The following is a 115,343-nucleotide window of genomic DNA, read 5'->3' on the forward strand; positions in this document are numbered from 1 at the left end:
GGTCGAGGCGGCGCCGTTGGCGCGCAGCGCGGCGGCGGCATCGCGCCTGTCGGTACTGGGCGAACGGCTGCAGCGACGCCCGGTGTTCGACTTCAACGCCCCCCCGGCGCGCGCCATCGACTTCGCCTACGGGCCGCTGTCGGGCGGCGACTTTCCCGCGCTGCCCTGGCGCAAGGCAGTGCGTGCCACCGAGAGCGCGCCCGACGCGCGGCTGACCTACCGCGAACCACTGGGCGACCTGAGCCTGCGCCGTGCCCTGCAGGGTTACCTGGCCCGCTCGCGCGGCATCGCCTGCAGCGTGGAGCAACTGGTGGTGGCCAACGGCTCCCAGCAGGTGCTGGACCTGTGCGCGCGCCTGCTGCTGGACCCGGGCGATGCCGTCGCCGTGGAGGACCCCGGCTACGGCATGGCCAATCGCGCCTTCGAGGCCGCTGGCGCGCGCCTCGTGGGCGTGCCGGTGGACGACCATGGTCTCGTCACCGACGCATTGCCGCGCGCGCCGACCCGGCTGGCCTATGTGACGCCCACCCACCAGTTCCCGCTCGGCGGCTTTCTGCCCATGGCGCGCCGTCACGTGCTGCTGGCCTGGGCTCACGCCCAGGGCGCCTGGGTCATCGAGGACGACTACGACGCGGATTACCGCCACGCCATCCGCCCGGAGCTGACGCTGCGGTCGCTGGACCCGCAGGACCGCGTCATCTACGTCGGCACCTTCTCCAAGACCCTGTCGCCCGAACTGCGCCTGGGCTATGCCGTGCTGCCTGCCAGCCTGGTCGGGCCGTTCGCCCAGATCCGCCAGCTCGCCGATCGCCATGCGCCGACCGGCCCGCAACGGGCCCTTGCGCGCCTCATCGCCGACGGCGGCTATGAGCGCCACGTGCGCCGCATGCGTCGGGCCCAGGAGGCGCGGCGCGCGGCGCTGCTGGACGCGTTGGTGCGCCATCTGACCGGGCGGGTGAGGGTGCAGGGCAGCGCCAGCGGGTTGCATGTCGTCGTGTGGTTCGACGCGGTGCCGGCGGCGCGGGAGGCGGAGCTGGTCGAGGCCGCGAAGCGCGCGGGCGTGTGGGTGTATCCGCTGGGGCCGCTCTATCTGGCGCATGCAGCCGCCGAGCCGGGCCGCGCGGCGGGGCTGGTCATGGGCTATGCGCTGCTGAGCGTGGAGGAGATCGCGCGCGGCGTGCGCAAGCTGGCCGCCGTGCTGGATGCGATGCCGGGCCTGGCCCGGTGATGACACTCAGCAGACCGCGCGGGCGTCGACCGTCAGCTCCGCCACAGCGGGCGCGCAGGCGGCCTGGTGGGCCATGCCCCAGTGACGGATCTGTTCGGCCACCGGCAGCACCGACCGCCCGTGCGGCGTGAGTGCGTATTGCACGACGGCCGGCACGGGCCCCGTGCGCTCGCGGCTCACCAGGCCATCGGCCTGCAACTCACGCAACTGCTCGGCCAGCACCTTGGCCGACACGTCGGGCAGGCTGCGCCGCAGCGCGGCGAAGTGCAGCGGGCCGTCGGCCAGCCGGTACACGATGAACAGCTTCCAGCGCCCGCCGATGGCCGCCAGTGCCGCCGTCAGTGCGCAGCCCGGGATGGCATTGCCACGCGCCGCGCGAGGGCGGTTACCTGCAGGTGCCTTCTTGGCAGTGGACATGGTGCTGCTTAGAGTGAACCGGGTCAGTCTAGTCACCTCTAAGCCGATGCCCTCAAGACCTACACGCCGTACTGTCGTCACCGCGCTCGCTGCCGTGGGTGCCGGTGCCATCGCCGCACCTGCGCTGCCCGCAACGCCGTCGGGCACGCCGCAGGATTTCGACTTCGAGCACGGCAATTGGCACACGTCACTGCGCCGCCGCCTGCGGCCGCTGAGCGGCACCGATGTGTGGGCGGAGTACGCCGGCACCACCACCGTGCACCCGCTGCTGGGCGGCCGCGCCAATCTCGTCGAGCTGGACGTCTCGGGCCCCGAGGGGCGCATCCAGGGCCTGTCGCTGCGGCTGTTCGAGGTGCAGCAGCAGCGCTGGACGCTCAACTTCTCCAATGCAGCCTCTGGCACCCTCGTCGCGCCCATGGTGGGCGGCTTCGGTGGCGGCCCGCGCGGCCTGTTCTACAGCGCCGAGGACTTCAACGGCCGGCCCATCCTGGTGCGCTTCGTCATCGAGTCCCTCGGTGCCGATCGCTGCCGCTTCGAGCAGGCGTTTTCGGCCGACGCGGGCGGGACATGGGAGGTCAACTGGGTGGCTGTGGACACGCGGCTGTGATGCGGGCTAGCCCGGCGCGCTTGCTCCGGCTGAAGGCGGCGCGGCCGGGCTCCCGGGGCCGCAGTACTCGGGATGGTCGGGGTCGACGAAACAGAAGTCCAGGCTGTCGAAGTCGTAGAGGGCCGTCGCCTTGCCGTCCTGGCTCTTGGCCATGCCCGACAGGGCAAGGCGGATGACCTGGGTACTGGCTTTCAGCTGCACGACGAAACGCTTGATCTCACCGCCCGATGCCGTATCGAGCCAGCGGCCGCGGGCGTAGTCCATCTTGTGCTCCTGCGACCCGATGCGCAGCCCATAGGACAGGACCGTGTCGGCCTCCTTGATGTCCTGGCCCCGCATGTCGATGCTGAGCAACTCGGGGGCGACAAGCGGCTTCTCCAGCCGGATCTCCATCGCGCAAAAGCTCTTGGCCACCTTGGCATGGCCCGCTCCGACCGCCAGGAAGCCAGGATCGTTCTTGTCCTTGGCCACGCGCAGGATCGACAGGACCTGGTTCTGGGGCGAGCGGGTGCCATTGAACTTCAGCGGGCAATGGGCCGAGGTTTGGAACACCGGTTCCGCAAAGCTCGGGCGGCTTTGCTGGGCCATCGCCAGCCCACCGATGAGAAGAAGCGACAAGCCACCCAGGCGCTGAATCTTCATGAGAGCCTCCACTGCCGTACCGTCGAACGAGTCCAGCATAGGGACGGACGCGGCCCGGTGCGACGTCAGATTTGTGGAGGCGGCCGCGGCCATCGGCCTGCCCATGCATACTGCCTCGATGGAGAGACCCACGAGCGAACAGATAGCAGCCCTGCCGCCTTACCCCGCGCTGCCGCTCGACCGCATCCATGTGCTTCGCGACCTGGCTCAGTGCGAGTTCGCCGAACGTGAGCTGCGCCAGGCCGGGCAGGTTGGCTTCGACACCGAAAGCAAACCCATGTTCGTTGCCGGTGGCGAGCAGACCGGACCGCACATCGTGCAGCTCGCGACCGCGGAACATGCCTTCATCGTGCATACGGAAGCGCCCGAGACTGCGGACTTCCTGCGCGCCATGCTCGAGTCGGATGCCATTGCCAAGGTGGGGTTCGGCATCGTTTCCGACCGCGTGCCTCTGCACAGGAAGCTGGGCGTGCAGCTGAGCGGCGGTATCGACGTTTCGCACATGGTGCGCCGCCTGGGTTTCAAGCAGGCCGTCGGCCTCAAGGTGGCCGTCGCCATCGTTCTCGGGCAGCGCATGCCCAAGTCCAAGAAGGTCACCACGTCCAACTGGGCCGCTCGCAAGCTCAGCCCCCAGCAGCTGCAATACGCCGCCAACGATGCGCATGCATCGCTGCTGGTGTACCAGGCACTCAAGGCGATGCCGCTGTAGATGGGCAAATAAAAGGGCGCCCACGGCGCCCTTTCGTTCTCGAAGGCGGCCTTCGCCTCAGGTCTTCACGCCCAGCTCACGCAGCCGCTCGTCGAGATAGCTGTTGGCCGTGTAGCGGTCCGACAGCACCACGTCATCGCGCGGGTGCAGGAACAGTGGCAGCGACACCCGGCTCTTCTTGGCGCCTTCGCCGGTCGGGTTCACCACACGGTGCTGCGTGGACGGGTAATAGCCCTCGGAGGCCTCCTGCAGCATGTCGCCGATGTTGATGGTCAGCGTGCCGAAATCGCAGGGCACGTCGTGCCAGGCGTTGTCGGTGCCCAGCACCTGCAGGCCGGGCTCGTTGGCGGCGGGCAGGATGGTCAGCAGGTTGATGTCGCCATGCGCCGCCGCGCGGATCGAGCCCGCCGGCTCCTCGCCCGTCAGTGGCGGGTAGCGCAGCACGCGCAGGAGCGTCTTGGTGCTGCCCTTGATCATGTTGGACAGCGGCTCGCGGTACCTGGCCGCGATGTCCGGCGGCGTGTACTTCTCGACCCAGCCCAGCAGCTCTTGCGCCAGCGCATTGGCTTCGCGGTAGTAGGTGAGGGCGTCTTCCTTGAGCTGGGGCGGGATGCGGCCCCAGGGGTAGATGTGGAAGTACTCCTTGATGTCCTTCTGCGTGGAGCCCTTGGCGGTCTCCGAGATCGCTGTCGAGAACCAGCCGTCCTGCGTCTCCTTGGAGAAGGCAAACGCATCCTTGCCGTCGCCGTTGAAGAAGGCCAGCCAGTCGGCATAGATCTTCTCGACCAGGGCCTGGCGGATGGGGTGGTTGGTCAGCACGCCGAAACCGGTCTCGTGCAGGGAGCGGGTGAACTTCTCGGCGGCATCTGCCGCGCGGTAGTCAACGACCTGGACTTGCATCTGGGATCTCCTGAATGTCCCTTGCGAACAGCCATTCAATCGCGGGGCTGGTGCGGCGACAAGTTTACGGGCCAGTCAACTTTGCCGCATCGCGGTGCGTGAACTTTGTCGCGGCCCGTCCACCTTGTCGGGCAAACCCGGAGTGCTAGAGTCCGCCCCTGATACTTTTATTCCTTCCCGTCCCTTTTGCGGTTGCCTCTGGCAACAGCAGAGGTGGGTCGCAATCCGCCAACCGGTCGAGCCGTGTCGCGGAAGGTTCTTCAACCAGCCAACTCCCTGGAAACCGGGGCATGAGGTGAGCGAAAGATGATGCAGCAATACAGGTCCAACTCCTACCTGTTCGGCGGAAACGCGCCGTATGTGGAGGAGATGTACGAGGCCTACCTCGACAACCCCGGTTCCGTCCCCGACAACTGGCGCGCCTATTTCGATGCGCTCCAGCATGTGCCCGCGGTTGACGGCAGCGAGGCCCGCGACGTGGCCCATGCGCCGGTCGTCGAATCCTTTGCCCAGCGCGCCAAGGCCAATGCCTTCGCCAACAAGGCCTCCAGCGCCGACCTGGCCGTCGCCCGCAAGCAGGTGCATGTCCAGTCGCTGATCGCGGCCTACCGCTTCCTCGGCAACCGCTGGGCGGAGCTGGACCCCCTCAAGCGCGCCGAGCGCCCCAAGATTCCCGAACTCGACCCCGCGTTCTACGACCTGACCGAGTCCGACATGGACATCTCGTTCAGCGCCGTGAACAGCTATTTCGGCGGTGAGACGATGACGCTGCGCCAGATCGTGCAGGCCCTGCGCGAGACCTACTGCGGCTCGATCGGCTCCGAGTTCATGCACGGCTCCGACCCGGCCGAGAAGCGCTGGTGGCAGGAGAGGCTGGAGAAGGCGCGCGGCAAGCCGACCTTCACGGCCGAAGAAAAGAAGCACATCCTCGACCGCCTGACGGCAGCCGAAGGCCTGGAGCGCTACCTCCACACCCGCTACGTCGGCCAGAAGCGCTTCTCGCTGGAAGGCGGCGAGAGTTTCATCGCGGCCATGGACGAAGTCATCCAGCGTGGCGGCGAGCGCGGCGTGCAGGAGATCGTCATCGGCATGGCCCACCGTGGCCGCCTGAACGTGCTGGTCAACACGCTGGGCAAGATGCCCGCCGACCTGTTCGCCGAGTTCGAGCACAAGGCTGCCGAGGACCTGCCGGCCGGCGACGTGAAGTACCACCAAGGCTTCAGCTCCGACGTGTCGACGTCCGGCGGCCCGGTGCACCTGTCGCTCGCGTTCAACCCGTCCCACCTCGAAATCGTCAACCCGGTCGTCGAAGGCAGCGTGCGCGCCCGCCAGGACCGCCGTGGCGACAGCGTCGGCGCCCAGGTGCTGCCGGTGCTGGTGCACGGTGACGCGGCCTTCGGTGGCCAGGGCGTCGTGCAGGAAACGCTGGCGATGGCCCAGACCCGTGGCTACCGCACCGGCGGCACGGTGCACATCGTCATCAACAACCAGATCGGCTTCACCACCAGCGACCCGCGCGACCTGCGCTCGACCTGGTACTGCTCCGACGTCGTCAAGATGATCGAAGCACCGGTGCTGCACGTGAACGGCGACGACCCCGAGGCCGTCGTCTGGGCCACGCAGCTGTGCATGGACTACCGCGCCGAGTTCCACAAGGACGTGGTTCTCGACATCGTCTGCTTCCGCAAGCTGGGCCACAACGAGCAGGACACGCCGGCCCTGACCCAGCCGATGATGTACAAGAAGATCGCCGCCCACCCCGGCACGCGCAAGGTCTACGGCGACAAGCTGGTGGCGCAGAACGTGCTGCCGGCCGAGGGCCCGGACGATATGGTCAAGGCCTACCGCGCCGCGATGGACGAGGGCCGTCACACGGTCGATCCGGTGCTGACCAACTTCAAGAGCAAGTTCGCCACCGACTGGTCGCCCTTCCTCGGCAAGAAGTGGACAGACAACTGCGACACCGCCATCCCCGTGGCCGAGTGGAAGCGCCTGGCCGAGAAGCTGACGACCATTCCCAAGGACTTCGCCGCCCACAACCTGGTGCAGAAGCTCTACGGCGACCGCGCTGCGATGGGTCGCGGCGAGGTCAACGTCGACTGGGGCATGGGCGAAAGCATGGCCTTCGCCTCGCTGGTGGCCAGTGGCTACCCGGTGCGCCTGTCCGGCGAGGACAGCGGCCGCGGCACCTTCACCCACCGCCACGCGGTCATGCATGACCAGAACCGTGCGAACTGGGATGACGGTACCTACATCCCGCTGCAGAACGTCGCCGAAGGCCAGGCCCCGTTCACCGTCATCGACTCCATCCTCAGCGAGGAGGCGGTGCTGGGCTTCGAGTACGGCTACGCCGCCGCCGAACCCAACACGCTGACCATCTGGGAAGCGCAGTTCGGCGACTTCGTCAACGGCGCCCAGGTCGTCATCGACCAGTTCATCGCTTCCGGTGAAGTGAAGTGGGGCCGCTCCAACGGCCTGACGATGATGCTGCCGCACGGCTACGAAGGCCAGGGCCCCGAGCACAGCTCGGCGCGCCTGGAGCGCTTCATGCAGCTGGCCGCGGACAACAACATGCAGATCGTGCAGCCCACCAACGCCGCGCAGATCTTCCACGTGCTGCGCCGCCAGATGCTGCGCATGTTCCGCAAGCCCCTGGTCATCATGACCCCGAAGAGCCTGCTGCGCGCCAAGGACGCGACCTCGCCGCTGGTCGACTTCACCAAGGGTGATTTCAAGACCGTCATTGGTGAGCAGGACGCGACGCTGAACGCCGACAAGGTCAAGCGCGTCATCGTCTGCTCGGGCAAGGTCTATTACGACCTGGTGCGCACCCGTGCCGAGAAGAAGGCGACCGACGTGGCCATCGTGCGCGTCGAGCAGCTCTACCCCTTCCCGCACAAGGCCTTCGCCGCCGAGCTCAAGAAGTACCCCAACGCCACCGACATCGTCTGGTGCCAGGACGAGCCGCAAAACCAGGGCGCCTGGTTCTTCGTGCAGCACTATGTGCACGAGAACATGAGCGAAGGCCAGAAGCTCGGCTACGCCGGCCGCCCGGCCAGCGCCAGTCCCGCCTGTGGCTACGCCCACCTGCACCAGGAGCAGCAGAAGGCCCTGTTGGATCAGGCCTTCGCCAAGCTCAAGGGCTTCATCCTCACCAAATAAGACCGCACCGCGCAGCGCCACATTTCCGGCGCTGCGCTCACTTGCGCCTGTACCGCATCACACCGAATAAAGAACACGGAGCCTCACACCATGGCCATCGTTGACGTCCAAGTTCCCCAGTTTTCCGAATCCGTTTCCGAGGGCACGCTGCTGACCTGGAAGAAGAAGCCCGGCGAAGCCGTCACCATCGACGAGACCCTCGTCGAGATCGAGACCGACAAGGTCGTGCTCGAAGTGCCCGCACCCGCCTCCGGCGTGCTGGCCGAGATCGGTGTCGCTGACGGCAGCACGGTCACCAGCCAGCAACTGCTGGCCAAGATCGATACCGAAGGCAAGGCTGGCGTCGCTGCGCCCGCCACGACGGCTTCGGTTGCCGCGCCCGCCGCCGCTGCTGCACCTGCCGCCGCCCCCGCCGCCACGGGTGGCAGCAAGGGCGATGTGGCCATGCCCGCCGCCGCCAAGATCCTGGCCGAGAAGGGCCTGGCCGCCACCGACGTGGCCGGCTCCGGCAAGGACGGCCGCGTGACCAAGGGCGACGCCCTGGCCGCCGGCGCCAAGCCCGCTGCCGCTGTCGCCGCCCCGCTGGTCGTGCCCGCATCGCCTGCCGTCGCCAAGCCGCTGCCGGCCGTCGCCGCGCCGGTCCAGCCCAACCTGGGCGACCGCCCCGAGCAGCGCGTGCCCATGACCCGCCTGCGCGCCCGCATCGCCGAGCGCCTGGTGCAGTCGCAGTCGACCAACGCCATCCTGACCACCTTCAACGAAGTCAACATGGCCCCGGTCATGGAGATGCGCAAGAAGTTCCAGGAGAAGTTCGAGAAGGAACACGGCGTCAAGCTCGGCTTCATGAGCTTCTTCGTCAAGGCGGCCGTCGCGGCGCTGAAGAAGTACCCGATCATCAACGCGTCGGTCGATGGCAACGACATCGTCTATCACGGCTACTTCGACATCGGCATTGCCGTGGGCTCGCCGCGCGGCCTCGTCGTGCCGGTGCTGCGCAACGTCGACCAGATGAGCTTCGCCGACATCGAGAAGAAGATCGCCGAGTTCGGCCAGAAGGCGAAGGACGGCAAGCTGTCCATCGACGACCTGACCGGCGGCACCTTCTCCATCTCCAACGGCGGCACCTTCGGCTCCATGCTGTCCACGCCCATCATCAACCCGCCGCAGTCGGCCATCCTGGGTGTGCACGCCACCAAGGACCGCGCGGTGGTGGAGAACGGTCAGGTCGTGGTGCGCCCGATCAACTACCTCGCCATGTCCTATGACCACCGCATCATCGACGGCCGCGAAGCCGTGCTGGGCTTGGTCACGATGAAGGAAGCGCTGGAAGATCCGGCTCGCCTGCTGTTCGATATCTAAGCCAAGGAAACGATCAGCATGACCACCAAGCAATTCGACGTCGTCGTCATCGGCGGCGGCCCCGGCGGCTACATCGCCGCCATCCGCGCGGCCCAGTTGGGCATGAACGTGGCCTGCATCGACGAGTGGAAGAACGACAAGGGCGGCCCCGCTCTCGGCGGCACCTGCACCAATGTCGGCTGCATCCCGTCCAAGGCCCTGCTGCAGTCCAGCGAGCACTACGAGCAGCTGAACCACCACTTCGCCGACCACGGCATCACGGCGGACAACGTCAAGATGGACGTCGCCAAGATGCTGGCCCGCAAGGACCAGGTCGTGAAGCAGAACAACGACGGCATCGTCTACCTGTTCAAGAAGAACAAGGTCACGTTCTTCCACGGTCGTGGTTCTTTCGTTGCCGCCAAGGATGGCGGTTATGAACTCAAGGCCGGCGAGGAGACCATCGCCGCCAAGCAGGTCATCGTCGCCACGGGTTCCAACGCCCGCGCGCTGCCCGGCGTGCCCTTTGACGAAGAGAACATCCTGTCCAACGACGGCGCTTTGCGCGTCGGCGCGACGCCCAAGAAGCTGGGCCTGATCGGTGCTGGCGTCATCGGCCTGGAGATGGGCTCGGTCTGGCGCCGCCTGGGTGCTGAAGTCACCGTGCTGGAAGGCCTGCCGGCCTTCCTCGGCGCGGTCGACGAAAGCGTCGCCAAGGAAGCCGCCAAGGTCTTCAAGAAGCAGGGCCTGGACATCCAGCTCGGCGTGAAGGTCGGCGAGGTCAAGTCGGGCAAGAAGGGTGTCAGCGTCGCCTACACGGATGCCAAGGGCGAGGCCAAGACGCTCGAAGTCGACAAGCTCATCGTCTCCATCGGCCGCGTGCCGAACACGATCGGCCTGGGTGCCGACGTGGTGGGCCTGAAGCTCGACGAGCGTGGCGCCATCGTCGTCGACGATGACTGCAAGACCAACCTGCCGGGCGTCTGGGCCATCGGTGACGTCGTGCGCGGCCCGATGCTCGCGCACAAGGCCGAGGAAGAGGGCGTGGCCGTGGCGGAGCGCATGGCTGGCCAGCACGGGCATGTGAACTTCAACACCATCCCCTGGGTCATCTACACCAGCCCCGAGATCGCCTGGGTCGGCAAGACCGAACAGCAGTTGAAGGCCGAGGGCGTGGCCTACAAGGCCGGCCAGTTCCCCTTCCTGGCCAATGGCCGGGCCCGCGCGCTGGGCGACACGACCGGCTTCGTCAAGTTCCTGGCCGATGCCAAGACCGACGAGATCCTGGGCGTGCACATCATCGGCCCGTTCGCGTCGGAGCTGATCTCAGAGGCCGTCGTCGCGATGGAGTTCAAGGCCTCGGCCGAGGACATCGCGCGCATCTGCCACGCCCACCCGTCGCTGAGCGAGGCGACGAAGGAAGCCGCCCTTGCCGTCGACAAGCGGACGCTGAACTTCTGATCGCGCGAAGCGAGTTGAAAGGGGCGGCCACACAGTCGCCCCTTTTTCTTCCATGACCAGCGTCACTGAGCTCTACCAGCAAACCCTCGCCGAGCGCGGCTACAAAGCCGATGCGGCGCAGCTGCGCGCCGTCGAGGCCTTGCAGCGCTGCCAGGACGAATGGGCCAGCTACAAGGCGCGGCGCGCCAATGCCGTGACCAAGCTGCTGGTGCGCCCACCCATCCCGCGCGGCGTCTACATGTACGGCGGCGTGGGCCGGGGCAAGAGCTTCCTGATGGACTGCTTCTTCCAGGCCGTGCCGCTGCAGCGCAAGACGCGTCTGCACTTCCACGAGTTCATGCGCGAGGTGCACCGCGAGCTGCAGGAACTCAAGGGCATTGCCGATCCGCTGGAGGAGCTGGGCAAGCGCATCGCGCGGCGTTTCCGCCTGATCTGCTTCGACGAGTTCCACGTCGCCGACGTGACCGACGCGATGATCCTGCATCGGCTGCTGGACGCGCTGTTCCGCAACCGCGTGTCCATCATCACGACGTCCAATTTCCATCCCGACGGGCTCTACCCCAACGGCCTGCATCGTGACCGCATCCTGCCGGCCATCGAGCTGCTGAAGGCCAATCTCGAGGTCATCAACGTCGACGCCGGCACCGACTACCGGCGCCGCACGCTGGAGGACATGAACCTCTATCTGACGCCGCTGAATGAAGCGACCGAGGCGGCCCTCACCAAGGCCTTCGAGTCGCTCGCAGAGGCCCAGGACGAGGACCGCAAGCTGATGATCGAGCACCGTGCGATCTATGCGCGTCGGCGTGCTGGTGGTGTCGTCTGGTTCGATTTCGCAACCCTTTGTGGCGGCCCGCGCTCGCAGAACGACTATCTGGAACTGGCCAGCCAGTTCCACACCGTCATCCTGTCCGACGTGCCCGAGATGCCGGTACGCCTGGCCAGCGAGGCGCGCCGCTTCACCTGGCTGGTGGACGTGCTCTACGACCGCCGCGTCAAGCTCATCATCTCGGCAGCGGTACCGGCCGAACAGCTCTACACCGAAGGCCCGCTGGCCCACGAGTTCCCGCGCACCGTGTCGCGGCTGCAGGAGATGCGCTCGGCCGAATATCTGGCCCTGGCCCGCCGCGAGGTCGATACTTCGCTGACATGATCCTGCGTCCCCTGATCCTTGCGCTTGCCGCCACGGCTGCCGTGGCCCAGCCCGCGACGCGTACCGAGGTTGCGGCCCAGCGTGCCGCCGTCGAGCAGCGGTTCGCGCGCGAGAAGCTCGAATGCGAGCAGCGCTTCTCGGTGGCCGCCTGCCTTGACGACGTGCGCCAGCGCCGCCACGACGCCCTGGAGCCGCTGGTCAAGCGTGAGCATGAGCTGGCGGCCGAGGAACGACGTGCGCGCGCGGCGGGACAGACCCAGCGCGTGCGCGAACGCGAACTCGCTGCGTCCCAGGACGAAGGCCAGAAGCGTGAGCGCCTCCTCACGGCCCCAAACCCGGCCCAGCCCGCGTCGCCCCTCGCGCGTACGCCGCGGGCGATCAGCCCGGAGGCCGCTGAACGCCACCGCGCGCAGGTCGCCGGCAAGGCCGAGGAGGACGCGGCCAAGCGCCGCGAGAAGGCCCAGGCGCGCGAACAGCAACAGCAGCAGCGCATCGCCGAACACGCCGCCAAGTTGAAGAACCGCACCAAGCCCGCAGCCGCGCCGCTGCCGTTGCCTGGGGCGTCGGCGGCTTCCCGGCCGAACTGAGCGACTCAGTCGAGGTTTTCGAGCTTGACGATGGCGATGGACAGGTTGTCGCCGCCGCCCCGCGCGCGCTGTCGCGCCTTGCTGACCAGCAACTCGGCCGCTTCGCGCGGCGGCAGGCTGTAGAGCACGCTGCCCAGTTCCTGGGCGGTGAAGTAGTGCCAGAGGCCATCGCTGCAGCACATCAGCGTGTCGCCCACTTCGAGGTTCTCGAAGCGTTCCGACGTCGACGTCGGGTCCTGCACGGTGCCCAGGCAGGCGGTCAGCAGATTGCTCTGCGGATGCGAACTGGCCTCCGCCTCGGTGAGCTGGCCTTCGTCGACGAGGCGCTGCACATAGGAGTGGTCCATGGAACGCTTGACGAGGCGGGCGCCACGGAACCAGTAGATGCGGGAGTCGCCGGAGTGGATCCAGTGCGCGCAGCGGTCGCTGCTGACGACGAAACCGGCGATGGTGCTGTGCGGCTCCTCCTCGGCGGAGATGGCCGTCAGCTTGATCATCAGATGCGCCTCGGCCGTGATCTGGCTCAGCAGCTCGGCCGGCAACTCGTCCTCGGGCGAGTAGCGCTCGAAGAGCTGACGCGCGGTCAGGATGACCTGGTCCGCCGCCTTGCGCCCGCCGCTCTTGCCGCCCATGCCATCGGCGACGATGCCCAAGACACAGCCTGCGATGCGGGGGTGGGCGATGACGGCCACCTGGTCCTGCTGGTAGGCCCGGTCACCGCGATGGGTGCCGGTGGCTGCGTTGAGTCGGAATCCGACGGCGGTGGGGGAGGGCATACGAAAACTATACTGGGCAGTGAGCTTTTGGCCTGCATGGAACCGCCTTCGCAAACCCTCGGATGGATGAACAACTTCACTCGTTGCCGCGGCGGCTCATTGAGTTGCGCATGGAGCATGGCGACCTGGACGCGATGATCGACCGCCTGGTCGAACAACCGCCGGTGGACGAATTGGCATTGCAGCGGCTCAAGAAGCGGCGCCTCGCCTTGCGCGACATGATTGCCCGGCTGGAGGCCGCCACCGAGCCCGATGAACCCGCCTAGGAGTGTGTTTGTACGCCGGGCATGGCGCCCGCAAGGTAGCCCAGCGGCGCAATCTAGGCGCGCGGCGCAGTGCAGGCTGGCCGCCTGCGCCAGCCGTGCAACAACGAGTGCGGCGTTGGGCTTCCTTGCCCTTCGGGTTGCCCCGCAAAAACAGCGTCTGCGGCGTTGCAAATCCTCGCCGGGCGGCGAGCCCGGCTGCGGTTCGCGCCTTGCAGCCACTGCTTTTGCGGGGCAACGGGTGCCATGACCGGCGTGCAAACACACTCCCTCGACGACTGGCTCGACGCCCTCGATCAGGCCACCCCTCCCGCTCCGCCCGCTGCTGACGAACTCGAACAGGCCGTTTTGGCCGCTTTCGACCTGGACGGCCCCTTGGCGCGCCTGGATAGGGGCTACAAGCCCCGCGCGCCCCAGCTGGAGATGACCCGTGCCGTCGCCCGGGCGCTCAGCCGCCGCCAGGCCCTGGTCGTCGAAGCGGGTACCGGCGTCGGCAAGACCTTCGCCTACCTCGTCCCGGCCCTGCTGGCGGGCAGCCGGGCCCTCATCAGCACCGCCACCAAGAGCCTGCAGGACCAGCTCTTCCKGCGCGACCTGCCGCGCCTGACCAAGGCGCTGAACACGCCGGTGCGCCTGGCGCTGCTGAAAGGGCGCAGCAGCTACCTCTGCCTGCACCGCATGAAGGAGGCGCGCGTCTCCGGCGAATTCCCGGACCGGCGCACGGCGCTGTCGCTGGCCCGCATCGAGCGCTGGGCCCTGGGCACGACGACGGGTGATTTCGCCGAGATCGACGGGCTGGATGAGCGTTCCCCCATCATTCCTATCGTCAGCTCCAGCCGCGAGAACTGCCTGGGCCAGGAATGCCCGGACTGGAAGGCCTGCTACGTCGTCAAGGCGCGGCGCGAGGCCATGGAGGCCGACGTCGTCGTCGTCAACCACCACCTCTTCTTCGCCGACATGACCCTGCGCGACACCGGCGTCGCGGAGCTGCTGCCCAGCGTCGAAATCGCCATCTTCGACGAGGCCCACCAGCTCGCCGAGGCGGGCGTGCAATTCCTCGGCACGCTGCTGGGCACGGCCTCCCTGATCGATTTCGCCCGCGACATGCTGGCCCAGGGCCTGGCCCATGCGCGCGGCGTGCACGACTGGCAGGGGCTGCATGCCGGCGTCGAGAAGGCGGCACGCGAGCTGCGCCTGGCGGCGGCCGGGCCGCTGGCCACGGCCGGGCGCGAGCTGCGGGGCACGCTGAAGCTGGGCTGGAAGGAGAGGGCGAACCAGCCCGCCTTTGCCGGGGCGCTGGCTGGGGTCGAGGCCGCGGCGGCCAAGGCCTTGGAGGCGCTGACCGCTGTGCGCGAGGCCGCGCCCGACTTCGCCCGCCTGTGCGAGCGCGCCCAGGAATTGCGCGAGCTGGCGAAACAGTTCGCCACCGAACCCGACCCGGGCGATGTGCGCTGGATCGACATCAGCCCGCACTCCGCCCGCCTCGTCGAATCGCCGCTGGACATCCGCGACGCGATGCAGCAGCAGTTGGAGGGCCCACCCAAGGCCTGGGTGTTCACGTCGGCCACGTTGGGGGATGACGAGGGCCTGACCTGGTTCACCGAACCCGCCGGCCTGACGGACGCCGAGGTGCTGCGCGTCGGCAGCCCCTTCGACTACCCGACCCATGCGCGCCTTTATGTGCCGCGGGGCTTTCCGAAGCCCAGCGAGCCCAGCCACCCGCCCAGCGTCGCGCTGCTGGCCTCGCGTCTGGCGCGGGCCTTGGGTGGCCGGACCTTTGTGCTGACGACGACGCTGCGCAATCTGCAGACGGTGGCGGATGCGCTGCGCGAGCGCTTCGAGGCGGCCGGCGACGCCATCGGCGTGCTGCAGCAGGGTGCCGCGCCCAAGCGCGTGCTGTTGCAGCGCTTCATCGACAACCCGGCGTCGGTGCTGGTCGGCTCGGCCAGCTTCTGGGAAGGCATCGATGTGCCCGGCGATGCGCTGCAGTGCGTCATCATCGACAAGCTTCCCTTTCCGCCGCCCAACGATCCGCTCGTGGAAGCGAGGGTGCAGCGCCTGGAGGCCCAGGGGCGCAATGCGTTTTCGGAGTATTTCGTCGCCGAGGCGGCCATCGCGCTGAAGCAGGGCGCCGGCCGGCTGATCCGGACCGAGACCGACCGCGGCCTGCTGGTGGTGTGCGACCCGCGCATGGCCGGCATGAACTACGGCCGCCGCCTGCGCGCGGCCCTGCCGCCGATGACGCCGGTGGCCAACGAGGCCGAGGCGCTGGCCTGGTTGCAGCTGCTGAATGAAGAGCGGGCCTGACGGCCCGTTTGATGTTTGGCTTTCGGGCCGAGCGCTGGGCCGCTCCCGAGCCGGCCCGCCTGGCGATGTGCTTGGCGGTCGATCCGCCAAGCATCGCCGTCCCCCCGGGGGACCGACTGGACTTGCCCGCGTTCAGCGGCGCAAGGCCAGGCGAGGGGTCACCACAACTGCCACCAGGGCTTTTTGCGCTTGCCGCCGTTGCTGGCGTACTGGCTGTCGGGGAAGTTCTTGTCCAGCACGCGGCGGGCGTCGTCGCGCAGCTGGGTCAGGCCGAGCTTGTCATAGCTCTCGCCCATGATGAACAGGCCTTCCTCGATGCCGGGCGCGTACTGGAACTCCGCCACGGCCGCCTGGGCGCGGTTGGCCGCGGCCACATAGGCCTTGCGGTTGAAGTAGTAGCGCGCCACATGGATCTCGTAGGCCGCCAAGGTGTTGGTGATGAAGTTGATGCGGGTCGTCGCTTCGGCCGAGTACTTGGACTCGGGGAATTGCTCGACGAGCTGGCGGAAGGCCAGCAGGGCTTCGCGCGAGGCCTGCTGGTCGCGCTCGGACACGTCCTGGTTGGCCAGGCGGCCGAACAGGCCCAGGTCTTCGTTGAAGTTGACGATGCCCTTCATGTAGAGGGCGTAGTCCATCGCCGGGCTGGACGGGTTGAGCTTGATGAAGCGGTCCAGCGTCGAGATCGCCTGCGCGCGCTCGGCCGTGCGGAAGTAGGCCCAGGCCAGATCCAGCGTCGCCTGCTGGCCCATCGTCGTGCCGGCGGCGCGCCCCTCGATCTTCTCCAGGGACTTGATTGCGCGGTCATAACTGCCCGCGTTCAGGTCGTCCTTGGCGTCTGCATACAATTTGTCCAGCGCCGCCTGGGAGTTTGGGTCCTCCTTGGCCGTGGAGCCGCAGCCGCTCATGCCAAGCGCGAACGCCATCAGGACAGCGCCGGCGACGATGCGGCCGGCCTTGAATTTCTCAACAAACATGTCTGAAGTCGACGGCGATGCTGCCGGCTGGTCACAGGGAACAATGGACGCGGAGTATAGGGTGGGGGGTCAGGACGATTTCGAGCAGGAAGCCGAAGACGGTGGCGACGCCGAGCGGCGCGCTGCGGAAGTCGATGCCGGCGGCCATGGTGAGCGCCTGGATCGCTGGCTGACGACGCAGGCGCCGGAGTTCTCGCGCAACCATCTGCAGTCGCTGATCGAGCGCGGCTGCGTGACGGTCGACGGCAAGGTGCTGGAGAAGGCTGCCCACAAGCTGCGCGCCGGCCAGCGCGTCGAGATCGAGCTGCTGCCCACCGACGAGAGCCGCGCCTTCCGCGCCGAGGCGATGGCGCTGGACTTCGTCTACGAGGACGAGCACATGGCGGTGGTCAACAAGCCGGCTGGCCTGGTCGTGCACCCGGCCGCGGGCAACTGGTCGGGCACGCTGATGAACGGCCTGCTGGCCCATCACGCCGCCGCGGCGACGCTGCCGCGCGGCGGCATCGTGCACCGGCTGGACAAGGACACCAGTGGCGTCATGGTCGTCGGCAAGACGCTGGCGGCCGTCACGGCGCTGATGCGCCAGATCTCGGCGCGCGAGGTGCACCGCGAATACCTGGCCCTGGCCTGGGGCCGCGTCGAAGAGCCTTTCGTCGTCGAACAGGCCATGCGCCGCGATCCGATCTCGCGCGTGAAGATGGCCATCGCCCCGGCCAACCTCGGCAAGCCGGCGCGCACGGACTTCTTCCCCCTCGGTGTCGGCGATGTGCAGGGTCGCCCCGTCAGCGCCGTGCATTGCGTGCTGCACACCGGCCGCACCCACCAGATCCGCGTGCACCTGATGCACAGCGGCCACCCCATGCTGGCCGACGTGCTCTATGGCGGCGCCCCGGCCCTCGGGCTGACGCGCCAGGCCCTGCATGCGGCTCGGCTGTCCCTGACCCATCCGACCACCGGCGAGGCCCTGGTGCTGACCGCGCCACCGCCCGCCGACATGGCCGCCGCCTGGGCCCAGATCGGCGCCGCAGACCTGCCCGGCTGACGCGGCTATACAATGCACTCCGGTTGTCGTGGCAGCCAACGCGCCCAGAAGTCGACAAGACGGGCGCGATCCGCGCGGTTAGCAGTTCATCCGCCCGCCCGGTCAACCACCCCGATCGCGTCCCGCTGGAAGGCTGCTGAGCCCCAAGGTGACGCCCGGACAGACCCCGTCTGCTTCGCCTGAAGACCGCTGTGAGCGCCCAGGCCCGGACGGATTGCCAAGCTAGGCTTGATTGAGGGCGCACTTGCGTTCATGAATACCCAGGATGCCAAGCGCGTCCTCGAGACCGCGCTGATCTGTGCCTCGCAGCCGCTGACGCTGCGCGAGTTGCGCAGCCTGTTCGCCGACGAACTCGGCGCCGATACCGTGCGCAGCCTGCTCGACGAGCTCAGCCGCGACTGGGAAGGCAAGGGCGTCGAGCTGGTGGCGCTCGCCTCGGGCTGGCGCTTCCAGAGCCGCCCCGAGCTGCGCGAATACCTCGACCGCCTGCACCCCGAGAAGCCGCCGCGCTATTCGCGTGCCGTGCTCGAGACGCTGGCCATCATTGCCTACCGCCAGCCGGTCACGCGCGGCGACATCGAGGACATCCGCGGCGTCGTCGTCGCGAGCCAGATCGTCAAGCAGCTCGAGGACCGCGGCTGGATCGAGGCCATCGGCCATCGCGAGACGCCGGGGCGCCCGGCGCTGTACGCGACGACCAAGTCCTTCCTCGATGACCTGGGTCTGGCCAGCCTGGAACAGCTGCCTGCCCTGGACATTGGCGGCGAAGCGCCGCCGGCCTTCGAGGCCCTGCAAGGCCAGCTGCTTGACGCTCCCGATGACGCCGAGGCGCCGGCCGAGACAGCTTCCGAAGTGCCTGCCGAAGCAATCGTCCCGAGTCTGAGCCTGTTTGGCGACGACGGTACGCCGGCACTCCCCGATCCCGACCCCAACGATCCGCCCCCGCAACCCCAGCCCGAATCCGCATGAACGACGCTGCCGACCAAGACAAGTCCCTGCCTCCTGCCGCCGAGGCCGAAGCGCCTGCCGCGCCCAAACGGCGTCGCACGACGGCCAAGGCGCCGGCCGAGGCTGCGCCCGCGGCCACGCCTGAGGCCGCAGAGCCCGCTGAGGCGGCCACGCCCGTGAAGCGCACTCGCCGCAAGCCCGCCGAGGCCGTGGCCGAGGAAGCCGTGACGGCGGCGCCGGCCGAAGAGGCGCCGGCACCGGCCCGCAAGCGCGCGCCTCGAAAGGCTGCCGCAGAGGATTCGGCACCCGCCGTGGCTGCAGAAGCGCCGGCACCGGTCGCGGCACCGGCGGCGCCCGTTTTCACGCTGGCTGAGGAGGCGCCGACCGCGTCGACCGCGGCAGGCGGCGAGGCGGATGGTGAAGGGGAAGAGGGCGAGTCGGACGAAGATGGCGAGCGCAGCGGACGCGGTCGCAACCGCCGACGCAACCGCAAGGAGCGCGCGGAGCGTCAGGATGCAGCGCAACCGGCGGGTGGTGGTGCTGAGCCGTCTGGCCCGATCCTGGCGCCGGAACTCGTCGAGGCCGCGGGGGCGCGCTTCGCCGATGTGCTGTCGGGCAATCTGGACGCGGAATCGGAAGGTCCGGTGGGTGAGCCGCCGCAGCTGCGGCCCGAGCCCGACGAGGCGGCCGAAGAAGCGGTCGAGGGCGAGAGCAAGCGCGTGCTGGCGCCGGATGCCGATGCGCCCAAGCTGCAGAAGGTGCTGGCCCAGGCCGGCATCGGCTCGCGCCGCGACATCGAGGAATGGATCGCCGAAGGCAAGATCGAAGTGAACGGCGAAGTGGCCCATGTCGGCCAGCGCATCTCCTTCGGTGACCGCGTGCGCGTCAACGGCAAGGACGTGCGCGTGCGCATCTCGCCGCCGAACCCGCGCATCCTGGCCTATCACAAGCCCACGGGCGAGGTGTCCACGTTCAACGATCCGGAAGGCCGCCCGACGGTGTTCCGCTCGCTGCCGCGCGTGCAGGGCCAGAAATGGCAGTCCGTCGGCCGCCTGGACATCAACACCGAAGGCCTGCTGCTCTTCACCAACTCCGGCGAACTGGCCAATCAGCTGATGCACCCGCGCTTCGGCGTCGAGCGCGAGTACGCGGCCCGTGTGCTCGGCTCGCTGAGCGACGAGCAGCGCGCCAAGCTGCTGGAAGGCGTCAATGTCGAAGGCCAGACGGCTTCGTTCAAGAGCATCGAGGACGGCGGCGGCGAAGGCGCCAACCGCTGGTACCGCGTCGTCATTACCGAAGGCCGCAACCGCGAGGTGCGCAAGCTCTTCGAGGCGGTCGGCATGGTGGTCAGCCGCCTGATCCGCATCCGCTACGGCACCGTGGTGCTGCCGCGCGGCCTCAAGCGTGGTGTCTGGGTGGAGCTGGGCGACGACGACGTTCGCGTCATCCGCCGCCTGGCGGGCCACACCTCGAACAGCGGACAAGGACAAGGTCAGGGCCAGAACCAGGGGCAGGGCTACAGCCAGGGTCAGGGCAAGAGCCAGCCGCAGCAGCAGCAGGGCAACAAGAACGACCGCAACAAGCGCCGCAACGATGAGCGACACAGCGGCAGTGGCGGCCCGCGCCCGAGCCGCCCGCCCGAGGCGCCGCAACAGCAGGCCCGCCCGCCGCGCGAGGAGCGCGCGCCGCGCCGGGACGACGATGAAGACGACGGTTTCATTCCGCACCACGTCAATCCGCTGGAGCAGACCTTCGACCGGCGTCACGCCACCAGCGGCAAGCGCGGCCTGCCCCAGGGCTTCGGCGCCGGCGGCAGCCAGCAGAATGACCGGCACGGCAAGGGCGGCGGTGGCAACAAGGGCAACGGCCCGCGTGAACCCGATCCGATGCAGACCTCGGTGGGCTATATCGGTGGCGACGCCTTCCTGCGCCGTGGCGGCGGCGGCGGTGGCCGTGGCGGCAAGGGCGGCGGCGGCGGTGGTGGTGGTCGCTCCGGCGGCGGCTACGGCGGCCGTCGCTGAAAGCGCGGCGGACGATACAACTAGGGTCATCCCTGCCCGCTACAATCACAGGCTTTGTCCAATACGCCCCCTCAGGAGAATCCCATGGCGATCGAAACCACCCTGTCCATCATCAAGCCCGATGCCGTGGCGAAGAACGTCATCGGCCAGATCTACGCCCGCTTCGAAGGCGCCGGCCTGAAGGTCGTGGCGGCCAAGATGGTGCACCTGTCGCGCGTCGAAGCCGAACAGTTCTACGCCGTCCACAAGGCCCGTCCCTTCTTCAACGACCTGGTCAACTTCATGATCTCCGGTCCGGTGATGATCCAGGCCCTGCAAGGCGAAGGCGCCATCCTGAAGAACCGTGACCTGATGGGCGCGACCGATCCGAAGAAGGCCGAGAAGGGCACCATCCGCGCCGACTTCGCCGACAGCATCGACGCCAACGCCGTGCACGGCTCCGACGCCGCCGAAACGGCCGCCGTCGAAGTGGCATTCTTCTTCCCCGGCATGAACGTCTACGCCGGCCGTTAATTGCCCCCAACGGGGTCGGTGACCCCGGCCCAGGAAGTTCGTATGGAAGCGGTCAACCTGCTCGGTTTTGATCTGCCAGGCCTGGCCGCCTACTGCGAGCAACTGGGCGAAAAGAAGTTCCGTGCGACCCAGCTGTTCCGCTGGGTCCACCAGAAGGGCGCGTCTGACTTCGATCAGATGTCCGACCTCGCCAAGTCCTTGCGCGACAAGCTCAAGGGGCGTGCCCACATCACCGCCTTGGCCGTCATCTCCGAGCATGTCTCGGCCGATGGCACCATCAAGTGGCTGTTCGATGTCGGCGCCGGCAATGCCGTCGAGGCGGTCTTCATCCCCGAAGACGATCGCGGCACCCTCTGCATCTCCAGCCAGGCCGGTTGCGCCGTGGGCTGCCGTTTCTGCTCCACCGGCCACCAGGGCTTCAGCCGCAACCTGAGCACCGCCGAGATCACGGCCCAGCTCTGGTTCGCCGAGCACAACCTGCGCAAACGCCTCAACACGACGGAGCGAGTGATCTCCAACGTCGTCATGATGGGCATGGGCGAGCCGCTGCAGAACTACGACCAGCTCGTGCCGTCGCTCAAGACCATGCTGGACGACCATGGCTATGGCCTCAGTCGCCGCCGCGTCACCGTGTCGACCTCGGGCGTCGTGCCCATGATCGACCGGCTGCGCGAGGACTGCCCGGTGGCCATGGCCGTCAGCCTGCATGCGCCGACCGACCCGCTGCGCGACCAGCTCGTGCCGCTGAACAAGAAGTACCCGATCGCCGAGTTGCTGGCCGCCTGCAACCGCTACCTCGACGCCGCGCCGCGCGACTTCATCACCTTCGAGTACTGCATGCTGCAGGAGGTGAACGACTCGCCCGAACAGGCCCATGAGCTGGTGCGGCTGTTGAAGCACAAGGTCAGCTGCAAGATCAACCTGATCCCCTTCAACCCCTTCCCGGCGTCGGGTCTGATCCGCAGCACGAATGCGCGCGTGCAGGCCTTTGCCGAGGTGCTGATCCAGGCCGGCATCGTGACGACGGTGCGCAAGACGCGTGGCGACGACATCGACGCCGCCTGCGGTCAGTTGGCCGGTGAGGTACAGGACCGCACCCGCGCGCATATCCGCATGGTCAGGGCACCCGTCACGGTGGCCAAATCCAACTGATGCTCCCCCAAGCCGAGGATTTGATGAAGCGACTGTTGATCGTTCTGGCCACCGCCCTCCTTGCAGCCTGCGCCGGCACCACCGCGCCGAGCGGCGATCGCGAGATCCGAACCGATTCCGACCAGACCGACGCCGACCGCAAGGCCGCCATCCGTCTGGAGCTGGCCCAGGGCTATTTCTCGCGCGGCCAGTTCAACACGGCGCTGGACGAGCTCAAGCTCGCGCTGCAGGCCAAGCCCGACATGCGCGATGCCGTCAATCTGCGCGGCCTGATCTACGGCGCCATGGGCGAACACCAGCTCGCCGAGGAGGCCTTCCGCCGCGCGCTGGTCGTCTACCCCAACGATTCCGACACCCTGCACAACTACGGCTGGTTCATGTGCCAGCAGCAGCGCTGGCAGACGGCCGACTCGCTGTTCGACCAGGCCCTGGCCCAGTCCACCTATCGCGCCCCGGCACGCACCCTGCTGGCCAAGGGCGTCTGCGAAGCCCGCGCCGGCCGCCTGCTGGTGGCCGAGAAGACGCTGACGCGCGCTTTCCAGCTCGACGCCGGCAACCCGGCCATCGCGGTGAATCTGTCCGAGGTGCTCTACCGCAACCGCGAGCTGGATCGGGCCCGCTTCTATGTGAAGCGCGTCAACAGCCAGCCCGAGCAGACCAACGCCCAGAGCCTGTGGCTGCAGTTGCGCGTCGAGCGCAAGCTGGGCAACAGCGGCACGGTCGACGACCTGGCCACGCAACTGCGCCGCAAATATCCCCAGTCTCCCGAGACCCAGTCCCTGGATGCCGGCCGCTACGACGAATAAGCCGTGACCGCGGCACACAACAAGAACGAGACGATGGAATCCATCTCCGAGGGACCCGCCAGCCAGGCCGCCACTGCGGGCGCCTGGCTCAGGAGCGCACGCCAGCAACGCGGCCTGCACATCGCCGCCCTGGCCGTCATGCTCAAGGTGCCCCAGGCCAAGCTCGAGGCCCTCGAGGCCGACCGTTTCGACGAGCTGCCCGACGCCACCTTCGCCCGCGCGCTGGCCACGGCCATGTGCCGCGCGCTCAAGGTCGACTCTGGCCCGGTGCTGGCCATGCTGCCGCGCACCCGCGATCGCGAGTTCGACGTGCGCCCCGGGCTCAACCAACCCTTCCGCGAGCGCGGTGCCGGCCCCATCGATGGCGGTGTGCTGGCCCTGGCGATGCGGCCCGTTGTCTGGGGGCCGCTGCTGCTGCTCGTGGCCGCGGCCGCCATCTACTGGATTCCGGCCGGCTGGCTGCCCGAGCGGGGCAGCAATGCGTCGGCGGCTTCCGGCACCGTCGTCGCCGGGGCGAGTGCGCCGGTCGTCGAGTTCGTGCCTGCACCGGCGGCTTCCGAGCCTGCCGCCACCACCACCACCTCGGTCGCTGCGCCCGAACCGGTGGCTTCCGCGCCGCTGCAGGTGCGTGAAGTCGCCCCGCCGCCCGCTGCGGCGCCGGCCTCGGTGCCGGCGGTCAAGGCCACGGTCACCGCCACGCCCGGCAGCGCGCTGCGCGTGACGGCGACGGCAGACACCTGGATCGAGGTCGCCGATGCCAAGGGCCAGATGCTGCTGTCGCGCGTGCTGCGCGCCGGCGAGCAGCAGGAATTCACCGGTGCCGCGCCCTACAGGCTGCGCATCGGCAATGTGCGCGGCACCCAGCTCGAATGGCGCGGTGCCGCCGTCGACCTGGCCGCGCAAAGCAAGGACAACGTCGCTCGACTGGAGTTGAAGTGATGAGCGAATGGATCATTCCCGAGGCCGCCCCCGCGCCACGCAAGAGCCGCCAGGCCCGCGTCGTCTGGGGCAACCGCGTCGTCACCGTGGGTGGTGACGCGCCGGTGCGTGTGCAGTCCATGACGAACACCGACACGGTGGACGCCATCGGCACGGCCATCCAGATCAAGGAGCTGGCCATTGCCGGCTCGGAGATGGTGCGCATCACCGTCAACACGCCCGAGGCCGCCGACGCGGTGCCCTATATCCGCGAGCAGCTGGATCGCATGGGCATCGACGTGCCGCTGGTGGGCGACTTCCACTACAACGGCCACCGTCTGCTGACCGAGCATCCGGCCATGGCCCAGGCCCTGTCCAAGTACCGCATCAACCCCGGCAATGTCGGCAAGGGCGACAAGAAGGACCGCCAGTTCGCCATGATGGTCGAGGCCGCGGCCAAATACGACAAGGTCGTGCGCATCGGCGTCAACTGGGGCAGCCTGGACCAGGAGCTGCTCGCCCAGTTCATGGACGGGAACGCCAGGCGTGCGGTGCCCTGGGACGCCAAGCCGGTCATGTACCAGGCCCTGGTCGAATCGGCACTGACGTCGGCCGCCTATGCCGCCGAGCTGGGCCTGAACCCCGACAACATCATCATCAGCTGCAAGGTCAGCGGCGTGCAGGACCTGATCTCCGTCTACCGCGAACTCGCCCGCCGCTGCGACTACGCGCTGCACCTGGGCCTGACCGAGGCCGGCATGGGCACCAAGGGCACGGTGGCCTCATCGGTCGCGCTGGGCATCCTGGCGCAAGAGGGCATCGGCGACACCATCCGCGTCAGCCTCACGCCCCAGCCGGGCGAGTCGCGCACGCAGGAAGTCGTCGTGGCGCTGGAGATCCTGCAGGCCCTGGGCCTGCGCCACTTCAACCCGAGCGTGACCGCCTGCCCCGGCTGCGGCCGCACCACCAGCACCACCTTCCAGGAGTTGGCCAAGCAGATCGACGACTTCCTGCGCCTGCAGATGCCGGTCTGGCGCAACAAATACCCCGGCGTCGAGGAGATGAAGGTGGCCGTCATGGGCTGCATCGTCAACGGCCCCGGCGAGAGCAAGCATGCCGACATCGGCATCAGCCTGCCCGGCACCGGCGAAGCCCCGGCAGCCCCCGTCTTCATCGACGGCGAGAAGGCACTGACGCTGCGCGGCGACAACATTGCGGCCGAGTTCCACGCTCTGGTCGAGAACTACATCGAGAAGCGCTTCGGCGCGACCGCTACTGCATGAGCAAAACCATCCAGGCCGTGAAGGGGATGAACGACATCCTCCCGGCCAGCGTCACCCGCAAGGACAAGCTGCCCAGCGGCGAACTGTGGAGCTGGTTCGAGACCACGCTGCGCCGCGTGCTGGGCAGCTATGGCTACCAGTACATGCTGACCCCCATCGTCGAGCCGACGGCGCTGTTCGTGCGCGGCCTGGGTGAGGTGACCGACATCGTCGAGAAGGAGATGTACTCCTTCACCGACAGCATGAACGGCGACCAGCTGACGCTGCGCCCCGAGGCCACGGCCGGCATCGTGCGCGCCATGGTCGAGCACAACGCCCTCTACAACGGCCCGCTGCGCCTGTGGACGATGGGCCCGATGTTCCGCCACGAGCGCCCGCAAAAGGGTCGCTACCGCCAGTTCAACCAGCTCGACGTCGAGGCCCTGGGCTTTGCCGGCCCGGACGTGGACGCCGAGATCATCCTGATGGTGCGCCGCCTCTGGCAGGCCCTCGGTCTGGTCGTTGGCCAGCATGTGCGCCTGGAGCTGAACTCCCTGGGCCAGCCGGCCGAGCGCAATGCTCATCGCACCGCACTGATCGCCCACTTCGAGGCCCATGCCGACAAGCTCGACGAGGACGGCAGGAAGCGCCTGCACAGCAATCCGCTGCGCATCCTGGACAGCAAGAACCCGGCGATGCAGCCGGTCATCGAGGCGGCGCCCAAGCTGATGGACTTCCTCGGCGAAGAGACGCTGGCCCACTTCAATGCCGTGCGCACCATCCTCGACGCGGCTGGCCTCGAATACCGCGTCAACACGCGCCTGGTGCGCGGCATGGACTACTACAACCTGACCGTGTTCGAATGGGTGACCGACCAGCTCGGCTCCCAGGGCACGGTCTGCGGCGGCGGCCGCTATGACGGGCTGTTCGAGCAGCTCGGCGGCAAGCCGACGCCGGCGGTCGGTTTTGGCCTGGGCATCGAGCGTCTGCTGCTGCTGATCGACGAGCTCGGTCTGCCCGTGCCGTCGTCGGCGCCCCAGGCCTATGCCATCGTGCCCGACGCCGCGGCGCTGCCTCACGCTTTCAGCGTGCTCGAGGCGCTGCGTGAAGCCGGCGTCAGCGTGCAGATGCACGCCGGCGGCGGCTCGTTCAAGTCGCAGTTCAAGAAGGCCGACGCCTCCGGCGCGCGCTTCGCCCTCGTCTTCGGTGCCGATGAACTGGCCCGCGGCGAGGTGAGCGTGAAGCCGCTGCGCGACGGTGGCGAGCAGCTCAGCCGGCCGCTCGCTGACGTGGCCGCCTGGGCCGCCGATCTCCTCCCCGCATAATCCCGGGCCTCCCGAGACCCTTTCCTGAAGTTTTCCCCATGGCCGCCCATCTCGACCTCGAAGAACAAGAACAACTTGAACAACTCAAAGCGTTCTGGAAGCGCTGGGGCAACCTCATCACCTGGGTGCTGACGATCGCCCTGGCCGCCGTCGCCGCCTGGCAGGGCTGGCAGATGTACCAGCGCGACCAGGCCGCCAAGGCCGGCGCGATGTACGACGAATTCGACCGCGCCCTGGCCGCACAGGACCTCGACAAGGCCGCCGTCGCCGCTGGCGATCTGAAGGCCCGTTACGGCGGCACCGGCTATGCAGCCCAGGCCGGCCTGCAGGTCGCCAAGCTGCAGCTCGACAAGGGCAAGGCCGACGACGCCCGGCAGAGCCTGACCTGGGTGGCCGAGCAGGGCGCCGAGGGCGGCGCCTACCGCGACGTGGCGCGCCTGCGCCTGGCTGGCCTGCAGATCGATGCCAAGGCCTATGACGAGGCCGGCAAGACGCTGGACGCGATCAAGTCGACCGACTTCGCCGCGCTGGTGGCCGACCGCCGTGGCGACCTGCTGCTGCTGCAGGACAAGCGCGACGCCGCCAAGGCCGAATACCAGAAGGCGCTGGCCGGTCTGGACAAGACCCAGGACTACCGCCGCATCATCGAGGCCAAGCTGGCGACGCTGGGCGTGCCCACCGCCGTCGAAGCGACCGGAGCCGCGCAATGAGGCGCGCCGTCCTGATCTCGCTGCTGGCAGCTTCGCTGTCGGGCTGCTCCACGATCAGCTCGACGTGGAACAACTGGTTCGGCGACGAGAAGAGCAAGCCGGCCGCGCTGGAGACGCTGTCCGGCCCGGCCAGCGGCCGCATCGTCTGGAGCGCCAAGGGCGACAACATCAATTTCAACCTCAGCATCGTCACGCTGGCTGACCGCTTCGTCGTGGCCAGCAGCGATGGCCAGGTGCGGGCGCTGGATGTGGCCGATGGCCGCGAGCTGTGGCGTGGTGACATTGGCAGCAAGCTGGCTGCAGGCGTCGGCAGCGATGGCCGCTTTGCCGCCGTCGTCAACCGCGACAACGAACTCGTCGTGCTGGACAACGGCCGCGTGGTCTGGAAGAAGGCCCTGCCGACGCCCGTCGTCGCCGCACCGCTGGTGGCCGGCGAGCGCGTCTTCGCGCTGACGCTGGACCGCCAGGTGCTGGCCTTCGACGCGCTGGACGGCCGCAAGATCTGGGAACTCAAGCGTCCCGGCGAGCCGCTGACGCTGGCCAAGGCCGGCGTGCTGCTGGCCTACAAGGACACGCTGATCGTCGGCCAGGGCCCGCGCCTGGCCGGTGTCGACCCCGTCAAGGGCCAGCTGCGCTGGGAAGCCAGCGTGGCCACGCCGCGCGGCACCAATGAGGTCGAACGCCTGGCCGACCTGGTCGGCCCGGCCGTGCGCCAGGGTGAGCTGATCTGTGCCCGCGCCTTCCAGTCCTCGGTGGGCTGCGTGAACGCCGAGCGCGGCAGCGCGCTGTGGAACCGCGTCGTCGGCGGCACGAATGGCATCGGCGCCGACTCGCAAGTCGTCGTGGCCGGTGATGCCTCCGACCGCCTGTCGGCCTGGAAGCTGGCCAATGGCGACCTGGCCTGGTCGGCCGATCAGTTCCAGCGCCGCAAGCTGTCCGAACCCGTGGTGATGGCCAAGCAGGTGCTGGTCGGCGATTTCGATGGCCTGGTGCATCTGATCGACCGCGATACCGGCAAGACGCGTTCGCGTCTGTCCACCGACGGCTCGCAGGTCGTCACCATCGCGCTGCAGGGCGAGACGGCCCTGGTCGCGACCAAGAGTGGCGGTCTGTTCGCCATCAAGGCCGAATGAAACCTGTCATTGCCCTGGTCGGCCGCCCCAATGTGGGCAAGTCGACGCTGTTCAATCGCCTGACCAAGTCGCGCGACGCCATCGTGGCCGACTTCGCCGGCCTGACGCGCGACCGCCACTACGGTGACGGCCGCCTGGGCGACCGCGAGTTCATCTGCATCGACACCGGCGGCTTCGAACCCGACAGCAGCAGCGGCATCGTCAAGGAGATGGCCAAGCAGACCAAGCAGGCCGTCGCCGAGGCCGATGCGGTCATCTTCGTCGTCGACATCCGCCTGGGCCTGTCGGCCCACGACAGCGACATCGCGCGCTATCTGCGCAGCGTCAACAAGCGCGTGCACCTGGCCGTCAACAAGGCCGAGGGCATGAGCGAGTCGCCGCTGCTGGCCGAGTTCCACGAACTCGGCATGGGCGAACCGCACCCGATCTCGTCGGCCCACGGCCAGGGCATCCGCAGCCTGCTGGACGCCGTGCTGGAGCCCTTCGAGGACACCAGCGAGGAGTTCGGCGCCGGGCCGCAGCAGAACGACGTCATCCGCCTGGCGGTGGCCGGCCGCCCCAATGTGGGCAAGAGCACGCTGATCAACACCTGGCTGGGCGAGGAGCGCCTTGTCGCCTTCGACATGCCGGGCACGACGCGCGACGCCATCACGGTGGACTTCGAGCGCAACGGCCAGAAGTTCAAGCTCATCGACACCGCTGGCCTGCGCCGCAAGGGCAAGGTCTTCGAGGCCATCGAGAAGTTCTCGGTCGTCAAGACGCTGCAGGCCATCGCCGACGCCCATGTCGTGCTGCTGCTGCTGGACGCGACCCAGGGCGTGACCGACCAGGACGCCCACATCGCCGGCTACATCCTCGACAGCGGCCGCGCCGTGGTCGTCGCGATCAACAAGTGGGACGCCGTCGACAGCTACCAGCGCGAGACGCTGCAGCGCCAGATCGAGCAGCGCCTGGTGTTCCTGAAGTTCGCACCGATGCACAACATCTCGGCGTTGAAGCGCCAGGGCTTGTCGGCGGTGTGGAACTCGCTGGCTGATTCCTATGCCTCGGCCTACCGCAAGATGACGACGCCGGTGCTGACCCGCCTCGTCCAGGAGGCCGTCGAGCACCAGCAGCCCAAGCGCTCGGGCGTTTCGCGCCCCAAGATGCGCTATGCCCACCAGGGCGGCCAGAACCCGCCCATCGTCGTCATTCACGGCAATGCGCTGGACGGCGTCACCGAGGTCTACAAGCGCTATCTCGAAGGCCGCATCCGCGCGCACTACAAATTGGTCGGCACACCGCTGAAGATAGAGCTACGTTCTTCGAAGAATCCCTTCGACGAAAAGACCTAGGCTGACCTCCGGAGGGACAGAGACGCTGTGTTAAGGTCTTACCCGTAGTCCCCCATCCCCCCGAATAACTCGGAGCATACCGATGAGCAACAAAGGCCAACTTTTGCAGGACCCCTTTTTGAACCTGCTCCGCAAAGAGCATGTGCCCGTCTCGATCTACCTCGTGAACGGCATCAAGCTCCAAGGCCACATCGAATCGTTTGACCAGTACGTCGTCCTGCTGCGCAACACCGTGACGCAGATGGTCTACAAGCACGCGATTTCCACTGTCGTGCCGGGCCGCGCAGTCAACTTCCACGCTGGCGACGCTCCCGCGGACGCCTGATCACCACACCCTTGTCCGCGACCTCTGCCCACGACGCGACGCCGCCCTCCGAGGCGGCGCGCGCCATTCTTGTGGGTGTCGATTTCGGTCGCCACCGCGCTTCCCAGGGCTTCGATGAGAGCCTGGATGAACTGGCACTGCTGGCGGAATCCGCCGGCGACACGCCCGTCGCCAAGGTCATCGCCCGCCGCCCGGCGCCCGACGCGGCGCTGTTTGTCGGCTCCGGCAAGGCCGACGAGATCAAGCTGCTCGTGCAGGCCCACCAGGCCCACACGGTGCTGTTCGATCAGGCCATCTCGCCGGCCCAGCAGCGCAACCTGGAGCGCGTGCTCGGCGTGCCCGTGGCCGACCGCACCGCACTGATCCTCGAGATCTTTGCCGCCCGTGCGCAAAGCCACGAGGGCAAGCTGCAGGTCGAGCTGGCGCGGCTGCAGTACCTGGCCACGCGCCTGGTGCGGCGCTGGAGCCACCTGGAGCGCCAGAGCGGCGGCATCGGCATGCGCGGCGGCCCTGGCGAGGCCCAGATCGAGCTGGACCGTCGCATGATCGACGAGCGCATCAAGAAGACCAAGGAACGCCTGAAGCAGGTGCAGCGCCAGCGCGGCACGCAGCGCAAGGCGCGCTCGCGCAACGGCGTCTTCAAGGTCTCGCTGGTCGGCTACACCAACGCGGGCAAGAGCACGCTGTTCAACGCGCTGACCAAGGCGCGCGCCTATGCGGCCAACCAGCTGTTCGCGACGCTGGACACGACGACGCGCTCGCTCTACCTGGAGCAGGCCGCGGCCAGCGTTTCCTTGTCAGACACCGTGGGCTTCATCCGCGACCTGCCGCACAAGCTCGTCGAGGCCTTCCGCGCCACGCTGCAGGAGGCGGCCGATGCCGACCTKCTGCTGCACGTCGTCGACGCCGCCAGCCCGGTGCTGGAAGAGCAGATGGCCGAGGTCGAGCGCGTGCTCGCCGAGATCGGCGCGGCCGACGTGCCGCAACTGCTAATCTACAACAAGCAGGACCTGCTGCCCGACGACCAGCGCCCGCGCGACATCGTCGACGCCGTGCTTCGCGCCAACGGCAGCACCGAGCCGACGCCACGCGTCTTCGTCAGCGCCCTGGACGGCAGCGGCCTGGCCGAGTTGCGCCAGCTGATTGCGACCGCCATGCAGACCCAGCCCTTGATTCCCGACGAACGGGACCCACGTTTCGACGTTGATCCGTCGGACCTCGATCCCGAGCCCTCTTCCTCAGACCCCTCGCAGGCATGAGCAGCACTTCCCACACACCGCCCCGCAGCTCCTGGGTTCAGCGCCTGATGACTCCCGTCGCGCGTGCCGCGGGCCGGCTGCTGAACAATGGCCGCAATGACGGCCCGCCCGACCTCGACGAGCTCTGGCGCGACTTCAACCGCAAGCTCTCGGGCATGTTCGGCGGCAAGTCCGGCGGGCCGTCCGGCCCCAGCGGTTCCGGTGGTTCACCCGACATGAAGGGTGCGGGCATCGGCGTCGGCCTGATCGCCGGCGTTGTGGCGCTGGGCTGGCTGGCCAGCGGCTTCTTCATCGTGCAGGAAGGCCAGCAGGGCGTCGTCACCTCCTTCGGCAAGTTCAGCAAGACCGTCGAGGCCGGCTTCCAGTGGCGCCTGCCTTACCCCTTCCAGGCGCACGAGATCCAACCGGTCTCGCAACTGCGCCAGGTCGAGGTGGGCCGCAGCTCGGTCGTCGCGGCCACCGGCCTGCGCGACTCGTCCATGCTGACGCAGGACGAGAACATCGTCGACATCCGCTTCACGGTGCAGTTCACCATCAAGAACCTGAAGGACTTCCTGTTCGAGAACCGCGACCCCGAACAGGCGGTGCTGCTGGCCGCCGAATCGGCCGTGCGCGAGATCGTCGGCAAGAACACCATGGACTCGGTGCTCTATGAGCAGCGCGATGCCATCGCGACCGAACTGGTCAAGTCCATCCAGGCCCAGCTGGACCGCCTCAACGCCGGCATCCAGATCAAGAACGTCAATGTGCAGAGCGTGCAGCCGCCCGAACAGGTCCAGGCCGCCTTCGAGGACGCGTTCAAGGCCAATGCCAACCGCGAGCAGCTGAAGAACGAGGCCCAGGCCTATGCCAACGATGTGATCCCGCGCGCCCGCGGCGACTCCGCGCGGCTGCGCGAGCAGTCCGAGGGCTACAAGGCCCGCGTCATCGCGACCGCCGAGGGTGATGCGCAGCGCTTCAAGAGCGTGCTGGCCGAGTACCAGAAGGCGCCCCAGGTCACCCGCGACCGCCTCTACATCGACGCGATGCAGCAGGTCTACACCAATGTCAGCAAGGTCATGGTGGACAGCAAGAGCGGCTCCAACCTGCTCTATCTGCCGCTGGACAAGCTGCTGCAGCAGGGCAGCAGCGGCAGCGTGACCGTCTCCGCGCCGCAGCCGACCAGCGTGCCCGAGCCGCAGACACTGCCTGCTGCCGCCGACCCGCGCAGCCGTGACAACCAGCGCAGCCGCGACGGCCGCTGATCGAGGACCATCCGAATGAACCGTATTGCCGCCATCCTCGCCGGCGCCATCGTCGTGCTGATGCTGCTGTCGTCGACGCTCTTCATCGTCGACCAACGCCAGTTCGCCGTCATCTATGCGCTGGGCGAGATCAAGGAAGTCGTCACGGAGCCGGGCCTGAAGTTCAAGCTGCCGCCGCCGGTGCAGAACGTCGTCATGCTGGACCGTCGCGTGCAGACGCTGGACAGCCCTGAGTCGCGCCCCATCTTCAYGGCCGAGAAGAAGAGCCTGGTCATCGACTGGCTCATCAAGTGGCGCATCACCGAGCCGCGCCAGTTCATCCGCAACAACGGCTCCGACATCCGCAACGTCGAGAACCGCCTCGCTCCCATCGTGCAGGCCGCCTTCAACGAGGAAGTGACCAAGCGCACCGTCATCGGCGTGCTGTCCGCCGAGCGCGACAAGATCATGAACGACGTGCGCAAGCGCCTGGCCGACGAAGCCAAGCAGTTCGGCATCGAGGTCGTCGACGTGCGCATCAAGCGCGTGGACTTCGCGTCCACCATCACCGACTCGGTCTACCGCCGCATGGAGTCGGAGCGCAAGCGCGTGGCCAACGAGACGCGTTCGACCGGCGCTGCCGAGGGCGAGAAGATCAAGGCCGATGCCGATCGCCAGCGCGAAATCATCGTGGCCGAAGCCTACCGGGACGCCCAGCTGATCAAGGGCGAGGGCGATGCCAAGGCGTCGGCCCTGTATGCCGAGGCCTTCGGTCGCGATCCGCAGTTCGCCCAGTTCTACCGCTCGCTGGAGGCCTACCGCGCCAGCTTCAGCAAGAAGAGCGACGTGATGGTCGTCGACCCGAACAGCGACTTCTTCAAGGCCATGCGGGGATCCGGCTCCGCACCCGCCGCCGCGCCCGCGCGCAAGTGAACGAACTGCTCACCGCGCTCGCGCTGGTGATGGTCATCGAGGGGCTGATGCCGCTGATCAGCCCGGCGCGCTGGCGCGAGGTGTTCAGCCGCATCCTGGCGCTGAGCGATGGCCAGATCCGTTTCATCGGTCTGGCCAGCATCCTGATGGGCCTTTTCGGACTGCTCTGGTTGCGCTGATCTGAAGGCTGGGGCCGAAATGGCATAGGTACAATGCCGTTTTTAACCGCCTAGCCTGCGCCCATGTCCTCTGCTTGGCTGCTGCCCGAGCACATTGCCGATGTCCTGCCTTCGCAGGCGCGCCGCATCGAAGAGCTGCGTAGAGAGCTGCTCGACATGGCCCGCGGCTATGGCTGCGAGCTGGTCATCCCGCCGCTGCTGGAGCACCTCGACTCCCTGCTGTCCGGCACCGGAAGCGGCTCCGACATCAAGCTTTTCAAGCTGGTCGACCAGCTCTCCGGCCGCTCGCTCGGCCTGCGCGCCGACACGACGCCCCAGGTCGCCCGCATCGATGCGCATCTGCTGAACCGCCAGGGCGTGACCCGGCTGTGCTACTGCGGCCCCGTGGCGCATACGCGCCCCGACGGCCTCAACACCAGCCGCGAGCCGCTGCAGTTCGGCGTCGAGATCTACGGCCATGCCGGCCTGGAAGCCGACCTGGAGGTGCATGAGCTGGCACTGGATGCGCTGCGCCGCGCCGGCCTGAGCGATGTGATGCTGGACCTCGGCGACGCGCGCCTGCTGCAGGGCGTACTCGACGGCGTCAAGCTGGCGCCCGAGACGCTGGAAGCGCTGACGGCGGCGCTGGCCGCCAAGGACTTGGCGGCGCTGTCGGCCCTCAGCGTCGACATGCCGGCCGTGACGCGCGACGCCTTGCTGGCCCTGCCCAGCCTGTTCGGGGGGCGCGAGGTGCTGGCCGAAGCGGCGCGCCGCCTGCCTGCGCATCCGCTCGTCAAGGCGGCGCTGGCCGACCTGGAGTGGTTGGCGGGCCATCTGGCTGCCGTCCACCCCGAGGTGGCGCTGGGCTTCGACCTGGCCGATCTGCAGGGCTATGCCTACTACACCGGCATCCGCTTCGCCGCCTATGCGTCGGGCTGCTCCGATGCCGTGCTGCGTGGCGGCCGCTACGACGAGGTCGGTGCTGCCTTCGGCCGTCGCCGCCCCGCCGTGGGCTTCAGCCTGGACCTGAAGACGCTGGTGACGCTGGTGCCGGCCACGCCTTTGCGCGCGGCGGTGCGCGCGCCATGGGGCGAGGACGCCTCGCTGCGCCAGGCCGTTCGCAGCCTGCGCGAGCAGGGCGAAACGGTGGTGTGCGTTTTGCCCGGGCATGAGCACGAGGCCGATGAATTCGACTGTGACCGCGAGCTGGTTCGCGAGCACACTCAGTGGGTTGTCCGAACGCTGTAAGGCGCGGCGACCACCAATCCTTTCAAGCTAGACAGGCAATCAACATGAGCCAAACCGCGCGTGGACGCAATGTGGTCGTCGTCGGCACCCAATGGGGTGACGAGGGCAAGGGCAAGGTCGTGGACTGGATGACGGATCACGCCCAGGGCGTGGTGCGCTTCCAGGGCGGCCACAACGCCGGCCACACGCTGGTCATCAAGGGCGTGAAGACGGCGCTGCAATTGATCCCCAGCGGCATCATGCGCGACGGCGTGGCCTGCTATATCGGCAATGGCGTCGTGGTGGACCCGACCCATCTGCTGACCGAGATCGAGCGCCTGGAAGCCGCCGGCGTCGAGGTGCGTTCGCGCCTCTTCATCAGCGAATCCTGCCCGCTCATCCTGCCCTTCCACGTCGCCGTGGACAAGGCGCGCGAGCAACTGCGCGAGACCAGCGGCAGCGGCAAGATCGGCACGACCGGCAAGGGCATCGGCCCGGCCTACGAAGACAAGGTCGCCCGCCGCGCGTTGCGCGCCCAGGACCTGAAGCACCCCGAGCGCTTCGCCAAGAAGCTGCGCGAGTTGCTGGACCTGCACAACTTCGCGCTGTCGGGTTATCTGAAGGGTGAGCCGCTCGCCTTCGAACCCATCTTTGAGCAGGCCATGAAGATGGCCGAGGCCATCAAGCCCATGCTGGCCGACGTCGGCTACATGATCCACAAGGCCAGCAAGGCCGGCGCCAACATCCTGTTCGAGGGTGCCCAGGGCACGCTGCTGGACATCGACCACGGCACCTACCCCTATGTGACGTCCAGCAACTGCGTGGCCGGCAATGCCGCCGCCGGTGCCGGCGTGGGCCCGCAGATGCTGCATTACATGCTGGGCATCACCAAGGCCTACACGACCCGTGTCGGCTCCGGTCCCTTCCCGACCGAGCTGGACTGGGAAGCGCCGGGCACGGTGGGCTATCACCTGTCCACCGTCGGCCAGGAGCGCGGCACCGTCACCGGCCGTGCGCGCCGCTGCGGCTGGCTGGATGCGGCTGCGCTGAAGCGTTCCATCATCATCAACGGCATCACCGGCCTGTGCCTGACCAAGCTCGACGTGCTGGACGGCCTGACCGAGATCAAGATGTGCGTGGGCTACCAGCTCGATGGCAAGCTGCTCGACATCCTGCCGCTGGACGCCGACGAGATCGAGGCCTGCGAGCCGGTGTTCGAGACCTTCCCGGGCTGGACCGAGACCAGCTTCGGCGTGACGTCCTGGGACGCGCTGCCGGCCAATGCGCGCAGCTACCTGAAGCGCGTGGAAGAAGTCATCGGCGCGCCCATCGACATGGTCTCGACCGGCCCCGACCGCGAGCACACCATCGTGCTGCGCCACCCCTATTCCGCCTGATTACCATCACACCAACGGAGACAACGCCACCATGTTGACCGACGACGGCAAACACCTCTACGTATCCTGGGACGAGTACCACCTGCTGACCGAGCGCCTCGCGCTCAAGGTGCACGCCTCGGGCTGGCAGTTCGACCAGATCCTCTGCCTGGCTCGCGGCGGCATGCGCCCGGGCGACGTGCTGTCGCGCGTGTTCGACAAGCCGCTGGGCATCATGTCCACCAGCTCCTACCGCGCCGAGGCCGGCACCATCCAGGGTCGCCTGGACATGGCCAAGTACATCACCATGCCCAAGGGCGAACTGGCCGGCCGCGTGCTGCTGGTCGACGACCTGGCCGATTCGGGCGTCACGCTGAAGGCCGTCGTCGAGCGCCTGCGCGGCATGCCGTCCATCACCGAGCTGCGCTCGGCGGTCATCTGGACCAAGCAGGTGTCGGCCTACACGCCGGACTACTACTGCGAGATGCTCGAGACCTCGCCCTGGATCCACCAGCCGTTCGAGGAATACGACGGCATGGGGCCGGAGCAGCTGGCGAAGAAGTTCGCTGTTTGAGGATTGGGCGAGTGGCGCGGATCGAAGAAGCTCGGTTTGTGCCACCACTCGCTGAAGCGCCCATTGAGGGCGCATCAGCGGGGACTCGGTCACGTCCCGCGACCCCGGCTTGGAGCGCAGCTCCAAGCCCTTCTCGTCCTCCCGCGATGTCCACTGGACATCGCTTCCTGGGCCCCAAACGACAAAGGCCAGCACTTTCGTGCTGGCCTTTTCTGTTTGGTGCCCAGGAGAGGACTCGAACCTCCACGGAGTTACCCGCTAGTACCTGAAACTAGTGCGTCTACCAATTCCGCCACCTGGGCAAGGTGCTCAAAACTTCTAGCGAAGTCCTGAGCCGTTTCAGGAAAACCGAGATCCTATCATCAAAAACTTGAAGAACGCAAATTCATCGTCTACGGGCGACGGGGCCGGCCTGCTCGGCGAGGTCGAAGGCACGCTGCAGGGCCACCGTGATGGCCACGGCTTCCTGATCCCCGACGACGGCTCCTCGGACATCTATCTGTCCTCGCAGGAAACCCATGCCGTCATGCATGGCGACCGCCTCAGGGTGCGCGTCGTGCGCTTCGACAAGCGCGGCCGACCCGAGGGCAAGGTGCTGGAGATCCTCGAGCGCAAGAAACGGCCGCTGATCGGCCGGCTGCTGCTCGAGTCCGGCATCTGGCTCGTCGCGCCCGAAGACCGGCGCATGGGGCAGGACATCCTGATTCCGAAGAACGGCATCGCCAACGCGACCGCCGGCCAGGTCGTCGCCGTCGAGCTGACCGAGCCGCCATCGCTGTATTCGCAGCCGGTGGGGCGCGTCGTCGAGGTGCTGGGCGAGATCGACGACCCCGGCATGGAGATCGAGATCGCGGTGCGCAAGTACGACGTGCCGCATCGCTTCAGCCCCGACACGCTGACCCAGTCCGCCAAGCTGCCCGAGAAGCTGCGCGCCGCCGATCTCAAGCACCGCATCGACCTGCGCGACGTGCCCCTCGTCACCATCGACGGCGAGGACGCGCGCGACTTTGATGACGCCGTCTATTGCGAGCCCTTCAAGCAGGGCCGCGGCAAGAAGGCCATCGAGGGCTGGCGCCTGCTCGTCGCCATCGCGGATGTGTCGCATTACGTGAAGCCCGGCGAGCCGCTGGATGCCGATGCCTACGAGCGCGCCACCTCGGTCTACTTCCCGCGCCGCGTCATCCCGATGCTGCCGGAAAAGCTGTCCAACGGCCTGTGCTCGCTGAACCCCTACGAGGACCGGCTCAGCATGGTCTGCGACATGCTGGTGTCCAGCGACGGCACGGTCGCGGCCTACCAGTTCTACCCGGCGGTGATCTGCTCGCATGCGCGCTTCACCTACACCGAGGTCGCGGCCGTGCTGGCCAACACCCATGGCCCCGAGGCCGCCAAGCGGCGTGAGCTGGTGCCGCATCTGCTGCATCTGCACGAGGTCTACCGCGCGCTGCTGGCCGAGCGCCACCGCCGCGGCGCCATCGACTTCGAGACCACCGAGACGCAGATCGTCTGCGACGACAACGGCCGCATCGAGAAAATCATCCCGCGCACGCGCAACGACGCGCACCGGCTGATCGAGGAGGCCATGCTGGCCGCCAACACCTGCTCGGCGGACTTCATCCAGTCCAGCAAGCACCATTCGCTCTTCCGCGTGCACGAAGGCCCGACGCCGGAGAAGCGCCAGACGCTGCAGAACTACCTGCGCTCGCTGGGCATCTCGGTGGGCATCTCCGACGACCCGTCGCCGCGCGAATACCAGCAGCTCGCCGAGGCCACCAAGGACCGGCCCGACGCGCAGCAGATCCACACCATGCTGCTGCGCTCCATGCAGCAGGCCATCTACACAGGCGTCAACTCCGGCCACTTCGGCCTGGCCTACCCGGCCTACACCCACTTCACCAGCCCGATCCGGCGCTACCCCGACCTGCTCGTCCACCGCGTCATCAAGTGCCTGCTGGCGAACAAGCGCTACACGCTGGACCCGGCCAAGATGAATGTGCCGCAGGCGCCCAAGCGCCCCGGCCGGCCGCCGCCGCCCAACCCGGCGGACGCGCGCAACGACGCGGAGCGCTGGGAAGTGGTCGGCGCGCATTGCAGTGCCAATGAGCGCCGCGCCGATGAGGCCAGCCGTGACGTCGAGGCCTGGCTCAAGTGCCGCTATATGCGCGACCGCCTCGGCGAGGAATTCGCCGGCACCGTCAGCGCGGTCACGTCCTTCGGCCTGTTCGTGCAGCTGGACGCGCTCTACGTCGAAGGCCTGGTCCACATCACCGAGCTCGGTGGCGAGTACTACCGCTTCGACGAGGTGCGCCAGGAACTGCGCGGCGAGCGCACCGGCATCCGCTACGCCACCGGCGCGCGCGTGCAGGTGCAGGTCAGCCGCGTGGACCTGGATGGCCGCCGCATCGACTTCCGCCTGGTGCGCGACAGCGACGAGGCGCGGCCGCCCAGCCGCGGCGGCGCCAAGCCCGCGGGCAAGCCTTCGGGCAAGGTGCCGGCCAAGAAGCGCGCCCCCAAGACCGCCGTCGAGACGCTGGACGAAGTGCGCCAGACCGACCGTGACGTGAAGAAGAGCCGCAAGGAGGTCATCGCGGCCCTGCATCCGGTCAAGGCGGCTCAGCAGGCTGCCAAGCGGCAGGCCAGCAAGGCGTCGAAGAAGACGGCGACGAAGTCAGCGCCGCGCAAGCGCCGCTAGGCGCTCGATGAGGTCGCCGGCGCGCAGTACGCCGGCAACCTCACCCGCGCGGGCGTGGGCTTCCACGCCGGCGCAGGCGATCGCATGGGCGCTTGCCTTCGGTGCCTGAGCCCACAGCCCGCCCAGCCAGCCGGCCAGCACGTCGCCGCTGCCGGCCGTTGCCAAGGCCGGGCCGCCGCTGGCACAGATCGCGGGGCGCTCGGCCGGTGAGGCGACGATGCTGCCGGAACCCTTGAGGACGACGGTGCAGCCATAGTGCTGGGCCAAGTCGCGCGCGGCGGCGAGTCGGTCAGCCTGCAGGCCGGCGGTGTCACGGTGCAGCAGCCGGGCGGCTTCCAGCGGGTGCGGCGTCAGCAGCGTGCTGCCGGCGGACCGGGCTTTCAGCAGCGCCTGCAGTCCGGCATCGGCGGCAATGGCGTTCAGCGCATCGGCATCCAGCACCAGGCGCGGCAAGGTCTGCAGCAGCGAGGGCAGGGCAGGAGCGATGGCGTCGCCGGCGCCGCAGCCGATGACGCCCACGGCCTGGGGTAGGTCGGCGAGTCGTCCACGCATCAGCTCGGGTCGGCCCGGGTCGGCGACCTCGCCGTCGGGCAAGCCCAGCAGGTCCGCGTAGACGCGTCCGGCGCCGCAGGCCAGCGCGGCCCGTGCAGCCAGCCGCGCGGCGCCCTGCATGCCAGGAGCTCCACCCACCACCAGCACCTGGCCGTGGCTGCCCTTGTGGCTGGTGGGGCTGCGCTGCGGCGGGGTTGCCGGCCCCAGCAGGTCGGCAGTGGGCGGCTCGTCGGGCGCGACGCCCAGGTCGTCGAACCAGATGCGCCCGCAATGCGCGCGACCTTCGCCGGTGAAGAGGCCGGGTTTGAGGGTCAGCAGCGTGAGCGTGTGGTCGGCCCGCACGGCATGGTCACCCGCGGCCTGGCCGGTATCGGCCAACAGGCCGCTGGGCAGGTCGACGGCAAGGATGGGTACGCCGCAGGCGGCCATCGCGGCGAAGGTGACGAGCATCTCGACGGACGGGCCTCGGTTCAGGCCCAGGCCCAGCAATGCGTCGATGACCAGGGACGGATTGGTGGGCGCTTCATGGCTCACATGCACCGGCACGCCAGCCTCGGCCAGGCGCCGCGCCGCCACCAGCCCGTCGCCGCCGTTGTTGCCCGGGCCGCAGGCGATCCAGACCGGCCCAGGCCCCGTTCGCAGCGCCAGCGCCAGCTTCGCAACGGCCAGGCCGGCGCGCTCCATCAGGTCGGGCGAATGGACGAGGGCGCGCGCCTCGATGCGCCGGCTGGTGGCGACGTCGAACAGGGGGAGGTTGCAATCCGTGGGCAGCAGCGCGTGCATGCCCGCGAGCTTAGGCGAGTCTTTGCGGGCCGAGGGCGGCAATGTCCAGCGCGGGCGCCAGGCCGGCGATCTGCTGGGCCAGGACCTGGGCGCTGCCACAGGCCAGGCCCCAGCCGAGGCCGCCCAGCGAGAGGTTGAGCCACAGGCCCGCCCGCTGGCTGGCACCGAGCACGGGCAAGCCGTCGGCCGACAGCGCGCGGCGGCTCTGGCCCTGCTGCACCTGCTGGTGCATGACCGAGCCGGGGAACCAGTGCTGCAGGCCGCGGTGCAGGGCCTCGAAGTCCGGGGCCACCCGGGCGCGGGCGTCGGTGACGGCCAGGCCGCCGGTCACGCGCACGCGCTGGCCGGTGCGGGCGATGGCCAGGCCCAGCGTGGGGTCGATCCAGCCGGCCTTGGGGCCGAGGTCGGGGTGGGCCTCGAGCAGGCGCAGCGGCGCGGTGACGGAGGCTTCGTGCTGTGCCGCCAGCGGCAGGCGCTGACCCAGCAAGGCGGCCGCGTCCAGGCCGTTGCACAGCACCACGGCATCGAAGCGTTCGTCCTGCGGGCCGGGGAACTGGGGCAGGGTGTCGCCGGCGTCGCGCTCGGCGCCGCGGATGGGTGCCTCCACGGGCGGTGTGTACTCGTGGCGCAGCGTCAGGCCAGCGCCATCGGCAGCGACGGCGCGCACGGTGGTGTGAAAGCGAAACGCGGCGCCCAGGCGCTGGGCCTGCAGGCGCAGTTGCTGGGCGAAGAGGCGGGGATTGCCGGCGCCGCCCTGGGCAAAGGCCAGGGCGGCCGCCAGCGGCGCGTCGGCGTTCAGGCCGGGCTCGCGCAGTCGGGCCTCACCGGCTTCGATGAGTTCGACCTGCAGGCCCAGGGCCTTCCAGCCCTCCAGCCGCGCCTGCGCAGCCGCCACGCGCTTGGCATCGGTCAGCGCGACCAGCAGGCCCTGGGTGGCTTCGTCGTCCAGGCCCGGTTCGCGGCGCAGTTCGGCGCTGCGGGCCAGGCCCAGTTGGCTCAGCGCGACGAGCTGGCTCGCCGCATCGCTCGCACCCCGCCCCGCCCGCCAGCGGCGAAAGCGAAAGTTGAGGGGCGCGGCGGACGTCGTGTCCGCCAGATTGGGCACAAAGGGCGAGAGCAGGGCGCTGCTGGCAAAGCTGGCCTGCTCGGCGACGCTGCCGCCGCGCTCGAAGACCTGCACCTGGAGCCCCAGGGCGGCCAGTTCGTAGGCCGTCGTCACGCCAGCCAGACCGGCGCCGACCACCGCGACACGGCGGCTCAAGCGTTCACCCGGCGGGAAGCGCTGACGGGCAAGCTGACGGCCGCTGCGGAGCGGCTTCGGCTGGGGAGGGCCATGGGTTTGTGTATACTCTGCGGGTTTTGCCGGGGGTGCTTCGCTGTTTCAGCGTTGCCAGGTCTCGGCAGAACGGTTGTGAGGGTGTTGTGGCTGAATCGTTCGGTCGCCACCGTCGCAACAAATCGCAAACCGGCCACGCAAAGGTGTTGTGGTTTGCGGCACGGGATTTCAGTTGAGAAACAACTGTTTCCAGTCGCTGCAACGCAATTCGGGCCGGATTTTAGACACAACCTTCGGAGTAAGACCCATGTCTGTCACGATGCGCGAGATGCTGGAAGCCGGCGTCCATTTCGGCCACCAAACCCGCTTCTGGAATCCCAAGATGGCCCCGTATATCTACGGCCATCGCAACAAGATCCACATCATCAACCTCGAGAAGACGCTGCCTGCGTTCAACGATGCGATGAAGTTCGTGCGCTCGCTCGCTGCCAAGCGCGGCACGATCCTGATGATCGGCACGAAGCGCCAAGCCCGCGAGTTCATCGCTTCTGAAGCCCAGCGCGCCGGCATGCCCTATGTCGACTCGCGTTGGCTCGGCGGCATGATGACCAACTTCAAGACGGTCAAGACCTCCCTGAAGAACCTGAAGGACATGCAGGCCCAGATCGACGCCGGCACCCAGCCCGCGATCAAGAAGGAAGCCCTGCTGTTCCAGCGCGACATCGCCAAGCTGGAAAAGAACATCGGCGGCATCCAGGACATGACGGCTCTGCCCGACGCCATCTTCGTCATCGACGTCGGCTATCACAAGATTGCCGTTGCCGAAGCCAAGAAGCTCGGCATCCCGGTCATCGGCGTGGTTGACACCAACCACTCGCCCATCGGCATCGACTACGTCATCCCCGGCAACGACGACTCCGCCAAGGCTGTCGCTCTGTACGCCCGCGCCGTCGCTGACGCTGTGCTGGAAGGCAAGGCCAACGCCACGAACGAAGTGCTGGCCGCGGTTGCTCCCGCTGGCGACGAGTTCGTCGAGGTTTCCGAAGAGGCCTAAAGCCCTTTCGACCCTGCATCTGAAAGGGGCCGCGAGGCCCCTTTTGCCAACCGAAATCTGGAGATAGAAATGGCTGCAATCACTGCAAGCATGGTGGGCGAACTGCGTGCCCGCACCGACGCCCCGATGATGGAGTGCAAGAAGGCGCTGACCGAAGCCGAAGGCGATCTGGTCCGTGCTGAAGAGATCCTGCGCGTCAAGCTCGGCAACAAGGCCGGCAAGGCCGCGTCCCGCGTCACCGCCGAAGGCATCGTCGCCTCGGCCGTGGTCGGTGGCAACGGCGCCCTGATCGAAGTCAACTGCGAGACCGACTTCGTCTCGAAGAACGACGCCTTCCTGGCCTTCGTCAACGCCCTGGCCGGCCTGGTGGCTGAACAGAACCCGGCCGACGTGGCCGCCCTGTCGGCGCTGCCGCTGTCGCAGGAAGGCTTCGGCCCGACCGTGGAAGACGTGCGCAAAGGCCTGATCGGCAAGATCGGCGAGAACATGTCGATCCGCCGCTTCCAGCGCTACACCGGCGCCAAGCTGGCCTCTTACCTGCATGGCACGCGCATCGGCGTGATGGTCGAGTTCGAAGGTGACGACGTCGCCGCCAAGGACGTCGCCATGCACGTGGCCGCGATGAAGCCGGCCGCCCTGTCCAGCGCCGAAGTCTCGGCCGAGCTGGTCGCCAAGGAGCGCAAGATCGCCACCGAGAAGGCTGCCGAATCCGGCAAGCCGGCCGACATCGTCGCCAAGATGGTCGAAGGCTCGGTGCAGAAGTTCCTGAAGGAAGTCAGCCTGCTGGACCAGGTCTTCGTGAAGGCTGCCGACGGCAAGCAGACCGTCGCCGCCTACCTGAAGTCGGCCAACACGACGGTCAAGGGCTTCACGCTCTACGTCGTTGGCGAAGGCATCGAGAAGAAGGTCGACGACTTCGCGGCGGAAGTGGCTGCCCAGGTGGCAGCTGCAAAGGGTCAGTAAAGACTCTTGCGAAATGAAAGGGCGCCAAGTTGGCGCCCTTTAAACTTGCGGCCCACCATAGGCCCCCACTACTGAGGACACCATGCCCGCGTACAAGCGCATTCTGCTCAAGCTCTCCGGCGAAGCCCTGATGGGTGACGACGCCTATGGCATCAATCGCGCGACCATCGTCCGCATGGTGCAGGAAATCCGCGAGGTGACGCAGATGGGCATCGAAGTCGCCGTCGTCATCGGCGGCGGCAACATCTTCCGCGGCGTCGCGGGCGGCTCGGTCGGCATGGACCGCGCCACCGCCGACTACATGGGCATGCTGGCCACGGTGATGAACTCGCTGGCCCTGGCCGACACGATGCGCCAGGAAGGCATGACCGCCCGCGTCATGTCCGCCATCGCCATCGAGCAGGTCGTCGAGCCCTATGTGCGCCCCAAGGCGCTGCAATACCTCGAAGAGGGCAAGATCGTCGTCTTCGCTGCCGGCACCGGCAACCCCTTCTTCACGACCGACACGGCCGCCGCCCTGCGCGGTGCCGAGATCGGCGCCGAGATCGTGCTGAAGGCCACCAAGGTCGACGGCGTCTACTCGGCCGACCCCAAGAAGGACCCGACCGCCACGCGCTATGCGCGCATCAGCTTCGACGAGGTCATCACGCGCAATCTGCAGGTCATGGACGGCGCCGCCTTTGCGCTGTGCCGCGACCAGAAGCTGCCGATCAAGGTGTTCAGCATCTTCAAGCCCGGTGCTCTGCGCCGCGTGGTGCAGGGCGAGGACGAAGGCACATTGGTGCACGTCTAAAACCTTAGTCAGTTGGGGACAGAGCTGCGCGCTGCCGCTCGGGCGGTCTGTCCCGCAAATTCATAGGTATCGATCATGAGCATTGCCGACATCAAGAAGAACGCCGAGGCCAAGATGGCCAAGTCGGTGGAAGCCCTGAAGAACGAACTGCACAAGATCCGCACCGGTCGCGCCCACCCCGGCATCCTCGACCAGGTCAGCGTCGACTACTACGGCTCCATGGTGCCGATCTCGCAGGTGGCCAATGTGACGTTGCTGGACGCCCGCACCATCTCCGTGCAGCCCTGGGAAAAGGGCATGGGCCCCAAGATCGAGAAGGCCATCCGCGAGAGCGACCTGGGCCTGAACCCGGCCAGCCAGGGCGACCTGATCCGCGTGCCGATGCCGCCGCTGACCGAAGAGCGTCGCCGCGACCTGACCAAGGTCGTGCGCAATGCCGGTGAAGACGCCAAGGTGGCCGTGCGCAACCTGCGCCGCGATGCCAACGAGCATGCCAAGAAGCTGCTCAAGGACAAGGAAATCGGCGAGGACGACGAGCGTCGCAGCCTCGATGAAGTGCAAAAGCTCACCGACCGGGTGATTTCGGAGATCGACAAGCTGATCTCGGGCAAGGAAGCCGAGATCCTCGCGGTTTGAGCGCCGTCCTCATGGCGCAAGACCGCCCGGCGCCACCGCGCCATGTGGCCATCGTCATGGATGGCAACGGCCGCTGGGCCAAGAAGCGCTTCCTGCCGCGCTTCTTCGGCCACAAGGCCGGCGTGGACAGCCTCGTCAAGATCGTCCAGGCCTGCATCGACCGCGACATCGAATACGTCACCGTCTTCGCCTTCTCCAGCGAGAACTGGAAGCGGCCGAGCGACGAGGTCTCGGGTCTGATGGGCCTGGTGCTGGCCGCGGTAAGTCGCTATCTGGCCAAGATGGGCGCCATGGGTGTGCGCATCCGCATCGTCGGCGACCGTGACGCGGTGTCCGACAAGCTGCGCAATGCCTGGAACGAGGCCGAGACCAGCACGCTGCACAACACCAAGCTGACGCTCAACGTCGCCTTCAACTACGGCGGCCGCTGGGACATCGTGCAGGCCTGCAAGGCCGCGATCAAGGCCGGCGTGCAGCCCGACGAACTGACCGAAGCCAAGCTGTCGGAGTTCATGGCCATGAGCTATGCGCCCGACCCCGACCTCTTCATCCGCACCGGCGGCGAGGTGCGCATCAGCAACTTCCTGCTCTGGCAGGCGGCGTATACCGAATTCGTGTTCTCGGACTGCCTGTGGCCCGAGTTCGGCGAGCGTGAACTGGACGCGGCCATCGCGGCCTTCCACGAGCGCGACCGTCGCTTCGGCGGCGTCAAAGAGGCGCCCGCCGCAGCCTGAGAAAAAATGATGCCCCCACGCTCGCTCCGCTCACTGCCCCCCGAGGGGGCGCGTCAGCGCCTTCGGGCGGCCGTGCGGCACTGACACCATGCTGAAGACCCGCGTCATCACCGCCCTCGTGCTGCTGGCCATCCTGCTGCCGGTACTCTTCCAGGCCTCGCCCTGGCCCTTTGCCTGGGTCACCGTCGTCATGATGGGCGCGGCCGGCTGGGAATGGGCGCGGCTCAATGGCCTGCCCGGTACCGGCGCGATCGCCGCCGGCGTGGCGCTCGCGCTGGCCTGTGTCTGGACGCTGCTGATCGGCGGCCTGAACGCACCACCGGCCTGGGTCTGGTCCCTGGCCAGCCTGGTCTGGGTGCTGGGCGGCGCCTTTGCCTTGCGCGCGGGCCCGACCGGCTGGCCGCGCATCGCACGCGGCGCGCGGCTGGCCCTGGGCGGCGTGCTGCTGTGGGGTGCCTGGCTGGCCATCGTGCAGGCCAAGGTGCACGGCATCAACTTCATCCTGTCGGTGTTCTGCCTCGTCTGGATGGCCGACATCGCGGCCTATTTCTGCGGCCGCGCCTTCGGCAAGAGGAAGCTGGCGCCGGCCATCAGTCCCGGCAAGAGCTGGGAAGGCGTCTGGGGCGGCATGGCGGGCGTCATCCTGCTCGGCTTCGTCTGGGTCCATGTCATCGACGTGAAAGTCGCCATCGACTCGCCCAGCCTCTACACGCTGCTGGTCCAGCGCCATGGCTGGGTGTCGCTGCTGGCCCTGGTCTTCCTCGGCGCGATGAGCGTCGTCGGCGATCTGTTCGAATCCCTCGTGAAGCGCGCCGTCGGCGCCAAGGACAGCAGCAATCTGCTGCCTGGCCACGGTGGCGTGCTGGACCGCATCGACGCGCTGCTGCCCGTCTTCCCGTTGGCGCTCGCGCTGATCAGCCTCTGATATGACCCGCCAACGCGTCTGCGTCCTCGGCTCGACCGGCTCCATCGGCGTCAACACGCTGGACGTCATCGCGCGCCATCCCGAGCGCTACGAGGTCGTGGCGCTCAGCGCGATGAGCCGTGTCGATGAGCTGCTGGCGCAATGCCTGGCCTGGCAGCCGCGCTTCGCCGTCATGCCCGACCGCGACGCCGCGGCGCGCCTGCGCGAGCGGCTGCGCGAAGCCGGCAGCCGTACCGAGGTCATGGACGGCGCCCCGGCGCTGGCCGACATCGCCGCGCATCCGGAAGTCGACACCGTCATGGCGGCCATCGTTGGCGCCGCCGGCCTGGCGCCGGCCATCGCCGCCGCACGCGCCGGCAAGCGCCTGCTGCTGGCCAACAAGGAGGCCATCGTCGTCGGCGGCGCCTTGTTCATGCAGGCGGTGGAGCAGGGCGGCGYGACGCTGCTGCCCATCGACAGCGAACACTCGGCCATCTTCCAGTGCCTGCCCGAGGATCGCGCGGCCTGGCATGAGCGTATCGACCACATCGTGCTGACGGCTTCCGGCGGCCCCTTCCGCAGCCGCGACCCCGCCACGCTGGCTGATGTGACGCCCGACCAGGCCTGCGCCCACCCCAACTGGGTCATGGGCCGCAAGATCTCGGTCGACTCGGCGACGATGATGAACAAGGCGCTCGAGGTCATCGAGGCGCGCTGGTTGTTCAATCTCACGCCGGATCAGATCAAGGTCATCATCCATCCGCAGAGCATCATCCATTCGATGGTGGTCTGCCGCGACCAGTCGGTGCTGGCCCAGCTCGGCACGCCGGACATGCGCGTGCCCATCGCCTACGGCCTGTCCTTCCCCGAGCGCATCACCTCGGGCGCCAGCCGCCTTGACCTGCTGACGACGCCCAGCCTGACCTTCGAGGAAGCCGATGCCGTGCGCTTCCCCGGCCTGCACCTGTCCTGGCAGGCGCTGCGTGCGCCTGAGGGCAGCACCACGGTGCTGAATGCGGCCAATGAAGTGGCGGTCGACGCCTTCCTGAACGGCCGCCTGCGCTTCGACCGCATCCACGCGGTCAACTCGCAATGCCTGGCCGACGTTCAGCCGGGCGACTGCGCCAGCATCGAGGCGCTGCTGGAGCTCGATGCCCGCACCCGCGTGCATGCCCAGCAACTGGCCCGCCAACTGCCGTGACCACCCTCATCGCCTTCCTCGCCGCGCTGGCCCTGCTGATCGCGGTCCACGAATGGGGCCATTACCGCGTCGCGCGGGCCTGTGGCGTCAAGGTGCTGCGCTTCTCCATCGGTTTCGGTCGCGTGATCTGGCGCCGCGTCGGTCGCAACGGCACGGAGTTCACGCTCAGCGCGCTGCCGCTGGGCGGCTATGTGCGCATGCTCGACGAGCGCGACGGTGCGGTGGCACCGCAGGAGCGTGAACAGGCCTTCAACCAGCGGCCGCTGCGCCAGCGCGCCGCCATCGTCGCGGCCGGCCCGGCGGCCAACTGGGTGCTGGCCGTGCTGCTGTTCGCCGTCGTGGCCTGGCTGGGCAGCGAAGTGCCCAAGGCCGTGCTGGGCACGCCGCCCGCCGGCTCCCTGGCCGAGCGCGCCGGCCTGCATGCCGGCGACTGGGTGCGGGCCACGTCGTCCGACGGCCAGCAATGGCAGGACGTCGAGTCCCTGGTGCATCTGCAGTCGGCGGTCGCCCGCGCCCAGGCGCTGGGAGAGACGCTGCACCTGTCGGTCAGCAGCGCGCAGGGCCATGGCTCGCGCAGCGTGCACCTGGAGACGGAACGCCTTGCCGGTCGTGCGCCCGATGCCCAGTTGTTCAACGACATCGGCCTGGCGCCGCTGGCCGAGCCGCTGATCCGCCAGGTCGCCGCGGGCGGCGCCGGTGCGGTGGCCGGGCTGGAAGCCGGGGACCGCGTTCTTTACATCGATGGTCAGGCCGTGCCCGATGCCGGTTTCCTGCGCGACGCCATCCGTCGCGCCCGCGACGGCGACCAGCCGCGCGCCATGGCCTGGCGCGTCGAGCGCGCTGGCCGCGTCGTCGAACTGAACCCGACGCCGCGCCTTGTCGATGATGGCGGCCAGAGCGTGGCCCGGCTGGAGATCGGCGTGGGCTCACAGCCCGAGCGCGTTTTCGTCAGCTACGGCCCGCTCGATGGCCTGTGGCGCGGTGTCGAGCAGAGCTGGGACATGGCCGCCACGACGGTGCGGCTGCTCGGCCGCATGCTGATCGGTGAGGCCTCGGTGAAGAACCTGAGCGGCCCGCTGACGATTGCCGATTACGCCGGCCAATCGGCCAAGGCGGGTTTGTCGCCCTATCTGGATTTCCTCGCGAAGATCTCGCTGAGCCTCGCCGTTCTGAACCTGCTGCCGCTGCCTATGCTCGATGGCGGGCACCTCATGTATCATCTTTTTGAGGGTCTGAGTGGCCGCCCCGTCTCCGAATGGTGGCAACGGCAACTGCAGCGCGCTGGCGCGCTGATCCTGATGCTGATGATGGCCTTGGCCCTTTCCAACGACGTCACCCGCCTTGCGGGCTGGCACTGACACTCCCCGGTTCCCATGTCCTTTCCTTTCAGTTCGGGAGCGAAGCGTCGCCCCTTCCGCCTCGGCTTGCTGGCTCTGGCTGTCACGGGGATGTTCCAGTCRGGGCTGGCCTGGGCGGTCGATCCCTTCGTGCTCAAGGACATCCGCGTCGAAGGCCTGCAGCGTACCGACCCGGGTACCGTGTTCGCRTCGCTGCCCTTCCGCATCGGCGACACCTACAACGATGAAAAAGGCGCCGCCGCCCTGCGCGCCCTGTTCGCCACCGGCCTGTTCAAGGACGTGCGCATCAGCATCGAAGGCAATGCCGTCGTCGTCATCATCGACGAGCGCCCCATCATCGCCAACGTCAACTTCGTCGGCCTGAAGGAGTTCGACACCGAGGCGCTGACCAAGTCGCTGAAGGACGTCGGCATCGGCGAAGGCAAGCCCTTCGACAAGGCCCTGGCCGACCGCGCCGAGCAGGAACTGAAACGCCAGTACCTCACGCGCAGCCTCTACGGCGCCGAGGTCACGACGACGATCACGCCCATCGAGCGCAACCGCGTCAACGTCAGCTTCAACGTGACTGAAGGCGATCCGGCCAAGATCGCCGAGATCCGCATCCTCGGCAGCAAGGTCTTCTCCGAGAGCACGCTGCAAGGCCTGCTGGAGCAGACGACCACCGGCTGGCTGACCTGGTACACCAAGACCGACCGCTACTCGCGCGCCAAGCTGAACGCGGACCTGGAAACCATCCGCAGCTACTACCTGAACCGCGGCTATCTCGAGTTCGCCGTCACGTCCACGCAGGTGACGATCTCGCCGGACAAGCAGAGCATCAGCATCGCCATCACGGTCAGCGAAGGCCAGCCCTATACCGTCACGGGCGTGAAGCTCGAAGGCGACTACCTGGGCCGCGAGGAAGACTTCAAGCACCTCGTCTTTCTCAAGCCCGGCGAGGCCTACCAGGGCGAAGCGGTCGCGAACACGACGCGCGCCTTCAGCGACCTGTTCGGCACCTATGGCTATGCCTTCGCCCGCGTCGACAGCAAGCCCGACATCAACCGCGAGACCGGCCAGGTCGTCGTCACCTTCAGCGCCGAGCCGCAACGCCGCGTCTATGTGCGCAAGGTCATCGTCTCCGGCAACTCGCGCACCCGCGACGAGGTCATCCGCCGCGAGTTCCGCCAGTTCGAGGCGGCCTGGTACGACGGCCAGAAGATCAAGTCCTCGCGCGACCGGGTCGAGCGCCTGGGCTACTTCAAGGACAAGGAAGTCACCATCGACACCCAGGAGGTGCCGGGCGCCCAGGACCAGGTCGACGTGCTGCTGACCGTCGTCGAGCGCCCCACCGGCGCCATCACGGTCGGTGCCGGCTACTCCAGCCAGACCAAGCTGTCCTTCACCGGCTCCATCCGCCAGGACAACGTCTTCGGCTCGGGCAACTACCTCGGCATCGACGTCGCGACGGCCCGCACCGGCCGCCAGCTGCAGGTCAGCACGGTCGACCCCTACTTCACGGTCGACGGCGTGTCGCGCTCGCTGGACGTGTTCTATCGGACCACGCGCCCGATCAACACGCTGGGCGAGGAGTACCAGTACGTCACCAAGGGCGGTGCCATCCGCTTTGGCGTGCCCTACTCGGAAGTCGACACCGTCTTCTTCGGCGTCGGCTACGAGCAGACCGACATCACGACGTCCAAGGGCCTGCCCAACAGCTATCTGCTGTTCGTCAACCAGTTCGGCCAGCGCAGCAATTCCATCCCGCTGACCATTGGCTGGCAGCGCGACAGCCGCGACAGCGTGATTTCGCCGCTCAAGGGCAGGTACCAGCGCGTCAACGTCGAGACCAGTGCCATCGGCGACGCCAAGTTCGCCCGCATCAACCTGCAATACCAGCAGTATTTCGAGATCACCAACAAGATCACGCTGGGCATCAACAGCGAGCTGGGTTGGGGCGTGGGCCTGGGCGGCAAGCCCTATCCGATCTTCAAGAACTTCTACGGTGGCGGCCTGGGCTCGGTGCGCGTCTTCGAGGCCGGCTCGCTGGGCCCGGTGGACCCGACCGGCTCCTACATCGGCGGCAACCGGCGCTTCAACACCAATGCCGAGCTCTACCTGCCGGTGCCCGGCAGCGGCAACGACAAGAGCTTCCGCATCTTCGGTTTCGCCGACCTCGGCGGCGTCTGGGGGCCGGACGCCAAGCTCAACTGGAACACGCTGACCAATGGCAAGGACAACGAAGGCCGCGACATGCTGCGCATGTCCGCCGGTGTCGGCCTGTCCTGGATCTCGCCGATGGGTCCGCTGCGCCTGAGTTACGGCAAACCGATCCGCAAGGCGCGGACGGATAGAATCGAAAAATTCCAATTCCAGATCGGGACTGCATTCTGATGATGAGCAAGCTCTTGCAATCGATGGCCCTGGCCGCGTCGATGATGTTGGCCACCTCGGTGGTGCAAGCCCAGGAACTGAAGATCGGCTACGTCAACAGCGAGCGCGTGCTGCGTGAGGCCAATCTGGCCAAGGCAGCGCAGATCAAGCTGGAGACGGAGTTCGGCAAGCGCGAGAAGGACCTGCGCGATCAGGAAACCAAGTTGCGCGCCGCCGCCGAGAAGCTGGAAAAGGATGCGCCCACGCTGTCCGAAGCCGAGCGCAACCGCCGCCAGCGCGACGTTGTCGAGCAGGAACGTGATCTGCAGCGCAAGCGCCGCGAATGGCAGGAAGACCTGACCCAGCGCAAGAACGAAGAGTTGTCCGGCGTGGTCGAGAAGGCCAACCGCGTCATCAAGCAGATCTTCGACGCCGAGAAGTACGACCTCATCCTGCAGGACGCCATCCACTTCAGCGCCCGCGTGGACATCACCAAGAAGGTGATCGACGCGCTGAACGCGCAGAAGTAAACCGAGCCCGTCATGAGCCCGACACCAGTCGCGCTCGGGTCCAGCGAAACGACAGCGGTCGAGCTGTCTCAGCTGATCGCCGCCTTGGGCGGCGATTTGCTTGGTGGGTCCGACATCCGCATCGCCCGCATCGCGCCGTTGGACGAGGCTGACGCCCAAAGCATCAGCTTCCTCGCCAACCCGCGCTACCAAGCCCAGCTCGCCACCACGGCAGCGGCCTGCGTCATCGTGTCGCCTTCGATGGCGGAGCTGGCCTCGGCGCGTGGCGCGGCCATCGTCACACCCGACCCCTATCTCTACTTCGCCCGCCTGACGCAGTGGTGGGCTGCGCGCGTGCGGCCTTCGCCCAAGGCCGGCGTGCATGCCAGCGCCGTCGTGTCGCCGGAGGCGAGGCTGGGCAAGGGCGTCGAGGTCGGTCCGCTGGCCGTCGTCGAGGCTGGTGCCGTCGTTGGTGACCATGCCCGCATCGGTGCGCATTGCGTCGTCGAGCGTGATGCAGTCGTTGGTGCGCACACGCGGCTGGCGCCGCGCGTGGTGCTCGGCTACGGTTGCCGCATCGGCGCGCGTGGCCTGGTGCACAGCGGTGTGGTCATCGGCGCCGACGGCTTTGGCTTCGCGCCCAGCAAGAACGGCTACGTGAAGATCGAGCAGCTCGGCGCGGTCAGCATCGGCGACGACGTCGAGATCGGCGCCAACACCTGCATCGACCGCGGCGCGCTGGCCGACACCGTCATCGAGGACGGCGTCAAGCTCGACAACCTGATCCAGATTGCCCACAACGTGCACATCGGCCGCAACACGGCCATGGCCGGCTGCGCGGCCGTGGCCGGCTCCACACGCATCGGCGCCAACTGCACCATCGGTGGCGCGGCCAACATCATCGGCCACCTGACCATCGTGGACGGCGTGCACATCTCGGCTGCCACCACCGTGACCCGCAGCATCCCCTCGCCGGGCGTCTACAGCGGCCCCTATCCCTTCGAAGAGAATTCGAGCTGGCAGAAGAACGCGGCCACCCTGCGACAGCTCAGCACCCTGCGCGAACGCGTGCGCGCGCTGGAGAAGAAATAAATGAACGAACCGACCCCGACCACCCCGACCGCCATCCCGACGACGATGGACATCCACGAAATCCTGAAGCGCCTGCCGCATCGCTATCCCATCCTGCTGGTGGACCGCGTTGTCGAGCTGATCAAGGGCGAGCGCATCCGCGCCATCAAGAACGTCTCCATCAACGAGCCCTTCTTCCTGGGCCACTTCCCACACCGCCCGGTCATGCCGGGCGTGCTCATCCTCGAAGCCCTGGCCCAGGCCGCGACGCTGCTGGCCATCGAGAGCGTGGGCATCACGCTGGACGAGAAGTCGGTCGTCTACTTCGCCGGCATCGACGGCGCCCGCTTCAAGCGACCTGTCGAGCCGGGTGACCAGCTGATCCTGGAAGTGACGCTGGGCCGCGCCAAGGCCGGCATCTACAAGTTCACCGCGAAGGCGCTGGTGGGCGACCAGCTCGTCGCGGAAGCTGAGCTGATGTGCACGATGCGCCGCATCGAAGCCTGAAATGAAGCCCCTCGTCCAGCCGCACGCCGCTGAACGCGGTGCGTCTGACCGGTCCCCCTGGGGGACGGCGATGCCCGCGGCATCGAGCCGCGAGCACATCGCCAGCGCGGGCCGGCTCGGGAGCGGGCCAGCGCTCGGCCCGCAAGTTTCTAAGTAATGGCTATGTCCTCGATCCATCCCACCGCCATCGTCGACCCCGCCGCCGAGCTGGACTCGTCGGTCACGGTCGGCGCCTATTCGCTGATCGGCCCGCACGTGAAGATTGGCGCCGGCACCCAGGTCGGCCCACATGTCGTCATCGAAGGCCACACCACGATTGGCCGTGACAACACGTTCTTCCAGTTCTCGTCCATCGGCGCGGCCAACCAGGACAAGAAGTACGCCGGCGAGCCGACGACCCTGGTCATCGGCGACCGCAACACCATCCGCGAGTTCTGCACGCTGAACATCGGCACGGTGCAGGACCGCGGCGAGACGACGGTGGGCAACGACAACTGGATCATGGCCTATTGCCATCTGGCCCACGACGTCGTCATCGGCAACGAGTGCGTGCTGGCCAACAACGCCACGCTGGCAGGCCATGTGCAGGTGGGCAACCACGTCACCATCGGTGGCCTGACCGGCATCCTGCAACGCATGCGCATCGGCGACCACGCCATGATCGGCTTCCAGGCCCATGTGGCCCAGGACGTGCCGCCCTTCATGACCGTGGACGGCAATCCGCTGGCGGCACGTGCCGTCAACGTCGTCGGCCTGAAGCGTCGCGACTTCAGCAGCGAGCGCATCGCCGTCATCCGCCAGATCTACAAGCTGCTCTATCGCAGCGGCCACACGCTGGACGAGGCCAAGGCGGCCATCGCGGGTTTGAAGGGCACGGAAGGCGGTGCAGCCGACGCCGACATCGACAACATGCTGAATTTCCTTGCCGCCTCCACCCGCGGCATCGTCCGATAAGCGATGCAGACCGCGCCCCGCCTCGGCATGGTGGCCGGCGAGGCCAGCGGTGATCTGCTGGCCGGCCTGCTGCTGCAAGGGCTGCGTGCGCGCTGGCCAGAGCTGACGTCGCAGGGCATAGGCGGCCCGAAGATGATTGCCCAGGGCTTCGAGACCTGGTGGCCGCACAGCAAGCTGTCCATCTTTGGCTATGTCGACGCGCTGCTGAACATCCGCGAGCTGCTGTCCATCCGCAAGCAACTCGGCACGCGCCTCATCTCGAACCGGCCCGACGTCTTCATCGGCGTCGATGCGCCCGACTTCAACTTCGGCCTGGAGACGCGGCTGCGCGAGGCCGGCATCAAGACGGTCCACTTCGTCTGCCCGTCCATCTGGGCCTGGCGACCCGAGCGGGTCGTGAAGATCAAGGCGGCCGCCGACCACGTGCTTTGCCTCTTCCCCTTCGAGCCCGAGATCCTGCACAAGGCCGGCATCGGCGCGACCTATGTGGGCCACCCGCTGGCGGATGCCATTCCCGTGGAGCCACCACGTGCAGCGTCGCGCGAGGCCTTGAAGCTGCCTGAGGGCGACACCGTCATCGCGCTGCTGCCCGGCAGCCGCAAGAGCGAGATCAACTACATCGCGCCGGCGCTGATCGCTGCGGCCAGGCTGTTGGCCAGGCCGGGGCGGCGCTTCGTCATGCCCGTCGTGCCGGGGCTGCGTGGCCTCGTGGAACCTATGCTCGGCGGCGTCGACATCCAGCTCGTCGACGGCCAGTCGCATGCGGCGCTGGCGGCCTGCGATCTGACGCTGGTGGCCAGCGGCACGGCCACGCTGGAGGCGGCCCTGTTCAAGCGTCCCATGGTCATCGCCTACCGCATGAATGCGCTGAACTGGTGGCGCATGAAGGGCAAGGGCCTGCTGCCCTGGGTGGGCCTGCCCAATATCCTGGCGCGCGACTTCCTCGTGCCGGAGCTGATCCAGCACGCCTGCACGCCGGAGAACCTGGCGCGGGAGGCGGAAGCCCTGCTTGCCGATGCACCGCGCCGTGCCGCCTTGCACGAGCGCTTTGTCCAACTCCACGAGCTGCTGCGGCAAGACACCGCACAGCGCGCCAGCGATGCGATCGCGAGTCTCATCGGTGCCTGAGCAAGTTGCTCTCGACTGGACCCCGCCCGGCCTTGTCGCCGGCGTGGATGAGGCCGGCCGTGGGCCGCTCGCAGGCCCGGTGTTTGCCGCCGCCGTCATCCTCGATGACCTGCAGCCGATCAAGGGACTGGCCGACTCCAAGGTGCTGACGGCTGCCAAGCGCGCCAAGCTCTATGACGAGATCCGCGCCAAGGCACTGTGCTGCTGCATCGCGCAGGCCAGCACCGAAGAGATCGACCAGATCAACATCCTGCAGGCCACCATGCTGGCCATGCAGCGCGCGGTCACAGGCCTGCGCCTCAAGCCGGCGCTGGTGCGCATTGACGGCAACCGCCTGCCCGTGCTGCCCATGGCGGCCGAGGCCATCGTGAAGGGCGACGCCACCGTGCAGGCCATCTCGGCCGCCAGCATCCTGGCCAAGGTCGCGCGCGACCTGTTCTGCGAGCAGATGCACCAGAGCCATCCGCAGTACGGCTTTGCCACGCACAAGGGCTATGGCACGCCCGAGCACCTGGCCGCTCTCAAGCAGCATGGCGCCAGCCCCTGGCATCGGCGCAGCTTTGCCCCGGTGCGGGAAGTCTGCATTGACGTGACCATCAACCCGCTGGCATGAAGCTCGATCACGTCACTTCGCGCGACAACCCGGCGCTGGTCAGGCTGCGCAAACTCGCCGCCGACGCTGGCGGTTATCGCAAGACGGGCAGCGTCTGGATCGAGGGCGACCATCTGCTGCGTGCGGCCCTGCAACGCGGTTGGCAGCCAGCCCTGGTCGTGCTGACGGAAGGCGCGATGCAGGACGCCATGTTGGCCGCCTTGACTGAGTCCGCATTGCGCACCCTGGTCGTGCCGACGGCGCTGTTCAAGGGCCTGAGCGGCCTGGAGTCGCCGGCGCAGATCGGCGCCGAGCTGACGCTGCCGGCGGCACCCCAGATCGACGCCAACGCCGCCACCGTGGTGCTCGACCGCCTGCAGGACGCCGGCAACGTTGGCGCCATCCTGCGCAGCGCGGCGGCCTTTGGTGTGCGCCAGGTGCTGGCCCTCAAAGGCACGGCGGCGCTGTGGTCTCCCAAGGTCGTGCGCGCAGGGCAGGGTGCCCATTTCGGCCTGCGTCTCGTCGAAGGCCTGGCCGCGACCGATCTGGAAGCGCTGGTCGTGCCCCTGGTCGCCACCAGCTCCCATGACAGCCAGCCGCTGCACCGGATTGCGCTGCCGTCCCCCTGCGCCTGGGTCATGGGCCACGAAGGGCAGGGCGTTTCTGCCGAGCTGATGGCCCGCTGCGCGCTGCGCGTCGGCATCCCGCAGCCGGGCGGCGAGGAGTCGCTCAACGTGGCCGCGGCGGCGGCCATCTGCCTGTACGAGAGCGAGCGGCAGAAGGGCTGATCCCCGGGTTTCGGGGAGCTGAGCGCCGGGTTCCCCCGCCCGTTTCGAGAATAATTGCGCCGCCTCGCCAGTCGGGGGTACCTCCCACAGGACCGCAGTGTCCTGGGGTGGACAAGAGATTTCAGGGAGATCCATGAACGCCAGCCTCGCTATCGAGCGCATCAGCGCCCGAGCACTCTTCACGCGCGCCCTCAATGCGCCTGCCCTCAGCCATCACCTGCTGCGCTGGGGCGCCGTGCTGCTGGCGGCCTGGTGTCTGGCTGCATGCGGCGGCGGAGGCGGTGGCGGTGAGTCCGTCGCCCAGCCCAGCCTGGCTATCACCCAGCAACCTGCCGACCAGCGTGTCGTGGCGGGCAGTTCGGCCACATTCCGCGTGGCGGCCAACGGTGCTGCCAGCTTCCAATGGCAGCGCCTGGGCGCCGACGCGCAGTGGACGGACATTGCGAGTGCCACGCAAACGGAACTCGTATTGACCGGCCTGGCTGAAGCCGACAACGGCCGCCAGTACCGCGCCCAGGTCAAGGCCGGGGCGGTGGTGCTGACCAGCTCGGCCGCCACGCTCAGCGTGACGCCGCCGGTCCCTGCCGGCGTGGCCGCGCAGCCGAGCGACGTGCAGGCGCGGGTGGGCCAGGCGCCGAGCTTTAGCGTCACCGCGAGCGGCACCAACGTCGCCTACCAATGGCAGAGCAGCAGCGACGGCCTGACCTGGACCGATGTGGCCGGCGCCACGACCGAGACGCTGACCCTGCCCACCGCCACCTTGGCCGACAGCGGCAAGCTCTACCGCGTGGTGGTGCGCAACAGCCTCGCGACCGTGACCTCGCGCGCCGTGACGCTGAGCGTGCTGCCGGCACTGCAGAAGCCGTTGTTCACCGCGCAGCCGCAGGACCGCAGCGTCGTGGCGGGTGAGGGCGCCACCTTCACGGCGACCGCCAGCGGCGAGCCCGTGCCCACACTGCAGTGGGAGACCAGTCTGGACGGCCAGACCTGGACGCCGGTGGCTGGCGCCACGGCATCCACGCTGGCGGTGGCCAATACCCTGCAGGCCGACAACGGCCGCCGCTACCGTGCGGTCGCCACCAACTCCCAGGGCAGTGAAACCAGTGGCGTCGCCCGGCTGACGGTGGTTGCTGCCGTGGCGCCGTCCTTCGTGAGCGCCCCCCAGGCGGTGACGGTGAACCTGGCCCAGGCCGCGGCCTTCGAGGTCCAGGCGAGCGGCACGCCGACGCCCACCCTGCAGTGGCAGGTCAGCCTGGACGACGGCAAGAGTTTCACCAATATCAACGGCGCCACCGGCACCCGCTTGGAGCTGGCGACCACCGTCGTGGCAGACAACGGCAAGCTGTTCCGTGTCGTCGCCAGCAACCGCGTGGGTGACCTGGCTTCGCCCGCCGCCAAGCTGAGCGTGCAGTTCGCGCCGCAGCTGACGCTGCACCCGCAGGACGTGGTCTCCGGGATCTCCCAGGCTGCCGTCACGCTGACCGCGGCGGCGACCGGCAATCCGGCGTCCACCGTGCAGTGGCAGGCCAGCAGCGACGAGGGCACGACCTGGAAGGACGTCGCCGGCGCCACGGCCGCGAGCTACACCTGGTCGCCTACGCGGGCCGAGGACCGCCAGCTGCTGCGCGCCAAGTTCAGCAATGCAGCGGGCGTGGCCTACAGCAATGCCGCGCGCATCCGCAAGGCCAGCTGGAAGGCCGTGTCGCCGAGCTTCGTGGGCAGTGCACTGATCGCGGTGCGTTGGCTCGACTCGCGGGTTGCGGTGGCCGTTGGCCACCTGGGCGCCATCGTGCGCACGGGTGACGCCGGTGCGACCTGGCAGTTCGTGCAGGAGCCCATGGCCGGCCGGCCGCGCTATTCACGGATCGCCGCGCTCGATGCGCGCACTGTGATGGTCGCTGGCGACAACGGCACCATGATGCGTTCCGAGGATGCCGGCCTGACCTGGCGCTCGATCGCCATTCCGACCACGGGCTGGGTCTATTCGCTGTCCTTCCGCAATGCCAGCATTGGCGTGATGGGCTCCGGGGACGGCGCCTTCCGCAGCGTCGATGGCGGCCTGACGTGGACGCGGCTTGTGTCCGCCGACGCGACCTGGCCTCTCGAGAAAGTCAGCGGCATGGCGCTGCGCGGCATGCTGGGCTTTGCGATCGGCAGCGACAACTGGTTCCGCAGCACCGATGGCGGCGCGACTTGGCAACCGCTGAGCCCGCGACCGGCCTTCCTGAATACCTTTGTGATCAACAGCAGCGGCAGCGTCACCTTCGTCGACGACCAGACGCTGATGGCGAGCGGTCGGGCATTCGCCCGCAGCACGGACGGTGGCCTGACCTGGCAGGAGATGCCGCCTGTCCCGGGTGTCAATGGCATCCTGTCGGAGCTGCGATTCAGCCCGGACGGCCAGGTCGGCTTCGACATGTGGGGCGACGCGCGCTCGGTCGACGGCGGTAAGACCTGGGCCAAACGCAGCGCCCCCCACATGCTCAACGACGTGGCCTTCTCGCCCGACGGCGTGGCGCTGGGCGTTACCTCGCGCGGCGAGATCAAGAAGAGCAGCGACCTCGCCGACACCTGGAGCAAGCCCTACGGGAGCCAGGGCCTGGATGGTGTCCAGTTCTGGGGCATCGAGTTCCCGGACAACGATGCGCGCGGCATCGCCTTCGGCAACGTTGGCAGCCAGATGGCCTTGTTCCAGACGAGCGATGGCGGCCTCAGCTGGCAGCCGCTGCAGCAGTTCGCCATCACCTCGGTCTATTCGCCGGCCAATGTGTCGTTTGCCGACGCCCAGGTCGGCATGGTGGCGCAGGCCAACGGTCCGCTACTGCGCACGACCGATGGCGGACGCAGTTGGACGCAGTTGCCGGCACCGCCGATCGGCAGCGACAAGGCGCTGACCAGTGGCAACAGCGTCCTGGCGATGGTGGACCGCAACACGGCCGTCATGACCGCCAAGGGTGGCGCGTATCGATCGGCCGACGGTGGCAGCAGCTGGACCCGCACCCTGACGCTGAGCGAACCGCTTTACCAAGACCTGTTAGTCGTTGGCGCGCGCGGCAACGTGGTGCTGACGGTGGCCAACGACGGCCGCGTCCATCGCAGCGCCGACGGTGGCCAGACCTGGAGCACGGGCAGCTACCCGGACAGCCGGCCGATCTCCATCGCCTGGGCCAGCAATTCGACGGTCTTCATCCTCGACGCCTTCGGCGCACTGAGTCGCAGCGACGACGCAGGGAAGACTTGGCGCCAGGTGCTGCCGAAACACGTGCCGATCGAGATGTTCTTCACCATTCGCTTCTCGGCGGACGGGCAGACGGGCCTCATCGCCAGCAATCTGGCCGTCTATCGCAGCAGCGATGGCGGCCAGACCTGGAACCGTGATTTCGACTTCACGGCTTCGGGCTTCTGGCTGACACCAGGCTTCACCGGCGCGCACCAGCCGGTGCTGGTGGGCGCCGACGGCCAGGTGTTCGTCGGCAGCGGGTATTGATCGCCAGGGACCACGCCCGGTCCCTCGCGGTCACTGCCGCCGCAGCAGCGTCAATCCGATCAACCGCGACACCACGGCCGCGAGATACATCACGCCGACGAACATCTCCAGGCTGCACAGCGCGCGGGCCATGGGGCGCAGCGGGATGACGTCGCCGATGCCGGTGCTGGAGAGCAGGGCGAAGCTGAGGAACATCAGCTCGGTCCAACTGCGCGGCTGCTCGGCGTTGACTGCGGCCGCGAAGCTGCCCGGTTGCACGGCCTGCAGCACGACGAAGCTGTAGGCAAAGCCCCAGGCCAGCAGCGTGAAGGTGGCAGCCGCCGCGAACAGCTCGCCCGTCGTGGCGTGCATGTCGCCCATCATTTAGGCGACGAGGCTGGCGGCGGCGTAGAAAAAGAACACCGCCTCCAGCGCGGCCGACCAGGGCTGCAGCCAATGCATGTCCCGCGCCGCCTGCAGCACCAGCATGACGATGGCCGGCAGTGCGAGGCAGACGCTCAGCCAGGTCAAGCCCGGCGTGCGACACGCCATGCCGGTCGTGAACACCAGCACCGTGATGCCGAAGGCGCTCAGCGCCACCGGCCCGGCGCGCGTCGATTCGAGCAGCGGGTAGAGCAGCAGGCCGACGAGTTGCACGATCAGCAGGATGGCCGAGGGGTGGCGGCGCGTGAGGTCGCGGAGTCGCTGGTGAGGGCCGGGCATGCGGGGATTCTGCGGCCAGCGAATCCGTGGGCACACTTGCAATCGAGAATGATTCTCATTACAGTATTGCCATGCTCGGTGATGCCCTCCCACCCAAACCCCCGCTGACGCTGCAGGCCAGGCAGCCCGCGCGCGCCACGGCGCCCGCGGCAGCCACCGACCGCCGCATCGACAGCGCCACGCTGCTGGGCCCCGGCGGCGAGTTGTTCATCGACCACCACCAGCAGGTCTACCGCCTGCGTCTTACTTCGCTGGGCAAGCTGATCCTGACGAAGTAGTTCCCCGCGTTTCGCCATCCCGCGCCAGCCAGCCGCTGCCAGCCCGCGCCTCCTCCCACCGGAGCTCCCGTGCTGAAGACTGCTGTTGCGCTGGCCGCCGGCAGCTGGGGTGAGTGCTCCGTCCGCTCTGCCTTGGAGACCTCATCAAATGGCTGAAGCCTGTTGCGCCGCCCATGCCGCCCCGCCGCCCGTCGCTGGTTCGCGCCGCCGCCGGCTGTGGGAATTGGGCAGCCACGCGCATTGCCCCGTCGTCGGCGTCTGCGTGCCGCTGGAGCGTGTCCGCGTGCTCGCGAAAAAGCTGCTGGTGCTGCAGGGCGACGAGGACGACTACACGCTGCACTGCAGCCTCGTCACCGCCGCCGCGCGCCGCAACGCGGTGGCCGAAGCGCTGCAGAAGGACCTGGAGCAGCGTTTCGCCATCGACGTGCGCAACGCCGCCCAAGCCAAATGCCGCGACAGCCTGATGACCTGGTGGCGCAATCGCGCCGCCCAGGGCGAGATTGCCGGCGCACTGTGGGCGACGCTGACGCATGCGCGTTGCGACGAATGGCTGGAGATGCGGGTGCTGGGCCAGGTGCACATGCTGCAGCACCAGGTCGGCGCCGCCCAGCGCGTGGACATCGTCCGCCACCGCGAGCTGGCCGCTGAGCACCAGGCCGTGGCGCGAAACTATGCCGAGGTGCAGCAGCGCGTGACCGGTTGGAGTCAGGAGCGCGCCCGTGAACAGCAGGCCTGGGAGCAGGAGCGCATGCAGTTCCGCGCCGTGCAGATCGGCCTGCAGACCCAGCTCGCCCAGGCGCAGGAGCAACTCGCCCATTGGCAGGCGGCGCGACCCGACCTGCCCGAGCGCGAGGCCCTGCGCGAGCGCCTGGCCGAACAGGTGGAGCGCAACCAGGCGCTGCAGCGCGAGGTCAACCGGCTGGCGTCGCGCATGCCCGTGGAAGTGGTGGAGTCGGTGGCCGTGGTGGAGGAGGCGCTGCCAGTCGAACCGGTGAAGCTGGAGCATCGCGTGGTGCTCTGCGTGGGCGGGCGTGGCGGCAGCGTGCCGCAATACCGCCAGGCCGTGGAGGGCTGCGGCGCGCAGTTCCTGCACCACGATGGCGGCAGCGAGCACAAGCCGGCCCAGCTGGAGCCCCAGCTCGCCGCGGCCGACCTCGTCATCTGCCAGACGGGCTGCATCAGCCACGACGCCTACTGGCGCGTGAAGGACCATTGCAAGCGGCATGGCAAGCGCTGCGTCTTCGTCGAGACGCCCAGCCGCAGCGCCTTCGAACGCGCGCTGGCCCTGGCGGCGGCCGAAGAAGGGGCAAATACGGCGGTCTGAGGGGAAGCCCCCAGCGGGGGAGCAAACTGGCTGCCGCAAACTGCAATTGTTTGCAGCCGGAGACCGCCATGCCCCCCGTCGCCTCGCCCCACCAGCTCGCGCGCCGCGCCATCGCCCTCGTCCTGGCCGGCGGCCGCGGTTCGCGCCTCAAGCAACTGACCGACTCGCGCGCCAAGCCGGCCGTCTACTTCGGCGGCAAGTTCCGCATCATCGACTTCGCGCTCAGCAACTGCGTCAACAGCGGCATCCGGCGCATCGGCGTCGTCACGCAGTACAAGAGCCATTCGCTGCTGCGCCACATCCAGCGTGGCTGGAGCTTTCTGCGTGCCGAGCTGAACGAGACGGTCGACCTGATGCCGGCCCAGCAGCGCACCGACGACGAGAGCTGGTATCGCGGCACGGCCGATGCGGTGTTCCAGAACCTCGACATCGTGCAGAGCACCGGCGCCGACTACATCGTCGTGCTGGCGGGCGACCACATCTACAAGATGGATTACTCCAGCATGCTGGTCGACCATGTGGCGACCGGTGCGGGGTGCACGGTCGGCTGCATCGAGGTGCCCAAGGACGAGGCCAGCGCCTTCGGCGTGATGGCGGTGGATGACGAGCGCCGCATCACGGCCTTCAAGGAGAAGCCTGCCGACCCGCCCTGCATCCCCGGCCGCGACGGCGTCTGCCTGGCCAGCATGGGCATCTATATCTTCAACGCCGACTACCTCTATCGCCTGCTCGCCGAAGACCTGGCCGACCCCAGTTCCAGCCATGACTTCGGCAAGGACGTGATCCCCAAGGTCGTCGGCGAAGAGAAGGCCGTGGCCCATCCCTTCGGCATGAGCTGCATCGTGAATCCCAATGGCGCCACGCCGTACTGGCGCGACGTCGGCACGCTGGACGCCTTCTGGGCTGCCAACCTCGACCTGGCCTCCATCAGCCCCGAGCTCGACATCTACGACACCGACTGGCCGATCTGGACCTACCAGCGCCAACTGCCGCCGGCCAAGTTCATCCCCGACCACAACGGCATGCACGGCATGACGGTCAACACCATCGTCAGCGCCGGCTGCATCGTGTCGGGCTCGCATGTCGTCCAGTCGGTGCTGTTCAACAACGTGCGCATCCGCTCCTTCTGCAACATCCACCAGTGCGTGCTTTTGCCGGGTGTGGAGATCGGGCGCCATTGCCGGCTGACCAAGGTCATCGTCGACCGCGGCTGCGAGATCCCCGACGGCCTGGTCGTCGGTGAGGACGCCGTGCTGGACGCGCAACGCTTCGAGCGCACGGAGAGCGGCGTCGTGCTGATCACCAAGCAGATGCTCGCGCGCCTGTGAATCGCGTTCTCCAAGTCAGTGCGGAGCTGTTCCCGCTGCTGAAGACCGGCGGCCTGGCCGACGTGGCGGGTGCCTTGCCGGCGGCCTTGGCCGCGGCCGGTGCCGAGCCGCGGCTGCTGGTGCCGGGCTTCCCGGCCATCCGCGAATCATTGACGAAGGAGTGCGCAGTTGCTCCCGTGGCGCTGCCGTGGAGCGAGGGCAGGGCGGCGCTGCTGCGTGGCCATCTGCCGGGCTTTGACATGCCCGTCTATGTGCTGGACGCGCCCGGCCTGTTCGATCGCCCCGGCAATCCCTATGCGGACGGCGCCGGCATCGCCTATGCCGACAACCACCGCCGCTTCGCGCTGCTGGGCCTGGCCGCCGCGCGGCTCGCGGAAGGCGTGGATCCGGCCTGGCGGCCACAGGTCGTGCACGCCCATGACTGGCATGCGGGCCTGGCCTGTGCCCACATCGCCGCCAGCCGCTCGCGCCGCCGCACTGAGGCGCGGACGGTCTTCACCGTGCACAACCTGGCCTATCAGGGGCTGTTCCCCGCCGAGCAGTTCGGCGACCTCGGCCTGCCGGCTTCGCATTACGCCGTCGAGGGCCTGGAGTTCTATGGCCAGGTGAGCTTCATGAAGGCCGGCCTGCACTTCGCCGACGCGATCACGACGGTCAGCCCGAGCTATGCGCGCGAGATCCAGACGCCCGAGCAGGGCTGCGGCCTGGACGGTCTGCTGCGCCATCGCGCCGACGTGCTGCACGGCATCCTGAATGGCGTCGACTACGGCGTCTGGTCGCCGGCGCAGGACAGCGCCATTGCTGCGCGTTACGACGCCAACGATGCGAGCGGCAAGGCGGCCTGCAAAGCGGCCTTGCAGCGTGAATGCGGTCTGGCCGTGAAGGCAGACTCACCGCTGTTCGGCATCGTCAGCCGCCTGACCGAGCAGAAGGGCTTGCCGCTGGTGCTGGAGGCGCTGAACGACCTGCTCGACCCGGGTGGACAACTGGTTGTTCTCGGCAGCGGCGATGCCCGCCTCGAAGCCGAGTTCGCTGCCGCCGCCACCAGGCACCCCGGCCAGATCGCCCGGCGCACCGGCATGGACGAAGGCCTGGCGCATCGCATCGTCGCCGGCAGTGATGTCATTCTGGTGCCGAGCCGCTTCGAACCCTGTGGCCTGACCCAGCTCTATGGCCTGAGCTATGGCGCGCTGCCGCTGGTCCACCGCGTCGGCGGCCTGGCCGACACCATCGTCGACACGACGCTCGAAGACCTGGCCGCCGGCACCGCGACGGGCTTTGTCTTCAACGCCTTCACGGCCGATGCCTACCGCCGCGCGCTGCGACGCGCGTTTGCGCTGTGGAGCCGGCAGGAATACTGGGCGCGGGTGCGAACGGCCGCCATGCGCCAGCACTTCGGCTGGGACGATGCAGCGCGACGCTATGTGCAGATCTACACCGGACTGCTGACCCACTGACCCCCTGACTGAGCAGGGGCCCCGAGCGCGAACCCTCGAGGCCCTGCCTAGAATCGCCACCGCCGATGCCACCGGGTCGAGTGGACGGCGCATAAAAGTCAGTCCGACAGGGAGGAAATACCATGCGCGCGAATTCCGCGTTGGCGTTGTTGACGACGCTCGCCTTGACCGCCTGTGGTGGCGGTGGCGGTGGGTCTGCCGCGCCAGCTCCGGCGCCCACGCCGGCACCGGCACCAGCCCCGACCCCAGCCCCGAGCCCTGCGCCGGCTCCCGCGCCAACTCCGGCACCGGCACCGGCACCGGCTCCTGCACCGACGCCGGCCCCAGCGCCGACACCTGCTCCCGCTCCCGCCCCTGCGGCCGCGCCTGGCGTACAAATCCTGGCCGAACTGCCGTCGCCTTGCGCGGTCGGCGCGGACGACTGCCTGAAGTTGGAACAACTGCTCATCGATCGCAGCAGCCGGCTGATGGTCTCGTGGCGCGAGCGCTCGCCGAGCGCAGCGGCGGGAATCCATGCCGGCATGCTCTATGGTGGCGCGGTCATGCAGCGGGCAAGGATCTCGAGCAACGCGGACGCATCCTTCCGGGTCCTGCTGGGCAGCCCCCGCAAGTATTCGGTGCTGCTGAAGGAGTCCTCCATCTGGAACGCCTTTCTCCTGGACGTGACCGCGACAGGCAGTGCTGACCCTGTTTTGTCGGACAAGGTCGCGACGACCCTGACGGACGAGTTGGTGCGCAACTTCAGCATGGCGCTGAGCACGGAAAGCATTGCCAAAGATACCGAACTGAACACCGTCGGCTATGGCGCCACGCCTGGTTCCGTGACTCTGGGCGGTGGCATGCAGGGCCAGGTCGCAGCGGTGCCTGCGATCGCCGGCCTGACCGCTCGCCCGGTGCGCGAACGCTACTTGGTGGCAGCCGGTTTCCTCAACCCTGTATTTCTATGGTTGGGCACCACGGCGCAGGGCCAGGCTTTCCGCGCCTTTCTCGGCGCCGACGGCAGCGGCAACTACAGCAGCACGCCGCTGTGGGGCAGCGTGCGTTCGTCCAGCGCGGATGCGCCTGACTGCCGCAGCGACCGTCCTGGTTTCCCGTCGCTGTTTGGTGTGTCGACGTTGCCTGGCTCTGCCGCCGTGGGCTGGTTGGAGTCCAACGACGCTGGCACGGCCTGCAATCTGCTCGTCGAAGGAGCGGTTTTCAACGCGGCCGGTACTCATGTGCGCAAAGCCGTGATGAATGGCGATTGGGTGGTCTGGGAGCAGCAGTCCGCCGCCGACAGGTCCGGACCAACGGAAGTGGTGGCGCGCCAGCGCGACTTTGCGACCAAGACATGGAGTGTTGTGGCCAAGTTGTCGACGCAACCCGTGTCGCGGCTGTTGGCCCAGACGAGCGGCCCGGGCTCCGCCGCATGGGCGGCCATCACCTGGCAGGAATGCGCCAGCATGGCGAGTGATGCGGCCTGCACGACCTACGCCGCCAAGACGCAGGTGTCGCAGAGTGCGCTGCTGACCGAGCTGCAGCTGACGCCCAGCAGTGGCAGTCCTCTGATGACGATCAACTACTACGGTGATGCCGTGGTGGCGTGGGTCGAACCGCGAGCTGCCTGCAAGGCGGATGCAACCAAGCAATGCGCCCAGATCCGGGCGCGATGGCTCTGAGCGACGAATCTGCTCTCAGCGTGCTGAGCCGGCAGATGCCGCCGAGCCGTTTTGCGAACGGTGGCGGCATGCACAAGAACAAGCGATAGGAAGTGAAGGAAATGAACGAAATGAGCATGCGCGCAGGCCCGGCACTGGTGCTGTTGACGACGTTCGCACTGGCTGCCTGTGGCGGCGGTGGCGGTGGTGCAAGCACTGCGCCTGCTCCAACACCTGCACCCGCACCCGCACCCGCACCCGCACCCGCACCCGCACCCGCACCCGCACCCGCACCCGCACCCGCACCCGCACCTGCGCCTGCGCCTGCGCCTGCCCCAGCACCTGCACCTGCACCTGCACCTGCACCGGCACCGGCACCCGCACCCGCACCCGCACCCGCGCCTGCACCCACACCAGCACCTACTCCGGCACCCACACCAGCGCCCGCACCGACGCCCGCGCCCGCACCGGTGCCCACCCCGCCTCCGGCGCCAACGAGCATGATCCTGGCCGAACTTTCGGCGCCCTGTCCCGCAGGCACGAGCGACTGCCTCGCGTTGGAAGCGGTTCGCCTGGACCGGGCCGGACGCACGATGCTGTCCTGGCGTGAGCGCGCGCCGAGCAATGCGACCGGCTCGCACATGGGCCTGCTTCCCAGCGGAGGCAGCGTCCTGCGGCGCGGCCAGATTTCGGCCAGCGTGGGCTACCCCTTCCGCGTGCTGACCGCGGCGCCCGACAAATACACGGTGCTGCTGAATGAGTGGGGGACGACCTGGCGGGGTTTTCTGGCGGACTTCTCGACCGCCTCGTCCGGTGAGCCCGTCTTCTCGGACAAGCTGACGACGGGCCTGGTCGACGAGCAGGTGCGCAACTTCACCGAGATCCGGGGCTCCACGGACGTCAACGCCGACAACGAACTCACGACCTTCACGTGGGGAGCATCGCCTGGCGCGGTCAATCTGGGCGGTGGAATCCAGGGCTATGTCGCAGCCCTGCCCCCGCTGATCGGCTACATGACGACGAAGCCGGTGCGCGAACGCCTGCTGCCGTACAGCGGCTCGGCCATCCAATGGATGGGCTCCAATGGTCTCGGCCAGGGCTTCAGCATCGTGGTGAACCGCGACGGCAGCGGTGCCTACTCCGGCGCAGGCATGATGAACGGCGACCCGCGCGCAGGGATACCGGACACGCCCGGCTGCCGCAACGACAGCCCCGGATTCCCGTCCGTGACCGGCACTTCGCTGGCCGCGTACGGAGCCGGCGTGATTTGGCTGGAGTCAAACGATGCGGGAACGGGCTGCGACATGCGCGTGGGGTACATCGTTCTCAACCCGCGCCTCAACCATGTACGCAAGGTTGTCTCGACGGGCGCCTGGGCGATCTCCGAACAGCAGGCCCTCAACGACAGGTCCGGTCCCCCCTCGATCTTTGTGAATGAGTACTCCACCACCCAGCGCATCTGGTCGGGCTTCACCAAGGCCTCCCAACTGCCCGTCTCCCGGCTGCTGGGCCAGGCCACCATGTCGTCCTGGATGGCCATCGCCTGGCAGGAATGCGACAGCATGGCTGCCGACGCCGCGTGCACGACCTGGCTGACCAAGACCCAGAGCAACACAACCTTGACCCTCAAGCAGACGAAGCTCGTTATGGCCGCCGGCAGCTCCGCGCCGTTGGTGTCCATCAACCATAACGGCGACGCCATCGTCGCCTGGGTGGAGCCGAGTGCGCCCTGCTCGGCGGACGCGACCAAGCAGTGCGCGCAGTTGAAGGCGCAGCGCTTCTGATCGGGTCGTCACAATGGGCTCATCCATCCATGGGATGCCTCTATGAGTGATTCCCTTCCTGACCGCATTCAAGAGATCCTCGACGCGCGCGTCACCGACTTCGCGCAGGCCGCCCAACGCCATTTCAAGACCAATGACCTGGTGGTGGTGCTGGACTTCCGTGACGAGCCCGTGGAGCTTCAGGCGGTGGCGCGCGAAGACCTGGCGGCGGCCGAGGAGTTGTCGCTTGATCTCAGGCTCAAGCTTTCGAAACCGGCTTCGGCGCTGAGCGAGGTGCACGGCTCGCCGGAGCAGTCGTTCTGGTTCATCGTCATCTTCGACGACGAGGATGCGGAGTGCGGTGCGGTGAATGCCGGAATGCTGTCTTAGACGGCCAGCGCAATGACGCCGGCCCCGATCAACGCGGCGCCGGCGATGCGCCAGCCGCGTTCACTCTCGCCCAGCAGCTGACCGCCGAGCAACGCGGCGAACAGCATGGACACCTCACGCGCCGGCGCTACGCGTGACAGCGGCGCCTCGCGCATGGCCAGCAGCACCAGGATGTAGGCCAACGGCCCCAGGCCCGCGACAGCCAGCACACCCTTCCAGCTGCGACGCAGCTCCGGCCAGAAGCTCTGCGGCTGGCGCAGCAGCGTCGGCAGCTGCAGCGGCACGCGCAGCACATTGCCGAAGTAGTCCAGCATCAGCGGCGACACGGCCAGCACCTTGACCGCATAGCCGTCCAGCACCGTGTAGCCGGCGATCAGCGTGCCGGTGGCCGCGCCCCAGTAGACGCCGCGACGGCGCCGTATCTGCGCGGTGGCTTCATGGTCGACGACGCCGCGGCCGATGAGGCGCGGGCCCATGGTGATCAGCAGGATGCCGCCGACGACGCCGGCCAGGCCCAGCACGCCGTAGRCGCCCAGGTGTTCGCCCAGCAGCACGACGGCCGCGAGCGCCGACAAAAAAGGCCCGCTGCCACGGGCTACCGGGTAGACGACGGTCAGGTCGCTGGCCCGATAGCCCGCGATCAGGCAGTTGAAATAGCCGAGGTGGACGACGGCGCTGGCGGCGACGAAGCCCCAGGCCAGCAGCGACCAGCGCGGCAACTCGTCCAGACCCACCCACAGCACGGCGGGCAGCCACAGCACGCAGACGCCCAAAGCGCAGCTGAAGACGAAATGCGTGCCGCCGCCCCACTTCTTGGCGGCGAGGTTCCAGACGGCGTGGAGGAGGGCGGCGACGAGAACGAGCGCTAAGGCGTGTGCCGGCATCAGTACATCAGCCTGTCCGGCCGGATGTCGCGCAGGATGGTCGTTGCGATCTCTTCGATGGACTTGTGCGTGGACGACAGCCAGGCGATGCCGTCGCGCTTCATCATGGCTTCGGCCTCGTTGACCTCGTAGCGGCAGTTCAGCACGTCGGCGTATTTGCTGCCGGGGCGGCGCTCGTTGCGGATGGACGAGAGGCGCTCGGGGTCGATGGTCAGGCCGAAGCATTTGCGCTTGTGCGGCAGCAACGGTGCGGGCAGCTTGCGGCGCTCGAAGTCTTCGGGGATCAGCGGGTAGTTGGCGGCCTTGATGCCGTGCTGCATGGCCAGGTACAGCGAGGTCGGCGTCTTGCCGGAGCGCGACACGCCGACCAGGATGACGTCGGCGACGTCGAGGTTGCGCGCCGACTGGCCATCGTCGTGGGCCAGCGAGAAGTTGATGGCCTCGATGCGGTCGTGGTATTCCTTGCTCTCGGCCACGTCGGAGAAACGGCCCACTCGGTGGTTGCTCTTGATGCCGAACTCGTCTTCCAGCGGTTCGATGAAGGTGCCGAACATGTCCATCACGCGGCCCTGGCAATGCTCGCGGACGATCTTGAGCACGTCGCGGTCCACCAGGGTGGCAAAGACGATGGGCCGCTGGGCCTCACGCACGGCGACTTCGTTGATCTCGGCCACGACGGCGTGAGCCTTTTCGGCCGAATCGACGAAGGGCCGGCGCACGTGGCGGGCCTTGATGGAGAACTGGGCGAGGATGGAATTGCCGAAGGTCTCGGCGGTGATGCCGGTGCCGTCAGAGACGAAATAAACGGTTCTGGCGGTCATGGTTACTGCTCGCGAAGTTCAGGGCGAGGCCATGATAGCCAGCAGGTCATGCCTCGCCGCGAGGCTCGCCCTTGAGCCTGGCGATCAGCTCGCGCATGACGGCCTGTTCCTGAGGCGGCAGCAAGCCGGCGCGCAGCAGGGACTCGCGCTCGAGTTCGCGCAGCCGCCACTCCAGCTCTCCAACGACCGTCATCAGCTCCACCTGCAGCGATGCATCGCGCTGCTCGGCAAGCTCGGCAACGAGGGCGTCAGGGTCGTGCACGTCGAGGCCGGTGCTGGAAAACGCCGTCTGGATGCGCAGCAGGCGCTGCAGTCCGGCCTTGAGCACCGCGTGTAACGCCGGTCTTGCCGCTGCAATGCGCTCCTCGATCCAGGGGCGTGCCTCACGGAATCGCTCCAGCGTGGCTGCAATGCCGATGACGCGTGGAATCGCGGACTCCAGCGGCATGGGGTCGGCCACCGGGTCGGCCGGGGGCAGATCGCTCTGGGCCGCGGCGGCGATGGCTTCGGTCAGCTCCCGGTCGAACTCGCCGGGAATGAGCTTGGTCGCGACGCTGGCACGCGTCATCGGCGTCATGCTGGTCTCGATGAGGGCCATCAGCCACTCAGCCGCGGCGAGGATCTGGCCGTTCAGCGGCAGCGCGGCACCCTGCACACCGCGTGGGTAACCGAAGCCGTCGAGCCGCTCATGGTGATGTAACACGGCGCTGGCCACTTCCTTGCCCGCGCCGGGCATGTTGCGCAGCACGCGTTCGCCGACGACGGGGTGGGAGGCGACGTGACGCCACTCCTGCGGCCCGAGCGGCGTGCCGGGGCGCATGAACCGCGGGTCGATGTAGAGCTCGCCTACGTCGTGCAGCAAGCCGGCCAGTGCCAGCATGCGATGCCGCTCGGTTTCGCCCGGCAGCATGCGCCGCGCCAGCGCCAGCGCCAGCATCGCCACGCCGGCAGTGTGCTTGAGGCGGTCGCCCTGGTGCTCGGCGTAGACCGTCAGCAGCGACTGCACGGGCACGCTGAGCTTGAGCGTGGCCAGTGTCGTCGGGGCGCTGGGGTAGAGGTCATGGGCACAGATCGTCTTGAGCAGCGGGTGTTGCTCGAACAGGGCCTCGCCGAGCGGCCCGAAGCTCTCCGGCATGACACCCTGGGTTACCTGGATGCAATCTTCCAGCGGCTTCTGCAGCTTGTGCATCAGCAACCGGTCGCGCACCTTGTCGTTGATCTGGGCGCCCTTGGCGAGCAGCTTGATGCCGTTCTGGCTGACGATGTCCTCGCTGGCCTCGACAGGCCGCGACTCGGACGTGCGGATCACATGGTCCAGGTAGTGCGGGTTGACTTCGGGAGCCGATTTGGTGGCCACGCGGGCATTTTGCCCAGGCCGGGTGCCCGGCGGCTTGATGTGAATCAGTCGATTGACAACGTTTTCACGGCACCCCCAAAGAGGGGGCATGGCGGCGTGGCCGGACTTATTGCACGGGCTTTCGCCGTACCCGGGTGAAACCCGAGGCCTAGAATCCGCCGCAATTCCTCGCGATCAGCCCATGCGCGCCTCCCTCCTCCTAAAAGAATCCAGAAATGGACGGAGTTGCGCTTGCCTTGAGCACCTTGGCTCGGCACCGGGCGCGGACGACGCGACGACACCGGTTTTTCAACCTCCCGGAGTTTCCCCATGTCCACCCTGTTCGAGGCGACCGCCCTGGTCGTACCGTTTGAGAACCTGAGGATGACCGACGTCGAGTCTGTTGGCGGCAAGAACGCCAGCCTCGGCGAAATGATCTCGCAGCTCGCCGCCAGCGGCGTGCGCGTCCCCGGAGGCTTCGCCACCACGGCGCATGCCTTCCGGCAGTTCCTCAAGCACGAGGGGTTGGACGCGCGCATCGCGGCGCGCCTCTCCACGCTCAACACCGACGACGTCCGCGCGTTGGCCGAGGCTGGCGCCGAGATCCGCGGCTGGATCGAGAACCAGCCCTTCCCGGCCGATCTGGAAGCCGGCGTGCGCGCGTCCTTCGCGCAGCTGACCGCCGACAACCCCGGCGTGAGCTTCGCCGTGCGTTCGTCCGCCACGGCGGAAGACCTGCCCGATGCCTCCTTCGCCGGCCAGCAGGAAACCTTCCTGAACGTCGTCGGCATCGACGAGGTGCTGCACAAGATGCGCGAGGTGTTCGCGTCGCTCTACAACGACCGCGCCATCAGCTACCGCGTGCACAAGGGCTTTGCCCACAACGACGTGGCCCTGTCGGCCGGCGTGCAGCGCATGGTGCGCAGCGACCTCGGCTCGGCCGGCGTCATGTTCACCATCGATACCGAGAGCGGCTTCCAGGAAGTGGTCTTCATCACGTCCAGCTACGGTCTGGGCGAAACCGTGGTGCAGGGCGCCGTGAATCCGGACGAGTTCTACGTACACAAGCCGGCGCTGAAGGCCGGCAAGCTGGCCATCATCCGCCGCAACCTGGGCTCCAAGCTGCTGCGCATGGAGTTCGCGTCGCCCGAAGAGAAGGCCGCCAGCGGCAAGCTGGTGAAGACCATCGACACCGCCGTCGAGTCCCGCAACCGCTATTCGCTCAACGACGCCGAAGTCACCGAACTGGCCCAGTACGCGCTGATCATCGAGCAGCACTATGGCCGCGCGATGGACATCGAGTGGGGCCGCGACGGCGTGGACGGCAAGATCTACATCCTGCAGGCCCGCCCGGAGACGGTGAAGAGCCAGCAGGCCGGCCAGGTCGAGCTCGCCTACAAGCTCAAGGCGCACAGCGCCGTGCTGGCCGAGGGCCGCGCCATCGGTCAGAAGATCGGCACCGGGCCCGTGCGGCTGGTGGAGAGCGTGGCCGAGATGGACCGCGTGCAGCCGGGCGACGTGCTCGTCACCGACATGACAGACCCCAACTGGGAGCCCGTCATGAAGCGCGCCAGCGCCATCGTCACCAACCGTGGCGGCCGCACCTGCCACGCGGCCATCATTGCGCGTGAACTGGGCATCCCGGCCGTGGTCGGCTGCGGCGACGCGACGGACAAGTTGAAGGACGGCCAGCTCGTCACGGTCGCCTGCTCCGAGGGCGACACGGGCTATATCTACGACGGCCTGCTCGAGACCGAGATCAGCGAGGTGCACCGCGGCGAGCTGCCGTACTGCCCCATCAAGATCATGATGAACGTCGGCAACCCGCAGCTGGCCTTCAACTTCGCGCAGATGCCTTCGAGCGGCGTGGGCCTGGCCCGGCTCGAGTTCATCATCAACAACAACATCGGCGTCCACCCCAAGGCCATCCTGGACTATCCGAACATCGACGCCGACCTGAAGAAGGCCGTCGAGTCGGTGGCGCGCGGCCATGCCTCGCCGCGCGCCTTCTACGTCGACAAGCTGGCCGAAGGCATCGCGACGATTGCCGCCGCCTTCTTCCCGCGCCCTGTCATCGTCCGCCTGTCGGACTTCAAGAGCAATGAGTACCGCAAGCTCATCGGCGGCAGCCGCTACGAGCCGGACGAAGAGAACCCCATGCTGGGCTTCCGCGGCGCGTCGCGCTACATCAGCGGCGACTTCCAGGACGCCTTCGCGATGGAGTGCGAGGCCTTGAAGCGCGTGCGCAAGGAGATGGGCCTGAACAACATCGAGATCATGGTGCCCTTCGTGCGTACCGTGAAGCAGGCCGAAAAGGTCGTCTCCATGCTGGCCGACCGGGGCCTCAAGCGCGGTGTCGACGGCCTGCGCATCATCATGATGTGCGAGGTGCCGAGCAATGCCATCCTGGCCGAGCAGTTCCTGGAGCACTTCGACGGCATGTCCATCGGCTCCAACGACCTGACGCAGCTGACACTGGGCCTGGACCGCGACTCGGGCCTGGAGCAACTGGCCGGCGACTTCGACGAACGCGACCCGGCCGTCAAGGCCATGATCTCGCGCGCCATCCGCGCCTGCCGCGCCACCGGAAAATACATCGGCATCTGCGGCCAGGGCCCCAGCGACCATCCTGACTTCGCCGACTGGCTGGCCGAGGAAGGCATCGTGTCCATCTCGCTGAACCCCGACACCGTCATCGAGACCTGGCAGCGTCTGGCCGCCAAGTAAGTCTTCGCGATTGAGCGACTGAAGATCGGCCCGGGTTCTCCGCAAGGGAACCCGGGCTTTTTGTTGCCATCATCGCGACCGTGTCCGCCAGCCCTCTGCACCGCCGCTATTTCCTGTTCGCACTGAGCTTCATCGCGTTGGTGGTGGGCCTGGGCCTGGCCGAGCAGCGTGGCCTGCCCAAGGCCTGGATCGGCTACACCTTCCTCGGCACGACGGTGCTGGTCTACGCCGTCATCGGCATCCTCTGCCGCACGACCGACCCGGCCGAATACTTCGTCGCCGGCCGCCGCGTGCCGCCGCTGTACAACGGCATGGCCGCCGGCGCCGACTGGATGAGTGCGGCCACCTTCATCGGCCTGGTCGGCACGCTCTATGCCAGCGGCTATGCGGGCCTGGCCTATGTGCTGGGCTGGACCGGCGGATTCGTCCTCGTGGCGCTGTGCATCGCGCCCTATCTGCGCCGTTTCGGCCAGTTCACGCTGGCCGACTTCCTCGCCGAGCGCTTCGACAGCCGTGCGCTGCGCCTGGTCGGTGCGGCGGCCGCCATCCTGGTGTCCTTCGTCTATCTGGTCGCGCAGATCTACGGCGTGGGCCTCATCACGACGCGGCTGACGGGCCTGGGCTTCGAGGTGGGCGTTTTCGTCGGCCTGGGCGGCGTGCTGGTCTGCTCCTTCCTGGGCGGCATGCGTGCCGTCACCTGGACCCAGGTGGCGCAGTACCTCATCATGATCCTGGCCTATCTGGTGCCGGTCATCTGGCTCAGCGTCAAGCAGACCGGCTGGCCGCTGCCGCAGCTCGTCTATGGCCAGCAGCTGCACCAGCTCGCCGAGCGCGAGCGCGAGCAGATCCGCGACCCGGCCGAGCTGCAGGTGCGCGCCATCCACCAGCAGCGCGCCGATGCGGCCGAGGCGAAGCTGGCCGATGTGCCCAAGGCCTTGGCCGACGAGCAGGCGAGGGCGGCCGCCCAGGTGGCAGCGCTGAAGTCCGAGGGTGCGCCGCTGGCGCGCATCCAGGCCGCCGAGAAGCAGCGCGCCGCGCTGCCGCGCACACCGCCCGAGGCCGAGGAGCGCTGGCGGCGCGAGCAGGTGGGCGAGGCCCAGCTGGCCCAGCCGCTGTCCGGCCTCGTTCCGCATATGCAACCCTTTGCCGGCAACCCGGATGGCAGCCCGCCCGAGCGCGAGCAGGCCAGCGCGGCGCGCCGCAACTTCATCGCGCTGGCGCTGTGCCTGATGGTGGGCACGGCCGGCTTGCCGCATCTGCTGACGCGCTACTACACGACGACGACGGTCAAGACGGCGAGAGAGTCGGTGGCCTGGTCGCTGGTCTTCATCTGCCTGCTCTATCTGACGGCGCCGGCGCTGGCCGTGATGGTGAAGACGGAGGTGTTCAACAGCCTGGTCGGCACGTCCTTCGACCAGTTGCCGGCCTGGATACGCCAATGGCAGCGCGTCGACCCGGCGCTGCTGTCGGCCGTTGACCTGAACGGCGACGGCCGCCTGCAGCTGGGTGAGCTGCGCCTGCACCCCGACCTCGTCATGCTGGTCATGCCCGAGCTGGGCGGCCTTCCCTATGTCATCTCCGGCATGGTGGCGGCGGGCGGGCTGGCGGCGGCGCTGTCGACCGCCGACGGCCTGCTGTTGGCCATTTCCAGCGCCTTGTCCCACGACCTCTACTACAAGGCCATCAACCCCGAGGCCTCGCGCACGCGTCGCGTCACGCTGTCCAAGGCCCTGCTGCTGGCGGCGGCGCTGGGAGCCGCGGCGGTGGCGTCCAGCCGGCCTGCCGACATCCTGGCCGTCGTCACCGCGGCCTTCTCCATCGCGGGCTCGACCTTCTTCCCGGCCCTGGTCGCCGGTGTCTTCTGGCGCCGGGCCAATCGCAGCGGCGCCCTGGCCGGCATGCTGACCGGGCTGGCGGTGTGCCTGCTCTACCTCGTCATCGCCCACCCGGGCGGTCGCGCGCTGGTGGGGCTGCCCGGGCCGGTGACGCTGTGGTGGGGCATCCAGCCGGTGTCGGCCGGCCTGTTCGGCGTGCCGGCGGGCGCACTGGCGCTGGTCATCGTCAGCCTGATGACCGCGGCGCCCAGCCAGCGCGACCGTGATTTCGTCGACAAGCTGCGCAGCCGCCCGGTGGCCTGATCGAGTCGCCGATTTGGCCGTTTGCGCCTTCCAGGCTAGAATCCTTGGTTCCCCCTTGCCGCACCGCGTGTAGACGCCGTGATGCGGCTTCCACAGACCGGCAGTCACTTTCGACAACGCCGGGCTGGAATCCACAAGGAGTAAATATGCGTCACTACGAAATCGTTCTGCTGATCCATCCGGATCAAAGCGAACAAGTTCCGGCCATGCTGGAGCGCTACAAGGGCCTGATCACCACCGGTGGTGGTGTCGTGCACCGAGTCGAGGACTGGGGCCGTCGCCAGATGGCTTACCTGATCCAGAAGCTCGCCAAGGCCCATTACCTGTGCCTGAACATCGAGTGCAGCAAGGAAGTCCTGGCTGAGCTCGAGACGGGCTTCCGCTTCAACGACGCCGTGCTGCGCCACCTCACCGTGGTTCAGGACAAGGCCATCACGACCCCCTCGGTCATGATGAAGGCCGTCGAGCGCGAAGAAGCCCGCAAGGCTCCGCAGCAGGAAGCGGCCTGAGCACTGCTCATCGCTAAAGAACCAGGTTTTTCGAGCAGCGTGCCGACTGAGTGAACCAGCTTCACCTGCAGGCACAGATCCAGCAACTCGGTCTGATCCGTTACACCCCCGCCGGGCTGATGGCCCTGGACGCAAGCCTCAAGGCTGAGTCCGAAGTCATCGAAGCCGGCAAGCCGCGCAAGATCTCCCTGGAGATCAAGGCGGTTGCGGTGGGCGAGGTGGCCAAGCAGTTGCAGGCGCTGGGAGTCGGTGGCATCGCGGTCTTCCGCGGTTTCCTGACCCACCAGCGCAACGGCCGGGGCTTCATCGCCCACGTCACCGTGATCGAACCCGCTGCTTCCTAGAACCCGGAATTGATTGATCCGGATAGATTTAACAGAGGTCCTCTATGCCCCCGCCACGTGGTAAAGGTCGCTTCTCCAAAGACAAGAAGCCCAAGCGCAACCAACAATCGTTGCTGTTCCGTCGCAAGCGTTTCTGCCGCTTCACCGTCGCCGGTGTCGAGCAGATCGACTACAAGGACATCGACACGCTGCGCGATTTCATCTCCGAAAACGGCAAGATCACGCCCGCTCGCCTGACTGGCACGCGCGCCTTCTTCCAGCGTCAGCTGACGGTGTCCATCAAGCGCGCGCGCTTCCTGGCCCTGCTGCCGTACAGCGACCAGCACAAGGTCTAAGGAGCTGACGACATGCAAGTGATCCTGCTCGAAAAAGTGGCCAACCTCGGCAACCTCGGCGACGTCGTCAAGGTCAAGGACGGTTATGCCCGCAACTTCCTGATCCCGACCAAGGCCGCCCGTCGTGCGACCGAAGCCGCGATCAAGGAATTCGAAGCCAAGCGCGCCGAACTCGAAAAGATCGCCGCCGCCAAGCTGGCCGAAGCCCAGAAGCTGGGTGAAGCCATCGCCGGCAAGACCGTCCGCATCGCCCAGAAGGCCGGTGTTGATGGCCGTCTGTTCGGCTCGGTGACCAACGCCGACGTCGCAGAAGCCCTGACCAAGGCCGGCACCGCCGTCGCCAAGGCCCAGGTGCGCCTGCCCAACGGTCCGCTGAAGACCGTCGGCGAGTTCCCGGTGAGCGTTGCTGCCCACACCGACGTGGTCGTCGAGATCACCGTCCAGGTGGTTGCTGAAGCCGAGTAAATCTCGCTTCCCCTGATGGCGCGGTGACACTTGGTCGCCGCATCATCGAACGAAGGCCGATACCCTCAGGGTTTCGGCCTTCGGTTTTTTTGGGGCCTGAGTTTTCCCGCTCGACCCACCGGTCACACCCAGCTCGTCCACAGGTTTGTCCACAGGCATGTCAGCCATCTTTCCCGCTTCCTCCTCCGCCGCGCCGCATGACGACGAAGTCGCGCGGTTGCGCGTGCCTCCGCACTCGGTCGAGGCCGAGCAGAGCGTGCTTGGCGGCCTGCTGATCGACAACTCGGCCTGGGACAAGGCGGCCGACCTGCTGACCGAGAGCGACTTCTATCGCTTCGAGCACAAGCATGTCTACGCGGCCATCGGCAAGCTCATCAATGCGGGCAAGCCGGCCGACGTCGTCACGGTCTTCGACGAGCTGACTTCGGTCGGCCGCGCCGAGGAATGCGGTGGCCTGGCCTATCTGAACGCGCTGGCCCAGAGCGTGCCGAGCGCCGCCAACCTGCGCCGTTACGCCGAGATCGTTCGCGAGCGCGCCATCCTGCGCAAGCTGGTCACCACCAGCGACGAGATCGCCACCGCCGCGATGAACCCGCAGGGTCGTGCCGTCACGCAGATCCTCGACGAGGCCGAAGGCAAGATCTTCAAGATCGGTGAAGAAGGCTCGCGCAGCAAGCAGGGCTTCCAGAGCATGGACCAGCTCGTCGTGCAGCTGATCGACCGCGTCAACGAACTGGCCGAGAGCGGTGCCCAGGATGTGACCGGCGTGCGCACCGGCTTCTACGACCTGGACCGCCAGACCGCCGGCCTGCAGGGCGGTGACCTCATCGTGCTGGCCGCGCGCCCGTCCATGGGCAAGACCGCCTTCGCGGTCAACATCGCCGAGAACGTGGCCATCAACGAAGGCCTGCCCGTCGTCATCTATTCGATGGAAATGGGCGCCGCCCAGCTGGCGCTGCGGATGGTGGGCTCCATCGGCCGCATCGACCAGAGCCATCTGCGCACCGGCCAGCTGAAGGACGACGAGTGGGGCCGCCTGTCCGAAGCCGTCGACAAGCTCGGCAAGGCCAGCATCTTCATCGACGAGAGCCCGGGGCTGTCGCCCAGCGAGGTGCGTGCCCGCGCCCGCCGCCAGGCGCGCATCTGCGGCCAGCTGGGGCTCATCGTCATCGACTACCTGCAGCTGATGTCCGGCAACGGTGGTGGCAGCGAGGAAAACCGCGCCACCGTGCTCGGCGAAATCTCCCGCGGCCTGAAAGCCCTGGCCAAGGAGCTGCGCTGCCCCGTCATCGCGCTGTCGCAGCTGAACCGCTCGGTGGAGCAGCGCCCCGACAAGCGGCCCATGATGTCCGACCTGCGTGAGTCCGGCGCCATCGAGCAGGATGCCGACATCATCATGTTCATCTATCGCGACGAGTACTACACCAAGGACGAGTGCAAGGAACCGGGCGTGGCGGAGATCATCATCGCCAAGCAGCGTAACGGCCCGGTGGGCACCGTGAAGCTGATGTTCCAGCGCATGCACACCAAGTTCGAGAACCTCGCGCCTGGCTATGTCGGCGTGGAGCGCGACGAGTACTAGAACCTCGACGGACACCAGTTGGAGAGGCCACTGACGCGCAGCGCGCATCAGTGGCCTTGTGACGTCGGCTCAGGGAAAGTTGGTCACCGTGGGCGTGAAGGCCGCGTTGCACGCGGTCTGGCCGCCCGTGTTGTTGATCGGGTTGATGATCCCGCCATTCGACCCCAGGCAGACCGAGATGATGCTGTGGAAGCGCACGTTCGAGTTGACCGGCGCCTCGACCGCACGGTCCAGGAAGATGTTCGGGTTGGTGAACACGCTGTAGATACCCAGCCCCCAGGCCTCGTGGCTGGTGACGCTGTCGGCGACCTTGTAGGAGGCATAGCCCCGGCCGCTGGCACTGTTCCATGAGGCCTGGTTCGGCGGGTCATACGGAATCTCCGACTGGTAGAAGTACACCCGGCCGCCGTTGCCGTTCCACATCACCTGATGGTTCTGGAAGTGCTCGACGAACAAGCCGTAGATCGTCACGTTATTGCCGTTCACCCAGAGGCCATAGGCCGACGGGTTGGTCGTCCAGCCGACGCCCGCGCCATGGTCGGCGCGCCAGAGCCAGGTGTGGTCGACGATGGTGTTGTGGGCGTTGATGCTCAGGCCGAATGCCGCGCGTCCCGCCGCGGCGCCGCCCACGCGGAAGAACACGTCGTGCAGCACGGTCGGGTTGGCCGCATGGTTGGCACTGGCCCCGTTCGGGCCGACTTCCAGCAGCACGCCGGACTCCGTGGCGCCCGCGTCGAAGAAGAGGCCGGAGATGGTCAGGCCATCGACATCCGCCGTCTTCATCAGCGGCTGGCCGTTGTCCGAGCGCAGCGTCGGGAAGCCGATGCCCAGCAGAACGGTGTTGGGGCTGTTCACCTGCAGGGTCTGCGTCAGCACGTAGATGCCGGGTGTGAACAGGATGTGCCGTCCGGCGGCCAACTGCGCATTGATGGTGGCCGCGCTGTCCGTCGGCCGAGCGATGAAGAACTGGCCGATGGGAATGGTGCTGCCCGGCGTGGTGGCCCCGTTGGACCAGCTGATGCCCGAGCTGTTGGTGCGCAGGGAAGGCAGCCGCACCGCATAGCCGCCGTTGGTGTCGATGAAGAGGTAGGGCTTCTCGCGTACCACCGGGGTTTCGGTCACCTTGGTATAGCGCTGGCCCTGCGTCGGGAAATTGCCGGCGGGCGCGCTGGGAACGCCCACGAAGACCATGTTCCAGCCGGAACCGGTCCAGCTTCCCCATTGGCTGTTGCGCGAGATCCATTGCTGCTGCGAAGCGGAGTTCACCTGCCCGTCCACCAGCACCTCCGAGAACCAGCCACCGCTGGACCAGCCGTTGTTCTGGTTCAGCTTGATGTTGCCGCGCACATGCATGCGCCGGAACGGGATGGCCTGGGAGACCGCCCACTGCAAGGTGTTGTTGCCGATGCCCAGACTGGGCGTGACGGAGAAGTTTTCGGCGCCGCGCCAGAAGTTCTGGGTGGCGTTGTCACCGCCCAGGAAGGCATCGGATCTAAGGTCGCCGTTGACATGCACCTGATCCGGGTGGCTGCCAAGACCCAGCACCTGCGTGTAGAAACCGACCGGAATGCGCAGGTTGTTGTAGGTGCCGGGCGTCAACAGGATGGCGTCACGACGGTCGCCGAAGTGGTTGCCCTGCTGCGCGCTGTAGATGTCGTTGATGAGGCCCTGCAGGTTGGGCGTGGTGGGACTGACGATGCGAACGTTCGGCCCCAGATCGGGCGCCGGGCCAGGGCCTGTCGGTGGGTTGGCGATGATGAACTGTTCCCACGCACCAACCGCTGAGCGATTCGCGACCAGGGCGCCGCCAATGTTCAGGTCGGCACTGACATACAGGTTGTTCGCCGCGGAGCGCAGTGCGACCGTGCCGTTGGCCTGAGGCACCAGGGTGAATTGCTCCCAGCCACCGATGCTCGCCCGGTTCGCGATCAGCTTGGCGGCATTGGGAGCGGCCAGGCCGATGTCTGCGGCGACGAGATTGCCGCTCACCGTCGCCTTGAGGGAGATCGTGCCGTTGGTGTTGTTGATGATCTCGAACTGCTCCCATGCACTCGCGGTCGGCGCCGTCGCGGTAAGGAAGGAAGTCCCCGTTGCGGTCGCGCTCACGAAGTTGTTGTTGGCGACGGCCTGCAGGGTCGCCGCTTCTGCGATGGTGAAGGCGCTGAGCAGCGCAGCGAGCGCGCCACCCTGCAGGAATCGTCGAAGGGCGGGGTGCCTCATCCACTTCATGTTTGTCTCCTGTAGTTTGGGTTCGTCATCGGCACCGACGCACAAAATGGAACCGGTTCCAATGCGGGCCTGAGTTGAGCATTTCCGGTCCAGTTCTGGTTTAAGGGTTAGCCCGCTGCAGGCCTTTTCGGCCCGATCCTCGAAGCGCTCGGCCACGCGGCCGAGCGCGGGGCGGCCCGGCGCCAGCACGGCATTGCGCCTCGCTGAGGAGATCGTCAAGCGCCGGAAGAGCTCCGACGCTGCGCTATTTCTCCGCCAGATTGGCCACCAGCAGGATGAGCTCGGCCACGTCGAAGGGCTTGGCCAGATGGGCCTGGAAGCCGGCCATCAGCGAGCGCTTGCGGTCCTCGGCCCGGGCGAAGGCCGTGAGTGCCAGGGCGGGGATGCGGGAGTCGCGGGCCTCGGTGGCCCGCAGCGCGCGGATCATCTGGTAGCCGTCCACGGCGGGCATGCCGACATCGCTGACGATGACGGTCGGCCGTGACAGCTGGACGGCCTCGAGCAGCTCCTGCGCCGAGGCGAAGGCCACCACACGGGCGCCCTGATCCTCCAGGATGCGGCACAGCAGGCCGCGCGCATCGGCTTCGTCGTCCAGCACGAAGACGTGAACGCCGTCCAGCTTGGGCAGGGCGAGGTTCTCGCTGGCGCGGGCGTCGGCAGACGCGGCGTCGTGAACGCGCTCCTCGGCCGTCTGCAGGAGGGACAGCGGTAGCCTGGCCAGGAAGCTCGCCCCCTGGCCTTCGCCGGCGCTCTCGGCCCGGATGCTGCCGCCGTGCAGCTCGATGAGCTGCTTGCAGATGGCCAGCCCCAGGCCCAGGCCGCCGTGAGCCCTGGTGGTGGAACCGTCCTGCTGTGTGAAGCGGTCGAACACCTGCGGCAGGAAGGAGGCCGGGATGCCTGCACCGGTGTCGCTGACGCTGAACTCGACATGGGAATCGATGCGCTGCAACAGCACCTGCACGCGGCCACCCGCGGGGGTGAACTTGATCGCGTTGTTCAGCAGGTTCCACACCACCTGCTGCAGCCGCCCGCTGTCGCCATTGACCATGGCCGGGCCGGCGTCCAGCAGCGATTGCAACTCCACGCCCTTTGCCGCAGCCGCGGGCGCGACGGATTCGACGGCCGCCTGGATGACGTCGGCCATGCCCAGCTGCCGCAGGTCCAGCCGCAGCTTGCCGGTCATGATGCGATTGAGGTCCAGCAGGTCGTCGATGAGCTGCACCTGGGCGCGCGCGTTGCGGTCGATGACCTCGATGGCGCGCTGCAGATTGATGCGCGCGTCGCCCGGCCTGGCCCGCAGCAGCACCTGCGTCCAGCCGAGGATGGCCGTCAGCGGCGTGCGCAGCTCGTGTGACAGCGTGGCGAGGAACTCGTCCTTGATGCGCGTGGCGCGTTGGGCGGCAATGCGTGCATTGCGCTCGGCGCCCAGGATCTCCTCGTGCTCGCGGTTGGCCAACTCCATGGCCTCGATGCGCATGCTGGCCGTCAGGTCGCGCGTCAGCTTGGCATAGCCGATCAGCTGACCGCCCTCGTCGCGCAGCGCCGTGATGGTCACCTGGGCCCAGAAGCTCGTGCCGTCCTGGCGCAGCCGCCAGCCCGTGTCCACGAAACGGCCGGTCTCCTGGGCCTGCTGCAGCTCGTATTCCGGCCAGCCGCTTTCGCGCACCTCGGCCGGGTAGAAGGTGGAGAAATGCTTGCCCAGGATGGCGTCGGCCGCATAGCCCTTGATGCGCTGCGCGCCCTCGTTCCAGGAGGCCACGCGGCCGTTCACGTCGAGCATGAAGATGGCGTAGTCGGCCACGCCTTCGACCAGCAGCCGGAAGCGCTCCTCGCTGCGCTTGAGCGCCTCCTCTTGGTGGCGCCTTTGCGTCAGGTCGCGCGTGACCTTGGCGAAACCCACCAGCCGGCCCGAGGGGTCTCGCATCGCCGTGATGACGACATTGGCCCAGAACAGCGAACCGTCCTTGCGCACGCGCCAGCCCTCATCCTCGAAGGCGCCGTCGCGCGTCGCCATCTCCAGCTCACGCTCGGGCAGTTGCCGGGCCAGCGCCTCCGGCGGGTAGAAGCGCGAGAAATGGCTGCCGATGATCTCGTCCGCCCGGTAGCCCTTGAAGCGCTCGGCGCCGGCATTCCAGGTCAGCACATGGCCTTGCGGGTCCAGCATGAAGATCGCGTAGTCGCGCACGCTGTCCACCAGCAGGCGAAAGCGCTCCTCGCTGCGCAGCAGGCCCTCGTCATCTGCTTTCAAGTTTTTCTTTCGCTGTGGCGGTCGACCCGGGAGCACGCAGTTCGGTTGATGAGGGCGGCAAGAGAGCCGGACCTGGGCCGAGAGCCAAAGAGAAGGCCCGACGCGTTGGCTTCGGGCCTTCAGTCGTTGGCCCTTGGAGCGGCCTGTTGAGGCTACAGCTCTGGCTTTCGACGATTCAAATCTAGCCGCCCGAGCGGGGGACGGCCATCTCATCAATGCCGCGTGCGCGTGTAGGCCTTGCCCTACGTGTCGGTCCGCGATGAGGGCTGCAGGCTGTTGCGCCGCGCCAGCGCCGGGAAGAGCTTGAACCACAGCGCGACGACGGCCAGCGTGCCCACGCCGCCCAGCAACACCGAGCCCACCGGGCCGAGCAGGGCGGCTGTGGCGCCCGACTCGAACTCGCCGAGCTGGTTGCTCGCGCCGATGAAGACCGAGTTCACGGCGCCGACGCGGCCGCGCATGTCGTCGGGCGTCTCGAGCTGCACGAGGGACTGCCGGATGACCACGCTGAACATGTCGGCCGCACCGCTGACGGCCAGCACGGCGAAGGCGACCCCGAAGGAGGTCGTCAACGCAAAGGCGATCATCGTCAGGCCGAACACGGCCACGGCGCCCAGCAGCCAGTGGCCGGCACGGCGGGCTATTGGGTGGCGTGCCAACCAGACGCCGACGACGACGGCGCCCAGCGCCGGCGCCGCGCGCAGCAGGCCCAGGCCCTCGGGCCCGGTGTGCAGGATGTCTCTGGCAAAGATGGGCAGCAGGGCCGTGGCCCCGCCGAGCAGCACGGCGAAGAGGTCCAGCGAGATCGCGCCGAGCACGACGGGGCGCTGCCAGATGAAGCGGATGCCAGCCGTCAGCTGCGCCAGGTCGGGCGCGGCACGGCGTGGCTGGGCGGCGCGATGGCGGATGGTCAGCACGTTGGCGATGGCCGTCGCGAGCAGCAGCAGCGACACGCCGTAGACCACCGCAGCGCCCCAGTGCGCCGCCTCGCCCTCATGGCCGAGCCACGACGCGACCGATGGCCCCAGCGCATAGAGGGCACCGCCGAGTGCCGGCCCCGCGATGATGGAAACCTGCATCGTCGAGCTGGCCGCCGCCACGGCGCGCGGCAGCAGGGCGGGCGTCACCAGCATGGGCATCAGGGCCTGCTGGGACGGCATCTGCAGCGCCCGCGCGCAGCCCAGTAGGATGGACAGCGCGAGGATCAGGTTGGGCCCGACCCAGTTGCCCGCGCTGCCCAGCGCCAGGCAGGCCGCGGCCAGGCATTGCAGACCGAGGCTGCCCGCCAGCAGCAGGCGGCGGTCGCGCTGGTCCACGAGATGGCCGGCCGGCAGCGTCAGCAACAGCGCCGGCAGGAATTGCGCGAGGCCGACCAGGCCCAGATCCCAGGCGCTGGACGTCAGGTCATACATCTGCCAGCCCAGGGCCACCATCAGCATCTGGTTGGCCGCGCCGCCGGTCACGCGGGCGCCCAGCAGGCGCAGGTAGTCGCGTTGATCACGCAGGCGTGCCGGCGTGCCGGGAATCGCTTCCGAAATATTCATCGAGCCGAGTCTAAGGAGGTCGCCGTGCTGCCGAGACCTGCCGCCGCGGCCTCGCCCAGTATCTGGGCAGAACCGGGTCAGGGCTTGCGCGGCGGCGTGCAGGCTTCGGCGATGCGGGTCCAGCGCTCGGTCAATGTGGTGGTCCAGACCACGCCACCGCCGCCGCCTTGGGCCGCTTGCAGGGCGGCCAATTGCTGGCGTGCTTCGGCGGCCTGCTGCGGCGTGCCGTTGCGGATGGTGGCCTCGATCTTCTCGAAGACCGGCGCCATCGCGGCGGCCCGCTCCTGGGCCGAAGGCAGGGCCGCGATGGCCGCGCGGGCCTTGGCGGCTTCGGCCGGCGACAGACCGCGTTCGACCATGGCGAGGGCGACCGCCGGGTCACTACCGCCGCCGCCTGGCGCGGGCGTGAAGCTCATCTGCCGCTCCCAGGTCTTGGCGTCGATCTGCTTCCAATGCTCCTGCAGACGGCCGGCCTGGCATTCGGCCTGCAGCTCGGCGCCGCCCTGTGCTGGCCACCAACGCGTCTTGCAGCGATCGGGCAGCAGGTTGGGCGGCACGGAGACGCCCGCCACGCACCAGGTCACCGGCTCGGTGCCGGCATGGGTCTGCTGATGCGGGCGGCCGCCGGCCATGCTGGTGATGATGCGATTGCCGTTGCTGCCGTCCCAGCGCTCGATGTGCTCGACCAGCGTGGGCCCGCTGCCGCTGCGCATATGGGCTTCGCCATCGATGCGGTAGTTGCCGGGTGAGGGCATGGGCATGGGGGACGCGGCGGCGCAGCTCAGGGTCAGGACGAGAAGCGAAAACGGCAGGCGCCGTGCAAGGGAAAAAGGCATGGCGCGCACTCTATGCGGAGCCTGGTCAGCCACCGTCCCAGGCGGGTATCGATCCGTTTCTGGAACTGCCGCCGAATACTGTATATATTTACAGTATGCCACCCGCTCCCACCCGCATCGCTGCCGCCCAACCCAGCCTCGTTCCCCTCGACTCCATCAAGGGCCGCGGTACGGCCACCGCCATGCCGCATCGCTTCGAGCAGCGTGAGCGCGAGCAGTACGACGACGGCTGGGGTTCGCTGGATCAGCAGGCCAGCGAGGAGCATCTGCCGGTGGCGACGCAGATCATCGAGGAGCATGCGAAGAAGATCGTCACCAGCAACCAGTCGCCCGACATCTCCTTCGACTACTCCATCAACCCGTATCGCGGCTGCGAACATGGCTGCATCTACTGCTTTGCGCGGCCCACGCACAGCTACCTGAACCTGTCACCGGGGCTGGATTTCGAGACGCGCATCGTTGCCAAGGTCAATGCGGCCGAGCGCCTGCGCGAGACGCTGGCGGGGTCGAGGTACGAGCCCCGCTCGCTGGTGCTGGGCACGGCCACCGATGCTTACCAGCCCATCGAGCGCAAGCTGGGCATCACGCGGCGCATCGTCGAGGTGCTGGCTGAAACCAGCCACCCGTTTTCCGTCGTCACCAAATCCAGCGGCATCGAGCGCGATCTGGACCTGATCGCACCGATGGCGGCGCAGGGGCTGGTGTCGGTCTATCTGTCGATCACGACGCTGGACAACGATCTCGCCCGCATCCTCGAGCCGCGTGCCGCGGCACCGGCGCGGCGGCTGCGCACCATCCAGGCCTTGGCCGAGGCGGGTGTGCCGGTGGGCGTCAGCGTGTCGCCCATCATTCCCTTCATCAACGAGCCCGAGCTGGAGCACATCCTGGAGGCTGCCCATGCGGCCGGTGCAAGCAGCGCTTTCAGCATCCCCATCCGCCTGCCCTGGGAGGTCAACCCGCTGTTCCAGGACTGGCTGCAACGCCACTTCCCGGACCGCGCCGAGCGCGTGATGGCCCGCATCCGCGAGATGCGCGGCGGCAAGGACAACGATGCCCGCTTCGGCACACGCTTCAGTGGCGAGGGCATCTGGGCCGATCTGCTGCGCGCGCGACTGCGGCGGGTGGTGGCCAAGCTGGGGCTGCGCACGGAACGAAGGCCGGTGCAGCTGTCGCTGTTCAAGCCGCCGCGCAAGCCGTCGGCGCAGGGCGATCTCTTTTAGCTGGTTGAGGACAGAGCGCCTCGCTTTGCTCGCCGGTCTGTCCCGCAAGGTCCTCAGCTTCTGCAGCCGGCCAGCAAGTCCCACTCCGGCTTGTAGACATCCGCCCGCGCGCCCACCCAGCCCATCACGGTGTGGAAGAGGTTGTCGTGCGAGGCCGGTTTATCGCGCAAGGACTGCAGGCAGCCGGGCTTGAGCGCCTTGGCCATGCCGCCGCCCTCGGGCGCCCACAGCACCATGGGCACATGGGTCTGCTCAATGGGCGCCATCGCATAGGGCATGCCGTGCAGATAGAGGCCGTTCTCGCCCAGCGACTCGCCGTGGTCGGACACATAGAGCATGCCGACATCGAAGGCCTGCTGCGTCTGCAGCCAGGCGATGGAGCGGGCCAGCAGCCGGTCGGTCGTCACCAGCGTGTTGTCGTAGGCGTTGACGACCTGCTGGCGTTCGCATTCCTGCAGTTGGTTGCGTTGGCACTCGGGCTGGAAGGGCTTGAGGTCGGCCGGCGAGCGCTTGAAATAGGCCGGCCCATGGCTGCCCATCTGGTGCATGACGAGGACGAGGCCGCGCTGGAGGCGCTCCGGGTCCAGCGCGGCGATGCGCTTGTCCAGCTCGTGCAGCAGGGCTTCGTCGAAGCACTCCTCCTCGCCCATTTCGTCCTTGTGGCACAGGCCCGCGGGCAGCGCCGCGGCACCCTGGGGCAACCTGGACGTCGGGCTGTTGGGCACGCGGTCGCACAGGCCCTTGCAGCCGCTCTGGTTGTCCAGCCAAAGCACGGCCAGGCCGGCGCGTTCCAGCACGTCCAGCAGGTTCTGCTGAGCCTTGCCGGCGTCGAAGTCGGCGCGGCCCTGGGGCGCGAACATGCAGGGCAGTGACGCGGCCGTGGCGGTGCCGCAGGACGAAACCTGGCGCAGGCTGACGAGGCTGGCGCCTTGCAGCTTGGACAGCTCGGGGTTGGTCGGCTTCGAATAGCCGTTCAGGCTGAAGTTCATCGCCCGTGCCGTTTCGCCGACGACGAAGAGCAGCAGCGGTGGCTTGGCACCCTCGGCGCGTGGCAGCAGGCGCGCATCGGCACCGATGACGACCGGCGGACCCTTGGGGCCGGACAGGCTGCGCACGCCGACGGCGCTGACCGAATAGACGGCATTCAGCGGCGTGACCATGTAGCGGATGGTCTTGTAGGTGCGCATCGTCGACGACAGCGTCGCGAACACGCTGAGCGCCAGCAGCACCATCAGTACGACGCCCAGGCCGAGCGATGCGAGATTGCCGCCCAGTCGCTTGGCGAACGCCTGGCGCGGCGCTTGCGGCCGGCGCAGCAGCCACCAGGCGGGCAGGGCGCCGAGCAGCAGCAGGCTGGCCAACAACTTCCAGCTCAGCAGGTCGCGCGTTTCGCGTGCATCGGTCTGCACCATGTTCACGACCATGGTGGGATCGAAGACGATGCCGTAGCTGCCGATGAAATAGGCCAGCGCGCCGCTGGCGAGCAGCAGCACGACGACGACGCCCTTGATGAGGCGCGGCCAGGCCAGCAGGCTGAGCACGGCGCCCGTCGCGGCCGTCACCATGCCGGCGAAGGCGACGGTGAAGGCTATGCCGACACCGGGCAGGGTCTGGAGCTGCTTCCACAGTGGCCAGTTGGCGAGCAGGCCCATCCACAGGGCGGCCAGCCAGGCCTGGGTCAGCGGGCGTGAGGTGTCGGGCTGGAACCAGGCCAGCAGGCGCTTGAGCAGGGGCATTGAAAGGAGCTTAGGGGCGGCGCGCGCATTCTCGCGGCGCCACGTGATCGCCGCCTCGGGTGATACGCGGCTGACAGCGGCGTGTCAGTTCAGGCGGCGACGGTGGTCGCCGTCGTGCGCAACGTGACGCCGCCCGCGGCGCGCGCCTTGCCCGGGCCACCGGTCATGGGCTTCACATAGCGGCCATGCAGGTCTTCGATCTGTTCGGCCAGGCCCGAAGCGCCCTCGATCTTCTCGGCATGGCGCTTCAGCACCAGGCCGGCCATGTCGATGAGCTTGGCATTGCGCGTCGCCTCGCCCTGCTGGATGAGCAGCTCGACAGCCGCCTTGGCGCTGCCGCGCAGCGAGTGGCGCATGGCCGTCTCGGCGACATTGAAGATCTGCTGGTGGCAGTCGCGGAACTGTTCGGCCGCGCCCTGGTGGGCTTCGGCCATGGAGACGAGGATCTCGGTGCTGGCCTTGGCCGAGCAGTAGCGTGTGCCCAGGCCCTTCAGGATCGGCATCATCTCCTCGAGCTCGACCTCCTGGCTGGACAGGCGTATCCACAGCGCCGTCAGCAGCGAGGCGGCCTCGAGATCGAAGTTGCCGGCCTGGGCATGCTCGGTGAACTCGCGTGCCATGACGAGGGCCTGGCCGACGCGGCGCTCCAGCAGGAAGGCGAGGCCGCGAAACACCAGGTCGAAGCGCTGCAGCCGGATCGAGCCGGGCGCGCGCTCCATCGCGGCGGTGAGCGAATCGTGGGCGTACTTGAAGCCCTTGAAATCCTTGGCGTCGAAGCGCATCAGCCCGATCAGCACGAGGCTGAGCATGTCGAAGAGCTTGGAGCGCAGGCCCTGCGACATCGCCCGCTCCAGCATCTTCAGCGCCTCGGCGCGCTGGCCGGCATAGAAGCCCAGGCTGCCGCAGCGCTGCAGGCGCAGCAGGCAGCCCGGCGTCAAGGTGGCCGCCGTCTGATAGGTCTTCAGCGCCTGGGCCAGGTCGCCCTGTTCCATCTGCACATGGCCCATCAGGTCGTGCGAGTCGGCGTAGTCGGGCAGTTCGCCGATGAGGTTCTCCAGCGTGCGGCGTGCCGCCTGGATGTTGCCGCTGGCGACCTCGGTGCGTGCCACGCCCAGCCGCGCCCAGGGCACGGTCTTGGCCGCGATGATGGCTTCGTACAGCGTCTTGGCGTCATCGAAGCGCTTCAGGCGCAGCAGCAGCTCGGCGCCGATGCGCGCGGCGTAGAGCCAGTATTTGTCCTTGGCCTCGAAGCGCGCCATGCACAGGTTGGCGGCGGTCTCGAAGTCCTCGTTCTCGATCGCTTCGAAGATGCCCTTCAGGATGCGTTTGCGCTGGCGGGCGCTGGCCAGGCGCTCGGCGAGGTTGGCGCTGGTATAGGGCTTGATCAGGTAGGCGTCGAGGGCGGCCTCGGCGGCTTCGGCGACCTTGGCATAGGTGGCCTCGCTCGTCACCATGACGAAGACGGTGGAGTAGGGCAGCAGGCCTTCGCGCCGCAGCTCGTCCAGCAGGTCCTGGCCCGAGGTGTCGCTGCTGTCGAAGTGGTAGTCGCACAGCACGATGTCGAAGGTCTGGTGCTCGAGCATCACGCGAGCATCCTTGACGCGCGGAGTCTGTTTGACCGTGCCCACACCGAGGTCGCGCAACTGGGCCGACATCAGGCTGCGCGAGTTGGCGTTGCTGTCGATGATCAGCGCCGACGCGGTCTGGATGGTCTGGTCCATCAGGAACATGCGGCCTCCCGCCCCGGCACCAGGCCGTGGACTGTGATTGGGAAACGCGCGGATCGAATCACTTATGAGGAATCGGAGTGACAGTCGATGGACTTTAGGGTTTATGCGTCAAGCCGGGAAACCTCGTTTACGTGTGTGGGCGCTGCCCGCCGTGACTTAAGGCGCAGGCTGGCTGCGCGTTACGTGCAGCCAGCGGGCATAAAAAAGCCGCGGCCCCTTGCGGGACCACGGCTTAGACGGGCAAGCGAATGGCTTACTTGAACAAATCCTTGACCCGATCCGTCCAGCTCTTGGCATTCGGCGAGTGGCGCTCGCCGCCCTTCTTCAGCGACTCGTCGAGCTCCTTGAGCAGCTTCTTCTGGTGCTCGGTCAGCTTGACCGGCGTCTCGACGGCGATGTGGCAGTAGAGGTCGCCTGGATAGCTGGAGCGCACGCCCTTGATGCCCTTGMCGCGCAGGCGGAAGGTCTTGCCGTGCTGCGTGCCTTCAGGCAACTCGATCTCGGCCTTGCCGCCGAGCGTGGGCACCTCGATGTTGCCGCCCAGGGCCGCCGTGATCATCGACACCGGCATCGTGCAGTGCAGGTCGTCGCCGTCGCGCTCGAAGATCTCGTGCTGCTTGATGCGGATCTCGATGTAGAGATCGCCCGCCGGGCCGCCATTCACGCCAGGCTCGCCATTGCCCGCGGAGCGGATGCGCATGCCCTCGTTGATGCCGGCCGGGATCTTGACCTCCAGCGTCTTCTGCTTCTTGACCTTGCCCTGGCCGTTGCAGGTCGTGCAGGGGTCGGGAATGATCTTGCCGCTGCCGTGGCAGTGCGGGCAGGTCTGCTGGATGCTGAAGAAGCCCTGGCGCATATGCACCGTGCCCGAGCCTTGACATGACCCGCAGGTCTTGGCACTGGTGCCGGGCTTGGCGCCGGTGCCGCCGCAGGTCTCGCAGCCTTCCCAGCTCGGGATGCGGATCTGCGTTTCCTTGCCGCGGGCGGCTTCCTCGAGCGTGATCTCCATCGCGTAGCTGAGGTCGCTGCCGCGGTAGACCTGCTGGCCGCCGCCCGCGCCACGGCGCTGGCCGCCCTGGCCACCGAAGATGTCGCCGAAGATGTCGCCGAAGGCCTCGGCAAAGCCACCGAATCCTTCCGCGCCCGGGCCGCCGCGGCCGGCACCCATATTGGGGTCGACGCCGGCGTGGCCATACTGGTCATAGGCCGCGCGCTTCTGCGCGTCGGACAGCATCTCGTAGGCTTCCTTGCCTTCCTTGAAGCTCTCCTCGGCCTTCTTTGCACCCTCGCCCTGATTGCGGTCAGGGTGGTGCTTCATGGCCAGCTTGCGGTAGGCCTTCTTGATGTCTTCGTCGCTCGCGTTCTTGGCGACGCCGAGGACTTCGTAGTAATCGCGCTTGGACGCCATCGTCTTCTTTCAAGGGAAAAGCCCGAGGGCGCTATGAGGCGCTCCCGGGCTGTGAAGTCATCGAAGGATTACTTGTTGTCCTTGACTTCCTTGAACTCGGCATCAACGACATTGTCGTCGGCCGGGCGCTTCGCTTCGCCTTGCGGCGCGGCCTGCGACTGCTCGGCGCCACCGGCACCGGCGGCTGCCGCTGCAGCGGCCTGCGCGCCCTGCTGGTCGGCGTAGATCTTCTCGCCCAGCTTCTGGCTGGCCGTCATCAGCTTCTCGGTCTTGGCCTCGATGTCGGCCTGGTCGTCACCCTTGATGGCTTCTTCCAGGTCCTTGGCCGCGGCCTCGATGGCTTCCTTCTCGGCGGCTTCGAGCTTGTCGCCATGCTCGCTCAGCGACTTGCGCACGCTGTGGACCATGCCGTCGGCCTGGTTGCGGGCCTGCACCAGCTCGACCTTCTTCTTGTCCTCGGCCGCGTTGGCTTCGGCGTCCTTCACCATCTTCTCGATCTCGGCTTCGGACAGGCCCGAGTTCGCCTTGATGGTGATCTTGTTTTCCTTGCCGGTGCCCTTGTCCTTGGCGCCGACGTGCAGGATGCCGTTGGCGTCGATGTCGAACGAGACCTCGATCTGCGGCGTGCCGCGCGGTGCCGGCGGGATGCCTTCGAGGTTGAACTCGCCCAGCGACTTGTTGGCCTGGGCCAGCTCGCGCTCGCCCTGGTAGACCTTGATGGTCACGGCCGGCTGGTTGTCGTCGGCGGTCGAGAAGGTCTGGCTGAACTTGGTCGGGATGGTCGTGTTCTTCTTGATCATCTTCGTCATCACGCCGCCCAGGGTTTCGATGCCCAGGCTCAGCGGGGTGACGTCCAGCAGCAGCACGTCCTTGCGCTCGCCGCCCAGGACCTGGCCCTGGATGGCGGCACCGACGGCCACGGCCTCGTCGGGGTTCACGTCACGGCGCGGTTCCTTGCCGAAGAACTCCTTGACCTTGTCCTGCACCTTGGGCATGCGGGTCATGCCGCCGACCAGGATGACGTCGTCGATGTCGCTCAGCGCCACGCCGGCGTCCTTGACCGCGGTGCGGCAAGGCGCAATCGTGCGCTCGATCAGCTCGTCAACCAAGGACTCCAGCTTGGCGCGGGTCAGCTTGACATTCAGGTGCTTCGGGCCGGTCGCGTCTGCCGTGATGTAGGGCAGGTTGACGTCGGTCTGCGACGAGTTGGACAGCTCGATCTTGGCCTTCTCGGCGGCTTCCTTCAGGCGCTGCAGGGCCAGCACGTCCTTGGTCAGGTCGACGCCTTGTTCCTTCTTGAACTCGGTGACGATGTAGTCAATGATGCGCTGGTCGAAGTCTTCACCGCCCAGGAAGGTGTCGCCGTTGGTCGACAGCACTTCGAACTGCATTTCGCCATCGACGTCGGCGATCTCGATGATGGACACGTCAAACGTGCCGCCGCCGAGGTCATAAACGGCGATCTTGCGGTCGCCCTTGCCGTGCTTGTCCAGGCCGAAGGCCAGTGCCGCGGCGGTGGGCTCGTTGATGATGCGCTTGACGTCCAGGCCGGCGATGCGGCCGGCGTCCTTGGTGGCCTGGCGCTGGGCGTCGTTGAAGTAGGCCGGCACCGTGATGACGGCCTCGGTCACTTCCTCGCCGAGGTAGTCCTCGGCGGTCTTCTTCATCTTGCGCAGCACTTCGGCCGAGACCTGGGGCGGCGCGAACTTCTTGCCGCGCACTTCCACCCAGGCGTCGCCGTTGTCGGCGGCGGCGATGGTGTAGGGCATCAGGTCGATGTCCTTCTGCACTTCCTTCTCGGCAAACTTGCGGCCGATCAGGCGCTTCACCGCGTAGAGCGTGTTCTTGGGGTTGGTGACCGACTGACGCTTGGCGGAGGCGCCGACGAGGATCTCGCCGTCTTCCTGGTAGGCAATGATGGACGGCGTCGTGCGGGCACCTTCGGCGTTCTCGATGACGCGCGTGGTGTTGCCTTCCATGACGGCCACGCACGAATTCGTGGTGCCCAAGTCAATGCCGATGATCTTTCCCATTTGGAACTCCTGAAGATTTGTTGATGTTTTGGATTTGTGGATAACTTGCCGTCCTTCAAGGGCGGCAGGCTGTGAATTAGTGGGGACAGAGCATGTCGCTTCGCGCCAAGGTCGGTCCCCAGGTCATTAGCGAGGCGCCGAGACCGTCACCAGGGCCGGACGCAGCACGCGGTCGGCAATCAGGAAGCCCTTTTGCAGCACCGCGACGACCGTGTTGGCGTCCTGGGTCGGTGCCGGCACCACGGAGATGGCCTGGTGCTGGTGGGGGTCGAACTTGGCGCCCTGGCCGGGGTTGATCTCGACGACCTTGTTGCGCTCCAGCGCGCTGGACAGCTGGCGGCGCGTGGCATGGACGCCCTCGAGCACGGTCTCGACGCTGGCGCTGGGCGTGGCGATGGCCGCTTCCAGGCTGTCCATCACCGGCAGCATGGCCTCGGCAAAGGCTTCGACGGCGAACTTGCGGGCCTTGGCCACGTCTTCGTCCGCGCGGCGGCGGGCGTTTTCCGTCTCGGCCTTGGCGCGCAGATAGGCGTCGCTCATCTCGGCCAGGCGGCCTTCGAGCTCGGCAATCTTGATTTCGGGGTTCAGCTCGGCGGCCGTGGGGTCGGCAGCGCCGGCTGCGTCTTCGGGCAAGGGGTTTTCGGTCGTCATGGCAGAAAAGGGGGCAATCGCGTTGACATGGGCGCGATGGCCCTGGTTTCAAGAGGGGGAATTCAAAACGAATTATCCGGGTCAACCCGGATCTTCATCGTCCAGGGAGACGGACCATCGGTCCCAGTCTGCCAAGCGGCGCCGGTCCTGCTTTGTCGGACGACCCTGGCTGATGGTGTCAGCCGGCTCCGGCGCCAGGCGACGCGCCTCGGCTGCGGCCTCGCGGGCCGTGATGCTGGCCTGGGTTTCGGCGTAGAGCGCCTGGGCCTGCGGTGCCGGGCCGCGCTGGTTGGAGAGGCCCTTGACCTCGACCTCGCGGTTGACGACGCCGATGCGCAGGCTGAGCAGGTCGCCCGCCTTCACATCGCGTGACGGCTTGACCGGCTGGCCGCCGATGCGCACTCGGCCCAGGTTGATCTCCTCGACGGCCAGCGCACGGGTCTTGTAGAAGCGCGCGGCCCAGAGCCATTTGTCCAGCCGCATGCTGGCGAGCGCTTCGCTCACTGCTCGGCTCCAGCAGCCAGGGCTCGTTGGCGTTGCAGGGCCAGGGTGTCGGGGTGGGGTGCTTCGGTGATCCAGCCCTGCAGATGGCGCTCGGCCACTTTGGCGAGGGCCTTGATGCCGGCCGGATGGTCGTTCAGGCAGGGGATGTAGGCAAAGCGCTGGCCGCCGGCCGCCAGGAAGGCGGCGCGGGCCTCCTGGTTGATCTCTTCCAGCGTCTCCAGGCAGTCGACGGAGAAGCCCGGGCAGATGACGTCCACGGTCTTGAGCCCGCCCTTGGCCAGCTTGACCAGCGTGGGTTCCGTGTAGGGCTCCAGCCACTTGGCCTTGCCGAAGCGGCTCTGGAAGGTGACTTGCCACTCGCCATCTTTCAGGCTCAGGGCTTCGGCCAGCAGGCGACCCGTCTTCAGGCATTCACAGTGGTAGGGGTCACCGAGATGCAGGGTGCGCTCGGGCATGCCGTGAAAGCTCATGACGAGCTTGTCGCCGCGGCCCTCGCGTTGCCAGTGTTCGTGCACGGTCTGGGCCAGGGCGGCGATATAGCCCAGCTCGTCGTGATAGCGGTTGATGAAGCGCAGCTCGGGCACATGCCGGGTCTGCAGCGCCCAGCGGGCGACGTCGTCGATGACGCTGGCCGTCGTTGCGCCCGAGTACTGCGGGTAGGCCGGCAGCACGAGGATGCGGCGTACGCCGTCACGCTTGAGCGCATCCAGCGTCGTGGCAATGGCCGGCTGGCCGTAGCGCATCGCCATGGCCACGCGCACACCGAGCCGCCCCTGCAGCAGCTTGGCCTGCTTCTCCGTCCAGACCTTGAGTGGCGAGCCTTCTGGCATCCAGACGGTGGCGTACTTGGCGGCGGACTTGGCCGGCCGCACGCGCAGGATGATGCCGTGCAGGATCAGCAGCCACAGCAGCCGCGGGATCTCGACGACGCGCGGGTCGGCCAGGAACTGGGCGAGGTAGCGGCGCAGGGCAGGTGCATCCGGCGCATCGGGTGTGCCGAGATTGCAGAACAGGACGGCAACGTCGGGGCCAGCAGGCGCGGCGCCGTGGCGCTGCGGCGGTTCGGGGAGAAACGGCATGTCAGTTGATCGATTTTGCGGGCCGAGCGCTGGGCCGCTCCCGAGCCGGCCCGGGATGGCGATGTGCTTGCCGGTCGAACCGGCAAGCATCGCCGTCCCCTCGGGGGACCGGCCAAGGTACGCCTTGGACGAGGGGCACCATGTCTTCAGCGCCTGGAGCGAGGTCCGCCAAAGGGCTGGGGCTCGGTGTCGTAGAAGTGCAGCACCTCGAAGCGCACGATGGGCGACTGGTCGTCGGTGGGCATGCCGCCCAGGCCGATGACGCCGCTGCCATGCAGGGTGCAGCTGCCACGCTTGAGGCTGAGCAGCTCGCCCGAGTCGCCAAAGCGCACATAGGTGCCGTTGTAGGACAGGTCGGTCAGCTCGAAGCTGCTGCCTTGCCAGTCAATGCGGGCATGCGAGCGAGACACACGGGCGTCGGTGATGCAGTAGGTGGCCTGCACGCTGCGGCCCAGCACGATGGGCATGGCACCGATGTCGAAGACGCGGTCCAGATCCTGCCAGATCAGACGCATGCCGTCCGGCTCGGTCGAACGCATGGGCTCGCCGAACTGCGTGGCGGTGTCGTCGGCGCTGACCAGCGGCGCGGCGTCCATGCGGTAGACATGCACGGGCTCGATACGGCCGCGCACGGAGATGCGGTCCAGGCTGCGGAAGCGCCCCTTGGACGCGTGGTGCAGGCCGGTCAGCACCTCGGCGGTGATGAGGATCTCGCCGTCGCCGGCATGGTCGATGAGGCGGGCCGCGACGTTGACGGCGTCGCCGAAGCAGTCACCGTTGAGCTCCACGACCTCGCCGCGTGCCAGCGCCACCTGCAGGCGCAGCGGCAGCAAGCCGGAGTGGTTCTGGCGGCGCGCGCGCTGCACGGTCCGTTCCAGCATTTCCTGCATGCGCTGGGCAGCGCGCACGCCGTCGCGCGGCGTCTCGAAGGCGGCCATCAGGCCGTCGCCCAGGGTCTTGATCAGCTGGCCGCCACTTTCCAGCACGGCTTCGCTGATCTGGCCCACGGTCTGGGTGACCATGCCACTGGCTTCGGCATTCCCGAGGGCCTCGTACAGCCCGGTGCTGCCGCGCAGGTCGGCAAAAAGGACGGTGCGCTCGCGGATCGCGGTCATGTGAGCAGTTTATCGGCGTAAAAAAGGCCGGGTGTAGCCGGCCTTTGGGAAGTCGCGCGCAGCTTGTGCCCAGCCTCGCTGCGCGAGTCAGGGCGCAAGTTGCATTGCCGCTGCGCGGCAGTTCGCTGAAGCGAACCACGCATCCGGCCAACCTTTACAGGTTATCCAGATACGTGCGCAACTTGTCACTGCGGCTCGGGTGCTTGAGCTTGCGGATCGCCTTGGCCTCGATCTGGCGGATGCGTTCACGCGTGACGTCGAACTGCTTGCCGACTTCTTCCAGCGTGTGGTCGCTCTGCATCTCGATACCGAAGCGCATGCGCAGCACCTTGGCTTCGCGCGGCGTCAGCGAGTCGAGGATGTCCTTCACCACGTCGCGCAGGCCGGCCTGCATCGCGGCCTCGATGGGCGCCGTGTTGTTGGTGTCCTCGATGAAGTCGCCCAGGTGGCTGTCGTCGTCGTCGCCGATCGGCGTCTCCATGGAGATCGGCTCCTTGGCGATCTTCATGATCTTGCGGATCTTGTCTTCCGGGATCTCCATCTTCTCGGCCAGCGTCGGGGCGTCCGGCTCGTAGCCGAACTCCTGCAAGTGCTGGCGCGAGATGCGGTTCATCTTGTTGATCGTCTCGATCATGTGAACCGGGATGCGGATGGTGCGGGCCTGGTCGGCGATGGAGCGCGTGATGGCCTGGCGGATCCACCACGTGGCATACGTCGAGAACTTGTAGCCGCGGCGGTATTCGAACTTGTCCACCGCCTTCATCAGGCCGATATTGCCTTCCTGGATCAGGTCCAGGAACTGCAGGCCGCGGTTGGTGTACTTCTTGGCGATGGAGATCACGAGGCGCAGGTTGGCCTCGATCATTTCCTTCTTCGCGTCACGAGAGGCCTTTTCGCCCTCGTTCATCTTCTTGTTGATGTCCTTCAGATCGTCCAGCGGCACCACGGCCTTGGCCTGGATGTCGGTGAGCTTCTGCTGCAGTTCCTGCACCGGCGGCAGGTTGCGGGCGAGGATGACGCTGTAGGGCTTGCCGGCCGCGACTTCCTTTTCGGCCCACTTCAGGTTCAGCACATTGGGCGGGAAGGTCTTGATGAAGTGCTCTTGCGGCATGCCGCACTTGTCCACCACGATCTTGCGCAGTTCGCGCTCGTAGCGGCGCACGTCGTCGACCTGGCTGCGCAGGATGTCGCACAGCTTCTCGATGGTCTTGACCGTGAAGCGGATGGTCATCAGCTCCTGGCTGATGGCCTGCTGGGCCTTGTTGTAAGGGATCGACTTGTAGCCGTCCTTCTCGAAAGCCTTGCGCATCTTGTCGAAGGCAGCGGACATCGAGTCCAGCTTCACCAGCGCGGCGTTCTTCAGCTCTTCGAGCTTTTTGGTCAGGGCCTTGGAGCCGCCGTTGCCGTCATCGTCGTCTTCCTCGTCGAACTCGTCGAAGTCTTCTTCGGCCACGTAGTCGTCGGCCTCGTCTTCGGCCACGAAGCCATCAACGACGTCGGAGATCTGCATCTCGCCGGCGCGGATCTTGGTGGCGAACTCGAGGATGTGGGCGATGGTCGTCGGCGAGGCCGAGATCGCCAGCATCATGGCCTGCAGGCCGCCTTCGATGCGCTTGGCGATTTCGATTTCGCCTTCACGGGTCAGCAGCTCGACCGTGCCCATTTCGCGCATATACATGCGCACCGGGTCGGTCGTGCGGCCGAATTCGGAGTCCACCGTCGACAGCGCGGCTTCGGCGGCTTCTTCGGCTTCTTCTTCTGTCGACGTGGCGGTCGTGTTGCCCTGGATCAGCAGCGTGGCGGCGTCGGGCGCCTGCTCGTAGACCGCGATGCCCATGTCGTTGAGCATGGAGATGATGGCCTCGAGGATTTCCTCGCTGACCAGCTTCTCGGGCAAGTGGTCGTTGATTTCCTGGTGCGTCAGGAAACCACGCGTCTTGCCCATCTTGATGAGGGTCTTCAGCTCGCTGCGGCGCTTGTGGGCTTCCTCTTCGGTCAGCGCGGTCTCTTCCAGACCGAACTCACGCATCAGCGCGCGCTCCTTGGCGCGGCTGACCTTCATGCGCAGCGGTTTGGCCTTGACGGTTTCTTCTTCGACCGCAGCCACCTCCTCGACGACTTCGGCCTCTTCGCCTTCAATCTCGGCCTCGATGTCGGAGAAGTCTTCCTCGTCCTCGGCTTCCTTCTTGCCGCCGACCTTCTTGGTCTCGGTGGCCGCCTTGGGCTTGCGACCGCGCTTGGGCTTGTCCTCTTCAGCCACGGCGGCCTTGGCCGTCTTCGTGGCAGGCTTGGCCGCGGCCGCCTTGGTGGTCTTGGCGGGCGCCTCGGCTGCAGCCTTCACGGCCGTCTTTTTCTTGAGCTCCTCGGCTGGAGCGGGGCTGGCCTTGGGCGCGGTCTTCTTGGCGGTCATGCAGGTCCTTCGTGTTTGCGCGGTCAATTCTGAAATGCAGCAGCCACCGCGGCCGGCCCGGGCTCGATCGCAAAACCAGCGGGGCAGGGGGCGGTGGCTTTCGTCGCCAGGTATCAACCGGATATCGGCCGAGGGACCCAGGCGTGGCGCGAACAAGCTGGCGTGATCGTTTGGTGTGCAGAGGTGGCGGGTGAGTTGGCCTTTAAAACCCCTTGGGTCTTGCCCGTTGGGTTGCCCAGTGTCGCTGGGTGGCCGGGGTCCGGCATCTCTCTGCCGTCACTCTTGTTGACGCGCGCGGAAAACACGAGATTATCAGCGATCCGCAGCCAAATTGCAAAACCGTGACAGGTAAACCCGTATTCAGGCCGCCTGAGCCCCGCCGCCCTTGAACTCGTCGGCACGGGCGCGGAGCTGCCGGTAGCGCAGGCGGTCGGCCTCGCTGAGGGAGGGTTGCGCCAGCAAGCTGGCGATTTCGGCGTCGATCTGGTCGCGCCTGAGCTTGGTCAGCGCTGCCGTCAATTCCTTCGCCGGGGTGGCGTCGGCGCCCAGGTCGTGAACCGGGTGGATGACCTGGGCGGCGCGCGCGCCCAGCCCGGCCTCGGCCAGGCCCACCTCGATGGCGGCCCAGGGCGTCGCGCCGTGGTGTGTCAGCTGTCGCTCCAGCCATTGGATGAGCTCGCCGTGCAGGCCGGGCAGGTCATGCAGCAGCGCACGGTCCTCGTCGGCCAGCGTCTCCCAGAGCTCGCTGTGCTGCAGCAGCAGGCGGGTGGCGTGGTCGGTGGCCGTCGCCGGCGCGGTCCGCGGGCCTGACGGGCGCTCCTCGGCGTCCCGGCGGGATTTCCAGTCGCCCTTGCCCTTCCATTCACCTTTGGGCTTCCATTCGCCCTTGGGTTGCCAACGCGGCTTTTCCGCCGGGGCGCCGGCTTCGGCGGCGGGTGCGGCGGCTGGGGGCGGCTCGCCCAGCCACAGCGCCTGCAGCTCGGCTTCAGGCATCTGGCCCTGGCGCGCCAGTTCGCCCAGCAGTTGCCGGCGCAGCAGACTGTCGGGCAACAGGTTCCACAGCGGGCGCGCCTGGTTGAGCATGCGGGCCCGCCCCTCGGGCGTACCGAGATCGCAACCCTCGCCCGCCACGGTGACCAACTGCCGCGACAGCGGGACAGCCGTCTCGATGCAACGCTCGAAGGCCTCGGCGCCCAGTTCGCGGACGTAGGAGTCGGGGTCGTGCTCGGGCGGCAGGAACAGGAACTTGACCGTTCGCGTCTCGGTCGCATGGGGCAGGGCGGCCTCCAGAGCGCGCCCGGCAGCGCGCCGGCCGGCGGCGTCGCCATCGAAACTGAAGACGACTGACTCGGTGTGCCGGAAGAGCTTGTGCACATGGTCGGCCGTGCAGGCCGTGCCGAGCGTCGCGACGGCGTTGCCGATGCCGTGCTGAGCCAGGGCGACGACGTCCATATAGCCCTCGACGACGAGGGCGTGGCCGCGCTGGCGGATGGCCTGGCGGCCCTCGAAGAGGCCGTAGAGCTCGCGGCCCTTGACGAAGACGGGCGTCTCGGGCGAGTTCAGGTATTTGGGCTCGCCCTTGTCCAGCACGCGGCCGCCGAAGCCGATGACCTCCCCCTGCACGTTGCGGATGGGGAACATGACGCGGTCGCGGAAGCGGTCGTAGCGCTTGGCGTCCTGGCCGGGCTCGGCCTCTGGCGTGATGACGAGGCCCGACTCGACGAGCTGGGGATCGTCATAGCTCGGGAATCCGCTGGCCAGCGAACGCCAGCCTTCGGGGGCATAGCCCAGGCCGAAGCGGGCGGCGATCTGGCCCGTCAGGCCGCGACCCTTCAGGTAGTTGACGGCCCGCTCGGATTCGCGCAGCTTGGCCTTGTAGAAGTCCGCGGCATGGGCAAGCACATCCGTCAGGCTCTGCTGCCTGGCCTTCTCGGCCTTGGCGCGTTCGCGCTGCTCGGGGCTGCGCTCGTCCTGCGGCACCTGCATGCCGACCTGCTGGGCCAGGTCTTCCACGGCCTCGACGAAGGTGGCGGCCGTGTGCTCCATCAGGAAGCCGATGGCATTGCCATGCACGCCGCAGCCGAAGCAGTGGTAGGTCTGGCGGATGGCATTGACGTTGAAGCTCGGCGATTTCTCGCCATGGAAAGGGCACAAGCCCTTGTGGTTGGCGCCGGCTTTCTTCAGTTCGACGTGGCGGCCCACCACCTCGATGATGTCGACGCGGGCGAGCAGATCCTGGATGAAGCCTTGGGGTATCACCCCGAGAGTTTAAAGATTCGCCTGCGAGGGGCTGCGCAGCTGGGCGATCCAGTCGCTTTTGCCGAAGGTCTGCATCCAGCCCGGCAGGGCCGACGCCGGCATGGCCGCAGCGATGCCGTTGCCCTGGCCGAGGCGGCAGCCCAGGCGCAGCAGCTCCCGCGCGTGGGCGCGGCTCTCGACGCCCTTGGCGAGCACGGCGCAGCCGATGTTGCGCGCCAGGCCGATGACGCCTTCCACCAGCGACAGATCCTGGGCGTCGCCCAGCATGCCCTGCACATAGCTGCGGTCGAGCTTGAGGGTGTCGACGGCCAGGCGCTTGAGTGAGCCCAGGCGCGAGTAGCCGGCGCCGAAGTCGTCCAGCGCGATGCCGACGCCCAGGCCCAGGCAGCGTTGGATGAGCGCCTGCGTGGCGACCGTCTCGGCCAGCGCGTCGGACTCCAGCACGTCGAGGTGCAGCAGGTGGGCGACCTCGGGCGACTGGCGCTGGATGAGCTCCTGCAGGCGCTGCGGGAAGTCGTGGCGGCGCAGCTGGCGGGCGCCGACGTTGACGCTGATCGGCAGGCCCTTGCCGTCGTTGACGCCGGCCCGCAGCCAGGCCGTCGCCTGGGCCAGGGCCTGCTCGATGACCCAGTCGCCGATCTGCACGGCCAGGCCGGTCGTCTCGACGACGGGCAGGAAATGCGCCGGCGCCAACAGGCCGCGCTCGGGGTGTTGCCAGCGCAGCAGGGCCTCGACGCCCACGACCTGGCCCGTGCGCAGGTCGATCTGGGGTTGGTAGTGCAGCTGCAGTTCGTTGCCGTCCAGCGCCTTCTGCAGGCGGGCCACGGCAATCAGGCCGGCCTCGTCGCGCTGGTCCAGCGTCGGGTCATGGAACTGGATGCCGCCGCGGCCGGCATGCTTGGCGCGGTAGAGGGCATGGCCGGCGTGGCGCAGCAGCGTCTCGGGGTCGGCATCGTCCTGGGGGTAGACGGTGGCGCCCATGCTGGCGCCGATCTCGATGGCCAGGCCGCTGCCGACACGGTTCTCGCGAATCGCCACCGGCGTGGAGAGCACGGCCAGCAGGCGGTCGGAGGCGCGCTGCGCTTCCTCGGGTGTCTGCACGCGCATCAGCACGGCGAACTCGTCGCCATGCAGGCGGGCCAGCTGGTCGGCGGTGTCCGGCGCGTCGCCGCGCGAGCCGCGCAGCGTGGCCTGCAGCCGGCCGCTGAGCTGCAGCAGCACGGCGTCGGCAAGGAGCTGGCCGTGTTCGGCATTGACGCGGGCGAACTCGTCCAGGTCGATCAGCGCGACGACCAGCTTGAAGCCATCGCGGTTGGCGGCGCCCAGGGCCTGGTGCAGGCGGCGCATGAATTCGTCGCGGTTGGGCAGGCCGGTGGCGACGTCAAAGCGCAGGCTGCGCCGCAACTGGTCCTGCTGGCGCAGGCTCTCGCCCAGATCGGTCAGGCTCAGCAGCCGCCAGCGCGGGCTGACGCCTTCGGGCTCCGGCACGGGGCTAAGCTTGGCGGCGAAGACATGCTGGCCGCCGTCGTCCAGCTCGGCTTGCAGCTGGCCCGCCCACGACAGGCCGTCGTTCAGCGCGGCCTGCAACTCGGCGGCTTCATGGCCGCTGCGCTGCAGATTGGCGATGCTGAGCGGCGCCGCCGGCCGGCCGATGAGCGTTTCGCGCGAAGCATGCAGGATGTCGCAATAGGCGGCGTTCACCTCGACGATGCGCCACTGCGTGTCGATGATGGCGAGGCCCTCGCTGGCCTGCTGGAAGAGCGTGGCCGACATGCGTTCACGCTCTTCGGCCGTGTGGCGCCAGCTGACGTCGGCCAGCGTGGCGATCAGGCCCCGGGCGCGCCCGCGGCGGTCGCGCAGTGGCACATGGGCCTGCAGCTCGTGCCAGCGCCAGTCGCCGCCGTCTGCCGCCAGACGCAGCGACAGGGCGAGCTGCTTGCGCTGCGGGTCGCCCAGCAGCTCGCGCAGTGCGCGCCGCAGGGGCTCGCGGTCGCGCGGGTGGGCCAGGCCGACCCAGTCAAGCGGCGCACTGCCGGCCGCGGTGCCGTCGACCGGCGTTGTCAGGGCCTGCCAGCGCGCCGACGCGTGGCGGCGGCCCTCGGGCAGGCGCCACTCGGCCAGGGCCAGGCCCTGGGCATCGAGGGCGCTGCGCCAGCCGTCGCGGTCGCGCAGCTGGTGGTGGCTCAGCGCAATCAGCAGCAGGGGCAGCAGCGCCAGTCCGGCCCCCAGGGCGTAGGCGGCCAGCGTGGGCGGCGCGCCGATGGCCCACAGGCCCAGCAGCGCAGCGCCCAGCACGGCGTTGGTGCGCGGTGCGGCCTGCAGGGCGTGAAGGCAGAGCAGCAGATGCGGCAGCAGCAGCGCGCCGGGCTCGGGCAGCCAGATCAGGCCCGCCTGGGCGATGGCGGCGGCGGCCGCCAGCAGACGGGCGGTCCAGCGCCCGCCGCGGCGTGGCCGTTGGGTGCTGGCCTGCATCGTCGTGCCCGCGCTGAGCAGCGCCAGTCCCCAGGCGGCGGCCAGTTCCAGGGCGCCAGCGGTGGCGCCTCGCCAGCTCAGGCCGGCGGCCATCAGGGCCGCGAGCGCAAAAAGGCCAGCCAGGGCCGGCGCCCCGAGGCCAGCCAGCAAGCCGAAAAGCAGCACTTCCCGGCGACCGCTGAGCCGACCGGTCAGGCGCTGTCGGCGCAGCAGCGTGCGGTTCAGCGTGATGGCCAGCAGCGGCAGCGCCAGGGCCGTCAGCATGGGAGCGGAGAGCAGCAGGTCCAGGGCCGCGGCCGGGTCGGCGGGCGAGCGCACCAGCAGGGGCAGCCCCCCGCCCAGCAGCAGGCCGGCCATGACCAGCGGCAGCACCCAGGCGCTCAGCCGCCACAGCGCCAGCAGACCGAGGGCCGCCAGCAGCATGGGCAGCAGCAGGTCCTGGGCCGGCATGGCCGCGGCGGGCTGGGGAATGCGCAGCAAGGGCGGCAGCGCGTCGGCCGACAGCCCCCAGGCGGTGACCAGCCCACCCCCCAGGCCGGCCAGCGCGGCCAGGGCGACGCGGCGCAGACGGCGCCAGCCACGCCGGTCATGGATGCGACGCGGGCCGGGCGGCAATGTCGTCGAGGGCGGCGCCTGGACGCTCAAGTCGGGCGCCTGGCCGTCGGCGAATTCCGGGGCACCGGAATGCAGGTCCATCGTCAAGCCTCAGGCGCATATACCCAGGCCGGCGCGCGCGAACCCGGCGCTGGCTGGGTGATTGGGCGGCAATGGCTGGGCATGGGTGCAATCTCGTTCCCGCCACGGCGTGGCAACCCTGGGAGAAACCCCTGGGGTTGGCGCGCGTACAGCGTGACGAAAGGCATGGCGCAGTTTAGGTGGCAGCGTCGCCAGAAAAGAAAAGGGCCATCCCGTAGATGGATGGCCCTGCTGGTGGCGCGCCGCAACGGCGCGCAAAACCTGAATCTGTGCAAAACCGGCGCTCGGAACGGCGCCGGGAATCTTTTGTCAGACGGCGAAATCGGTCAGCTTGGCGCCGCCGGCGACGGCCGCCTTCAGCCATTTGGGCTGCAGACCGCGGCCGCTCCAGGTTTCGCCGGTGGCCTGGTTGCGATACTTGGCCGCCACCTTGGACACCTTGACCGGCTTGGGGGTGCGCATGCTGAGGTCGGCCACCGACAGGCCATATTCGCTCATCAGGGATTTCACCTTGGCCACCGCTTCGCTGCGTTCGCGGTCCTTGGTTTGGCTGATCTGGTGATCGAGTGCCTCGCGTTGGGCCAGGAGTTCTTTCAGGGTGGACATGCTGCTATTCCTCTTGCGATTTGAGCGGGGAGACTCGCGGCATTGGCTGCCGCGGCCTCGGAGCCTTCGGGCCGGCTGACCGCGAGTATCTCCGTGAACGAATTAAATCGCGACGGGTGGCATGAATGCAAGGGTTTTCGTTGGCAGCCTGCGACGAGTTTCTCTCGGGTTCGGGTTAATTGCCCATTTGGCGCCTTCGAGCAGCGTTCCCGCCATGGGTGCAGTCTCTGAAACTGAAACAGAAAGGGCCGGCGACTGACGTCCCGGCCCTGCGCATATGCCGACTGATTTGCGCTTATTCGCTGGGCGGCACGTAGCCCGCCACCGCTTCGGCACCTGTGCCGAAGAAAAACTGTTGGTGCGGCTCACTTGGCCTTTGTCCAAATGAGCCCGCCCCCCAATTCTTCATTCGCTGCGCTCAAGCCGCTGGCGGGACGTAGCCCGCCACCGCTTCGGCACCCGTGCCGAAGAAGAATTGTTCAGCCTGACGCATCAAGTATTGGCGGGCACGCAGGTCGGCGAGGTTGAGGCGGTTTTCATTGACCAGCATGGTCTGATGCTTCATCCAGGCGGCCCAGGCTTCCTTGCTGACGTTTTCCCAAACCTTCTTGCCGAGTTCGGTGTGAGCCGGGTAGGGCGGGAAGTCCAGCCCTTCGGCTTCCTTCTTCAGATAGGCGCATTGGACGACGCGGGGCATGGTGGACTCCTACAAACACGAGAAATGGGAAACGGCCGGCACTTTAGCGCGCGGGCCGTTGGGGTGAGCCCGGCGGGGCTTAGTTGAATCGTTTGACCAGCACGAGGGAGCGCCGATCCCAGTTGTATTTGCGCTTGCGCTCTTCAGGCAGCCATTCGGGATCCACCTGCTGGAAGCCGCGCTTGATGAACCAGTGCATGGTGCGTGTCGTCAGCACGAAGATGCTGTCCAGGCCCATGGCCTTGGCGCGTTGCTCGATTCTTTTCAGCAGCCGGTCGCCGTCGCCCTGACCCTGCACTTCGCTGGATACCGTCAGCGCGGCCATTTCGGCGGTGCGGGCCTCGACGTAGGGGTAGAGGGCAGCGCAGCCGAAGATGACGCCGTCGTGCTCGATGACGGTGTAGAGCTCGGCGTCACGCTCGATCTCGGTACGGCTGCGCTTGACCAGCGTGCCGTCACGCTCGAAGGGCTCGATGAGCTGGATGATGCCGGCCACGTCGTCCGCGCTGGCCTCGCGCAGGCTCTCCAGCTTCTCGTCGACGACCATGGTGCCGATGCCGTCATGGGTGTAGACCTCCTGCAGCAGGGCGCCATCGACGGCGAACGGGATGATGTGGGAACGTTCCACGCCGGCACGGCAGGCCTCGGCGCAGTGGCGCAGGTAGAAGGCGACGTCGGTGGGCTCGGGCGTCGCGCTGGCCTTGGCCAGCATGCGGTCGGCGTCGGCCACGGCCAGCTCGGTGTCGATGGGGCTGTCCGGGTCGTCCGGGTTCTCGGGTACGCCATCGACCTCGCAGACAAACAGCAGCTTGTCGGCCTGCAGCGCGATGGCCGTGGATGTGGCCACGTCCTCCATGCTCAGGTTGAAGGCCTCGCCGGTGGGCGAGAAGCCGAAGGGCGACAGCAGCACGATGGCGCCGATGTCCATGGCGCGCTGGATGGCGGCGGCGTCGACCTTGCGCACCAGGCCGGAATGCTGGAAGTCCACGCCGTCGACGATGCCGACCGGTCGGGCGGTCAGGAAGTTGCCCGAGACGACCCGCACGGTGGCATTGGCCATCGGCGTGTTGGGCAGGCCCTGGCTGAAGGCGGCCTCGATCTCGAAGCGCAGCTGGCCGGCGGCCTCCTGGGCGCAGTCCAGGGCGACGGCATCGGTGATGCGGCGGCCGTGGCTGTAGCGCGGCACCTGGCCCTTGGCGATCAATTGCTCGTTGACCTGGGGGCGGAAACCGTGGACGAGGACGATCTTGATGCCCATGGCGTGCAGGATGGACAGGTCCTGCACGAAGGCGTTCAGCTTGCCGGCCGCGACCAGCTCGCCCGGCATGCCGACCACGAAGGTCTCGCCGCGGTAGGCATGGATATAGGGCGCCACGGCGCGAAACCACGGCACGAAGGTATGGGGGAAGACAAGACCGGTCATGGGCCGAATTGTCGCCCGTGACTCGGGTCACTTGACGCTGTCATGTCCACCTCCGAGGATCGTCGCTTCACCCACGGAGACCGCGATGAAGGACTATCAAGACGTCTACATGACCCCCGGCGCCTTCAGCTGGAACGAGCTGGGCACGCCCAACCCCAAGGCCGCCTGCGAGTACTACGGCAGCCTGTTCGGCTGGACCTTCGACACGATGAACCTGGGCCAGGGCGACTATCACGTCATCAAGGTCGGCGAGGTCGCCGTGGGCGGCGTCATGACGCCACCGGCACCCGGCCCGGCGATGTGGGGCGCCTACGTCACCGTCGAGAACTGCGACGCCACGGTGGAAAAGGCCAAGAGCCTGGGCGGCACGGTCTGTGCCGGGCCGTTCGACATCCCCACCATCGGCCGCATGGCCGTGCTGCAGGACCCGCAGGGCGCCGTCATCCAGGTCATCAGCTACTTCCCGCGGACCGAGTAGGGCCTGCTCACCCTGCGGCAATGGGCCTTCCCGAAGGGTTGTGACCAGAAAGGCCGCGCGCGGCGTTGCAAATCCTCGCCGGGTGGCCAACCCGGCTGCGGTTTGCGCCTTGCTCGCGGCCTTTCTGGTCACAACGCGGCCCGTTGCCGCAGGGCGAGCAGGCCCTGCACTTGCGGGACAATCCCGCTCCGATGAGTTCAGAACGCACCGAGAGCCGGCCAGTCCAGCCGGCTCTTTCCATTTCCTTCCCCGAAAGCCTGCCGGTCTCGGCCAGGCGCGACGAGATCGCCGCCGCGATGGCCGAGCACCAGGTCGTCATCGTCTGTGGCGAGACCGGCTCCGGCAAGACCACCCAGCTGCCCAAGATCGCGCTGGCGATGGGCCGTGGGCGCCTCAACGGTGGCGGCCTGATCGGCCACACCCAGCCGCGGCGCATTGCCGCCAGCAGCGTCGCCAAGCGCATTGCCGAGGAGCTGAAGACGCCGCTGGGCGAGGTCGTCGGCTACAAGGTCCGCTTCCAGGACCGGCTGGCCAAGACGGCCTCGGTCAAGCTGATGACCGACGGCATCCTGCTGGCCGAGACGCAGAGCGATCCGCTGCTGAAGGCCTACGACACCATCATCATCGACGAGGCCCATGAGCGCAGCCTCAACATCGACTTCCTGCTCGGCTATCTGCGCGAGCTGCTGCCGCGCCGGCCCGACCTGAAGATCGTCGTCACGTCGGCCACCATCGACGCCGACCGCTTCGCCAAGCATTTCGAGTCCAGCAAAGGCCCGGCGCCAGTGCTGATGGTGTCGGGGCGTCTCTACCCGGTGGAGCAGCGCTACCGGCCCTTCGAGGAAAGCCGCGAGTACGACCTCAACAACGCCATCACCGACGCGGTGGACGAGTTGTGGCGCGAGGGCGGTGGCGACGTGCTGGTCTTCCTGCCCGGCGAGCGGGAGATCCGCGAGGCGGCCGAGGCGCTGCGCAAGCACCACCCGCCCGGCGTGGACGTGCTGCCGCTGTTCGCGCGGCTGTCGCCGGCCGAGCAGGACAAGGTGTTCGAGCCGCACGGCCAGCGCCGCATCGTGCTGGCCACCAATGTGGCCGAGACCTCGCTGACGGTGCCGGGCATCCGCTACGTCATCGACCCGGGCCTGGCGCGGGTCAAGCGCTACAGCTACCGCAACAAGGTCGAGCAGCTGCTGATCGAGCCGATCAGCCAGGCGGCCAGCAACCAGCGCGCAGGCCGCTGCGGCCGCGTGTCCAACGGCATCTGCATCCGTCTGTACAGCGAGAAGGAATTCAACGAGCGGCCCAAGTTCACCGACCCGGAAATCCTGCGCTCGTCCCTGGCCGGCGTCATCCTGCGCATGAAGGCCCTGCACCTGGGCGAGGTCGAGCGTTTCCCCTTCCTGGAGCCGCCTCGCCCGAAGGCGATCGCCGACGGCTACCAGCTGCTGGCGGAACTCGGCGCGACCGATGACGACAACGAGCTGACGCCACTGGGCAAGGAACTGTCGCGCCTGCCGCTGGACCCGCGCGTGGGTCGCATGATCCTGGAAGCCAAGACGCGCGAGGCGCTGACGGAGGTGCTGGTCATCGCCTCGGCGCTGAGCGGCCAGGACGTGCGCGACCGGCCCATGGAAGCGGCCCAGGCCGCCGACGAGAAGCACAAGAAGTTCGACGATGAGAAGAGCGAGTTCAGCGGCTATCTGAAGCTGTGGAAATGGCTGGAAGAGAGCAAGGGCGGTGGTACCGAGCACAAGCTGTCCAACCGTCGCTACGAGCAGCTGCTGCGCGAGAACTTCGTCAGCATCCGCCGCGTGCGCGAATGGCGCGACGTGCATTCGCAACTGCTCACCGTCGTCACCGAGCACGGCTGGCGTTTGAACCAGAGCCCCGCCACCTACGAGCAGCTCCACCTGTCCATGCTGGCCGGGCTGCTGGGCAACATCGGCCAGAAGAGYGACGACGAGGACTGGTATCTCGGCGCGCGCGGCATCAAGTTCTACCGCCACCCCGGCGCCCACCTGAGCAAGAAGCCTGGCCGCTGGATCGTGGCCGCCGAGCTGGTCGACACCTCGCGCCTCTACGGCCGCGGCATCGCCAACATCGAGCCGCAGTGGCTGCCGCCCATCGCCGGCCACCTGATCAAGACCCAGCTGCTGGAGCCGCACTGGGAGAAGAAGGCCGCCGAGGTGGTGGCGCTCGAGCGCGCGACGCTGTACGGCATCGTGCTGTACAGCAACAAACGGGTGAACTTCGGCCGCGTCGACCCCAAGGCGGCGCGCGAGATCTTCATTCGCGAGGGCCTGGTCAACGACGACCTGCCGGACGAGCTCGTGCGGCAGCTGCCCTTCCTCGGCCACAACCGCCGCCAGATCGCCAAGGTCGAGGCGCTGGAGCACAAGTCGCGCCGCCAGGACGTGCTGGTGGACGACGAGCTGATCTACGCCTTCTACGACGACAAGCTGCCGGCCCATGTGTTCTCGGGCGCCACGCTGCTGAAGTGGTGGCGCGAGGCCAGCAAGTCCAACGACAAGCTCCTGCAGCTCAGCCAGGACGAGCTGATGCGCCACGAGGCCTCTGGCGTCACCAGCGAGGCCTTCCCCAAGGTCATCCGCCTGGGCGGTGTGGACTGTGCGGCGACCTATCTGCACCAGCCGGGCGACGCCCGCGACGGCCTGACGGTGACCGTGCCCATCTTTGCGTTGAACCAGGTCAGCGAGGAGCGCGCCGAATGGCTGGTGCCCGGCATGCTGGCGCAGAAGGTGACGGCGCTGCTGAAGAGCCTGCACCAGAAGCCGCGCGCCCGCCTCACGCCGCTGCCGGACTTCGTGGCCGAGTTCATCGAGCTGCAGCCCTTCTGCCAGGGTGGTCTGGTGGACACGCTGCTCAGGGCCGTGAGGGACCGCAGCCAGATTGCCGTGCAGCGCAACGACTTCAAGCTGGAGCTGCTGGCGCCCCATCTGTTCATGAACTTCCGCGTGGTGGACGAGCATGGCCGCCAACTGGGGCAAGGCCGCCAGCTCGCCGCGCTGAAGGCCGAGCTGGGTGGGCAGGCGCGGTCGGCCTTCCAGGCACTGGCGGCCTTGAAGCTGCCGGCGGCGGAGCCGGCTCCGCAGCCTCAACCCGAGCGCGGCGTCCGCGCCGAGATCGTCAAGCCCGTGGCGCCGGCGCGTGATGCCAGCCAGAGCTATACAGACTGGACCTTTGGCGAGCTCCCCGAGCTGCTGGAGGTGCGCAAGGGCGGCCAGACGCTGATCGGCTTCCCGGCCTTGATCGACAAGGGCAACGCGGTCGAGATCGAGGTCTTTGACGAGCCCGAGGTGGCGGCCGCCAGGCACCGTGCCGGCCTGCGCCGCCTGATCGCGCTGCAGCTCAAGGAGCCGCTGAAGTTCCTCGAGAAGAACATCCCCGACCTGCAGCGCATGTCGGTGCTCTATATGGGTCTGGGTACGGCCGAGGACCTGCGTGACCAGATCATCGGCGTGGCCCTGGACCGCGCCTTCCTGGCCGACCCGCTGCCAACTGATCCGATCAGCTTCAAGAAGCGCATCGAGGAGGGCCGCAGCCGGCTCAACCTCATTGCCCAGGAAGTCGCCCGCGCCGTGCATGCCGTGCTGCAGGAGCTGGCCAACGCGACTCGCAAGCTCAAGGACTCGCGTCCGGCCAAGGAGGTCGGCGACGACGTCACGGCCCAGCTGCAGCGCCTGGTGCCCAAGCGCTTTGCGCTGGACACGCCCTGGAGCCAGCTGCAACACCTGCCCCGCTACCTCAAGGCCATCACGACGCGCCTGGACAAGTTGCGGACCGACCCGCTGCGCGACACCAAGCTGATGAGCGAGGTCAAGCCGCTGGAGCAACGCTACACACGCCGCGTCGCCGAGCTCAAGGGCGTGCGGGATGCGCGGCTGGACGACTTCCGCTGGCAGCTGGAGGAGTTGCGCGTCAGCCTGTTTGCGCAGGAATTGCGCACGCCGCAGCCGGTCAGCGTGAAGCGGTTGGACAAAGTGTGGAGTCAGCTGACAAGCTGAGAGATCGCGGCGAATGCCTACGCTCGCGGCTTGGCGACGGTGTAAAAGCGACGAGGTCCTGGTTCGAAGCGTGAGCTGCTGCACGCAAGACCCGGACTGCCGAGGAAATCCGTCGCATTTCGACGCTTGCCTGCAAGCTGGACACTTCTAGCCTGGAGTCCAATGCAGGGACACCATCTGTTACAGCCTGCCCACGTCCACCGTGCCTGAAACCAGCCCTGCCGCCCCACCGCTGAAAGCTTTTGGCCGCTTCGAGTTGCGCGCGCTGTTGTCCAAGAGCGCACGCAGCCTGATCTGGCGCGTCTTCGACAGCCGCCATGGCCAGGAACTGATGCTGTGCATGCCGCGGGACAAGCCCAACAGCGCGGCGGCCCTGGAGCACTGGCTGCGCATGGCCCAGGGGGCCGAGCGCGTGCAACACCCCAACCTCGCGCCGCCCTTCGAGATCGGCCAGGTCGAGAACTGGCCCTATGTGGCCTACGACCGCGCGCTGGGCGAGACGCTGGACGAGCGCCTGGCCCGCCAGGCCGCGCCGCTGCCGATCGACGGCGCCGGCTGGGTGGCCCAATTGCTGGAAGGCCTGGCCTTTGCCCACGAGGCCGGCCACGCCCACCGCGACATCCAGATGGCCAGCCTCGTCATCGACGCCAGCGACAAGGTGCGGCTCGTCGGCCTCGAAGTCGCGCAGGAGGTCTTCCCTGCAACGGCGGACTTCAATGCCGTGACCCGTCGCGCCGTGCGCGAGTCGGCCGAGGAGGACGTGCTCTGCGTCGGCCTGCTGCTCAACCGCATCCTCAGCGGCAAGCCGGTGCTGGAGGAGAACGATC

Annotated in this window: 96 protein-coding genes, 1 tRNA gene and 1 pseudogene (1 of these 98 running past the window's edge); 67 read left to right on the top strand and 31 right to left on the bottom strand. The window is 67.7% G+C overall.

What is annotated here, in order from left to right:
• Window positions 1-1,228 (top strand): MocR-like pyridoxine biosynthesis transcription factor PdxR (gene pdxR, locus AC1DW3_RS02860; RefSeq protein ID WP_477928406.1); only part of this gene is annotated, 1,228 nt, incomplete at its 5' end.
• A gap of 6 nt (window positions 1,229-1,234) precedes the next feature.
• Here the strand turns inward: pdxR and AC1DW3_RS02865 are convergent.
• Window positions 1,235-1,645, bottom strand: a complete 411-nt coding sequence (locus AC1DW3_RS02865) for a winged helix-turn-helix transcriptional regulator (RefSeq protein ID WP_477928408.1) — start codon at window positions 1,643-1,645, stop codon at window positions 1,235-1,237.
• A 46-nt stretch (window positions 1,646-1,691) separates the two neighbouring features.
• On the opposite strand from AC1DW3_RS02865, the gene AC1DW3_RS02870 reads away from it, so the two are divergent.
• Complete coding sequence (locus AC1DW3_RS02870; RefSeq protein WP_477928410.1) at window positions 1,692-2,252, top strand: hypothetical protein; 561 nt, start codon at window positions 1,692-1,694, stop codon at window positions 2,250-2,252.
• Between the two features lie 6 nt (window positions 2,253-2,258).
• Here AC1DW3_RS02870 and AC1DW3_RS02875 read toward each other — a convergent pair whose 3' ends face one another.
• The gene (locus AC1DW3_RS02875; RefSeq protein ID WP_477928411.1) at window positions 2,259-2,987 is read right to left on the bottom strand and encodes a hypothetical protein; all 729 of its coding nucleotides are present in this window, start codon (window positions 2,985-2,987) and stop codon (window positions 2,259-2,261) included.
• A gap of 25 nt (window positions 2,988-3,012) precedes the next feature.
• Between AC1DW3_RS02875 and AC1DW3_RS02880 the strand changes: the two genes are divergently transcribed.
• Window positions 3,013-3,603, top strand: coding sequence for a 3'-5' exonuclease (locus tag AC1DW3_RS02880; protein WP_477928413.1), 591 nt, complete (start codon window positions 3,013-3,015; stop codon window positions 3,601-3,603).
• Window positions 3,604-3,660: 57 nt separating this feature from the next.
• Here the strand turns inward: AC1DW3_RS02880 and AC1DW3_RS02885 are convergent, their stop codons facing one another.
• Window positions 3,661-4,503 (bottom strand): isopenicillin N synthase family dioxygenase, encoded by an 843-nt coding sequence (locus AC1DW3_RS02885; protein WP_477928415.1) that lies wholly within the window; start codon window positions 4,501-4,503, stop codon window positions 3,661-3,663.
• 306 nt (window positions 4,504-4,809) lie between these two features.
• Between AC1DW3_RS02885 and AC1DW3_RS02890 the strand changes: the two genes are divergently transcribed.
• The 5 genes from AC1DW3_RS02890 (at window position 4,810) to AC1DW3_RS02910 (ending at window position 12,204) form a co-directional block, all read left to right on the top strand.
• Window positions 4,810-7,665 (top strand): 2-oxoglutarate dehydrogenase E1 component, encoded by a 2,856-nt coding sequence (locus AC1DW3_RS02890; RefSeq protein WP_477928417.1) that lies wholly within the window; start codon window positions 4,810-4,812, stop codon window positions 7,663-7,665.
• A gap of 90 nt (window positions 7,666-7,755) precedes the next feature.
• The gene (gene odhB / locus AC1DW3_RS02895; protein ID WP_477928419.1) at window positions 7,756-9,024 is read left to right on the top strand and encodes a 2-oxoglutarate dehydrogenase complex dihydrolipoyllysine-residue succinyltransferase; all 1,269 of its coding nucleotides are present in this window, start codon (window positions 7,756-7,758) and stop codon (window positions 9,022-9,024) included.
• A gap of 18 nt (window positions 9,025-9,042) precedes the next feature.
• On the top strand, window positions 9,043-10,464 hold the full coding sequence (gene lpdA / locus AC1DW3_RS02900) for a dihydrolipoyl dehydrogenase (RefSeq protein ID WP_477928420.1): 1,422 nt from the start codon (window positions 9,043-9,045) through the stop codon (window positions 10,462-10,464).
• A 52-nt stretch (window positions 10,465-10,516) separates the two neighbouring features.
• Window positions 10,517-11,617 carry a cell division protein ZapE gene (gene zapE, locus AC1DW3_RS02905; RefSeq protein ID WP_477928422.1) on the top strand — a complete coding sequence of 367 codons (1,101 nt, stop codon included), beginning with the start codon at window positions 10,517-10,519 and terminating at the stop codon, window positions 11,615-11,617.
• Complete coding sequence (locus AC1DW3_RS02910; RefSeq protein ID WP_477928424.1) at window positions 11,614-12,204, top strand: hypothetical protein; 591 nt, start codon at window positions 11,614-11,616, stop codon at window positions 12,202-12,204. The genes zapE and AC1DW3_RS02910 overlap by 4 nt, the downstream gene beginning before the upstream one ends.
• Before the next feature lie 5 nt (window positions 12,205-12,209).
• On the opposite strand, the gene AC1DW3_RS02915 is transcribed toward AC1DW3_RS02910, so the two are convergent.
• Window positions 12,210-12,980: a PP2C family protein-serine/threonine phosphatase gene (locus AC1DW3_RS02915; RefSeq protein WP_477928426.1), complete on the bottom strand. Its 771-nt coding sequence runs from the start codon at window positions 12,978-12,980 to the stop codon at window positions 12,210-12,212.
• Window positions 12,981-13,042: 62 nt separating this feature from the next.
• On the opposite strand from AC1DW3_RS02915, the gene AC1DW3_RS02920 reads away from it, so the two are divergent.
• Together AC1DW3_RS02920 and AC1DW3_RS02925 are read left to right on the top strand one after the other, a co-directional pair.
• The gene (locus AC1DW3_RS02920; RefSeq protein ID WP_119045407.1) at window positions 13,043-13,246 is read left to right on the top strand and encodes an HP1242/YdcH family protein; all 204 of its coding nucleotides are present in this window, start codon (window positions 13,043-13,045) and stop codon (window positions 13,244-13,246) included.
• Window positions 13,247-13,591: 345 nt separating this feature from the next.
• The gene (locus AC1DW3_RS02925; RefSeq protein WP_477928769.1) at window positions 13,592-15,550 is read left to right on the top strand and encodes an ATP-dependent DNA helicase; all 1,959 of its coding nucleotides are present in this window, start codon (window positions 13,592-13,594) and stop codon (window positions 15,548-15,550) included.
• A 158-nt stretch (window positions 15,551-15,708) separates the two neighbouring features.
• Here AC1DW3_RS02925 and AC1DW3_RS02930 read toward each other — a convergent pair whose 3' ends face one another.
• Complete coding sequence (locus AC1DW3_RS02930; RefSeq protein ID WP_477928428.1) at window positions 15,709-16,524, bottom strand: outer membrane protein assembly factor BamD; 816 nt, start codon at window positions 16,522-16,524, stop codon at window positions 15,709-15,711.
• Between the two features lie 43 nt (window positions 16,525-16,567).
• Between AC1DW3_RS02930 and AC1DW3_RS02935 the strand changes: the two genes are divergently transcribed.
• The 20 genes from AC1DW3_RS02935 (at window position 16,568) to AC1DW3_RS03030 (ending at window position 36,763) form a co-directional block, all read left to right on the top strand.
• Window positions 16,568-17,566, top strand: a complete 999-nt coding sequence (locus AC1DW3_RS02935) for an RluA family pseudouridine synthase (RefSeq protein WP_477928430.1) — start codon at window positions 16,568-16,570, stop codon at window positions 17,564-17,566.
• 252 nt (window positions 17,567-17,818) lie between these two features.
• The gene (gene scpB, locus AC1DW3_RS02940; RefSeq protein WP_477928432.1) at window positions 17,819-18,535 is read left to right on the top strand and encodes an SMC-Scp complex subunit ScpB; all 717 of its coding nucleotides are present in this window, start codon (window positions 17,819-17,821) and stop codon (window positions 18,533-18,535) included.
• The gene (locus AC1DW3_RS02945) at window positions 18,532-20,535 is read left to right on the top strand and encodes a pseudouridine synthase (RefSeq protein ID WP_477928433.1); all 2,004 of its coding nucleotides are present in this window, start codon (window positions 18,532-18,534) and stop codon (window positions 20,533-20,535) included. Before scpB ends, AC1DW3_RS02945 begins: the two co-directional genes overlap by 4 nt.
• A gap of 84 nt (window positions 20,536-20,619) precedes the next feature.
• The gene (gene ndk / locus AC1DW3_RS02950; protein WP_477928435.1) at window positions 20,620-21,048 is read left to right on the top strand and encodes a nucleoside-diphosphate kinase; all 429 of its coding nucleotides are present in this window, start codon (window positions 20,620-20,622) and stop codon (window positions 21,046-21,048) included.
• 42 nt (window positions 21,049-21,090) lie between these two features.
• A complete protein-coding gene (gene rlmN, locus AC1DW3_RS02955) occupies window positions 21,091-22,200 on the top strand; it encodes a dual-specificity RNA methyltransferase RlmN (RefSeq protein WP_477928437.1) in 1,110 nt (369 codons plus the stop codon).
• A gap of 23 nt (window positions 22,201-22,223) precedes the next feature.
• Window positions 22,224-23,006, top strand: coding sequence for a type IV pilus biogenesis/stability protein PilW (gene pilW / locus AC1DW3_RS02960; protein WP_477928439.1), 783 nt, complete (start codon window positions 22,224-22,226; stop codon window positions 23,004-23,006).
• A gap of 3 nt (window positions 23,007-23,009) precedes the next feature.
• On the top strand, window positions 23,010-23,945 hold the full coding sequence (locus tag AC1DW3_RS02965; protein WP_477928441.1) for a helix-turn-helix domain-containing protein: 936 nt from the start codon (window positions 23,010-23,012) through the stop codon (window positions 23,943-23,945).
• Entirely contained in the window at window positions 23,945-25,207 is a 1,263-nt protein-coding gene (ispG, locus tag AC1DW3_RS02970; protein WP_477928443.1) for a flavodoxin-dependent (E)-4-hydroxy-3-methylbut-2-enyl-diphosphate synthase, read from the top strand. The genes AC1DW3_RS02965 and ispG overlap by 1 nt, the downstream gene beginning before the upstream one ends.
• Window positions 25,204-26,511 (top strand): histidine--tRNA ligase, encoded by a 1,308-nt coding sequence (hisS, locus tag AC1DW3_RS02975; protein WP_477928445.1) that lies wholly within the window; start codon window positions 25,204-25,206, stop codon window positions 26,509-26,511. The genes ispG and hisS overlap by 4 nt, the downstream gene beginning before the upstream one ends.
• Window positions 26,512-26,549: 38 nt before the next feature.
• A complete protein-coding gene (locus tag AC1DW3_RS02980) occupies window positions 26,550-27,221 on the top strand; it encodes a YfgM family protein (protein ID WP_477928447.1) in 672 nt (223 codons plus the stop codon).
• Complete coding sequence (gene bamB, locus AC1DW3_RS02985) at window positions 27,218-28,354, top strand: outer membrane protein assembly factor BamB (RefSeq protein WP_477928449.1); 1,137 nt, start codon at window positions 27,218-27,220, stop codon at window positions 28,352-28,354. Before AC1DW3_RS02980 ends, bamB begins: the two co-directional genes overlap by 4 nt.
• Window positions 28,351-29,688 carry a ribosome biogenesis GTPase Der gene (gene der, locus AC1DW3_RS02990; protein WP_477928451.1) on the top strand — a complete coding sequence of 446 codons (1,338 nt, stop codon included), beginning with the start codon at window positions 28,351-28,353 and terminating at the stop codon, window positions 29,686-29,688. The genes bamB and der overlap by 4 nt, the downstream gene beginning before the upstream one ends.
• An 82-nt stretch (window positions 29,689-29,770) precedes the next feature.
• The gene (hfq, locus tag AC1DW3_RS02995; protein ID WP_056198163.1) at window positions 29,771-30,013 is read left to right on the top strand and encodes an RNA chaperone Hfq; all 243 of its coding nucleotides are present in this window, start codon (window positions 29,771-29,773) and stop codon (window positions 30,011-30,013) included.
• Window positions 30,014-30,024: 11 nt separating this feature from the next.
• Entirely contained in the window at window positions 30,025-31,272 is a 1,248-nt protein-coding gene (gene hflX / locus AC1DW3_RS03000) for a GTPase HflX (RefSeq protein WP_477928453.1), read from the top strand.
• Window positions 31,273-31,319: 47 nt separating this feature from the next.
• Window positions 31,320-32,516, top strand: a complete 1,197-nt coding sequence (gene hflK / locus AC1DW3_RS03005; protein ID WP_477928455.1) for an FtsH protease activity modulator HflK — start codon at window positions 31,320-31,322, stop codon at window positions 32,514-32,516.
• Window positions 32,517-32,531: 15 nt separating this feature from the next.
• Window positions 32,532-33,428: a protease modulator HflC gene (gene hflC / locus AC1DW3_RS03010; protein WP_477928457.1), complete on the top strand. Its 897-nt coding sequence runs from the start codon at window positions 32,532-32,534 to the stop codon at window positions 33,426-33,428.
• Window positions 33,425-33,607 (top strand): DUF2065 domain-containing protein, encoded by a 183-nt coding sequence (locus tag AC1DW3_RS03015; RefSeq protein ID WP_477928458.1) that lies wholly within the window; start codon window positions 33,425-33,427, stop codon window positions 33,605-33,607. Before hflC ends, AC1DW3_RS03015 begins: the two co-directional genes overlap by 4 nt.
• Window positions 33,608-33,670: 63 nt before the next feature.
• Window positions 33,671-34,834 (top strand): ATP phosphoribosyltransferase regulatory subunit, encoded by a 1,164-nt coding sequence (locus tag AC1DW3_RS03020; RefSeq protein WP_477928460.1) that lies wholly within the window; start codon window positions 33,671-33,673, stop codon window positions 34,832-34,834.
• A gap of 44 nt (window positions 34,835-34,878) precedes the next feature.
• On the top strand, window positions 34,879-36,210 hold the full coding sequence (locus AC1DW3_RS03025) for an adenylosuccinate synthase (protein WP_477928462.1): 1,332 nt from the start codon (window positions 34,879-34,881) through the stop codon (window positions 36,208-36,210).
• A 31-nt stretch (window positions 36,211-36,241) separates the two neighbouring features.
• Window positions 36,242-36,763 (top strand): phosphoribosyltransferase, encoded by a 522-nt coding sequence (locus AC1DW3_RS03030; RefSeq protein ID WP_119045448.1) that lies wholly within the window; start codon window positions 36,242-36,244, stop codon window positions 36,761-36,763.
• Between the two features lie 217 nt (window positions 36,764-36,980).
• Here AC1DW3_RS03030 and AC1DW3_RS03035 read toward each other — a convergent pair.
• Window positions 36,981-37,065: transfer RNA gene (locus tag AC1DW3_RS03035), tRNA-Leu, on the bottom strand.
• A 68-nt stretch (window positions 37,066-37,133) separates the two neighbouring features.
• Here AC1DW3_RS03035 and rnr point away from each other — a divergent pair.
• Window positions 37,134-39,455: a ribonuclease R gene (rnr, locus tag AC1DW3_RS03040; RefSeq protein ID WP_477928464.1), complete on the top strand. Its 2,322-nt coding sequence runs from the start codon at window positions 37,134-37,136 to the stop codon at window positions 39,453-39,455.
• On the opposite strand, the gene AC1DW3_RS03045 is transcribed toward rnr, so the two are convergent.
• Both AC1DW3_RS03045 and AC1DW3_RS03050 read right to left on the bottom strand, forming a co-directional pair.
• Entirely contained in the window at window positions 39,432-40,790 is a 1,359-nt protein-coding gene (locus AC1DW3_RS03045) for an NAD(P)H-hydrate dehydratase (RefSeq protein WP_477928466.1), read from the bottom strand. The two genes, rnr and AC1DW3_RS03045, sit on opposite strands and share 24 nt — an antisense overlap.
• 10 nt (window positions 40,791-40,800) lie before the next feature.
• A complete protein-coding gene (locus AC1DW3_RS03050) occupies window positions 40,801-42,051 on the bottom strand; it encodes an NAD(P)/FAD-dependent oxidoreductase (RefSeq protein ID WP_477928468.1) in 1,251 nt (416 codons plus the stop codon).
• 322 nt (window positions 42,052-42,373) lie between these two features.
• On the opposite strand from AC1DW3_RS03050, the gene rpsB reads away from it, so the two are divergent.
• The 17 genes from rpsB to AC1DW3_RS03135 all read left to right on the top strand — a co-directional run bounded on the left by rpsB (window position 42,374) and on the right by AC1DW3_RS03135 (window position 61,097).
• The gene (rpsB, locus tag AC1DW3_RS03055) at window positions 42,374-43,120 is read left to right on the top strand and encodes a 30S ribosomal protein S2 (protein WP_444764063.1); all 747 of its coding nucleotides are present in this window, start codon (window positions 42,374-42,376) and stop codon (window positions 43,118-43,120) included.
• Window positions 43,121-43,189: 69 nt separating this feature from the next.
• Complete coding sequence (gene tsf, locus AC1DW3_RS03060; RefSeq protein ID WP_477928471.1) at window positions 43,190-44,083, top strand: translation elongation factor Ts; 894 nt, start codon at window positions 43,190-43,192, stop codon at window positions 44,081-44,083.
• An 82-nt stretch (window positions 44,084-44,165) separates the two neighbouring features.
• Entirely contained in the window at window positions 44,166-44,876 is a 711-nt protein-coding gene (gene pyrH, locus AC1DW3_RS03065) for a UMP kinase (RefSeq protein WP_056198141.1), read from the top strand.
• 75 nt (window positions 44,877-44,951) lie between these two features.
• Window positions 44,952-45,512 carry a ribosome recycling factor gene (gene frr / locus AC1DW3_RS03070; protein WP_477928473.1) on the top strand — a complete coding sequence of 187 codons (561 nt, stop codon included), beginning with the start codon at window positions 44,952-44,954 and terminating at the stop codon, window positions 45,510-45,512.
• An 11-nt stretch (window positions 45,513-45,523) separates the two neighbouring features.
• On the top strand, window positions 45,524-46,246 hold the full coding sequence (gene uppS, locus AC1DW3_RS03075) for a polyprenyl diphosphate synthase (RefSeq protein ID WP_477928771.1): 723 nt from the start codon (window positions 45,524-45,526) through the stop codon (window positions 46,244-46,246).
• Window positions 46,247-46,334: 88 nt separating this feature from the next.
• Window positions 46,335-47,171 carry a phosphatidate cytidylyltransferase gene (locus tag AC1DW3_RS03080; RefSeq protein WP_477928474.1) on the top strand — a complete coding sequence of 279 codons (837 nt, stop codon included), beginning with the start codon at window positions 46,335-46,337 and terminating at the stop codon, window positions 47,169-47,171.
• 1 nt (window position 47,172) lies between these two features.
• Complete coding sequence (gene ispC / locus AC1DW3_RS03085) at window positions 47,173-48,351, top strand: 1-deoxy-D-xylulose-5-phosphate reductoisomerase (RefSeq protein ID WP_477928476.1); 1,179 nt, start codon at window positions 47,173-47,175, stop codon at window positions 48,349-48,351.
• A complete protein-coding gene (gene rseP, locus AC1DW3_RS03090) occupies window positions 48,348-49,709 on the top strand; it encodes an RIP metalloprotease RseP (RefSeq protein ID WP_477928478.1) in 1,362 nt (453 codons plus the stop codon). Before ispC ends, rseP begins: the two co-directional genes overlap by 4 nt.
• A gap of 15 nt (window positions 49,710-49,724) precedes the next feature.
• On the top strand, window positions 49,725-52,082 hold the full coding sequence (bamA, locus tag AC1DW3_RS03095) for an outer membrane protein assembly factor BamA (protein ID WP_477928480.1): 2,358 nt from the start codon (window positions 49,725-49,727) through the stop codon (window positions 52,080-52,082).
• A complete protein-coding gene (locus AC1DW3_RS03100) occupies window positions 52,082-52,591 on the top strand; it encodes an OmpH/Skp family outer membrane protein (RefSeq protein WP_477928482.1) in 510 nt (169 codons plus the stop codon). Before bamA ends, AC1DW3_RS03100 begins: the two co-directional genes overlap by 1 nt.
• A 12-nt stretch (window positions 52,592-52,603) precedes the next feature.
• Complete coding sequence (gene lpxD / locus AC1DW3_RS03105; protein ID WP_477928483.1) at window positions 52,604-53,662, top strand: UDP-3-O-(3-hydroxymyristoyl)glucosamine N-acyltransferase; 1,059 nt, start codon at window positions 52,604-52,606, stop codon at window positions 53,660-53,662.
• Window positions 53,663-54,148 (top strand): 3-hydroxyacyl-ACP dehydratase FabZ, encoded by a 486-nt coding sequence (fabZ, locus tag AC1DW3_RS03110; protein WP_477928485.1) that lies wholly within the window; start codon window positions 53,663-53,665, stop codon window positions 54,146-54,148. It abuts the gene before it with no gap.
• Window positions 54,149-54,310: 162 nt separating this feature from the next.
• Window positions 54,311-55,102 (top strand): acyl-ACP--UDP-N-acetylglucosamine O-acyltransferase, encoded by a 792-nt coding sequence (gene lpxA, locus AC1DW3_RS03115; protein WP_477928487.1) that lies wholly within the window; start codon window positions 54,311-54,313, stop codon window positions 55,100-55,102.
• A 3-nt stretch (window positions 55,103-55,105) separates the two neighbouring features.
• Window positions 55,106-56,230, top strand: coding sequence for a lipid-A-disaccharide synthase (gene lpxB / locus AC1DW3_RS03120; RefSeq protein WP_477928488.1), 1,125 nt, complete (start codon window positions 55,106-55,108; stop codon window positions 56,228-56,230).
• Entirely contained in the window at window positions 56,202-56,843 is a 642-nt protein-coding gene (gene rnhB / locus AC1DW3_RS03125; RefSeq protein ID WP_477928490.1) for a ribonuclease HII, read from the top strand. The genes lpxB and rnhB overlap by 29 nt, the downstream gene beginning before the upstream one ends.
• Window positions 56,840-57,610 carry a TrmH family RNA methyltransferase gene (locus AC1DW3_RS03130; RefSeq protein ID WP_477928492.1) on the top strand — a complete coding sequence of 257 codons (771 nt, stop codon included), beginning with the start codon at window positions 56,840-56,842 and terminating at the stop codon, window positions 57,608-57,610. The genes rnhB and AC1DW3_RS03130 overlap by 4 nt, the downstream gene beginning before the upstream one ends.
• A gap of 133 nt (window positions 57,611-57,743) precedes the next feature.
• Window positions 57,744-61,097, top strand: a complete 3,354-nt coding sequence (locus tag AC1DW3_RS03135) for a YCF48-related protein (RefSeq protein ID WP_477928494.1) — start codon at window positions 57,744-57,746, stop codon at window positions 61,095-61,097.
• 30 nt (window positions 61,098-61,127) lie between these two features.
• On the opposite strand, the gene AC1DW3_RS03140 is transcribed toward AC1DW3_RS03135, so the two are convergent.
• The gene (locus AC1DW3_RS03140; RefSeq protein ID WP_477928496.1) at window positions 61,128-61,448 is read right to left on the bottom strand and encodes an ion channel; all 321 of its coding nucleotides are present in this window, start codon (window positions 61,446-61,448) and stop codon (window positions 61,128-61,130) included.
• 12 nt (window positions 61,449-61,460) lie between these two features.
• Complete coding sequence (locus tag AC1DW3_RS03145; RefSeq protein ID WP_477928498.1) at window positions 61,461-61,799, bottom strand: hypothetical protein; 339 nt, start codon at window positions 61,797-61,799, stop codon at window positions 61,461-61,463.
• Window positions 61,800-61,870: 71 nt separating this feature from the next.
• Between AC1DW3_RS03145 and hemP the strand changes: the two genes are divergently transcribed.
• The 8 genes and pseudogenes from hemP to AC1DW3_RS03185 all read left to right on the top strand — a co-directional run bounded on the left by hemP (window position 61,871) and on the right by AC1DW3_RS03185 (window position 69,976).
• Entirely contained in the window at window positions 61,871-62,077 is a 207-nt protein-coding gene (hemP, locus tag AC1DW3_RS03150) for a hemin uptake protein HemP (RefSeq protein WP_477928500.1), read from the top strand.
• A 148-nt stretch (window positions 62,078-62,225) separates the two neighbouring features.
• Entirely contained in the window at window positions 62,226-63,401 is a 1,176-nt protein-coding gene (locus AC1DW3_RS03155; RefSeq protein ID WP_477928501.1) for a DUF2325 domain-containing protein, read from the top strand.
• A 68-nt stretch (window positions 63,402-63,469) separates the two neighbouring features.
• Window positions 63,470-64,729: a glucose-1-phosphate adenylyltransferase gene (glgC, locus tag AC1DW3_RS03160; RefSeq protein ID WP_477928503.1), complete on the top strand. Its 1,260-nt coding sequence runs from the start codon at window positions 63,470-63,472 to the stop codon at window positions 64,727-64,729.
• On the top strand, window positions 64,726-66,186 hold the full coding sequence (gene glgA, locus AC1DW3_RS03165) for a glycogen synthase GlgA (protein ID WP_477928504.1): 1,461 nt from the start codon (window positions 64,726-64,728) through the stop codon (window positions 66,184-66,186). The genes glgC and glgA overlap by 4 nt, the downstream gene beginning before the upstream one ends.
• 122 nt (window positions 66,187-66,308) lie before the next feature.
• Window positions 66,309-66,503, top strand: a pseudogene (locus AC1DW3_RS03170) (YncE family protein); the annotation flags it as partial.
• Between the two features lie 114 nt (window positions 66,504-66,617).
• Entirely contained in the window at window positions 66,618-67,844 is a 1,227-nt protein-coding gene (locus AC1DW3_RS03175; protein WP_477928779.1) for a hypothetical protein, read from the top strand.
• Between the two features lie 479 nt (window positions 67,845-68,323).
• Entirely contained in the window at window positions 68,324-69,607 is a 1,284-nt protein-coding gene (locus AC1DW3_RS03180; RefSeq protein WP_477928506.1) for a hypothetical protein, read from the top strand.
• 42 nt (window positions 69,608-69,649) lie between these two features.
• The gene (locus AC1DW3_RS03185) at window positions 69,650-69,976 is read left to right on the top strand and encodes a hypothetical protein (RefSeq protein ID WP_477928508.1); all 327 of its coding nucleotides are present in this window, start codon (window positions 69,650-69,652) and stop codon (window positions 69,974-69,976) included.
• Here AC1DW3_RS03185 and AC1DW3_RS03190 read toward each other — a convergent pair.
• The 3 genes from AC1DW3_RS03190 to AC1DW3_RS03200 are packed head-to-tail and all read right to left on the bottom strand — an operon-like array spanning window position 69,973 to window position 73,038.
• Window positions 69,973-70,860, bottom strand: coding sequence for an EamA family transporter (locus AC1DW3_RS03190; protein WP_477928510.1), 888 nt, complete (start codon window positions 70,858-70,860; stop codon window positions 69,973-69,975). The two genes, AC1DW3_RS03185 and AC1DW3_RS03190, sit on opposite strands and share 4 nt — an antisense overlap.
• On the bottom strand, window positions 70,860-71,681 hold the full coding sequence (ppsR, locus tag AC1DW3_RS03195; RefSeq protein WP_477928512.1) for a posphoenolpyruvate synthetase regulatory kinase/phosphorylase PpsR: 822 nt from the start codon (window positions 71,679-71,681) through the stop codon (window positions 70,860-70,862). Before ppsR ends, AC1DW3_RS03190 begins: the two co-directional genes overlap by 1 nt.
• A 46-nt stretch (window positions 71,682-71,727) precedes the next feature.
• Entirely contained in the window at window positions 71,728-73,038 is a 1,311-nt protein-coding gene (locus AC1DW3_RS03200) for an HD-GYP domain-containing protein (RefSeq protein ID WP_477928514.1), read from the bottom strand.
• Window positions 73,039-73,347: 309 nt separating this feature from the next.
• Between AC1DW3_RS03200 and ppsA the strand changes: the two genes are divergently transcribed.
• The 7 genes from ppsA (at window position 73,348) to dnaB (ending at window position 81,117) form a co-directional block, all read left to right on the top strand.
• Window positions 73,348-75,744, top strand: coding sequence for a phosphoenolpyruvate synthase (gene ppsA, locus AC1DW3_RS03205; RefSeq protein WP_477928515.1), 2,397 nt, complete (start codon window positions 73,348-73,350; stop codon window positions 75,742-75,744).
• A gap of 80 nt (window positions 75,745-75,824) precedes the next feature.
• A complete protein-coding gene (locus AC1DW3_RS03210; protein ID WP_477928517.1) occupies window positions 75,825-77,882 on the top strand; it encodes a sodium:solute symporter family protein in 2,058 nt (685 codons plus the stop codon).
• A 146-nt stretch (window positions 77,883-78,028) separates the two neighbouring features.
• Window positions 78,029-78,391 (top strand): 30S ribosomal protein S6, encoded by a 363-nt coding sequence (rpsF, locus tag AC1DW3_RS03215; RefSeq protein WP_119045492.1) that lies wholly within the window; start codon window positions 78,029-78,031, stop codon window positions 78,389-78,391.
• A gap of 50 nt (window positions 78,392-78,441) precedes the next feature.
• Window positions 78,442-78,735, top strand: coding sequence for a primosomal replication protein N (priB, locus tag AC1DW3_RS03220; protein ID WP_477928518.1), 294 nt, complete (start codon window positions 78,442-78,444; stop codon window positions 78,733-78,735).
• A 44-nt stretch (window positions 78,736-78,779) separates the two neighbouring features.
• Window positions 78,780-79,070, top strand: coding sequence for a 30S ribosomal protein S18 (gene rpsR, locus AC1DW3_RS03225; RefSeq protein WP_056198092.1), 291 nt, complete (start codon window positions 78,780-78,782; stop codon window positions 79,068-79,070).
• A 12-nt stretch (window positions 79,071-79,082) separates the two neighbouring features.
• Window positions 79,083-79,535, top strand: coding sequence for a 50S ribosomal protein L9 (gene rplI / locus AC1DW3_RS03230; RefSeq protein ID WP_477928520.1), 453 nt, complete (start codon window positions 79,083-79,085; stop codon window positions 79,533-79,535).
• A 157-nt stretch (window positions 79,536-79,692) separates the two neighbouring features.
• Window positions 79,693-81,117 carry a replicative DNA helicase gene (gene dnaB, locus AC1DW3_RS03235; RefSeq protein ID WP_477928522.1) on the top strand — a complete coding sequence of 475 codons (1,425 nt, stop codon included), beginning with the start codon at window positions 79,693-79,695 and terminating at the stop codon, window positions 81,115-81,117.
• A 69-nt stretch (window positions 81,118-81,186) separates the two neighbouring features.
• Here dnaB and AC1DW3_RS03240 read toward each other — a convergent pair whose 3' ends face one another.
• From AC1DW3_RS03240 to AC1DW3_RS03255, 4 genes are all read right to left on the bottom strand, one after another.
• Entirely contained in the window at window positions 81,187-83,535 is a 2,349-nt protein-coding gene (locus AC1DW3_RS03240; protein ID WP_477928523.1) for a hypothetical protein, read from the bottom strand.
• A 55-nt stretch (window positions 83,536-83,590) separates the two neighbouring features.
• Window positions 83,591-85,594 (bottom strand): PAS domain-containing hybrid sensor histidine kinase/response regulator, encoded by a 2,004-nt coding sequence (locus AC1DW3_RS03245; RefSeq protein ID WP_477928525.1) that lies wholly within the window; start codon window positions 85,592-85,594, stop codon window positions 83,591-83,593.
• Window positions 85,595-85,836: 242 nt separating this feature from the next.
• Entirely contained in the window at window positions 85,837-87,138 is a 1,302-nt protein-coding gene (locus AC1DW3_RS03250) for an MFS transporter (protein ID WP_477928527.1), read from the bottom strand.
• A gap of 77 nt (window positions 87,139-87,215) precedes the next feature.
• Window positions 87,216-87,974: a hypothetical protein gene (locus AC1DW3_RS03255; RefSeq protein ID WP_477928529.1), complete on the bottom strand. Its 759-nt coding sequence runs from the start codon at window positions 87,972-87,974 to the stop codon at window positions 87,216-87,218.
• A gap of 95 nt (window positions 87,975-88,069) precedes the next feature.
• Between AC1DW3_RS03255 and AC1DW3_RS03260 the strand changes: the two genes are divergently transcribed.
• Window positions 88,070-89,194 (top strand): PA0069 family radical SAM protein, encoded by a 1,125-nt coding sequence (locus AC1DW3_RS03260; RefSeq protein ID WP_477928531.1) that lies wholly within the window; start codon window positions 88,070-88,072, stop codon window positions 89,192-89,194.
• A 53-nt stretch (window positions 89,195-89,247) separates the two neighbouring features.
• Here the strand turns inward: AC1DW3_RS03260 and AC1DW3_RS03265 are convergent, their stop codons facing one another.
• The 14 genes from AC1DW3_RS03265 to argA form a co-directional block, all read right to left on the bottom strand.
• Window positions 89,248-90,930, bottom strand: coding sequence for a phosphoethanolamine transferase (locus AC1DW3_RS03265; protein ID WP_477928533.1), 1,683 nt, complete (start codon window positions 90,928-90,930; stop codon window positions 89,248-89,250).
• 89 nt (window positions 90,931-91,019) lie between these two features.
• The gene (locus AC1DW3_RS03270) at window positions 91,020-92,660 is read right to left on the bottom strand and encodes a response regulator (RefSeq protein ID WP_477928535.1); all 1,641 of its coding nucleotides are present in this window, start codon (window positions 92,658-92,660) and stop codon (window positions 91,020-91,022) included.
• A 253-nt stretch (window positions 92,661-92,913) separates the two neighbouring features.
• A complete protein-coding gene (dnaJ, locus tag AC1DW3_RS03275) occupies window positions 92,914-94,068 on the bottom strand; it encodes a molecular chaperone DnaJ (RefSeq protein ID WP_477928537.1) in 1,155 nt (384 codons plus the stop codon).
• A 68-nt stretch (window positions 94,069-94,136) separates the two neighbouring features.
• Complete coding sequence (dnaK, locus tag AC1DW3_RS03280; RefSeq protein ID WP_477928539.1) at window positions 94,137-96,101, bottom strand: molecular chaperone DnaK; 1,965 nt, start codon at window positions 96,099-96,101, stop codon at window positions 94,137-94,139.
• A gap of 126 nt (window positions 96,102-96,227) precedes the next feature.
• The gene (gene grpE, locus AC1DW3_RS03285; protein ID WP_477928541.1) at window positions 96,228-96,752 is read right to left on the bottom strand and encodes a nucleotide exchange factor GrpE; all 525 of its coding nucleotides are present in this window, start codon (window positions 96,750-96,752) and stop codon (window positions 96,228-96,230) included.
• A gap of 81 nt (window positions 96,753-96,833) precedes the next feature.
• Window positions 96,834-97,235 carry an RNA-binding S4 domain-containing protein gene (locus tag AC1DW3_RS03290; RefSeq protein ID WP_477928773.1) on the bottom strand — a complete coding sequence of 134 codons (402 nt, stop codon included), beginning with the start codon at window positions 97,233-97,235 and terminating at the stop codon, window positions 96,834-96,836.
• A gap of 17 nt (window positions 97,236-97,252) precedes the next feature.
• Window positions 97,253-98,335, bottom strand: a complete 1,083-nt coding sequence (hemH, locus tag AC1DW3_RS03295; protein WP_477928543.1) for a ferrochelatase — start codon at window positions 98,333-98,335, stop codon at window positions 97,253-97,255.
• A 146-nt stretch (window positions 98,336-98,481) separates the two neighbouring features.
• Window positions 98,482-99,450, bottom strand: a complete 969-nt coding sequence (locus tag AC1DW3_RS03300) for an adenylate/guanylate cyclase domain-containing protein (protein ID WP_477928544.1) — start codon at window positions 99,448-99,450, stop codon at window positions 98,482-98,484.
• A 154-nt stretch (window positions 99,451-99,604) separates the two neighbouring features.
• On the bottom strand, window positions 99,605-101,860 hold the full coding sequence (gene rpoD / locus AC1DW3_RS03305; RefSeq protein WP_477928545.1) for an RNA polymerase sigma factor RpoD: 2,256 nt from the start codon (window positions 101,858-101,860) through the stop codon (window positions 99,605-99,607).
• Between the two features lie 360 nt (window positions 101,861-102,220).
• Complete coding sequence (gene dnaG / locus AC1DW3_RS03310; RefSeq protein ID WP_477928546.1) at window positions 102,221-104,119, bottom strand: DNA primase; 1,899 nt, start codon at window positions 104,117-104,119, stop codon at window positions 102,221-102,223.
• 9 nt (window positions 104,120-104,128) lie between these two features.
• Window positions 104,129-107,287 carry a putative bifunctional diguanylate cyclase/phosphodiesterase gene (locus AC1DW3_RS03315; RefSeq protein ID WP_477928548.1) on the bottom strand — a complete coding sequence of 1,053 codons (3,159 nt, stop codon included), beginning with the start codon at window positions 107,285-107,287 and terminating at the stop codon, window positions 104,129-104,131.
• 309 nt (window positions 107,288-107,596) lie between these two features.
• Window positions 107,597-107,893 (bottom strand): H-NS histone family protein, encoded by a 297-nt coding sequence (locus AC1DW3_RS03320; protein ID WP_477928550.1) that lies wholly within the window; start codon window positions 107,891-107,893, stop codon window positions 107,597-107,599.
• Between the two features lie 418 nt (window positions 107,894-108,311).
• A complete protein-coding gene (locus AC1DW3_RS03325; protein ID WP_477928551.1) occupies window positions 108,312-108,590 on the bottom strand; it encodes an oxidative damage protection protein in 279 nt (92 codons plus the stop codon).
• A gap of 79 nt (window positions 108,591-108,669) precedes the next feature.
• Complete coding sequence (argA, locus tag AC1DW3_RS03330; protein WP_477928552.1) at window positions 108,670-110,013, bottom strand: amino-acid N-acetyltransferase; 1,344 nt, start codon at window positions 110,011-110,013, stop codon at window positions 108,670-108,672.
• Window positions 110,014-110,098: 85 nt separating this feature from the next.
• Here argA and AC1DW3_RS03335 point away from each other — a divergent pair, with 85 nt between their 5' ends.
• From AC1DW3_RS03335 to AC1DW3_RS03345, 3 genes are all read left to right on the top strand, one after another.
• A complete protein-coding gene (locus tag AC1DW3_RS03335) occupies window positions 110,099-110,491 on the top strand; it encodes a VOC family protein (protein ID WP_477928554.1) in 393 nt (130 codons plus the stop codon).
• A gap of 191 nt (window positions 110,492-110,682) precedes the next feature.
• A complete protein-coding gene (hrpA, locus tag AC1DW3_RS03340; RefSeq protein ID WP_477928556.1) occupies window positions 110,683-114,516 on the top strand; it encodes an ATP-dependent RNA helicase HrpA in 3,834 nt (1,277 codons plus the stop codon).
• 202 nt (window positions 114,517-114,718) lie between these two features.
• Window positions 114,719-115,343 carry the start of an HDOD domain-containing protein gene (locus AC1DW3_RS03345; RefSeq protein WP_477928558.1) on the top strand. The gene runs 1,154 nt beyond the window's last position, so the window shows 625 of its 1,779 coding nt (coding positions 1-625); it begins with the start codon at window positions 114,719-114,721; the stop codon falls past the right edge of the window.

This window comes from Roseateles sp. P2_H4, assembly GCF_056403315.1.

What these genes read in the sequence shown, in the direction of transcription:
- AC1DW3_RS02865 (WP_477928408.1), bottom strand. Translation starts at nt 1,645, where the DNA reads ATGTCCACTGCCAAGAAGGCACCTGCAGGTAACCGCCCTCGCGCGGCG.
- AC1DW3_RS02870 (WP_477928410.1), top strand. Translation starts at nt 1,692, where the DNA reads ATGCCCTCAAGACCTACACGCCGTACTGTCGTCACCGCGCTCGCTGCC.
- AC1DW3_RS02875 (WP_477928411.1), bottom strand. Translation starts at nt 2,987, where the DNA reads ATGGCCGCGGCCGCCTCCACAAATCTGACGTCGCACCGGGCCGCGTCC.
- AC1DW3_RS02880 (WP_477928413.1), top strand. Translation starts at nt 3,013, where the DNA reads ATGGAGAGACCCACGAGCGAACAGATAGCAGCCCTGCCGCCTTACCCC.
- AC1DW3_RS02885 (WP_477928415.1), bottom strand. Translation starts at nt 4,503, where the DNA reads ATGCAAGTCCAGGTCGTTGACTACCGCGCGGCAGATGCCGCCGAGAAG.
- AC1DW3_RS02890 (WP_477928417.1), top strand. Translation starts at nt 4,810, where the DNA reads ATGATGCAGCAATACAGGTCCAACTCCTACCTGTTCGGCGGAAACGCG.
- odhB (WP_477928419.1), top strand. Translation starts at nt 7,756, where the DNA reads ATGGCCATCGTTGACGTCCAAGTTCCCCAGTTTTCCGAATCCGTTTCC.
- lpdA (WP_477928420.1), top strand. Translation starts at nt 9,043, where the DNA reads ATGACCACCAAGCAATTCGACGTCGTCGTCATCGGCGGCGGCCCCGGC.
- zapE (WP_477928422.1), top strand. Translation starts at nt 10,517, where the DNA reads ATGACCAGCGTCACTGAGCTCTACCAGCAAACCCTCGCCGAGCGCGGC.
- AC1DW3_RS02910 (WP_477928424.1), top strand. Translation starts at nt 11,614, where the DNA reads ATGATCCTGCGTCCCCTGATCCTTGCGCTTGCCGCCACGGCTGCCGTG.
- AC1DW3_RS02915 (WP_477928426.1), bottom strand. Translation starts at nt 12,980, where the DNA reads ATGCCCTCCCCCACCGCCGTCGGATTCCGACTCAACGCAGCCACCGGC.
- AC1DW3_RS02920 (WP_119045407.1), top strand. Translation starts at nt 13,043, where the DNA reads ATGGATGAACAACTTCACTCGTTGCCGCGGCGGCTCATTGAGTTGCGC.
- AC1DW3_RS02930 (WP_477928428.1), bottom strand. Translation starts at nt 16,524, where the DNA reads ATGTTTGTTGAGAAATTCAAGGCCGGCCGCATCGTCGCCGGCGCTGTC.
- AC1DW3_RS02935 (WP_477928430.1), top strand. Translation starts at nt 16,568, where the DNA reads ATGGACGCGGAGTATAGGGTGGGGGGTCAGGACGATTTCGAGCAGGAA.
- scpB (WP_477928432.1), top strand. Translation starts at nt 17,819, where the DNA reads ATGAATACCCAGGATGCCAAGCGCGTCCTCGAGACCGCGCTGATCTGT.
- AC1DW3_RS02945 (WP_477928433.1), top strand. Translation starts at nt 18,532, where the DNA reads ATGAACGACGCTGCCGACCAAGACAAGTCCCTGCCTCCTGCCGCCGAG.
- ndk (WP_477928435.1), top strand. Translation starts at nt 20,620, where the DNA reads ATGGCGATCGAAACCACCCTGTCCATCATCAAGCCCGATGCCGTGGCG.
- rlmN (WP_477928437.1), top strand. Translation starts at nt 21,091, where the DNA reads ATGGAAGCGGTCAACCTGCTCGGTTTTGATCTGCCAGGCCTGGCCGCC.
- pilW (WP_477928439.1), top strand. Translation starts at nt 22,224, where the DNA reads ATGAAGCGACTGTTGATCGTTCTGGCCACCGCCCTCCTTGCAGCCTGC.
- ispG (WP_477928443.1), top strand. Translation starts at nt 23,945, where the DNA reads ATGAGCGAATGGATCATTCCCGAGGCCGCCCCCGCGCCACGCAAGAGC.
- hisS (WP_477928445.1), top strand. Translation starts at nt 25,204, where the DNA reads ATGAGCAAAACCATCCAGGCCGTGAAGGGGATGAACGACATCCTCCCG.
- AC1DW3_RS02980 (WP_477928447.1), top strand. Translation starts at nt 26,550, where the DNA reads ATGGCCGCCCATCTCGACCTCGAAGAACAAGAACAACTTGAACAACTC.
- bamB (WP_477928449.1), top strand. Translation starts at nt 27,218, where the DNA reads ATGAGGCGCGCCGTCCTGATCTCGCTGCTGGCAGCTTCGCTGTCGGGC.
- der (WP_477928451.1), top strand. Translation starts at nt 28,351, where the DNA reads ATGAAACCTGTCATTGCCCTGGTCGGCCGCCCCAATGTGGGCAAGTCG.
- hfq (WP_056198163.1), top strand. Translation starts at nt 29,771, where the DNA reads ATGAGCAACAAAGGCCAACTTTTGCAGGACCCCTTTTTGAACCTGCTC.
- hflK (WP_477928455.1), top strand. Translation starts at nt 31,320, where the DNA reads ATGACTCCCGTCGCGCGTGCCGCGGGCCGGCTGCTGAACAATGGCCGC.
- AC1DW3_RS03020 (WP_477928460.1), top strand. Translation starts at nt 33,671, where the DNA reads ATGTCCTCTGCTTGGCTGCTGCCCGAGCACATTGCCGATGTCCTGCCT.
- AC1DW3_RS03025 (WP_477928462.1), top strand. Translation starts at nt 34,879, where the DNA reads ATGAGCCAAACCGCGCGTGGACGCAATGTGGTCGTCGTCGGCACCCAA.
- AC1DW3_RS03030 (WP_119045448.1), top strand. Translation starts at nt 36,242, where the DNA reads ATGTTGACCGACGACGGCAAACACCTCTACGTATCCTGGGACGAGTAC.
- AC1DW3_RS03045 (WP_477928466.1), bottom strand. Translation starts at nt 40,790, where the DNA reads ATGCACGCGCTGCTGCCCACGGATTGCAACCTCCCCCTGTTCGACGTC.
- rpsB (WP_444764063.1), top strand. Translation starts at nt 42,374, where the DNA reads ATGTCTGTCACGATGCGCGAGATGCTGGAAGCCGGCGTCCATTTCGGC.
- tsf (WP_477928471.1), top strand. Translation starts at nt 43,190, where the DNA reads ATGGCTGCAATCACTGCAAGCATGGTGGGCGAACTGCGTGCCCGCACC.
- pyrH (WP_056198141.1), top strand. Translation starts at nt 44,166, where the DNA reads ATGCCCGCGTACAAGCGCATTCTGCTCAAGCTCTCCGGCGAAGCCCTG.
- frr (WP_477928473.1), top strand. Translation starts at nt 44,952, where the DNA reads ATGAGCATTGCCGACATCAAGAAGAACGCCGAGGCCAAGATGGCCAAG.
- uppS (WP_477928771.1), top strand. Translation starts at nt 45,524, where the DNA reads ATGGCGCAAGACCGCCCGGCGCCACCGCGCCATGTGGCCATCGTCATG.
- AC1DW3_RS03080 (WP_477928474.1), top strand. Translation starts at nt 46,335, where the DNA reads ATGCTGAAGACCCGCGTCATCACCGCCCTCGTGCTGCTGGCCATCCTG.
- AC1DW3_RS03100 (WP_477928482.1), top strand. Translation starts at nt 52,082, where the DNA reads ATGATGAGCAAGCTCTTGCAATCGATGGCCCTGGCCGCGTCGATGATG.
- lpxD (WP_477928483.1), top strand. Translation starts at nt 52,604, where the DNA reads ATGAGCCCGACACCAGTCGCGCTCGGGTCCAGCGAAACGACAGCGGTC.
- fabZ (WP_477928485.1), top strand. Translation starts at nt 53,663, where the DNA reads ATGAACGAACCGACCCCGACCACCCCGACCGCCATCCCGACGACGATG.
- lpxA (WP_477928487.1), top strand. Translation starts at nt 54,311, where the DNA reads ATGTCCTCGATCCATCCCACCGCCATCGTCGACCCCGCCGCCGAGCTG.
- lpxB (WP_477928488.1), top strand. Translation starts at nt 55,106, where the DNA reads ATGCAGACCGCGCCCCGCCTCGGCATGGTGGCCGGCGAGGCCAGCGGT.
- rnhB (WP_477928490.1), top strand. Translation starts at nt 56,202, where the DNA reads ATGCGATCGCGAGTCTCATCGGTGCCTGAGCAAGTTGCTCTCGACTGG.
- AC1DW3_RS03130 (WP_477928492.1), top strand. Translation starts at nt 56,840, where the DNA reads ATGAAGCTCGATCACGTCACTTCGCGCGACAACCCGGCGCTGGTCAGG.
- AC1DW3_RS03135 (WP_477928494.1), top strand. Translation starts at nt 57,744, where the DNA reads ATGAACGCCAGCCTCGCTATCGAGCGCATCAGCGCCCGAGCACTCTTC.
- AC1DW3_RS03140 (WP_477928496.1), bottom strand. Translation starts at nt 61,448, where the DNA reads ATGCACGCCACGACGGGCGAGCTGTTCGCGGCGGCTGCCACCTTCACG.
- AC1DW3_RS03145 (WP_477928498.1), bottom strand. Translation starts at nt 61,799, where the DNA reads ATGCCCGGCCCTCACCAGCGACTCCGCGACCTCACGCGCCGCCACCCC.
- hemP (WP_477928500.1), top strand. Translation starts at nt 61,871, where the DNA reads ATGCTCGGTGATGCCCTCCCACCCAAACCCCCGCTGACGCTGCAGGCC.
- AC1DW3_RS03155 (WP_477928501.1), top strand. Translation starts at nt 62,226, where the DNA reads ATGGCTGAAGCCTGTTGCGCCGCCCATGCCGCCCCGCCGCCCGTCGCT.
- glgC (WP_477928503.1), top strand. Translation starts at nt 63,470, where the DNA reads ATGCCCCCCGTCGCCTCGCCCCACCAGCTCGCGCGCCGCGCCATCGCC.
- AC1DW3_RS03180 (WP_477928506.1), top strand. Translation starts at nt 68,324, where the DNA reads ATGATCCTGGCCGAACTTTCGGCGCCCTGTCCCGCAGGCACGAGCGAC.
- AC1DW3_RS03185 (WP_477928508.1), top strand. Translation starts at nt 69,650, where the DNA reads ATGAGTGATTCCCTTCCTGACCGCATTCAAGAGATCCTCGACGCGCGC.
- ppsR (WP_477928512.1), bottom strand. Translation starts at nt 71,681, where the DNA reads ATGACCGCCAGAACCGTTTATTTCGTCTCTGACGGCACCGGCATCACC.
- ppsA (WP_477928515.1), top strand. Translation starts at nt 73,348, where the DNA reads ATGTCCACCCTGTTCGAGGCGACCGCCCTGGTCGTACCGTTTGAGAAC.
- rpsF (WP_119045492.1), top strand. Translation starts at nt 78,029, where the DNA reads ATGCGTCACTACGAAATCGTTCTGCTGATCCATCCGGATCAAAGCGAA.
- rpsR (WP_056198092.1), top strand. Translation starts at nt 78,780, where the DNA reads ATGCCCCCGCCACGTGGTAAAGGTCGCTTCTCCAAAGACAAGAAGCCC.
- rplI (WP_477928520.1), top strand. Translation starts at nt 79,083, where the DNA reads ATGCAAGTGATCCTGCTCGAAAAAGTGGCCAACCTCGGCAACCTCGGC.
- dnaB (WP_477928522.1), top strand. Translation starts at nt 79,693, where the DNA reads ATGTCAGCCATCTTTCCCGCTTCCTCCTCCGCCGCGCCGCATGACGAC.
- AC1DW3_RS03250 (WP_477928527.1), bottom strand. Translation starts at nt 87,138, where the DNA reads ATGAATATTTCGGAAGCGATTCCCGGCACGCCGGCACGCCTGCGTGAT.
- AC1DW3_RS03255 (WP_477928529.1), bottom strand. Translation starts at nt 87,974, where the DNA reads ATGCCTTTTTCCCTTGCACGGCGCCTGCCGTTTTCGCTTCTCGTCCTG.
- AC1DW3_RS03260 (WP_477928531.1), top strand. Translation starts at nt 88,070, where the DNA reads ATGCCACCCGCTCCCACCCGCATCGCTGCCGCCCAACCCAGCCTCGTT.
- AC1DW3_RS03265 (WP_477928533.1), bottom strand. Translation starts at nt 90,930, where the DNA reads ATGCCCCTGCTCAAGCGCCTGCTGGCCTGGTTCCAGCCCGACACCTCA.
- AC1DW3_RS03270 (WP_477928535.1), bottom strand. Translation starts at nt 92,660, where the DNA reads ATGTTCCTGATGGACCAGACCATCCAGACCGCGTCGGCGCTGATCATC.
- dnaK (WP_477928539.1), bottom strand. Translation starts at nt 96,101, where the DNA reads ATGGGAAAGATCATCGGCATTGACTTGGGCACCACGAATTCGTGCGTG.
- grpE (WP_477928541.1), bottom strand. Translation starts at nt 96,752, where the DNA reads ATGACGACCGAAAACCCCTTGCCCGAAGACGCAGCCGGCGCTGCCGAC.
- AC1DW3_RS03290 (WP_477928773.1), bottom strand. Translation starts at nt 97,235, where the DNA reads ATGCGGCTGGACAAATGGCTCTGGGCCGCGCGCTTCTACAAGACCCGT.
- hemH (WP_477928543.1), bottom strand. Translation starts at nt 98,335, where the DNA reads ATGCCGTTTCTCCCCGAACCGCCGCAGCGCCACGGCGCCGCGCCTGCT.
- AC1DW3_RS03300 (WP_477928544.1), bottom strand. Translation starts at nt 99,450, where the DNA reads ATGACCGCGATCCGCGAGCGCACCGTCCTTTTTGCCGACCTGCGCGGC.
- rpoD (WP_477928545.1), bottom strand. Translation starts at nt 101,860, where the DNA reads ATGACCGCCAAGAAGACCGCGCCCAAGGCCAGCCCCGCTCCAGCCGAG.
- AC1DW3_RS03315 (WP_477928548.1), bottom strand. Translation starts at nt 107,287, where the DNA reads ATGGACCTGCATTCCGGTGCCCCGGAATTCGCCGACGGCCAGGCGCCC.
- AC1DW3_RS03320 (WP_477928550.1), bottom strand. Translation starts at nt 107,893, where the DNA reads ATGTCCACCCTGAAAGAACTCCTGGCCCAACGCGAGGCACTCGATCAC.
- AC1DW3_RS03325 (WP_477928551.1), bottom strand. Translation starts at nt 108,590, where the DNA reads ATGCCCCGCGTCGTCCAATGCGCCTATCTGAAGAAGGAAGCCGAAGGG.
- argA (WP_477928552.1), bottom strand. Translation starts at nt 110,013, where the DNA reads ATGACCGGTCTTGTCTTCCCCCATACCTTCGTGCCGTGGTTTCGCGCC.
- AC1DW3_RS03335 (WP_477928554.1), top strand. Translation starts at nt 110,099, where the DNA reads ATGAAGGACTATCAAGACGTCTACATGACCCCCGGCGCCTTCAGCTGG.